Origin of the sequence: Micromonospora sp. NPDC049366, from assembly GCF_044466625.1 — a bacterium.
In the GTDB taxonomy this organism is placed as follows: Bacteria; Actinomycetota; Actinomycetes; order Mycobacteriales; family Micromonosporaceae; genus Micromonospora.
In genome coordinates this window covers 1-93,436 of the sequence record NZ_JBITMV010000023.1, presented here as the reverse complement: position 1 = coordinate 93,436, position 93,436 = coordinate 1, and the positions used below count along the sequence as shown (strand labels likewise).

At 74.4% G+C, this 93,436-nt stretch carries 111 protein-coding genes; 17 read left to right on the top strand and 94 right to left on the bottom strand.

Annotated features, from left to right (window positions below; translation table 11 throughout):
• Positions 1-108: 108 nt before the first annotated feature.
• A complete protein-coding gene (locus tag ACIBTV_RS27895; protein WP_396709599.1) occupies positions 109-516 on the bottom strand; it encodes a hypothetical protein in 408 nt (135 codons plus the stop codon).
• 178 nt (positions 517-694) lie between these two features.
• Between ACIBTV_RS27895 and ACIBTV_RS27890 the strand changes: the two genes are divergently transcribed.
• Positions 695-940, top strand: coding sequence for a hypothetical protein (locus ACIBTV_RS27890; RefSeq protein ID WP_396709597.1), 246 nt, complete (start codon positions 695-697; stop codon positions 938-940).
• A gap of 46 nt (positions 941-986) precedes the next feature.
• Here ACIBTV_RS27890 and ACIBTV_RS27885 read toward each other — a convergent pair whose 3' ends face one another.
• From ACIBTV_RS27885 to ACIBTV_RS27810, 16 genes are all read right to left on the bottom strand, one after another.
• Positions 987-1,175 carry a hypothetical protein gene (locus ACIBTV_RS27885; RefSeq protein ID WP_396709595.1) on the bottom strand — a complete coding sequence of 63 codons (189 nt, stop codon included), beginning with the start codon at positions 1,173-1,175 and terminating at the stop codon, positions 987-989.
• Between the two features lie 66 nt (positions 1,176-1,241).
• Entirely contained in the window at positions 1,242-1,397 is a 156-nt protein-coding gene (locus ACIBTV_RS27880; RefSeq protein WP_396709593.1) for a hypothetical protein, read from the bottom strand.
• A 45-nt stretch (positions 1,398-1,442) separates the two neighbouring features.
• On the bottom strand, positions 1,443-2,069 hold the full coding sequence (locus ACIBTV_RS27875; RefSeq protein WP_396709591.1) for a hypothetical protein: 627 nt from the start codon (positions 2,067-2,069) through the stop codon (positions 1,443-1,445).
• Positions 2,070-2,090: 21 nt separating this feature from the next.
• Positions 2,091-3,170 (bottom strand): phage minor head protein, encoded by a 1,080-nt coding sequence (locus tag ACIBTV_RS27870; protein WP_396709589.1) that lies wholly within the window; start codon positions 3,168-3,170, stop codon positions 2,091-2,093.
• Between the two features lie 29 nt (positions 3,171-3,199).
• Complete coding sequence (locus tag ACIBTV_RS27865) at positions 3,200-4,117, bottom strand: hypothetical protein (RefSeq protein WP_396709587.1); 918 nt, start codon at positions 4,115-4,117, stop codon at positions 3,200-3,202.
• Entirely contained in the window at positions 4,107-4,424 is a 318-nt protein-coding gene (locus ACIBTV_RS27860) for a hypothetical protein (RefSeq protein WP_396709585.1), read from the bottom strand. Before ACIBTV_RS27860 ends, ACIBTV_RS27865 begins: the two co-directional genes overlap by 11 nt.
• 75 nt (positions 4,425-4,499) lie before the next feature.
• A complete protein-coding gene (locus ACIBTV_RS27855) occupies positions 4,500-4,973 on the bottom strand; it encodes a hypothetical protein (protein ID WP_396709583.1) in 474 nt (157 codons plus the stop codon).
• A 3-nt stretch (positions 4,974-4,976) separates the two neighbouring features.
• A complete protein-coding gene (locus tag ACIBTV_RS27850) occupies positions 4,977-5,258 on the bottom strand; it encodes a hypothetical protein (protein ID WP_396709581.1) in 282 nt (93 codons plus the stop codon).
• Positions 5,255-5,572 carry a hypothetical protein gene (locus tag ACIBTV_RS27845; protein ID WP_396709579.1) on the bottom strand — a complete coding sequence of 106 codons (318 nt, stop codon included), beginning with the start codon at positions 5,570-5,572 and terminating at the stop codon, positions 5,255-5,257. The genes ACIBTV_RS27850 and ACIBTV_RS27845 overlap by 4 nt, the downstream gene beginning before the upstream one ends.
• Entirely contained in the window at positions 5,569-12,933 is a 7,365-nt protein-coding gene (locus ACIBTV_RS27840) for a hypothetical protein (RefSeq protein ID WP_396709578.1), read from the bottom strand. The genes ACIBTV_RS27845 and ACIBTV_RS27840 overlap by 4 nt, the downstream gene beginning before the upstream one ends.
• 21 nt (positions 12,934-12,954) lie before the next feature.
• Entirely contained in the window at positions 12,955-13,107 is a 153-nt protein-coding gene (locus tag ACIBTV_RS27835) for a hypothetical protein (RefSeq protein WP_396709573.1), read from the bottom strand.
• A complete protein-coding gene (locus ACIBTV_RS27830) occupies positions 13,104-15,101 on the bottom strand; it encodes a hypothetical protein (protein WP_396709572.1) in 1,998 nt (665 codons plus the stop codon). Before ACIBTV_RS27830 ends, ACIBTV_RS27835 begins: the two co-directional genes overlap by 4 nt.
• Positions 15,088-15,252 carry a hypothetical protein gene (locus tag ACIBTV_RS27825; protein ID WP_396709570.1) on the bottom strand — a complete coding sequence of 55 codons (165 nt, stop codon included), beginning with the start codon at positions 15,250-15,252 and terminating at the stop codon, positions 15,088-15,090. The genes ACIBTV_RS27830 and ACIBTV_RS27825 overlap by 14 nt, the downstream gene beginning before the upstream one ends.
• Before the next feature lie 19 nt (positions 15,253-15,271).
• Positions 15,272-16,924: a phage terminase large subunit gene (gene terL / locus ACIBTV_RS27820; RefSeq protein WP_396709568.1), complete on the bottom strand. Its 1,653-nt coding sequence runs from the start codon at positions 16,922-16,924 to the stop codon at positions 15,272-15,274.
• 105 nt (positions 16,925-17,029) lie between these two features.
• Positions 17,030-17,482 carry a hypothetical protein gene (locus ACIBTV_RS27815; RefSeq protein WP_396709567.1) on the bottom strand — a complete coding sequence of 151 codons (453 nt, stop codon included), beginning with the start codon at positions 17,480-17,482 and terminating at the stop codon, positions 17,030-17,032.
• Positions 17,483-17,595: 113 nt separating this feature from the next.
• Entirely contained in the window at positions 17,596-19,284 is a 1,689-nt protein-coding gene (locus ACIBTV_RS27810; protein ID WP_396709565.1) for a DNA methyltransferase, read from the bottom strand.
• A 399-nt stretch (positions 19,285-19,683) separates the two neighbouring features.
• Here ACIBTV_RS27810 and ACIBTV_RS27805 point away from each other — a divergent pair, with 399 nt between their 5' ends.
• Both ACIBTV_RS27805 and ACIBTV_RS27800 read left to right on the top strand, forming a co-directional pair.
• The gene (locus ACIBTV_RS27805) at positions 19,684-19,806 is read left to right on the top strand and encodes a hypothetical protein (RefSeq protein WP_396709563.1); all 123 of its coding nucleotides are present in this window, start codon (positions 19,684-19,686) and stop codon (positions 19,804-19,806) included.
• A 28-nt stretch (positions 19,807-19,834) separates the two neighbouring features.
• Positions 19,835-19,960, top strand: coding sequence for a hypothetical protein (locus ACIBTV_RS27800; protein WP_396709562.1), 126 nt, complete (start codon positions 19,835-19,837; stop codon positions 19,958-19,960).
• A 293-nt stretch (positions 19,961-20,253) separates the two neighbouring features.
• Here ACIBTV_RS27800 and ACIBTV_RS27795 read toward each other — a convergent pair whose 3' ends face one another.
• The 18 genes from ACIBTV_RS27795 to ACIBTV_RS27710 form a co-directional block, all read right to left on the bottom strand.
• A complete protein-coding gene (locus ACIBTV_RS27795; protein WP_396709560.1) occupies positions 20,254-20,508 on the bottom strand; it encodes a hypothetical protein in 255 nt (84 codons plus the stop codon).
• Positions 20,505-20,801, bottom strand: coding sequence for a hypothetical protein (locus ACIBTV_RS27790; protein WP_396709558.1), 297 nt, complete (start codon positions 20,799-20,801; stop codon positions 20,505-20,507). The genes ACIBTV_RS27795 and ACIBTV_RS27790 overlap by 4 nt, the downstream gene beginning before the upstream one ends.
• Positions 20,794-21,060 (bottom strand): hypothetical protein, encoded by a 267-nt coding sequence (locus tag ACIBTV_RS27785; RefSeq protein WP_396709557.1) that lies wholly within the window; start codon positions 21,058-21,060, stop codon positions 20,794-20,796. The genes ACIBTV_RS27790 and ACIBTV_RS27785 overlap by 8 nt, the downstream gene beginning before the upstream one ends.
• Positions 21,057-21,560: a hypothetical protein gene (locus ACIBTV_RS27780; RefSeq protein WP_396709555.1), complete on the bottom strand. Its 504-nt coding sequence runs from the start codon at positions 21,558-21,560 to the stop codon at positions 21,057-21,059. The genes ACIBTV_RS27785 and ACIBTV_RS27780 overlap by 4 nt, the downstream gene beginning before the upstream one ends.
• Positions 21,541-21,939, bottom strand: coding sequence for a hypothetical protein (locus ACIBTV_RS27775; protein ID WP_396709553.1), 399 nt, complete (start codon positions 21,937-21,939; stop codon positions 21,541-21,543). Before ACIBTV_RS27775 ends, ACIBTV_RS27780 begins: the two co-directional genes overlap by 20 nt.
• Positions 21,936-23,417 (bottom strand): hypothetical protein, encoded by a 1,482-nt coding sequence (locus tag ACIBTV_RS27770; protein WP_396709552.1) that lies wholly within the window; start codon positions 23,415-23,417, stop codon positions 21,936-21,938. The genes ACIBTV_RS27775 and ACIBTV_RS27770 overlap by 4 nt, the downstream gene beginning before the upstream one ends.
• Positions 23,418-23,689: 272 nt before the next feature.
• Positions 23,690-24,094, bottom strand: a complete 405-nt coding sequence (locus ACIBTV_RS27765; protein ID WP_396709550.1) for a hypothetical protein — start codon at positions 24,092-24,094, stop codon at positions 23,690-23,692.
• A gap of 81 nt (positions 24,095-24,175) precedes the next feature.
• On the bottom strand, positions 24,176-24,502 hold the full coding sequence (locus tag ACIBTV_RS27760) for a hypothetical protein (RefSeq protein ID WP_396709548.1): 327 nt from the start codon (positions 24,500-24,502) through the stop codon (positions 24,176-24,178).
• A 136-nt stretch (positions 24,503-24,638) separates the two neighbouring features.
• Positions 24,639-24,908 (bottom strand): hypothetical protein, encoded by a 270-nt coding sequence (locus ACIBTV_RS27755; RefSeq protein ID WP_396709546.1) that lies wholly within the window; start codon positions 24,906-24,908, stop codon positions 24,639-24,641.
• Between the two features lie 495 nt (positions 24,909-25,403).
• Positions 25,404-26,126, bottom strand: a complete 723-nt coding sequence (locus ACIBTV_RS27750; protein ID WP_396709544.1) for a hypothetical protein — start codon at positions 26,124-26,126, stop codon at positions 25,404-25,406.
• Positions 26,127-26,143: 17 nt separating this feature from the next.
• Positions 26,144-27,160 (bottom strand): hypothetical protein, encoded by a 1,017-nt coding sequence (locus tag ACIBTV_RS27745; RefSeq protein ID WP_396709543.1) that lies wholly within the window; start codon positions 27,158-27,160, stop codon positions 26,144-26,146.
• Entirely contained in the window at positions 27,157-27,984 is an 828-nt protein-coding gene (locus ACIBTV_RS27740) for a hypothetical protein (protein WP_396709541.1), read from the bottom strand. The genes ACIBTV_RS27745 and ACIBTV_RS27740 overlap by 4 nt, the downstream gene beginning before the upstream one ends.
• The gene (locus ACIBTV_RS27735) at positions 27,981-28,604 is read right to left on the bottom strand and encodes an AAA family ATPase (protein ID WP_396709539.1); all 624 of its coding nucleotides are present in this window, start codon (positions 28,602-28,604) and stop codon (positions 27,981-27,983) included. Before ACIBTV_RS27735 ends, ACIBTV_RS27740 begins: the two co-directional genes overlap by 4 nt.
• Entirely contained in the window at positions 28,594-29,163 is a 570-nt protein-coding gene (locus ACIBTV_RS27730; RefSeq protein ID WP_396709538.1) for a hypothetical protein, read from the bottom strand. The genes ACIBTV_RS27735 and ACIBTV_RS27730 overlap by 11 nt, the downstream gene beginning before the upstream one ends.
• Positions 29,145-29,780: a hypothetical protein gene (locus ACIBTV_RS27725; protein WP_396709536.1), complete on the bottom strand. Its 636-nt coding sequence runs from the start codon at positions 29,778-29,780 to the stop codon at positions 29,145-29,147. The genes ACIBTV_RS27730 and ACIBTV_RS27725 overlap by 19 nt, the downstream gene beginning before the upstream one ends.
• Complete coding sequence (locus ACIBTV_RS27720; protein WP_396709533.1) at positions 29,777-30,265, bottom strand: hypothetical protein; 489 nt, start codon at positions 30,263-30,265, stop codon at positions 29,777-29,779. The genes ACIBTV_RS27725 and ACIBTV_RS27720 overlap by 4 nt, the downstream gene beginning before the upstream one ends.
• Before the next feature lie 209 nt (positions 30,266-30,474).
• Positions 30,475-31,740, bottom strand: a complete 1,266-nt coding sequence (locus ACIBTV_RS27715) for a tyrosine-type recombinase/integrase (RefSeq protein ID WP_396709531.1) — start codon at positions 31,738-31,740, stop codon at positions 30,475-30,477.
• On the bottom strand, positions 31,731-31,907 hold the full coding sequence (locus ACIBTV_RS27710) for a hypothetical protein (RefSeq protein WP_396709529.1): 177 nt from the start codon (positions 31,905-31,907) through the stop codon (positions 31,731-31,733). The genes ACIBTV_RS27715 and ACIBTV_RS27710 overlap by 10 nt, the downstream gene beginning before the upstream one ends.
• A 515-nt stretch (positions 31,908-32,422) precedes the next feature.
• On the opposite strand from ACIBTV_RS27710, the gene ACIBTV_RS27705 reads away from it, so the two are divergent.
• Positions 32,423-33,058, top strand: a complete 636-nt coding sequence (locus ACIBTV_RS27705) for a hypothetical protein (RefSeq protein ID WP_396709528.1) — start codon at positions 32,423-32,425, stop codon at positions 33,056-33,058.
• The gene (locus ACIBTV_RS27700) at positions 33,055-33,387 is read left to right on the top strand and encodes a hypothetical protein (protein WP_396709526.1); all 333 of its coding nucleotides are present in this window, start codon (positions 33,055-33,057) and stop codon (positions 33,385-33,387) included. Before ACIBTV_RS27705 ends, ACIBTV_RS27700 begins: the two co-directional genes overlap by 4 nt.
• A gap of 81 nt (positions 33,388-33,468) precedes the next feature.
• On the opposite strand, the gene ACIBTV_RS27695 is transcribed toward ACIBTV_RS27700, so the two are convergent.
• From ACIBTV_RS27695 to ACIBTV_RS27675, 5 genes are all read right to left on the bottom strand, one after another.
• Positions 33,469-33,927 carry a hypothetical protein gene (locus ACIBTV_RS27695; protein WP_396709525.1) on the bottom strand — a complete coding sequence of 153 codons (459 nt, stop codon included), beginning with the start codon at positions 33,925-33,927 and terminating at the stop codon, positions 33,469-33,471.
• Positions 33,927-34,328, bottom strand: coding sequence for a hypothetical protein (locus ACIBTV_RS27690; protein WP_396709523.1), 402 nt, complete (start codon positions 34,326-34,328; stop codon positions 33,927-33,929). Before ACIBTV_RS27690 ends, ACIBTV_RS27695 begins: the two co-directional genes overlap by 1 nt.
• Before the next feature lie 502 nt (positions 34,329-34,830).
• Positions 34,831-35,175, bottom strand: coding sequence for a hypothetical protein (locus ACIBTV_RS27685; protein WP_396709521.1), 345 nt, complete (start codon positions 35,173-35,175; stop codon positions 34,831-34,833).
• Positions 35,172-35,627: a hypothetical protein gene (locus ACIBTV_RS27680; protein ID WP_396709519.1), complete on the bottom strand. Its 456-nt coding sequence runs from the start codon at positions 35,625-35,627 to the stop codon at positions 35,172-35,174. The genes ACIBTV_RS27685 and ACIBTV_RS27680 overlap by 4 nt, the downstream gene beginning before the upstream one ends.
• Positions 35,628-35,629: 2 nt before the next feature.
• Positions 35,630-35,818, bottom strand: a complete 189-nt coding sequence (locus tag ACIBTV_RS27675) for a hypothetical protein (RefSeq protein ID WP_396709518.1) — start codon at positions 35,816-35,818, stop codon at positions 35,630-35,632.
• 152 nt (positions 35,819-35,970) lie between these two features.
• Between ACIBTV_RS27675 and ACIBTV_RS27670 the strand changes: the two genes are divergently transcribed.
• Both ACIBTV_RS27670 and ACIBTV_RS27665 read left to right on the top strand, forming a co-directional pair.
• Positions 35,971-36,210 (top strand): hypothetical protein, encoded by a 240-nt coding sequence (locus ACIBTV_RS27670; RefSeq protein ID WP_396709516.1) that lies wholly within the window; start codon positions 35,971-35,973, stop codon positions 36,208-36,210.
• 88 nt (positions 36,211-36,298) lie between these two features.
• Positions 36,299-37,045, top strand: a complete 747-nt coding sequence (locus ACIBTV_RS27665; RefSeq protein WP_396709514.1) for a hypothetical protein — start codon at positions 36,299-36,301, stop codon at positions 37,043-37,045.
• A 97-nt stretch (positions 37,046-37,142) separates the two neighbouring features.
• Here the strand turns inward: ACIBTV_RS27665 and ACIBTV_RS27660 are convergent, their stop codons facing one another.
• The gene (locus ACIBTV_RS27660) at positions 37,143-37,622 is read right to left on the bottom strand and encodes a hypothetical protein (protein WP_396709513.1); all 480 of its coding nucleotides are present in this window, start codon (positions 37,620-37,622) and stop codon (positions 37,143-37,145) included.
• Positions 37,623-37,653: 31 nt separating this feature from the next.
• A complete protein-coding gene (locus ACIBTV_RS27655; protein ID WP_396709511.1) occupies positions 37,654-37,842 on the bottom strand; it encodes a hypothetical protein in 189 nt (62 codons plus the stop codon).
• Between the two features lie 140 nt (positions 37,843-37,982).
• Here ACIBTV_RS27655 and ACIBTV_RS27650 point away from each other — a divergent pair, with 140 nt between their 5' ends.
• Positions 37,983-38,309, top strand: a complete 327-nt coding sequence (locus tag ACIBTV_RS27650; RefSeq protein WP_396709510.1) for a hypothetical protein — start codon at positions 37,983-37,985, stop codon at positions 38,307-38,309.
• A gap of 51 nt (positions 38,310-38,360) precedes the next feature.
• Here the strand turns inward: ACIBTV_RS27650 and ACIBTV_RS27645 are convergent, their stop codons facing one another.
• The 10 genes from ACIBTV_RS27645 to ACIBTV_RS27600 all read right to left on the bottom strand — a co-directional run bounded on the left by ACIBTV_RS27645 (position 38,361) and on the right by ACIBTV_RS27600 (position 49,229).
• Entirely contained in the window at positions 38,361-38,705 is a 345-nt protein-coding gene (locus tag ACIBTV_RS27645) for a hypothetical protein (RefSeq protein WP_396709509.1), read from the bottom strand.
• Positions 38,702-39,412, bottom strand: a complete 711-nt coding sequence (locus tag ACIBTV_RS27640) for an RNA polymerase sigma factor (RefSeq protein ID WP_396709507.1) — start codon at positions 39,410-39,412, stop codon at positions 38,702-38,704. Before ACIBTV_RS27640 ends, ACIBTV_RS27645 begins: the two co-directional genes overlap by 4 nt.
• A gap of 291 nt (positions 39,413-39,703) precedes the next feature.
• Positions 39,704-39,994 (bottom strand): hypothetical protein, encoded by a 291-nt coding sequence (locus tag ACIBTV_RS27635; RefSeq protein WP_396709505.1) that lies wholly within the window; start codon positions 39,992-39,994, stop codon positions 39,704-39,706.
• Positions 39,991-40,122, bottom strand: coding sequence for a hypothetical protein (locus ACIBTV_RS27630; protein WP_396709504.1), 132 nt, complete (start codon positions 40,120-40,122; stop codon positions 39,991-39,993). Before ACIBTV_RS27630 ends, ACIBTV_RS27635 begins: the two co-directional genes overlap by 4 nt.
• A gap of 308 nt (positions 40,123-40,430) precedes the next feature.
• Positions 40,431-41,666, bottom strand: a complete 1,236-nt coding sequence (locus ACIBTV_RS27625; protein WP_396709502.1) for a helix-turn-helix transcriptional regulator — start codon at positions 41,664-41,666, stop codon at positions 40,431-40,433.
• 101 nt (positions 41,667-41,767) lie between these two features.
• The gene (locus ACIBTV_RS27620; RefSeq protein WP_396709500.1) at positions 41,768-42,571 is read right to left on the bottom strand and encodes a hypothetical protein; all 804 of its coding nucleotides are present in this window, start codon (positions 42,569-42,571) and stop codon (positions 41,768-41,770) included.
• Positions 42,572-42,618: 47 nt separating this feature from the next.
• Positions 42,619-42,867 carry a hypothetical protein gene (locus tag ACIBTV_RS27615; protein ID WP_396709499.1) on the bottom strand — a complete coding sequence of 83 codons (249 nt, stop codon included), beginning with the start codon at positions 42,865-42,867 and terminating at the stop codon, positions 42,619-42,621.
• A gap of 12 nt (positions 42,868-42,879) precedes the next feature.
• Positions 42,880-45,471: a hypothetical protein gene (locus ACIBTV_RS27610; protein WP_396709497.1), complete on the bottom strand. Its 2,592-nt coding sequence runs from the start codon at positions 45,469-45,471 to the stop codon at positions 42,880-42,882.
• Between the two features lie 37 nt (positions 45,472-45,508).
• Complete coding sequence (locus tag ACIBTV_RS27605; RefSeq protein WP_396709495.1) at positions 45,509-47,620, bottom strand: hypothetical protein; 2,112 nt, start codon at positions 47,618-47,620, stop codon at positions 45,509-45,511.
• A gap of 49 nt (positions 47,621-47,669) precedes the next feature.
• Positions 47,670-49,229 (bottom strand): hypothetical protein, encoded by a 1,560-nt coding sequence (locus ACIBTV_RS27600; protein WP_396709493.1) that lies wholly within the window; start codon positions 49,227-49,229, stop codon positions 47,670-47,672.
• Positions 49,230-49,485: 256 nt separating this feature from the next.
• On the opposite strand from ACIBTV_RS27600, the gene ACIBTV_RS27595 reads away from it, so the two are divergent.
• From ACIBTV_RS27595 to ACIBTV_RS27580, 4 genes are all read left to right on the top strand, one after another.
• Positions 49,486-49,701, top strand: coding sequence for a helix-turn-helix domain-containing protein (locus ACIBTV_RS27595; protein ID WP_396709492.1), 216 nt, complete (start codon positions 49,486-49,488; stop codon positions 49,699-49,701).
• Between the two features lie 340 nt (positions 49,702-50,041).
• The gene (locus ACIBTV_RS27590; RefSeq protein ID WP_396709490.1) at positions 50,042-50,257 is read left to right on the top strand and encodes a hypothetical protein; all 216 of its coding nucleotides are present in this window, start codon (positions 50,042-50,044) and stop codon (positions 50,255-50,257) included.
• 423 nt (positions 50,258-50,680) lie between these two features.
• Positions 50,681-52,513, top strand: a complete 1,833-nt coding sequence (locus ACIBTV_RS27585; RefSeq protein WP_396709488.1) for a hypothetical protein — start codon at positions 50,681-50,683, stop codon at positions 52,511-52,513.
• A gap of 130 nt (positions 52,514-52,643) precedes the next feature.
• Positions 52,644-53,246 (top strand): hypothetical protein, encoded by a 603-nt coding sequence (locus ACIBTV_RS27580; protein WP_396709487.1) that lies wholly within the window; start codon positions 52,644-52,646, stop codon positions 53,244-53,246.
• A 62-nt stretch (positions 53,247-53,308) separates the two neighbouring features.
• Here ACIBTV_RS27580 and ACIBTV_RS27575 read toward each other — a convergent pair whose 3' ends face one another.
• The 22 genes from ACIBTV_RS27575 to ACIBTV_RS27470 all read right to left on the bottom strand — a co-directional run bounded on the left by ACIBTV_RS27575 (position 53,309) and on the right by ACIBTV_RS27470 (position 69,365).
• Entirely contained in the window at positions 53,309-53,707 is a 399-nt protein-coding gene (locus tag ACIBTV_RS27575) for a hypothetical protein (protein WP_396709485.1), read from the bottom strand.
• A complete protein-coding gene (locus ACIBTV_RS27570; protein ID WP_396709484.1) occupies positions 53,704-54,021 on the bottom strand; it encodes a hypothetical protein in 318 nt (105 codons plus the stop codon). The genes ACIBTV_RS27575 and ACIBTV_RS27570 overlap by 4 nt, the downstream gene beginning before the upstream one ends.
• A gap of 96 nt (positions 54,022-54,117) precedes the next feature.
• Positions 54,118-54,408, bottom strand: coding sequence for a hypothetical protein (locus ACIBTV_RS27565; protein ID WP_396709482.1), 291 nt, complete (start codon positions 54,406-54,408; stop codon positions 54,118-54,120).
• Positions 54,409-54,411: 3 nt separating this feature from the next.
• Positions 54,412-55,254 (bottom strand): hypothetical protein, encoded by an 843-nt coding sequence (locus ACIBTV_RS27560; protein WP_396709480.1) that lies wholly within the window; start codon positions 55,252-55,254, stop codon positions 54,412-54,414.
• The gene (locus ACIBTV_RS27555; RefSeq protein ID WP_396709478.1) at positions 55,251-55,787 is read right to left on the bottom strand and encodes a hypothetical protein; all 537 of its coding nucleotides are present in this window, start codon (positions 55,785-55,787) and stop codon (positions 55,251-55,253) included. Before ACIBTV_RS27555 ends, ACIBTV_RS27560 begins: the two co-directional genes overlap by 4 nt.
• Positions 55,784-56,539, bottom strand: coding sequence for a hypothetical protein (locus ACIBTV_RS27550; RefSeq protein WP_396709476.1), 756 nt, complete (start codon positions 56,537-56,539; stop codon positions 55,784-55,786). The genes ACIBTV_RS27555 and ACIBTV_RS27550 overlap by 4 nt, the downstream gene beginning before the upstream one ends.
• On the bottom strand, positions 56,536-56,970 hold the full coding sequence (locus tag ACIBTV_RS27545; protein WP_396709474.1) for a hypothetical protein: 435 nt from the start codon (positions 56,968-56,970) through the stop codon (positions 56,536-56,538). The genes ACIBTV_RS27550 and ACIBTV_RS27545 overlap by 4 nt, the downstream gene beginning before the upstream one ends.
• A gap of 187 nt (positions 56,971-57,157) precedes the next feature.
• Positions 57,158-57,454 carry a hypothetical protein gene (locus tag ACIBTV_RS27540; RefSeq protein WP_396709472.1) on the bottom strand — a complete coding sequence of 99 codons (297 nt, stop codon included), beginning with the start codon at positions 57,452-57,454 and terminating at the stop codon, positions 57,158-57,160.
• Positions 57,455-57,586: 132 nt separating this feature from the next.
• Complete coding sequence (locus ACIBTV_RS27535; RefSeq protein ID WP_396709470.1) at positions 57,587-59,392, bottom strand: 5'-3' exonuclease H3TH domain-containing protein; 1,806 nt, start codon at positions 59,390-59,392, stop codon at positions 57,587-57,589.
• Positions 59,393-59,594: 202 nt separating this feature from the next.
• Entirely contained in the window at positions 59,595-61,064 is a 1,470-nt protein-coding gene (locus tag ACIBTV_RS27530) for a hypothetical protein (RefSeq protein WP_396709468.1), read from the bottom strand.
• 780 nt (positions 61,065-61,844) lie between these two features.
• The gene (locus ACIBTV_RS27525; protein ID WP_396709466.1) at positions 61,845-62,072 is read right to left on the bottom strand and encodes a hypothetical protein; all 228 of its coding nucleotides are present in this window, start codon (positions 62,070-62,072) and stop codon (positions 61,845-61,847) included.
• Complete coding sequence (locus tag ACIBTV_RS27520; RefSeq protein WP_396709464.1) at positions 62,069-62,266, bottom strand: hypothetical protein; 198 nt, start codon at positions 62,264-62,266, stop codon at positions 62,069-62,071. Before ACIBTV_RS27520 ends, ACIBTV_RS27525 begins: the two co-directional genes overlap by 4 nt.
• On the bottom strand, positions 62,263-63,321 hold the full coding sequence (locus tag ACIBTV_RS27515; RefSeq protein ID WP_396709463.1) for a hypothetical protein: 1,059 nt from the start codon (positions 63,319-63,321) through the stop codon (positions 62,263-62,265). The genes ACIBTV_RS27520 and ACIBTV_RS27515 overlap by 4 nt, the downstream gene beginning before the upstream one ends.
• Positions 63,318-63,503, bottom strand: a complete 186-nt coding sequence (locus ACIBTV_RS27510) for a hypothetical protein (RefSeq protein ID WP_396709461.1) — start codon at positions 63,501-63,503, stop codon at positions 63,318-63,320. Before ACIBTV_RS27510 ends, ACIBTV_RS27515 begins: the two co-directional genes overlap by 4 nt.
• Complete coding sequence (locus tag ACIBTV_RS27505; RefSeq protein ID WP_396709459.1) at positions 63,500-64,846, bottom strand: hypothetical protein; 1,347 nt, start codon at positions 64,844-64,846, stop codon at positions 63,500-63,502. The genes ACIBTV_RS27510 and ACIBTV_RS27505 overlap by 4 nt, the downstream gene beginning before the upstream one ends.
• Complete coding sequence (locus ACIBTV_RS27500) at positions 64,843-66,264, bottom strand: recombinase RecT (RefSeq protein WP_396709458.1); 1,422 nt, start codon at positions 66,262-66,264, stop codon at positions 64,843-64,845. Before ACIBTV_RS27500 ends, ACIBTV_RS27505 begins: the two co-directional genes overlap by 4 nt.
• 163 nt (positions 66,265-66,427) lie before the next feature.
• On the bottom strand, positions 66,428-67,279 hold the full coding sequence (locus tag ACIBTV_RS27495; protein WP_396709456.1) for a hypothetical protein: 852 nt from the start codon (positions 67,277-67,279) through the stop codon (positions 66,428-66,430).
• Positions 67,280-67,473: 194 nt separating this feature from the next.
• Positions 67,474-67,950, bottom strand: a complete 477-nt coding sequence (locus ACIBTV_RS27490; protein WP_396709455.1) for a hypothetical protein — start codon at positions 67,948-67,950, stop codon at positions 67,474-67,476.
• Positions 67,947-68,147, bottom strand: coding sequence for a hypothetical protein (locus tag ACIBTV_RS27485; protein WP_396709453.1), 201 nt, complete (start codon positions 68,145-68,147; stop codon positions 67,947-67,949). Before ACIBTV_RS27485 ends, ACIBTV_RS27490 begins: the two co-directional genes overlap by 4 nt.
• Positions 68,144-68,794 carry a hypothetical protein gene (locus ACIBTV_RS27480; RefSeq protein WP_396709451.1) on the bottom strand — a complete coding sequence of 217 codons (651 nt, stop codon included), beginning with the start codon at positions 68,792-68,794 and terminating at the stop codon, positions 68,144-68,146. The genes ACIBTV_RS27485 and ACIBTV_RS27480 overlap by 4 nt, the downstream gene beginning before the upstream one ends.
• A 19-nt stretch (positions 68,795-68,813) precedes the next feature.
• Positions 68,814-69,017: a hypothetical protein gene (locus tag ACIBTV_RS27475; RefSeq protein ID WP_396709450.1), complete on the bottom strand. Its 204-nt coding sequence runs from the start codon at positions 69,015-69,017 to the stop codon at positions 68,814-68,816.
• A 69-nt stretch (positions 69,018-69,086) separates the two neighbouring features.
• Positions 69,087-69,365 (bottom strand): hypothetical protein, encoded by a 279-nt coding sequence (locus ACIBTV_RS27470; RefSeq protein WP_396709448.1) that lies wholly within the window; start codon positions 69,363-69,365, stop codon positions 69,087-69,089.
• A gap of 409 nt (positions 69,366-69,774) precedes the next feature.
• Here ACIBTV_RS27470 and ACIBTV_RS27465 point away from each other — a divergent pair, with 409 nt between their 5' ends.
• From ACIBTV_RS27465 to ACIBTV_RS27445, 5 genes are read left to right on the top strand one after another with little or no spacing between them, the layout of a single operon-like run.
• Positions 69,775-70,356 carry a hypothetical protein gene (locus ACIBTV_RS27465; RefSeq protein WP_396709447.1) on the top strand — a complete coding sequence of 194 codons (582 nt, stop codon included), beginning with the start codon at positions 69,775-69,777 and terminating at the stop codon, positions 70,354-70,356.
• Between the two features lie 10 nt (positions 70,357-70,366).
• Positions 70,367-70,759, top strand: a complete 393-nt coding sequence (locus ACIBTV_RS27460) for a hypothetical protein (RefSeq protein ID WP_396709445.1) — start codon at positions 70,367-70,369, stop codon at positions 70,757-70,759.
• Between the two features lie 22 nt (positions 70,760-70,781).
• Entirely contained in the window at positions 70,782-71,213 is a 432-nt protein-coding gene (locus ACIBTV_RS27455) for a hypothetical protein (RefSeq protein WP_396709444.1), read from the top strand.
• Positions 71,210-71,446: a hypothetical protein gene (locus tag ACIBTV_RS27450; RefSeq protein WP_396709442.1), complete on the top strand. Its 237-nt coding sequence runs from the start codon at positions 71,210-71,212 to the stop codon at positions 71,444-71,446. The genes ACIBTV_RS27455 and ACIBTV_RS27450 overlap by 4 nt, the downstream gene beginning before the upstream one ends.
• Complete coding sequence (locus tag ACIBTV_RS27445; RefSeq protein ID WP_396709440.1) at positions 71,443-72,267, top strand: hypothetical protein; 825 nt, start codon at positions 71,443-71,445, stop codon at positions 72,265-72,267. Before ACIBTV_RS27450 ends, ACIBTV_RS27445 begins: the two co-directional genes overlap by 4 nt.
• Positions 72,268-73,126: 859 nt before the next feature.
• Here ACIBTV_RS27445 and ACIBTV_RS27440 read toward each other — a convergent pair.
• From ACIBTV_RS27440 to ACIBTV_RS27345, 20 genes are all read right to left on the bottom strand, one after another.
• On the bottom strand, positions 73,127-73,321 hold the full coding sequence (locus tag ACIBTV_RS27440; RefSeq protein WP_396709439.1) for a hypothetical protein: 195 nt from the start codon (positions 73,319-73,321) through the stop codon (positions 73,127-73,129).
• 37 nt (positions 73,322-73,358) lie between these two features.
• Entirely contained in the window at positions 73,359-76,403 is a 3,045-nt protein-coding gene (locus tag ACIBTV_RS27435; protein WP_396709437.1) for a N,N-dimethylformamidase beta subunit family domain-containing protein, read from the bottom strand.
• Entirely contained in the window at positions 76,404-77,210 is an 807-nt protein-coding gene (locus ACIBTV_RS27430; RefSeq protein WP_396709436.1) for a hypothetical protein, read from the bottom strand.
• A 12-nt stretch (positions 77,211-77,222) separates the two neighbouring features.
• Complete coding sequence (locus ACIBTV_RS27425; RefSeq protein WP_396709435.1) at positions 77,223-78,182, bottom strand: hypothetical protein; 960 nt, start codon at positions 78,180-78,182, stop codon at positions 77,223-77,225.
• A gap of 8 nt (positions 78,183-78,190) precedes the next feature.
• On the bottom strand, positions 78,191-79,387 hold the full coding sequence (locus ACIBTV_RS27420; RefSeq protein WP_396709434.1) for a hypothetical protein: 1,197 nt from the start codon (positions 79,385-79,387) through the stop codon (positions 78,191-78,193).
• Positions 79,387-80,337 (bottom strand): phage distal tail protein, encoded by a 951-nt coding sequence (locus ACIBTV_RS27415; RefSeq protein ID WP_396709432.1) that lies wholly within the window; start codon positions 80,335-80,337, stop codon positions 79,387-79,389. Before ACIBTV_RS27415 ends, ACIBTV_RS27420 begins: the two co-directional genes overlap by 1 nt.
• Positions 80,338-80,453: 116 nt before the next feature.
• Positions 80,454-84,485 (bottom strand): hypothetical protein, encoded by a 4,032-nt coding sequence (locus ACIBTV_RS27410; protein WP_396709431.1) that lies wholly within the window; start codon positions 84,483-84,485, stop codon positions 80,454-80,456.
• Positions 84,486-84,558: 73 nt separating this feature from the next.
• The gene (locus ACIBTV_RS27405) at positions 84,559-85,077 is read right to left on the bottom strand and encodes a hypothetical protein (RefSeq protein ID WP_396709429.1); all 519 of its coding nucleotides are present in this window, start codon (positions 85,075-85,077) and stop codon (positions 84,559-84,561) included.
• Complete coding sequence (locus ACIBTV_RS27400; protein WP_396709428.1) at positions 85,026-85,622, bottom strand: hypothetical protein; 597 nt, start codon at positions 85,620-85,622, stop codon at positions 85,026-85,028. The genes ACIBTV_RS27405 and ACIBTV_RS27400 overlap by 52 nt, the downstream gene beginning before the upstream one ends.
• Positions 85,623-85,735: 113 nt before the next feature.
• Positions 85,736-86,245, bottom strand: a complete 510-nt coding sequence (locus ACIBTV_RS27395) for a hypothetical protein (protein ID WP_396709426.1) — start codon at positions 86,243-86,245, stop codon at positions 85,736-85,738.
• Complete coding sequence (locus ACIBTV_RS27390) at positions 86,242-86,748, bottom strand: hypothetical protein (RefSeq protein ID WP_396709425.1); 507 nt, start codon at positions 86,746-86,748, stop codon at positions 86,242-86,244. The genes ACIBTV_RS27395 and ACIBTV_RS27390 overlap by 4 nt, the downstream gene beginning before the upstream one ends.
• Positions 86,749-86,755: 7 nt before the next feature.
• Positions 86,756-87,211 (bottom strand): hypothetical protein, encoded by a 456-nt coding sequence (locus ACIBTV_RS27385; RefSeq protein ID WP_396709424.1) that lies wholly within the window; start codon positions 87,209-87,211, stop codon positions 86,756-86,758.
• Positions 87,204-87,608, bottom strand: coding sequence for an HK97-gp10 family putative phage morphogenesis protein (locus ACIBTV_RS27380; protein ID WP_396709422.1), 405 nt, complete (start codon positions 87,606-87,608; stop codon positions 87,204-87,206). Before ACIBTV_RS27380 ends, ACIBTV_RS27385 begins: the two co-directional genes overlap by 8 nt.
• A 3-nt stretch (positions 87,609-87,611) precedes the next feature.
• Entirely contained in the window at positions 87,612-88,079 is a 468-nt protein-coding gene (locus ACIBTV_RS27375) for a DUF6093 family protein (RefSeq protein WP_396709421.1), read from the bottom strand.
• Positions 88,080-88,121: 42 nt separating this feature from the next.
• Positions 88,122-88,448 (bottom strand): hypothetical protein, encoded by a 327-nt coding sequence (locus ACIBTV_RS27370; protein ID WP_396709419.1) that lies wholly within the window; start codon positions 88,446-88,448, stop codon positions 88,122-88,124.
• 123 nt (positions 88,449-88,571) lie between these two features.
• The gene (locus tag ACIBTV_RS27365; protein WP_396709418.1) at positions 88,572-89,222 is read right to left on the bottom strand and encodes a hypothetical protein; all 651 of its coding nucleotides are present in this window, start codon (positions 89,220-89,222) and stop codon (positions 88,572-88,574) included.
• Between the two features lie 70 nt (positions 89,223-89,292).
• Complete coding sequence (locus ACIBTV_RS27360; RefSeq protein WP_396709416.1) at positions 89,293-89,787, bottom strand: hypothetical protein; 495 nt, start codon at positions 89,785-89,787, stop codon at positions 89,293-89,295.
• Between the two features lie 3 nt (positions 89,788-89,790).
• Positions 89,791-90,993: a Mu-like prophage major head subunit gpT family protein gene (locus ACIBTV_RS27355; protein WP_396709414.1), complete on the bottom strand. Its 1,203-nt coding sequence runs from the start codon at positions 90,991-90,993 to the stop codon at positions 89,791-89,793.
• 18 nt (positions 90,994-91,011) lie between these two features.
• The gene (locus ACIBTV_RS27350; protein ID WP_396709412.1) at positions 91,012-91,377 is read right to left on the bottom strand and encodes a hypothetical protein; all 366 of its coding nucleotides are present in this window, start codon (positions 91,375-91,377) and stop codon (positions 91,012-91,014) included.
• Between the two features lie 45 nt (positions 91,378-91,422).
• Positions 91,423-93,436, bottom strand: a 2,014-nt coding sequence (locus ACIBTV_RS27345; protein ID WP_396709410.1) for a hypothetical protein, incomplete at its 5' end; no start/stop codon positions are given.

Sequence of the window (93,436 nt, the reverse complement as noted above, 5' to 3'; positions counted from 1 at the left end):
ACCCGGCGACCAGGCCGGCCTCCCCGGCGCGGTCGCCGAGGGCGGCCCGCATGGCGGCCGGCCGCTCGTACCGGCCGGGAACGCGCGTGCGGCGCTTGTTGGACATGCTCAGACCTCCCGGTCGGTGATCGCGGTGCGCAGCTCGGCGAGCTGGGCCTCGATGCGGGCGACGTCGTCCTTGTCGGCGTTGCGGTCGGCCCGCCACACGCGGGACGCGAGGGGGGACAGCAACAACAGCGCCTGGACGGTGAGCTGCGCCCATTCGCTCTGCCAGTTCTCGGCGGTGCTGCTGACCAGGGCGGGCCAGTAGTCGGCCCAGCCGTGCGGCTGGCCGTGCGCGGCGGCATCGTCGGCCTGGGTGCGCCACAGGGCGGCGGCGTGCGCGGCGGCGGAGCCGAGCCACAGTGCGGCGAGGATGTAGACGGCGCCCCACCACTGGGCGTGCCTGCGCCACCCGGTGCGGGGGGAGCGTGGCGCGCGGTGGCTGCGGATGGAGTGGTGCACGGTCTCGGCCATGGGTCCTCCCGCGTCTGGTCGCCGCGGGTGTGAACCGGCGCGGCATCTTATGCACCCGGCAGGTCAGGGGCGGTGCGCGCGGAATGACACCCCCGGTCGTTGCGGCATATTTTTCCGTCGTGTAACGTGTCGGGTGTTGGGCGGCCCGGACAGCCGCCCCCGAGACGAGGAGACCCCGATGATCGACGCCCTGGTGACCGCTGAGACCGCCCCGCTCGATGTGCAGCTTTGGCCGACCCGCGCGCCGCAGTACGCGCCGAACTTCACCCTTGCCGAGGTCGCCCTCGTGCACGACGACAACGGCTGGCACGTCCGCTGGACGTACCAGAACGGCAACACCCGCCGGTTCCCCCTCGGCGAGCGCGTCGCGGTCCGGGTCGAGAACGCCGAACTGCTGACCGGCTCCGACGCCGCGCTGGTCTGACCAAGCCCCGCACTGCCCGCCAGGCGATCCCGCCCGGCGGGCAGTGTCACGTCTTGGGCGTACCCGCGGCCCGGGCGCGCACCGCCGCGGCGGCGGCCATCCACGCCCGCTGGATCGTCTCGCCGAGCCCGTCCCACTCGGGCATCGGTTCGCCGCGGAAGTTCTTCCCGCCGGTGGTCTCCCCGTACGCCGCGTACGCGGCCCGGGCGTCGGCGGCGTCCTGGTCCTCACTCACGCTCGGCCCCTCTCACTCGGCCAGGGCGCGCCCGCCGGCGGCGACACCGGCGGGCACCCCGGCGGACTACTTGGCGTCCTTCTCGGCCTGCTTGGTGTCCGTGTCGGCGTTCGGCAGGTCGTCGCGCCGGTCGGCCTCCTTCGCGGCCTGCACCGCGGTCGGCTCCAGCGGCGACGGCGCCGGCTTGGTCTCGTCGACCTTGTTCTCGTTGGCTCGGGCCATCGGGTGTACCTCCATCCCTCACCGGCGCCCGGGGTGGCGCCGGAGTCAGCAGACGCCGACCTCGCCGAGCTGCGCCGCGCGCCAGAACAGCGCGCCGGGCGTCACGTACTGCGGCGGCCGGCCGTCGGTGAACAGGTGCACGCCGGCGATCCGGAGCGCCTCGTCGACAAGCTGCGAGCAGATGACCTGCACCGGCAAGCCGGTCGACTCGTGGCGGCGGTTGACGTACCGTGCCAGCCACCCGCCGGCGTCGGCGGCGTTCCCGCCGGTGAGCGTGAGCGACGCGAGGGCGGCGTACTGGGCGAACCCGTACCGGGTGCCGATCATCTCCACCGCGGCGTACGCGGCGGGACGCTGCCAGCCGACCGGCCCGGCGTCGAAATACAGCCGCACGTACGCGTAGCCCGGGCCGACCCGGTCGGTGCCGGTCAGCCGCACCAGCCGCGCGCCGGAGGGCATGGCCTCGACCACGTCGGCCCAGCCGGGCCCGACGGCGACGACCATGAACGCGTGGGTGATCCACCCGGCGTTCTCCACCTGCCGGCCGCGGAGCAGCGCCGCGGCGTCGATGGCGGTCTGCCCGGCGAGGACGCCGGCGCCGACGCGGCCCTTGATGGACGCGAAACCGAGGTCGCCGACCTCCAGGTCGTCGACAGAGTCGATGGACAGCACGACAGGGCCTCCCGGGCGGGGTTAGGCGACGGTGCGGCGGGCGGCGAGCGCTTCCAGGTCCCGCACCGGTCGGGGTACATAGGACGGCCGCCACGCCAGGCTGTCCCGGCGGGCGGCGAGGTCGGAGAAGTTGATCCGGCCGGCGGTCAGCAGCGCGAGCCGGCCGGGGCCCATGACGGCGAGCTGCTCGTCGCGGGGGAGGGCGGCGAACACTTTCTCCGCGTCGGGGGTCAGGTCCTCGCCCTCAACGTCGGGGATGCCCAGCTCCACCCAGCTCTTGACCTTCGGCATCCGCGCGCAGCGGCCCTGGTGGTGGTCCCACGGGCCGGGCTGGGTGAGCGGGTGGTGGGTGCCGTGCATCCCCCAGCAGGACGGGCAGGTGCGGCGGTCCAGGGTGGCCACCCACGTCCACCCGTCGAGCACGTCGGCGTTAGCGGCGTGCACCGCGGCGGACGTGTCCCGGTAGGCGTCGAGCATCTCGGTGCGGGCGATGTTCAGCGCCCGACCGAGGCCGCCGTTGAAGGCGCCCTCCACCTGCCGCACCATCGACCGGGCGGCTTCGGTGGGGTGGGCGCCGGTAGCGACGCCGGCGACCAGCGCCCGCCGCATCGCTTGGACGGCGTCGTCGGTCAGCGGCCACGTGTCGGCGTGGATCTGCGCCCGGGCGCGGGACGCGATCGTCTCCAGCACGGTCGGGGTGATCCGGGCGGTGTACGTGTCCAGGGCGGCCGCGGCGAGCCGGGCGGGGAGCTGCGACGCCATGATGGCCGGTTCAGCGGCGGCGGTCGCGGCGATCACCTCGACGGCGCCGGCGCCGACCGTCGTGTTCGTGGTGGCGGCCAGCGCGGCGAGCGCCGTCGCGGTCTGCTGCTGCGCGGCCGCGAGGCGGTCGATGCGGGCGAGTTGCCACGGCGCCGGCCACCGGTCGGTGGCGGCGTACAGGGCGACCACGTCGGCCATCGCGGCGTGCCACTCGGCGTCGAGCAGGTCCCACGCCTGCACCCAGGCGGCGGTCAGCGCCCGGACCGCTTCGTCGGTGTGGTCGCCGACCTCGACGCGTAGCGCGCGGAGGAGCCACAGTGTCCGTCGGGTAACAGCCACCGCGGCCCCTCCCGTTCGCTGGGCGTCGGTCAGGCGGCGAGGCGGCGGGCGAGGTCGTCGGCGACCTGCTTGGCCATCGTGGCCGGGATCGCCGCGGCGATCTTCTCGGGGGTGAGGCCGGCGAGGATGCCGGCGATGATCGCCGGTTCGTCGGTGAAGTCCTGAGCGGCGAGCGCGCCGAGGACCTTCTGCACGTCGGTGAGCTGGGCGCCGAGGCTGGTCAGCGTCGGGTGGGCGACCGGCTTCGCGCCGACGACGTCGTCCTTGCCGACGGCCAGCCGCAGGTACGTCTGGCCGATCGGCTCGCGGCCGTCCAGGCGGGAGAGCATGGTCTCGACGCGCTTGAGTCGCTGGTCCTGCTCCGGGGTCATGTCGTCTTCTCCCTGTCCGGCGAGCCACGCCGCGGCGGTCTCACCCTTGGCCATCGAGATGAAAGCGCGGGCCGCGGTCCACGCCTCCTGTTCGTTGCGGTTGACGTCCACGTACGCCCGCGGCTGGTCCTCGTGGGAGTGCCACGTGTGGTCGGCGCTCGCGGTCGTGTTGGTGTTCGCCTGGAAATCGAGCCGACGCGGCGAGTGCCCGTCGATGCCGTCCCACACGTTGATCGCGTTGAGGTACTTCCGCCGCGGGTCGCTGCGGTTGTTGTAGACGGCCAGGGCGCGGCCGTAGAGCTTCTTCATGTCGGCCCGCGACATCGACATGTCGACCGCGGCGCCGTACTTCTTGCCCTTCGCGGTGACCGGCGGCGCCTTGTCCAGCGCCCGCTTGTTGGAGTAGTCGCCGCCGTTGCCGTACCGGACCAGGTCCTCGATCGACGGGTGGTAGCCGCCGCTCTTCTTGTGCCGCTCGTCGGGCACGATGCCGGAGAGCACCGCCGACGCGTACCCGCAGTTGTTCTCCCACTGGTCGGCGAGCCAGCGGGTCGGGGGCGCAACCTCAGTCGCCATCGGTCGGGGCCTCCCCGTCGTCGTCGGGGCTGGTCACCCACGGGGCGGCGAGCACGTCGAAGAACGGCTCCGCCGCGGCCCGGTAGCGGCTGTCGCCGGGCCCGTCGGCCGGCCCGTCCTGCACCGGCATCGGGGCGGCGTCGCGGACGTGGAACCCGCCGTCGCGCCAGTCGTACAGCCAGCACTCCCCGGCGGGCTTGTCGACCAGCAGGAACCCGCGGGGGAACCGGGACACGGCCTGCTGCCCGTCCATCGGCCCCCCAACGCACGCCCCCTGGAGCGGCCCGTCGTCGTGTTGCTCGGTCACCGGTCCTCCCTCGGTTCTCGGGCACGAAAAATGACCGCCCCCGGATCCGGGTGGCGGTCGGTTTGGGCAGGTCAGCTACCCGCCGTGGGCTTTCTTGCCGGGCCACTCACCGGTGGCGGCCTTGTGGTACTCCGCGCACAACCCCTTCGGGTCGCGGACGTACTTCCCGAGGTGCGCGACGCACGTCTCGAAGTCACCCGGCCGGTTCCAGCCGATCTTCGCGGCGCCCTCACCGCGTACCCAGTACGCGCGCAGCTTCCGGTCGCTGCCGGCCTCCCGCAGGTCGACCAGCACGGTCGGCAGCGGCGGCACCCAACCGGCCTCGAGCACCACCGGCGCCGCGTCCAGCCGCACCCGCCCGTCGGTCCAGCCGTCCAGCTCGTCGACCAGGGACAGCGGGGCGAGGCCGCGCGCCTCGTACGCTCCGGTGAGCGCGGCCAGCACCGGCGCGGCTTCCCCGGTGACGTACGTGGTGACGCCGCCGGCGTCGATGCCGACCGTGTCCAGAGTCTCGCCCGTGTGGGCGTCGACCAGGGCCATCGTGTCCACGGCCTACTCCTGCGGCGGCGACGCCTCGCCGGCGCCGGCGCCGTCGCCGGCGTCGTCCGCGTCGGCGGGGCGGAACAGCAGGTAGCCGTTGGACCAGCCGGCCAACGCGCCGGCCAGGTCCACGTCGGACACCTCGTCGCCGTCACCGCCGGCCATCATCCGCCGGAGCCCCTCGGCGATGTCCCGAGCGGCGCCGGTGCGGTACGTGAGCCGGTCCTCGTCGTCGAGCGTCACCCGGTCCAGCTCGGCGCCCGTGGCCACGACAGACAGCAGCAGCGGCGTCATCGTCCGCCCCCTCTCCCGATGATCGTTCCCTGCGCCACCGCGGCCGCGGCAGCAGCCGGCGTACCCACCTGCCCGTCGTCGGTGTCCCCGCTGTCGGGGCCCTCCGCGAGGGCGGTCAGGTCGTCGCCGTAGTCCACCGGCACCGCCTCGGCGGGCCGCATCCGTGTGTACGTGCGGATCCACGCCCGCCGGCACGCCTGCTGCAGCGGGTTGCCGTCGGCCGGGTACGGGCAGGCGCCCGCGCCGGCGCGCCGCTGGGCGGCCCGCCGCGCGAGACGGCGGGCCGCCTCGAGGGCCTGTTCGGTGGTGGTCATGCGAACTCGTTCCCCTTCCCGGCCGCGGCGAGCCGTTCCCGGGAGCTGCGGAACGAATCACCGCCGACGTACTGGGCCTTGAAAGCGGCGTACGTCAGCCGCGGGTGCTCGCCCCACCAGCGCATCAGCTCTTCGGAGGCGTGCGCCTTGGCCACCGACCACGAACCGGAGAACAGACGCCGCGCGTCCATCTTCCCCTCCGAGCCCCGCTTGAGCAGGTACCCCGACGTTGCGGCCTCCGCGTCGCGGTACTGCCGCTCCACGTACTCGGCGTACGCCTCCTTGAGCTGCTTCTCGGTCAGTCCGGAGCGGCCGCCGGCGGAACGCTCCAGCGACGCCCGGTCGACGCCATGGACCTCGGCGTACGCGTCCAGCCAGTCCCAGCCGCGGGCGACCAGCGCGTCGATGCGCGCTTCCTGCTCGGGTGTGGACTCCCGCACGGGGCGGCTGCTGGCGCGTCGGGTGGCCTTGTCGGGTGGGCCGGCGCGCAGCGTGTCGGTCGGGTCGACGCCGTCCTCGTCGGCGAGGCGCCGGAACTGGGCGATGAAGTCCGCCGCCCGCTGCTTCTCGGTGCGCTGGTCGTGCCGCATCGCCGGCAGGATGCTTTCCTGCGCCTGCACGATGCCGGGCCGGTTCTGCTCGATCTCGCCCATGGGCACCCGGTAGGCGCGGGCTATGGCCCGCATCATCCGCGACGCGGTGTCGAACCGGCCGGTGTTGATTTCCTGCAGGGCGTTGGTGTGGATCTGCTTCCACACCTCGTCGGGCTTGGACACGTTCGCCGGTGGCTCCGGCGCCGGCGTGTCCGGCACGTCCTCGTCGGGCTTGCCCCGGTAGTAGTCGGGGCCGTTTTGGTCGACGCCCTCATACCGGCCGAGGTGCCGGAACCATGCCATGACCAGGGCGGCCTGGTCGGCAACCGGGCGGGGGTCTTTCCGCTCGGCGGCCTTGACTGCCTTGGCGTCGGCGTCCTCCGGCAGCCCGAACACAACGGCCTGCGCACGCCGGAGCCGGTCCTGCGCCTCGATGTCCCGCGCGTTGCGGCCCTGCACCATTTGACGCAGGTAGCCGTACTCCTCGACGGGGCTGCGGTACCGGGCCGGGCCGGCCGGCCCGGCCGCCTTCGCTTCGGCGGCGGAGATAGCCGCCAACTCCCGCCGCTGCGCCTCGGCGCGTAGCGCGGCGAGCCGGCCCGGCAGGTCGTAGTCGTCGGCGCCGGTGGCAGTCACCAGCGCGGGCGCTACTTCCAGCTCGGCGTCGGTGAGCGTCGCCGGGTCGGCGGCCATGGCCCGGATTTGGTACTGGCGGAACTCTCGGGCGTTGTCGGCCCGTAGCTCCTGGATCTTGCGCCGGTTCTTCTCCCGGGCGGCGCGGCGACCGCGCTCCCGTGCCGGCGCCGGGCCGTTCGGCGGCTCTGCGCTGAACATGCCCTGGGAGACGGCGGCGTGCAGCTCCCGGTCGTCGTAGTCGGCGAACTCCTCCGCGGCTGCCTGCTCGGCGGCCGCGGAGACCAGCCGCACCCGCTCGCTGCTGGGCATTTCGATCAGGCGGCGCTGAATGGCGGTCCAGCGGCCCTGGTCGTTGCCGGTGCCGCCGGGCACGTCGGCGACCCACTGGTCGACGGTGGCGTCGCCGTACAGCGCGCGGATCCCGTCCTCACCGAGCGCCGTGTGTGCGGCGCCGATCGCCGAGTTGTCGTACGCGGGGACGATCGCGGCGTCCTGCGCGGCCGCCATCGCGTCGACCAGCCGGTCCCGCTGCGCGGCGGCGTGCGCGGCCGCGGCTTCCCGCTCGGCGACGCGGGCGGCCTCGAGGGCCGCTTCCCGCTCCACCGCCTCCCGGGCCTCCCGCTCGATACGTTCCCGCTCGGCGGCCGCTTCCCGCTCGGCGTCGCGGCGCTCCATCTCGGCGACGACCCGGGCGAGCGCGTCGGGGTCGTCCAGGTCGGCGGCGTACTCGGCGGCGAGGTCGACCTCGTCGTCGTCCAGGTCAGCCACCGGCCGGTCGAGTAGCGCCCGCTTCGGGGCGTTCTCCGCGGCCTGCCGGTCAGCTTCGGCGCGGCGCTCCAGCTCGGCGAGCAGCCGGTCCGCGGTCGGGTGGTCCAGGCTGCCGTGTTCGCCGGTGATCCGCGCGTACAGCCCCTCCAGGTCCCCGTCCGGTACGGGGGTCAGGTCGTCGGGGACGCTGGAGACCAGCTCGGCCATCGCGGCCTCGCGGCGCTCCCACTCGGCCATGATCCGGGCGGCGCCGTCCTCGTCGACCTGGGCGAGGTCGTGCACGCCGGTGACGGTGCGGAACGTCTCGGCGAGGTCCTCGTCGGTCCATCCGCTGAGGTCGTCCGGCACGATCGACGCCGGCACCTCCGGCGCCTCCGGGGCGGCCGGCGTCTCGGGCTCCGGCGCCGGCGGCGGCGGGGTGGTCGGGGCGGGCACGTCGAGCAGCGCGTCGAGCAGCGCCATCTGCCCGTCCATCTGCTGCTGGTCGCTGACGTCGAACATGCCGAGCTGCTGGACAGCGGCGATCGCCCGTTCCCGGCCGATGTTGGGCCGGTCGGCCAGACCGATCGCGGCCCGCGGGGCGGGGACGAAGTCGGTGACGCCGCCGAACATGTCGGCCTGCTGCGCCGGGCCCGTCGGCGCCGGCGGGGTGGTCGGGGCCGGGGGTGCGGCCGGCGCGGGGGCCGGGGCGCTGGGCGCGTCGGTGCCAGCCGCCGGCGCCGGTGCGCCGGTGTTGTCGCCGTCGCGGCGGCCGGTCAGCTCGGTCACCGGCACCCACAGGTCCGCGCCGTCCTTGCGGATCTGCACCTCGGGGTCGTCGACCTGCAGCGTGGTCTTACTCAGCACCGGCACCCATTCGCCCTCGTGCTCGACCATGTCACCCACGCGGATACTCGCCGCGGCCGGTGGCTCCGGTGCGCTGGTGTCGTCGCCGGCGGCGATCCGGTTGCGGGTGCCCTTGGCGTACGGGGTGAGCGCGTCCAGGCGGATGAGCGCGAAGTTGATCCAGTCCGACCGGTACTTGTCATCGAACTGCGGCCGGATGCCGTACAGGCGGCGGCGGACCTCCGCCAGGTCGGCCGGGGTGAAGTCGTGGTCGGTCCACTCCGACGGGAAACCGAGCGCGTTGCTCTTCATGAACCGGTCGGTGAACGGCGACGACTCGTTCGCCGAGGGCCGGCGCGGGCCGTTGGCGGCATTCCAGAACGCGAGCCCGTGGTCGATGCCGACCAGCCGGCCGTCCCGGTCGATCATCCAGTTGCCCTCGTGCCGGTCCGTGTTGCCCATCAGCAGGTCAGCCAGACCGAGCAACCACGAATCGTCGGTGAGGACGTACGGGGCGACCGCGGACCGGTTCCCGTCTGCGGCAACGACCAGGTCCAGGGCGGTGCGGCCGTCCACGAACTCGACGTACACCTCGCCCGGGCCGGCCCGGTGCACGGCGGGGACGGGGGCGCCCACCGCGGCGGCGAGCACCACGGCCAGCTCCTCGGCGTCCTGCATTTCCTCGGCGGGCCGGCCGACGCCGCCCTCCGCGGGGATGGTCTTGTGGATGGCCCGGTCGCCGTTGCCGAACGTGACCACCGAGACGTCGGACAGGAAGCCACCGTCGCCGGTCACGTCCTCCCGGTTGGTGACACCCGCGGCGACCGCTTCGGCGAGCCGGGTCTGCCGCTCGGCGAACGGCGCCCGCGGCGCCGGCGCCGCGGGCGTCTCGGGGGCGTCGGGCGTACGGGTGCCAGCCGCCGGCGTCTGCTCGCCGGTGCTGGGCGTCTCGGGCGCCTCGGGCGCGTCGGGGGCGGCCGCCGTCGGGGTGCCGGGGTCGTCACCGTCGGCGACCCGGTTGCGGGTGCCGGTGGCGTGCGGCGTGAGTGCGTCCAACCGAGCGAGCGCGGCGTCGTGCCAGTCGGCGTGGCCGAGCCGCTCGAACTCCGGACGCAGCCCCACGAGCCGGCGACGTGCCTCGGCCATGTCGGCCGGGGTGAAGTCGTGGTCGGCCCACTCGTTCGGCCGGCCCGGGTCAGCGATCTTCACGAAGTGCGAGGCGAAGGGGTCCGGCTTGCGCATCGGCGCCGTCCCCGGGTCGTCGAACAGACCGAACGCGAGGCCGTGGTCGATGCCCTGGACGTTCCCGTCGCCGTCGACCAGCCAGTTACGCATGCTGCGGTCGCTGTTGCCCATGATCACGTCGGCGAGGCCGAGCCGCCGCCCGGAGTCACTGTCGACGTACGCGCCCAAGTCGTAGCTGGGCACCTCGAGCCCGGTCTGGCCGTCGATGTGCTCCACGTAAATCTCGGTGTCGCTTGCGCGTAGCACCGCCGGCGCCGAAGCGCCCATCGCAGCCGCGACAGCGGCGCCCAACTCCTCGGCGTCCTGCTGCTGTGCCGCGGTGACCTCGTTGTAGCCCGAGTGGCCGTTCCCGAACGGACGGCCGCTGCGGACTGAGGTCTTCGCGGTCCGCTTGTAGACTGCGCGGTCGCCGCTGTTGAAGGTGACCAGGTCAACGCCGTCGGCAACCAGCCCGCCGCCGAGCGGCTCCCTGCTGGCGATACCGGAGGCGACGCCAGCGGCGAGCCGGTCCCGCCGCTCGCCGTAGTTGTCGGCCGTCGGCTCGGGGGTGTTGGCCCGGGCGGCCTCGTCGCGGCGGCGGCGCACGATGGCGCGGAGGTCGTCCCACGACCGGGTCCGGCCGGGCTTACCGGGCCGGTGGTTGGGGGCGGCCTGCTCGGCCTGGTCGATGAGGTCCAGGGCGCCCCGGTAGTCGCCGTCGTTCATCCGCTGGGCGGCCTGGCTGGACAGTGCGTCGGCGCGGGCGACCGGCGTGTCCGGGGTTTCGGGCGCACTGGTGCCAGCCGCCGGCGCGGCGGCCCGCCGGTCCAGCTCGGCCCGGATCGCGTCGGTCCGGTCGCGGTTGCCCCGTAGCCGGGACATCTCCGCCCGCAGAGAGGCATCGGAGCGACCGGCGAACAGGTCCCGCCCGCCGGTGAGGTCGACTCCGAGCGGCGCGACGGGGATAGCGGCGCGCCGCTCTATCTCGGCGGCAATGAGCCGGGTGCCTTCGGTGTCGCCGTCCCGCTCGGCGGCGGCCTGATACTGGCGCAGCGAGTCGGCGCCGACCGTGCCGAGCTGCCGGGTGGTCCACTGCCGGTTCGCCATGGCCGTACGCTCGGCGGGGGTGAGCGTCGGCGCCGCCGGCCGGGCGGGCCGCAGCGACGCCCACTTGGCGCGGCCGGACTCTTGGTCGTCGTAGCCCTGGTAGAAGTCGTCCGACTCGCCGCGCTCGTCGGCGGCGTCCAACTCCCCGGCGACGCCGCTCTGCGCGGCGGCCCAGCCCCGCTCGTAGGCGTCCACCCGGTCCTGCGGTACCCCGTCGGGTGCGGGCGGCCCGTCGGGCGCACCCGTGCCAGCCGCCGGCGTCTCGTCGCCGGTGGGCGGGGTGGCGTTGAGTAGCTCCCGGTCCCGGTCGGTGCGGGTGATCCGGTCACGGGTGCCGGTGGCGTGCGCGCCGATCGCGTCCAGCCGGGCGAGGGCGGTGTCGTGCCAGTCGGTGTGGCCGAGCCGCACGTAGTCGGGGCGCAGCGCGACCAGGCGGGCGCGGGCGGTGGCGATGTCGGCGGGGCTGATGTCGTGGTCGGCCCAACCGGTCGGGTTCATGTCCTCGTCGCGGGCGACGTACGGCACCCCGAACTCGCCGACCTCGAACCGGCCCACCTCGAGCGGGTCTTCCCGGTACATGAACCCGTGGCCGTGGTCGATGCCGACCAGCCGGCCCTCCTGGTCGATCATCCAGTTGCCGGAGTTGCGGTCGATGTTGCCCATCACCAGGTCAGCGAGCCCCATCAGCCGGCCGGCGTCACTGGCCGCGACCTGGGCGCTCTGCGCGGCGCCGGCCGCGGGGCTGATCGCCCACGCCTCCATGCCGGACCGGCCGTCGATGTACTGGGCGTAGATGTCGCGGGTGCCGGCACGGTCGATCGCTGCGGCGCGCACACCGAACGCGGTGAGCGTCAGCGCGCCCAGCTCCTCGGCGTCCTGCTGCGTGCCAGCGTCGCGGGCGGCGCCGCTGGCGGTGCGCTTGAAGACCGCCCGGCTGCCGTCGTTGAAGGTGACCAGCTCGACGTCGGCGATGCTGCCGCCGTCCAACATGCGGCGCTGGGCGACGCCGGACATGACCGAGGCGGTCAGCGTCTCGCGGGCGGCGACCAGGTCGGCGGGGGACACGCTGTCACCGGCGGCCGGCGCCTCGGGCGTGGGGGCGTCAGCCGCCGGCGTCGCGTCGCCGGTGGGCTGCTGGTCGGCGGGGCGGCCCTTACGGCCGAACCGGCGGGCGGGCTGGCGGCGGGTGTTCAGGCCTCGTTGCTGCATCGCCTGACGGGCGGCGGCCAGCTCCCGGCGGGCCGCGCGGGCGGGCCGGCTGGTGTCGTCGTCGGCGTACATGGCGGCCTGGTCGGCGGCGTCGGTGTACCAGCCGCGGACGTCGTCGTCGTTGTCCGGGACCTCGAAACCGTCGATGGTGGCCGGCGCGCCCTCGTCGGCGTCGTCGGGGGCGGCCGCGGTGCGCGGGGTGCGATCCGCGCGGCCGCGGCCGCCCTCCTCACCGCCGTCGGCGTCGGGGGAACCGTCGGCGGTGTCCGCGGCGGGCTTCCGGGAGGAATCAGCCGGCGCCGCGGGGTCCTGCTGGCCGCCCTGGTCGGGGGCGGCGGCGCGGTCACGCTTGACCGCGGTCTTGGGGATCACCACGCCGTACAGGTCCCAGCCGCCGCGGCCGTTCGGCTCGGCGCGGGTGACGGCGATCTCGGTGTCCCGGGCCAGGAGGATCTCCCCGTCCGGGGCGTTGATGTAGGCGGGGGTGCCCGCCGCGGCGGCGATGTGCATGGTCACCGCGTCCGCGGCGGACTCGCCGGCGTCGGGCCGGTCCAGGCTGGTGGAGGCGTAGGCGGCGTCGCGGACCTTCATGCCGACCAGGTCCTCGACGGGGATGTGCGCGAACATGGCCAGCGGCACCTGCCGGCGCAGCACCACGTCCTCGGGTAGCTCCCCGAACTCCGCGTCGATCTCTTCCACCCCGGGCGGTGGGGTCTTGTTCGCGCGGATCGCCGGGTTCGTCTCCCGCCACCCGCCGGCGAGGTACTGGCCGAGCGCCGAGTCCGCCGGCGGCGGGGTGCTGCCGCTGGTGTTGCGGTCCAGCCAGCCGCGGGCGTCACCCTCCCCGCCGATCTTCGCGGGGGAGAAACCGGTGGTCGCCGAGCGGGCACGTTTCGTGTCGGCGCTCTTCATCACCCGGGTGGAGCTGCGGGTGAAGCGGCCCCGCGCGTCGCGGGGGTGCAGGCTCGGGTTCCACTTGCGGGCCGATTTGCGGACCATCGCGCCCACCCCCCTTCGTGGTCAGAGTCGGAAGAACTCCGGGTCGTACGGGCCGTCCGGCTGGGCGCCCTGCTCGTCGGGCTGCTGGTCGTCGTCGCGGGCGGCCCCGGTACCGAGCCCGAAGTCGGCGTCGGCCTGCCGGTCGGCGGCGGGGGAGGACTCCGGCCCGGTCACGGCGCCGGCTCCTCGTCCTCGTCGTCGGCGGGTTCCGCCGCGGGTTGGTTGTCGCCGGCGCCGACCTGGAAGAACGCCGGGTCGAACAGGCCGGCCGGCTGGGCGCCCGGGCCCGCCGGCGCCGCCGCGGTGCCGGCGGTGTCGGCGGTGGGGTCGGTTTGCTGGTCGGCGCCGCGGCCACCGAACAGGCCGAAGTCGGCGTCGGCTTGCCGGGCGGCGGCCTCACCGCCCACCCCCGCCACCGGGGGCGGTACACCGTCGGCGGGTTGCCCGTCGGGGCCCATCGGGCCGGCGCCCGCGGCGGCGGGGTCGCCGCCGGCGCGGGCGAGCGCGGCGGCCTGCCCACCCGGCCCGCCCATCGGTGGGGGCTGCGGCCACTTGAAGGCGCCGTCGTCGTCGATCATGTCGTCGAGCAGCGATTCGGCTTCCCGCACGCCGAGGGCCTGGAGCAGGTGACGCAGCACCAGCTCGGGTGGCATGGTGCCGGTGCCGGCGGCGGCGACGACCGCGTCGATGAGCGCCTTGGGTTCGGTCTCGTCCAGGTCGGGCCACACCACGTCGACCGTGGTGTCGGTGTCCCCGTCGAGCGTCACCACTTCCCGGCCGGTGACCGGGTCACGCTTGACCGTGCCCTTGAGCGGCCCCTGGGGGGCGCGGACGGCCTCGGTGATGCGGTGCTGCACGATCCGCAGTTGGAACGCGGTCCACAGGCTGCGGCGGGCCATCATGGCCAGCTCGGTCGGCCAGTCCAGGGTTTCGGCGGTGGCGCGGGCGCCGGTCTGCCCGGGGTCGGCGAGCAGCATCGTGACGGGGATGTCCAGGGCGGCGGCGACCATCATCGCCAGGGGCCGGCCGGACTCGGCGTCGATGGTCGCGCCGGTCTTGGGGATCGCCTCGAGGTTGCCTTGGAGCGGGGTGAGGGCGACGCCGCCCACGTCCGAGCGGGTGCCCGGGGTGGTGGCGGTGTTCCCGGCCGCCGCGGCGTTGAGCGCGGCCCGGGCCTGCTGCCGGTCGCGGCCCTCGGCGGTGAGCCGCCACGCGAACCGGGCGAGGGACTTCATCAGCCCGGCCCACTGCTCGAGGAACTCTTTCCACGCCCGCGCCCAGTTCACCGCGGCGTACGCGTCGGGCACACCGCGCAGCCACCCGCGGGGCCGGTTGACCTGCACGGCGACGATCGGGGCGTCCCACTGGATCTGCACCCCGCCGAACGTGCGGGGCCGACGGGTCGGCTTGTAGTCGACGTCCGGGTACAGCAGCTCCTGCACGGTGGGCACGGGCCGGCCGTTCGGGTCGTACGCGTTGCGGGTCCACACCCGCCGGTAGAACCACGGGGTCGCCGCGTCGTCCGGGTCGGTGATCACCTCGGCGATCTCGTCGGCGATGATCGTGCGGGCCTGCACCCAGCCGGAGGCGGGGCGGGTGAACAGGGCGCAGTAGATCTCCCCGTCGGTGCCGAGGGCGTGCTCCAGCTCGTCGCGGGCCTGCGCGCCGAACACTTCCCGCTGGTTCGCCGGGTCGTCGACCATGGCCTTGATGACGGCCTGGACGTCCTGCTCTTTCCCGGCACCGCCGGCGCGGCCCTTGCGGGCTTTACCGTTGGCGCGGGCCACCAGCTCGCAGCCCTGCCCCCACACGTAGAACGACCGCAGGTTCAGCCCCCGCTTGATCAGCGGGTTAGCGACGGCCATGAGGCGGCACACCGCCCGCAACTGCCGCATGCCCTCGGCGGAGAACTCCTGCTGGGAGAGGGTGGTGAACAGCCGCCACCCGGGGTCGGCGATGATCGCGCGTTCCAGGTCGGCGACGGCCTCGCGGGTGCCGGCGGTGAACGGGTTACCGCCGGCGGCGCCGTCTTCCAGGCGGCGGGCGAGCAGCCCGAGGTCGTTGCGGGCGGCGTCCAGCTCGGCGCGCAGCGCCGCTTCCGCGGTGGCGGTGGTCGCCGGCGCGGGGGCCGGTACGCCGCGGCGGCGGCGGGTGCTACTCGTGGCCATCGGCCGGCCCCCTGTCCTGCTGGTCGGGTCGCTGGTCGACGTGCACGTACACGAACCGGCGGCCGCGGGGTACGCGGGCCGGCCCGCAGCCGCACTCGCTTGTGGGGGCGTGCTCGGCGCCGTCGTCGGCGGGGATCTCGTGGAGGGCCACGGCGCACCCCCGTCCCGGGTCAGTACGGGGAGATCGACCCCTCGGGGTCGCCGTCCTCGTTGTCCTCGACGACCTCGTCTTCGACGATCAGCGGGTTGAGCAGCAGCCGGTTCAGCGCTTGCGACAGGGCGTCGACCCGGTCGTCGTTCGGCGACTGAGGGAACGCCGACGCCTCAGTGATCAGCCCACCGACCCACGGGGCCAACTTCGGATCCGGCAGCCACACCCCGCGGCCCTCGACGAACGGGGACACAGCGGCGGCGCGGGCGACCTTCGACCCGTCGGGGGTGACCGGCACCAGCCCGGGCACCCGCAACGCCAGCGCGTTGACCACGGCCGGCCCGTTCGCGGCGTCCTCGACCAGCTTGAGGATCGCCTGGGGCCACTTCGCGGCCAGCTCGGCGAGCCGCGCGCACGTCTCGACGAAGGTCAACTGGTCGTGGACCTGGTCGAGCAGATAGGCGTGGAGGCCTCGCCGGCCCCACACCTGCATGGCGACGTAGTCGCTGCCCTCGGTGGCCTTGAACGCGCAGTCGACGGAGATGATGACCTCGTCGAAGCCGACCGCCCAGTGCGACCCGTCGGCCCGCACCGTCCACTGGGGCTGCTCGTAGCGCTGCCACCACTGCCGGTTGAAGATGACGCCGGCGCCCGGGGTGGGGGAGCCCTGGTAGAGGGCCTGCCAGCCGCGGGAGCCGACGTCGTGCTTGAGGTCGTCCCAGTCGCAGCACTCACGGCGGCCACCGTCGGGGCGGACCACCCCGCCGGGGTGCTTCGGGCAGGTGCCCATCGGGCGGGGCAGGTGCCGGCCGCGGGTGGACACCAGGAACTCACCCGGCGCCCGGCCGAGGGGGTCCGTCTCGCCCTCGGCGGGCCGGTGGTCAGCCTCGGCGGGGATGTTGATGACCCGCCACGACCCGGCGTCGTGCTCCAGCAGCCGGCCGGCGAGGTCGTCCTCGTGCCAGCGGGTCTGCACCAGCACCACCGGCGTTTCGGTGCCGAACCGGGTGCGGGCGGTCTCCGTCCACCACTCCCACACGTTCTCCCGCTGGAGCAGGCTGTCGGCCTCTTTGCGGCCCTTGTGCGGATCGTCGATGATCATCACATCGGCGGGGCGGCCGGTGAGCGCGCCACCGATACCGACGCAGTACACGCCGCCGTCCTCGCCGGCGAGCTGCCACTCGTGGGCGGCGCTGGTGTCGTCGCGTACGCCGAGACCGAGGGCGTCGCCGTGCGTGGCGATGTCGTTCTTGATGGTGCGGCCCCACCGGCGGGCGATACCCAGCTCGTAGCCGACCAGCACGATCCGCGCCGACGGCCGCCGCACCAATAACCACAGCGGGAACCGGCGGGAGACCCGCTGCGACTTGCCTTCCTGCGGCGGCATCGTGATGATGAGCCGCTTGCAGCGGCCCTCCGCCACGTCGACCAGCGCCGCGTCGATGAGGTCCAGGGCGGCGGTCTGGACGGTGTCCGGGTCCAGCTCGGCGGCCATCGCGCCCGGCGTCGACCACTTCCCGGCGTTACGGGTGCGGGCCTCGTCGGCCTGCCGGCGCTTCAACTCCCGCAGCCGGTACAGCCGGTCCAGGCGTAGCTGGTCCAGGGGGGACAGACCACGGCGGGCGGGTTTCTTCGGTCGGCGGGCGCCGGCGGACCGTTGGGTGGACGGCACGGGCACCCCCTCGGATCACAGGAGCGCGGGCCGCCGCAGGTGGTTGTGGGCCGGGCCGGCCGACGTCGACGGTGCCGGCCCGGCCTCCGGCACATGGGGCCGGAGCTACAGGCCGGGGGGAAGGTCGGCGGCGTCCAGGGCGTCGCGCGCCGCGGGCGGAAGCTGGGCCTCCAGCTCGGCGATCGCGGCCTCGATCGCGCCCATGGTGACGACCTGGTGCTTGATCGGGGCGTCCAGGCCGGTCAGCTTCGCGCGCCGGTCGATGCACCACTGGACGACCCGGGCGGCGTCGGTGTCGCCGCCGATCGCCTTCGGCCAGTAGGCGAGCTGCAGCCGGTTGATGCGGTCCAGCTCGACCTGGCGCAGCACGTCGGCGTCGCGGACGGCCTCGGCGGCGGCTTTCTCCATGGCGCGGGTGACGTCGGTGCAGGCGGCGCCGCGGGAGGCGTAGCCGAGACGCTCGGCGATGGTGTCCCAGTCCGCGCCGGCGAGGCGTAGCTGGATGGCGTCGCGGCGGCGTTTCGCGGTCTGTGCTTGCTGGGCTCGGCTGGCTGGCATGGTTCGCACGTCCTTATGTGTTCGCGGGTTGGGTAGACGGCGCCGCGACGCGCCGGAGTGCTCGACCGTCCTTCCCTGGTCGTGGCCTCGGGGTCGGTTCGGGGTGGTGCGGGCTACGTGAAGTCGACCGGCTCGCGGGTGCCGTCGGGGTGTACCCGCTCGGGTTTGATGCCGGTGTGGGCCTGGTAGCGGCGGCAGATGACGTCCACGTACGCGGGGGTGATCTCGGCGCCGACGGCGATGCGGCCGAGGTGGTCGGCGGCGATCCACTCGGGGCCGGTGCCGCCGAACGGGACGGCGACGACGGCGCCGGGTTGGCTGCTGGTGAGCAGGGCCCGCTCGACCATGGCGACGGGTTTCGGGGTGGCGTGGCCGAACCGTTCCTCGCCGACGACCCGGCCGAATCGCCACACGTCGGTCATGACGTCGTGGGTGTTGTCGAAGTGGGTGCGTTTGGCGCGCATCTCCGTGGACAGGTCGCGGCGGTGTTCGTTGCCGCCCTGGCGGAGGTCGGGGAACAGGCGGTCGAAGAGGGCGTCGTAGCCCTCGGTGAAGGCTTTCCCGTCGGCGGCCGCGGCGAGGGTGTCGTAGTGCTTGCGGCTGATGATGTGGAACTGGCTTTGCCCGGTCCAGTGGCCGGCCATGTGGGTGTCGGTGAGCCGGTTGATGTCCTTGTTGGTCCAGCCGGCTTTGTCGCGTTCGGCGACCATCCACAGGCGCAGCGGCTCGAAGCCGGGCCAGTAGGCGTCCTTGTTCTGGTTGCCGAGGAACTGTTCGCCGCGGAAGATCAGCAGGCAGCGTTCGGTGGCGGTGACGTAGGAGTGTTCGCCGGCCGACCTCATGCCGGGGGCGGTTTCCTTGTCCCACACGATCTCGTTGCGGACCATCAGCTCCGGGTCTGTGTTGAGGCCGCCGGCCCACCACCAGCGCCACAGGTCGGGGGCGTTGCCCCACACGTACGCGGACCCGTTGGGCGCCCAGTGCGCCGACCAGGCGGCCCACCAGCGCTGCTGGAATTCGTCGAGCTTCGGGCCGTACAGGTTGTCGTTCTGGACGCCGTCGGCTTCCTTGCCCATGCCGTACGGGGGGTCGGCGTGGATCAGCGCCGCCGGCGGGAGACCGGCGAGGCCGTGGGGGCCGTCGCCGTGGCCGGCGAACAGGCGGCCGACGACGGTGGGGTCGGTGGTGTCTCCGCAGATGATCCGGTGCGGGCCGAGCTGCCACAGGTCACCGGGGCGGGTGACGACGTCGACCTGCTTGTCGGGGATGTCGTCGTCGTCGGTGAGGCGGGCACCACCGGAGCCGCCGGGGCCGTCGCCGTCGGCGTCGGGGTCGGCGAGGAGCGCCTCGAGGTCCTCTTCGGTCATGCCGGTGGCCAGGTAGAGGGAGTGGTCGACGGCGTTGATGTCGAGCAGCAGCGCGCCCAGCTCGTCGCGGTCCCATCCGCCCTTGGTGGTGAGGTGGTTGGAGGCGACCAGGTACGCCTCGGCTTCGGTGTCGTTCTCGGAGGACCAGCCGCGGTCGACGGGGACCAGCCATTCGCCGGACGGGTCGACGTGGACGTAGCGGGGCGGCTGCTGGCCGGTGCGGCGCATCTCGGCGAGCTGGTCGAGGCGGCCGTGGCCGGCGACGAGGCGGCCGGTGCGTTCGTCGATCAGGGGCAGCTCGGCGAACCCGAACCGGGCGATGCTGGCTTGGATCGCGGCGCCGGCGTGGCGCTTCGGGTTGCGGGGGGCGGCTTCGATCAGCGGGAGCGGCATGTACTCGATGCGGCGTTGCGGCTGGTCGGTGTCGCTGGCCATCGCGTCGGCCCCCTTCCCCCGTGTGGTGTTGGTTGGGCCGCCCGGGGCGGCGCCGTCGGCGGCTTCCCTACGCCGGCGGCGCCGCGGTGTTTCCCGGGTGGCTGGTAACGGCGCCGGCCCTTCCTGCGCGGACAGGAGGGGCCGGCGCCGCGGTTGTGGGCGCGGCGAGCGGCCACCACCGGTGCTCGGGTGCCGGGGGTGGCCGCTCGCCGCGCGGGGCCCTGCTCGTCCTGCCGGATGGGGGCGACCGGGCCCGGCGGCAGTGGGCGGGTCGCGGGGCAGTCGGGCGGGCGTTGTGGGGGCCAAACCGGCCCGGTGTTGCGTCATTCTTTTTCGTCGTGTAACGTCTGAGGTGTTGGGCGGCCCGGACAGCCGCCCACCGAGACGAGGAGAGCCACGATGGAGCGCACCGACTACGAGAACCTTTCGCCGCGGACCCTGGTCGAGCGCTACAACGCGGCGCCGTACCGGGTCCGGCTGGTCATCCTCGCCGAGCTTCGCCGCCGCGGCCTCGCCCGCTGATCACCCCACCGACACGGAAGGACCCGCCATGCGACTGGTTAGCGCGCTCCACCTGGGCCTGATTGGCCCCCTGCGCGTCGGCATCTGCTACGCCGGCTGCCCCAAGGGCCCTCTGCTCGGCCCGTGCGACTGCCCGCCGTTCTTCCCCATCTGACACCCGCGAACGACAGCGCCACCGGTGGCCCCCACCGGTGGCGCTGTCGTTGCGTTCCGGGCCTCGGGGTCGGGCGGCGGCGCTATGCCGCGGGGCACACGTGCAGGGCGGCGCTACGCGGGCGCGGGACACGGGCTAATGCCCAAGATCAGCGCCGTTTGGACCTGGTGACACGTTTCTTACCGGCACCCGGACACCCGGGCCAGGAAACGCGAGTGGCGACGGTCCCGGCCTGTCGGCTCTGGAGACACGTCGCCCGCTGGCACGAAGTGTTACACACCATGATCGCTGCGTCAAAGAACCGCCGCGTCGGCGGTGTTGAAGACCCGATCGGCAACCTGCTGCAGCTCGGCGAGGTCGTACCGGCGGCGGCGGCCGGCGCGGCCGCGGTCGGTGATCTGGTCGGGGTAGCGGTGCGCCCACACGCGGATCCGGCCGGCCCACCGGCGCAGCGCGGCGGGGCTGGTGTCGTCCGGGGTGTACGTGCGGGCCAGGTGCAGCGCCGCCACGTCGATTTCGGCTTCCGCCGCCGTCTGGCTGCCCATCATGGTCGGTCCCCTTCCCCCTCCCTGGTAGCTATCGCTCGGGCGCCGTGGCGGCATCGGGCGATGCCCCGCACGTGCACCGGCTCGGCGCAGCCGCAGGCGACCGGGGCGCACGGGCAGCCGGCCAGGCGGGCGGCGGCCGTCGGGTCCGGGTGGGCGGCGGCGAGGAGCAGACACGGGGAACCGGCGGTGAGGGCGGCCGCGCACAGGTCGGCGCGGCAGCAGCCACACGCGTCGCACGCCGGCGCCGGCGGCAGCTCGGCGAGGGTCGGCAGGGTCGGCGCGCCGTCACTCATCGGGCTCGTCCTGGTCGTCGCCGGCGGCGCGTAGCTCGTCGAGCAGGTCCCGGCCGGTCTGGCCGGTGTCGGCGCCTCGCCGGCGATCGACGGTCAGGCCGAGCGTCTCGGCGCAGTCCTCCCCGTACCCGTAGACGAGGCGGTCGACGTACACCCAGCGGCCGCAGTGGCGGCAGCGGACGCGGCGGCGGCCGCCGCGGCGGCGGGCCCGGGCCGGCGGTGGGGTGGGCAAGCCGAGGAGGTCCCCGAGGTCGGTCACCGCCACCGCCCGGTCAGCAGCACCAGCTCGGCGAGGGTGAGACCGACCAGCGCGGCGGGGAGGCTGTTGTGGACCAGGCCGGCGTACACCAGGGCGGCGGCGGTCAGCAGCGTCGGCCAGGTCGTCCAGCGGACCACCCGGCGCAGACGGCGGGCGCGGCGGCCGCGGCGGAACGCGCGGCTGACCGCCCGGGACTGGTAGACGCGGCCGCGGGGCGCCAGGTACGGGGAGCGGGCGGGCCGCCATCCCTGCCACGGCCGGTGCGTCCAGTGCCGGCCGTCCCGGTCGACGGCGCCGCCTTCCCACGGGCCACCCGACGGCAGGGGCCACAGCGCGCCGGTGACCTCCGGCGGTGGGACGTCCCGCGGGTCGGGTGCGGAGTCGCGCAGCGAGGAGCGGCGGCGCGGCACGAACAGCTCGTCGTCGGGGAGCAGCCCGCCGGCGGCGCCGCGGACGAACTGGGCGCGCGGTGGTGTTCGGTCAGAGGGCGCGGAGGGCACGGCCGACCTCCTCGGGCAGGTTGGGCACGACCAGGGCGGCGTCCAGGTAGTCGGGGCACGGCCAGTCGGGGGCGTCGCACCTCGCGCAGCAGGGCGGCCAGTCGGTCCCGTACACCCGGGGGGCGTGACGTTCGATGATGCGGCGGGCGCCGCGGTACGCGCTCGAGGCGGTGTTCCGCAGCGCGGCGACCAGGTGGGCGTCCCACCGGGACAGCCCGTCGGCGACGCGGCGCCGGTCCTGCCCCGCGGAGAGGACGAAGTCGGTCCGCAGGCCGGGCGGGTCGCCGGCGTGCCACGGCGCCGGCGTGGAATCGGCCACCGCGGCGCCGGCGGCGTACAGGGCGGACAGCACCGCGGCGTGCAGCTCGTCGGGGCTCATGCGGCGACCTGCGTTCCGCCGGCGATGCACCCGGCCGGGCACGCCCACCCGACCGGCCGGTACATGGGCTCCCGGTAGCCGCGGCCGCGGATCTCCCGCCACTCGACCGACATGGTCCGCTCGCAGCCCCGGCAGGTGGGCAGCCGTTCGGTGTGCCGCTCGGCGGCTTTCCGGTCGGCCCACGTGTAGAGGCGCCGCCGGTCGATCGGCCAGGTCGCGCGGATACGCGCGGCGAGCGCCAGCCACTCTTTCTCCCGCCAGGCGGTGTGGCAGCGCGGGCACTCGATGCGGGACCGGTACGGGTCCTGCCAGAGTCCGTAGCCGCACACCCGGCCGGTCGGGTCGCCGTCGCCGTCGACCAGGGTGGTGGGGCAGCGGCCCACCCAGTGATCGTCGCGGGTTTCGCCGAGGGCGTGCTCCAGCTCGGCGACCAGGGCGCGCAGCTCGACGACGAACTCACCGACGCCGGCGTCGTCGCATTCGGCGGCGTAGCGGAGCCACTCGGCGAGGTACCCGCAGTCAACCTCGACGTGGGCGGCGGTGGTGGCGCCGCCATAGCGCAGCACCCACTCGGCGGCGACCGCGTCGGACGGCGCCCGGCCGGCGGTGCCGCCGGCCGTCGCGGTCTCGGCGCGGGCGCGGGCGGCCGGCCCGTCGGTGTCCAGGCCGAGCATCACGTCCCGCACCCACGCCTGGGCGGCGGCGAGTTGCGCGGCGTACGTGGTCTTGAGGGTGATGTACGCGGCGACGGCGGGCAGCACCAGCGGCCGGCCGTGACGCATCAGCAGGGCTTCCCGGGCGCCGGCGTCGGCGAGACGCTGGGCGCGGTCCTCGGCGACCCGGGCGACCTGGGCGGCGCGTTCCCGGGCGACCCGGTCGGCTTCGGGGGCGGGGAGGGCGGTGGCGCCGCGGCCGGTGAGGCGGCGCACCCAGCCGCCGGCGCGGCTGCGTTCGGGTACGGGGTGGCCCAGTTCGCGGCGCCACCGGCGCACCCACACGTCGGCCCACTCCGCCGGCGGGACGACGCCGACCTGGTCGTCGTCGGCGACCAGCAGCGGCCGCCCGTTGTTGTCGACCACCAGCTCCCGGTGCCACACCCGGACCTGCCGCTGCTCGGTGTCGATGCGGCCGCCGCGGGGCACGGACACGGTGACGGTCTCCACCGTGGACCAGCGGCGCACCATCGGCACCAGGGCGCGGCGGTCGCGGCGGACCTCGGTGGCGCCCGGCCCGACGAGGGTGAGCACGTCCAGGCGGGCGGGGGTGGGGGAGCCCACCCGGGTGGTGGCGACTTTCTCACCGGGCAGGGACGGGCCGGGCACGAGGTAGTGCGTCAACGTCCGCACGAGGCGGGGGAGGTCGGCGAGCTGGGCGCGGGCCGCGTCCAGGTGGTGACCGCAGATAGCGGCGGCCCCGTCGTGCGGGTGGTCGCCGACCCGGCAGACTCCGCGGGCGTCTGAATCGTCGTCACGGGTCACGGGTACCCCCCAGTATCCGAGCGGCGTCCCGAGCGGACGCCTGGACGTGCGAGCGCACGCGGGCCCGCGAGGGCCCCATCCCCCGCGGGTCACTGCTGGTCACTGGTGGGTTGCCGCGCGCACCGTGTGTCCTGCCGTCAGGGTATCGGCGTCGGCCGCCGATGCGTGGATCTTTCACGCCGGGGCGTGTCCGGCCCGGCGCGGCGGGTGAGGGTGACCCGCCCGCCCCCGGGGCCGCGCGTGGTCCTTTGGTGGGGCGGGCGGGCACCCGGTCAGGAGTGCCGGGCGGGCGTACGCGCGGCGGCGGCCTCGACCTGCTCGGCGGCCTTCGGCTGCGCGTACGTGGGGCGGGCCTTGGTGAGGTTCAGGGCCAGCAGCCACCGGCCGACGCGCGGGAAGCGCCGCTCGAGCAGCCGCGCGCCGGCGTAGTAGCCGGCGATCGTCACGCCGGTGGCGACGGTGACCACGGTCGACGACGCGTCGGCGGGGATGACGATGTCGTAGTTGGCGTTCACCCAGGCCAGCGCCGAGCCGATACCGACGGGCACCCACGTGCGGGCGAGGCTGTCGACGAGGCCGGGCCGGAAGTAGCGGACGAGCAGGTCTTCCAGGTAGCCGCGCGGGTCGTCGGCCGGGTCGGGGCCGGCGGGGAGCGGGGCGGGGGTCTGGTAGGTCATGGCGTCTCCCGATGTGCGGTGGGCCCCGACCGGGTGAGGTCGGGGCGTGTGAGCACCGGGGGGCGGCCCGGGGTGTGTGCGTTAGGAGCAGGTTTCCGCCGGCGACGGCGGCGGCGGGTTCTGCGCCCGGAGCTGTTCGTACTCGACGAGGGTGTCGCGCCACTTGACGATCGCGGTGCGTACGTCGTCGGCGTCGCCGGCGCCGATCAGCGCGTCGAGCCCCTCGATCTGCGCCTGAGACGACCGGGTCGTCGCCGCGGCGATCTCGCTGGTGCGGTTCGCTGCCTGGTCGGAGTAGTCGGCCAGGCAGGATTGCACCCGCACGTACCCGACGAACAGGCCGCCGATGATCAGCGCGTACACCAGCATCCCGGCGGTGATGACTCGCACCATCATCGGCGTTCCCATCGCCGCCCATGCTCGCCGTGGAATCGTCATCGTGACCGGCCTCGTCTCGTGGTCTCGTACACCCAGCGGATCCCTCGACCGACCGCCAGGTAGGCGAACGCGAAGAGGGCGGCGAGCAGTAGGTAGCGCGTCGGGGTCATGTCGTCGGCTCCGAGGGTGTCGGGGGCGCCGGCTGCTGCGGTTCGCCCTGGCCCCCGGTCAATACCCGCGGGAGCGTGCCGTACAGCGCGCCGTACGGCACCAGCGGAATCCCCCAAAACCAGTACGGTGGCAGGCTTTCGAGGACCTTCGCGGAGGACGTGAAGAGCTGCACGAGAGCGGCCCCGCCGTAGGTCATCCAGAAGACGAGGATAACCAGCATGATCAGGTCGCGGACCTGGTCGGCTCGTGATCTGGCGGTCGACATCGCACTCCCCGTGGTCGTCGTGGTGGATCCGCCCGCTGCGGGGCCGGAGTCTGCCGGGTCGCCCCGGTCTCCGGTGGTGAATTGCTCCCCCTGATTCACCTGCCGCCTGCCCGTTGGCGCGCCTCGCAATCTCGACCAGGCGCACGTCAACGCGGGCATGCAGCGGCCAGCGGCGGTCCCACAACGATCCACACGGACGAGAGGGCGGTGCCACGAAGCGCTCCCCTGTTGCGTCGAAATGGCAACTGGTCGGGGTGCTCGGCTTCCGCGCGCCGTGCGTTCCGATATTGCGACGAGTGTACGACGTGAAAGGTGAGGGGGTGAGCATTCCCCCGCCCGATCGTGAGGCGCGGAATACGTACGGCCCGCCATCCCCGGCAGGATGGCGGGCCGTACGCAGTGACGCGCTCAGCGAGAGCAGCGGTGTTTCCCTCTACTGCGGACAATAGACGCCGGGTACGACAATTTCGGGGATTCGCCGCCCGACATCCCTGGTCAGGGGGCCACCGCGGCGGCCGAGGTGGGCTGCGGTGGGGCGTCGAACAGCAGCAGCGCCGTCGACCCGGTTCCGGTCTCGTAGGGCATCAGCACCGACCGGGTCGGGTCGTAGTGGCGGCGCATCCCGTCGGGCATGGTGACCTCCCACCGGCCGTCGTCGTCGGGCCGGTTACTGGCCGTCCGCACCGGCACGTGCCCGGCCGGGACGACGGGGAGGGGCTGGCTGGGCGTGTAGAGCACCGCCCGCAACGGCTCGGCCACGGCGGGCGCGGCGGGGATCAGGTCACCGCGGACCACCCCGACGACCGGCCGGCGCAGCGCGACCTGGGCGCCCGGGTTGGCCATCGTCGGCGCGTCGACCACCACCGCGGTGGCCGGCTCGGCGCCGGCGGCGACGGGTAGGCCGCCGGCGGCGCGCAGCATCACCACCACCACGGCGGCGCCGGCGGTGTCCGGGGCGGCGTCGACCCGCCAGATACCGCCCGGGCCGCGCAGCAGCGGCCGCGGGTCGACCAGCCCGCCGGCGGTGACCGTCCACATGCCGACCGACGTGGACCACCGCCACGCGTACCCGTCGCCGCGGGTCCAGGACTCCAACGCGTCCGGCCCGTCGACCTGCGAGTCGTAGCGGGTACGCAGCACCGCGCGCATGGCGTCGGCGAACTCGGCGAGCCCGGGGATCGGCTCCCCGTCGGCGGTGGTGCCTCGGTGCGGGTACATCGGTGGTCCCTCCTCGGTCAGGTCGCGGGCACGTCTCGCAACGGGACGGCGTCGCCGAGCAGGTCGAGCGTGAACCCGGCCGGCCCGCAGATGACGTCCGCACCTAGTGCTATCGATACAGCCGAGTCCAGGTGCCGCCGGTGCGGCGCCCACCGCCACACCCGGGGCGTGTGCGGGCCGCCGGCGCGGCACTGCACCGCCACCCCACCGCCGGCGGTGGCCACGGCGATCCGGACCGGGTACGGGGCCACCGCGGGCGGGAACCCGTGGTCGCGTAGCCACCGGTCCAGCTCCCCGGCGGCGGCGAGCGCGCCCGGGTCGGCCGGCAGCGGCACCACGTACCCGGCCACGCCGTGCTCACCGAAGCCGGCCGGCAGGTCGGCGCCGGGCAGGGCGGCCGGCGGCCGCGGTGTCGCCGGCGAGCGGGGGGCGACCCGGTCGGCGAGGCCTCGGTTCTGCTCCCGCCGCTGCCGCGGCACCGGCGCGGCGGCGGGGGACTGGTTCGGGGACCACGGCACGTACCCGGTGTCGCCGGGCTGCGGTGGCAGGCCGGGCGCCCAGTGCTGCCCGATCCGGGGTTGCCCGGCCAGCTCGGCCAGCTCCCGGTCGATGCGGCCGGAGTACCAGCAGCACGGCCACCACACGCCGACGTCGGCGCCGGTCGCGGCGAGGCCGGTTAGCGTCGCCGCCTGCTCGGGTCGTGGGGCCTTGCCCATCCGTTTCAGCTCCCGCCACATGTGCGCGCCCGGGCGGGGCGCCCACATGTGGCAGTCGGGGTAGCCGCTGACCTCGCCGCGGGCGTCCCGGCTGTGGTGGTAGCCGAGCCCGTACCCGGGCTGCCGGTGGTGCAGGTCGTGGTGTGCCCGGTTGCCGACGAACCGCTGGAGCGTCTCCGGGTTGCGGGTGTCGGCGCCGACCTCGGGGAGCTGCCACGCCGGGTCGTGCTTCTTCACCAGCTTCCCGCCGGTCAGCAGCGGCGCGTACCCGCAATCGTGGACGGCCCAGCCGTTGTCGGGGCCCTCGCCGGCGGTCATGCGCGCCCCTTCCACGCCTCGGCGAGGGCGTCCCACGTGAGCGGGGTTTCCCTGCCGAACGCGGCCTGGCTGAGGTTGTCGGGGCTGATCCGCAGCAGCCACGCCGTCTCGGCCTTGCGGCGCAGCCCGGTGACCGCCCGTTCCCACCGCTCGCGGTCGGTCAGGGCGTTCCACGCCTCGTCGGCCGCGTCCGCCCCGTCGGGGTCGGTGTCGGGGTCGGGCAGCGATTCAGGCCAGACGGCGATGTCCTGGTTGGGGAACCACTCCGCCACCGAGTACGACATGACGATCGGGCCGGTGTCGGTGGCACGGGCCAGCGCGGCGACCTTGTCCCAGCCGTGCGGGTAGGCGGCGCGCTGCGGGTAGCGGGACATGTCCCGCCGGAACACCCCGAGAGCGGTGGCCGCGTCGACCAGGTCGGCGAACCACGCCCGGTCCTTGCCCTCGATGAAGGCGTGCACCTCGCACTGCCCGGAGATCCGGGCGGCGAGCTGCTCCGCCTCGGCGCCGTGCGCGATGACGGTGTTCAGGTCGACGTCGAAGAGGTTCTCGCCGGTCGGGCCGCTCGGGAGGACCGCGCGGAGCCGGAAGGGCTCCACGGCGATGTACGTGTCGGTCCGCTGGTCGAAGCGGTCACTGGCGAGCGTCTCGGCGGGCCAGTTGACCGCCCGGCGGAGCGTCGACGGCCGCCCGGGGAGATCCTCGCCGAACACGCGGCGGCGGTGCCCGGCGGCGGTGTCCTGGACCAGCCCGTCCAGGTGGGCGCGCTCGGCGCCGGAGACGTAGCCGGTTTCCTCGGCGGTGTGGAACCCGATGTAGCTCACCGCAGCTCCACCCAGCGGGGCCGGTCGGGCGCGTCCAGGGTGCCGGCCAGCCACGGCGCGGCCAGCACCTCGATCGGTAGCCGGTCGGCGCCGTCCCACTCGACGGCGGCGCCGTCGGCGCCGACGGTGAGGACCGCGTCGACCTCACCCAGCCGCGGTGGTGTCTCCGCCGCCTCGAGGGCGAGCTTGGCGACGATGTCCGGGGGCACCGGGGCGGCGTTGGCGCCCGGGTACGGGGCGGCCGCGGCCTCAGCGCCGACGACCTCGCGGGCCGCGTTGCGGGTCAGGCACACCTCGAGCGGGGTGGCCATCACCACGGCGAGCACCGGCACCCCGTACTCCCGGGCCTCGGCGATCATCCGCTCCCGATGCTCCGGCCGGGTGTTGCAGGCGTCGACCACCGTGGTCAGCCCCGACGCCATCCGGAACGCAACCACCAGGTCGAGCATCCGGACCGCTTCCCGTGTGGCCGACTGGTCCGCCACGTCGCCGGTGAGTATCCGCCGGAACATGTCCAGGGAGAACAGGTCGTGGACGGGGAACCGGCGGGCGGCCCAGGTGCTCTTGCCCGACCCGGGTGGGCCGACCAGCAGCACCAGCGCCGCGGCGTCAGTCGTCACCGTGCTTCGCCTTCCACTCGGCGAGCTGGGCGGCCATCCGCGCGCAGCCCTCGGCGTGCCCTTCTTCCCGGTCTATGGGGTGCGGCTCGAACGGCCCGTAGTCGCGCACCGAGGCGCCGCAGGTTGCGCAGGTGAACCCGAAGTGGTGGAGGCTGAAACCGTCCGCCATGGCCTCCTCGAACGCGGCGACGGCCTGGTCGTACGGGGTTGCCCGGTCGGCGTCGACCAGGCCGAGCACCACGGCGATCTCCTGCCACGACGCGCCGGCACCGCGCGCCCTCTGGATCTCATAGCCGACCCGGGAGCGGGCCTCTGCGCGCAGCCACACGGCGGCCTGGAGCCGGGTGATCGGGCGGGCCTGCCGCCGCGTGCTGGATGCCCCCGGCCAGATCGGCTGCTCGGTGATGTGGGCGGGGTCCTCCAGCAGCAGCGACACCGCCTCCAGCGCGGTGGTGATACGCAGGGACGCCTCGCCGCCGGCGGTCTGCCGCCGTTCCTTCTCTGCGCTCTCTGCGCTCGCCTCGATGTGCTCGCCGCCGCTCACCGCTGCGACTCCCACGCCGGGACGACCTCGGCGACGAGGCTGTCCAGGGTCCGCCCCTTGTCGTCGTTCTCGATCAGCGCGCCGCACAGCTCGGCCGCGAGGGGGATGGGCTGCGTCCGCTGCCACACCAGCCACGCGGTCGCCTCGCGGGGGAACGCGAACGCGAGCGGACGGAGCCGCTCGGGGGTGCTCTGCGCCTTGGCGAGCAGCTTGAGCAGGTCGCCGGTGAAGCTGTTCTCGCTGCCGCCGAGGAACAGCGCCAGGTCGCCGAGCCCGTCAAGCTGCCGGTCCGGCGCGCAGGTCCGGTCGTAGCGGCCCCAGTCGTAGGAGGCCGGCGGCGCGTACCGGGGCGCCGGCTCCCCGAAGACGGCCGGCGGCGGGTCAACTAGCAGCGGCGCGGACGCCGGCCGCCGCCGCGCGCTGTTCTGGCCCGGCTGCCACGCGCCGGGCGCGCCCTCGTCGACGTACTCCTGATAGCGGATGACCCGCGCGGCATCGTCGACCACGATGCTGTCGGCGATGATCCGGGCCGGGTCGAGTCCGTTCTGCCGCGCCCACTCGATCATGGCGGCGCGCTGGTCGAGCGTGGACATCTGATAGTCGGGCAGCCGCCGCACGTCCCCGCCGCTCACCGGCCGCCGCCCTGCATCTGGCGGTGGAAGTCCAGCAGCGAGCCGAGCGCCGGCGTGGGGGTGAACGTCAGCGCGTAGAACTCCTCGACGCCGGTGGCGATCGCCACGGCCTCCACCACCCGCCGCTTCCCCACGTGCCCGAACCCGGCGAGGGCCTCGCGCAGGTTGACCGGCACACCGACGGCCATGCTGACGGCCAGCTCCAGCAGCCGGCGGCCGCTGCCTCTGATCTGCGCCGCCTTCGCGTCGAGCAGCGCCGACCAGTCCGGCACGAACGCGGCGTCGTACGTCTCGTCGCGGGCCTGGTCGTCGACCCGCTCGGTGTGGACCAGGTCGCGGAAGCCGCGCCAGTCGGGCAGGTCGGTGAAGGTGAGCAGGTACACGGCGGCCTGGACGTTCAGCCGGCCCGTGTACCGGGCGCCGGCGGTCAGCAGGGCGCGCATCGCGTCGCCGGGCGTCTGCCCGGTCTCGGTGGTTTCGGTCATCCTCGGTTTGTCCTTCCGGGGTGGGTGCCGGCGTGTCGGGCCGGCGGTGAGGCTCACTCGTCTCGGGTCGTGGGGTTACTCTGTGCGGGCAGCGCTCAACGGGTCACGCCCCATTCGGAGGGGGCAACCCGGGTACGACCTTTCAGCCTTGGCCGCCGTGGCGGCCCGTTGGCGTTGCCTGTCCTGTGTGGGAGGTGCGCCGGTTGTTGTCACGATCCGCCGCCTCCCCGCGTCATGCGGCGCCGACGGCGTACGGCCGCCCGGCGGATCTGGACACCCGGGTTGTGCTCGCCCCACTGGAGACCGGACCGCACGTAGCGGAAGATCACCGGCGAGTTGGGGGAGTGGCCGGTGAACGGCCGGATCCGCTCCACCGGCACGCCGGCGTCGGTCCCGTTGGTGATGTACGCGGCCCGCTGGCTGTGCGTGGTGACGTTGCGGGGGTTGCCCTTCTCGTCGACATCGACGCCGGCCTTGCGGGCTGCCCGGCGGTGCATCTTGTCGTACGCCGCGGTGGTCATCCGCTTCCCGGCGACGATCACCCCGGCGTGCCGGCCGTCGCCGCGCTTGCCGCCGACCTTGCACTCCAGGAACAGCGGCCCGGGTCCGACGCCGCGGGCGCGCTTGAGGTCTTGCCACTCGGACACCAGCACCAGCGGGTCCACGTCGGGCGCCCACGCCGGTTCGCCGGTCTCCTCGTCGGGCTCGTCGGCCTCGACCGGCACCCGGCGCGGCTTGCCGCCCTTCCCGACGCGGATGGTGACCAGCAGCCGGGTGGGGGACACCCACTCGAGGTCGCTGTCGTCCAGGGCCATCAGCTCGGCGGCGCGGCACCCGGTGGCCATGTGCAGCGCGAGGGCGGCGGCGTCGCGGACGCCGGCGACCTGCCCCATGTCCCGGGTGCGGACCATCGCGGCCTGCTCGTCGGGGGTGAGCGCGTACGCCTCGCCCGGCATGATGCCCATGCTCCGCAGCTTCTTGCTGTACGCCTTGAGCTGGGCTTGGACGCCGGGGTGGCCCCACGGCGACGGGTGGCCCTGCCACTTGAGCACGGTGCACACGACACCGAGGGCGGTCTCGACCGTCGCGTACGCGTAGGGGCGGCCGCCGCGGCCGGCGAGGGTCACGCCGTCGGCTTTGGTCCAGGTCAGGTGCGCCCAGATGTACGTCCGGATCGTGCCGACGGTGGGCGGGTCGTGCTTGCGGCCGGTGGCGCCGCACCAGCGGACGAACCGGCCCCAGCCCCAGTCGAGCGTGCGCCAGGTGGTGTCGGGGATCGCCTCGCGGAGCGCCTCGTCCACGTCCAGGGGGACACGCTCGTCGGGGTCGGAGAGGTCGGCGTACACGGGCAGCAGCCCGCGCGGGCCCTTCACGTCCAGCCGCGGGTGCGTCTCCTGACGGGGCACCACGGCGCCGGCCGCCGGCGCGCCGGCGTCGACAACCTCGCCCTCGAGCGCCGGCCCAGTCACAGCCACGGCCTGGGCACGCCGGCGCGCTGCACGCCGTCCTCGATCGCGTGCAGCGCCGTGATGGCGTCCTCGTCGCTCAGGTCGGGGTACTCCGCCGCGGTCGCTCGTAGCGCCTCGGCGACCCGTACGGCGGCAGCCGCGACCCGCTCGGATGTGCTGTACCGAGCGGCCATCGCGGCGACCAGTTCCCCGCGGTCGACGTGCGTTCCCTTTTCGGGGTGCCCAGCGATAGATGAGGTCGTGGCGCTGTCGTGCGCCGCCCCCACCGCCTCGGTGCTGCTCTCCCGCTCTTGACCTTGCCCTAGAGACCTGCCCATATATGACACCTTAACTAGACAGGTCTGGCCGAGGGAGCCCCGGCGCGCCCGGCCGTGCGGATGCTGCGACTTATCGCAGGTCAGGGTCGGTTTCGCCGACATGGGAGAGCCGAGCCGGTGGGCGATCTTGGGCAGGGTTCGGCGGGGCGTCGGACATATGCTGTCGGCGTGTACCCGTTCGCGGATTGCTGCCCGAACCTGCCCGGCGCTGGTGATGAGTACGGCCCGTGCAGCGACGGGTGGTGCTGCGCGCACAAGACCTGCCACGGGTGCGCCGACCTGGAGTGCGACGGCGACCACGATGCACCGACCGCGGCGGCGGCCCCTCCGCCGCAGTAGAACGGTCGCCGGTGGCGCGTACCGTGCCCGGCGTGAACGACTGGATCGAACAGCTCGTGCGGGAACTCAAGGGCTCCCTGCCTGGGATGGTGCTGCTCTCCCTGGACCTGACCGACGACGGCGCGCTGGCGATCGGGGTGCTGCGGGTGCCGTTCGATTCTCGGGGCGGCTGGCACGGGCCGCGGATGTTGCTGGCCATCCTCGCGGCCGCCGACGCTCGCGGCCTGGACGTGGTGTGCACCCCGACCGATGCGTACGGGGCGGACAAGGGGGCGTTGGTGCGGGCGCTCGGCCGGGCCGGGTTCGTGCTGTCTCCCGGCGACCCGTCGGGTCACTCCATGCGGCGGTCGGGGCGGCGTACGGTGGCCGGCATGAGTGAAGCGGGAGACGCGGCGCCGGCGGTCGCGGGGTGGGACTGCTTGGCGTACGGGTCGGAGTTGCCGCCGGAGGTCGGGGCGCTGTGTTTCGTCGCCGACGTGGGCGCGCGGGTGTGCCGGTCGCAGGATGAGTGCCGCGAGCAGCTCGGCGGCGAGCAGCGGCGGGTGTTCCGGCGGATCAACGAGCTGGCCGCCGCGGGCGGTGACCCGGTCATGGCGTACCTGGCCGAGGCGTTCCCGACTCCGGACCGGTTGCTCGCCGGCGACGATGAGGCGCGGCCGCCGGCGTGAGCGGGCTCGGTGTGGAGCTGCCGCCGTGGGTGGCGTGGCTGGAGCTGGACCGGCAGCGGAGAGCGGCGCGGGAGAGTTTCCTCGAGCGCGCCGGCCGGTGGGTGGCCGGGCGGGGTGGTCGGGTGCGGCTGCCGGAGGACCGGGCGGCGCTCATCGCGCTCGGGGTGCCGTGTGAGCACTGCGGTGCGGTGGTGACTGAGGACGGGCAGGGCGGGCACCTGATCGAGTTGGGGTTCGCCGGCGGGCAGCGGTTCGGTGCGTCGATCGTGGCGCGGTGTGGGCAGGGCGCGGGGTTGCCGTTGGCGGTGGTGTCGTCTCCCCCGCGGTGAGGTTGGACCCCGGGCCGGATCCGCGCGTGCGGCGTAGCGATCGCAGGAGCACCCAGTTGATCACCCGGCCCGGGGCGCTGGTCACCTTACCGTCATGGTCCTCGCGGTGATGTCGGTGCGCTTGCCCTGCCCGGGGCGGGCTGCGAGCCAGGTTCGCACCGTCAGTTCGGTCCAGTATGGGTGCCCGGTGTCGTCTCGCCCGTCGGGCTGTGGCGCCTGCTCTCTGGTGACGTACGCGGACCAGGTGTCCGGCGCGACGCTGGCGAGGTTCGCGGCCTGGCGGCGGTTCAGCCGGACGTGCGCCCAGTACACCTGCTCGGCCGCGTGGAGTTTCTGGGCGGCGCGGTCGGCGGCGGCGGTGGCCGTGTCGAGGCGGCGGCGGGCGGCGGTGCAGCGGTCCGGGTCGGCGTCGTCGTTCTCGGCGGCCTCTAGGTCGAGGCGGGCGTCCTCCAGGTCGAGCACGGCGTCGGAGTGGGCGCCCTGCGCGGCGCTGTGGTCGGCCCAGGCGATTTGCAGTGGCGTCCATCCGTCCCGGGTCATCACACGCACTCCTGGCACTGGCCGCCGCGCATGGGCAGGCCGCAGTAGCGGCAGGCGTTCGGGTTGGTGGGCGGCGGGGACCACGGGGCGGGCGTGTGGTCGGCGATCGCGGCAATCGCGGCGGCCGCGGTGCTGTGGCCCCGGCTGCGCCAAGGCGCGGTGCCGGGGCGGCTGCTGGCGACGCTCCAGCCGGGCACGTCGCCGGGGAGTACCTGCTTGGCGGTCCACTGGAGCAGGTACCCCGCGGGCAGCTCGGCGAGGGCCTCGGCCATCTCGGCGGCCTGGTCGCGGTGCTCGGGGCGGAAGTGCGGGTGGCAGCCGCGGGCGATGCGGCCGTCGGGGTCGACGATGTCCAGCTCGATGAGCTTGCCGTTGTGGCGGCGTTCCCGTACGGCGTACATGGGGTCCCTCTCGGTGGGTGTCGTGCCAACACCCCAACCTTACAAGGGTTTCCCTGTAAGGTCGAGCCCGAGGGCCCCCTGCTCACGCATTCAAGGGCGGACGTACGGCGGCCCCGGCTGATCCGGAAGTACCCTCCGGGGCCGGGGCCGCATCTACGCAGAGCCGCGCTCACCCTTCGACGGCGCACGCACGGGCCTCGCCGCCTGCCGATCGGACGCCTCAGCCGCACCGAGCTTCGGCCGCTTACCGGTCGGCGCTGGCCCGGAGGGGTCTCTCCGGCAGAGCGCCGATCAGAGGCGGTCCACGCCGGGGGGTCTGGGCTGAGAGTCGCCCCCGGTTCGGATGTGTCGCGCTACCCGATCTGCCGGCGACGATACCGCAGCGGCGGGCCGGCGTCCCGTGGTGACGCTCCGGGGTAGACAGCGAGGGCCCCGCCGTGGTGGCGGGGCCCTCGTCGTGTTGACGCGGTCTGGCGTGCAGGCCGCGGTCGATGGTACGCGGTCAGTCGCGGTCCCAGGTGTGCTGGGCGAGGATCAGGCCGACGGCGCGTTCCCGGTCGGCGCCGGACCAGGCGATCAGGTTCAGGGTGCCGCCGTCGCGCTCGGTGCTGGCGAGGGCGTGGAAGACGCGCAGCGCCGCCTCGACGCCGTCGGTACCGGGCAGGGCGGTGGAGAATTCGCCGGCCTCGCCGATCGCGTGGCCGGGGGACAGTAGTTGCCGGTGCGCGACGTAGCTGACGTTGATCTCGTACTCGACGACGCGGGTGGCGCCGGGAAACTGCGGCTGGGTGATGCGCGGTGGGTCGGCGCGGGCCACGGTCAGGGGCGGGGGCGCGGTCTCGGTCATGGGGCCGATCCTGCCACCGGGCTCGGGCCGTGCTGGCCGGTGACGCGCGGCCGGACGGGTAGGGCGTGCTGGCGGGCGCGGTGGGGGTCCTCGGCGGCCGGTGGGACGACGGCGGTGGGGACCTGCTGGCAGACGCGGCGGCCGCCGCCGTTGGGGCCGGAGCGGCCACACACCCACATGTGGCCGTCGCGCTCTCCTGGCTCCTCGGGCCAGTAGAAGAACGCGACGGCCACGCCGGTCAGCTCGGCGAGGAGCCGCACCTGCTCGCGGGTGGGGACGGCTTCGCCCAGCTCCCACGCGTCTACGTCGCCGGCGGGGTTGCCTTCGTACGTGCCGACCCGCTCGTCGACCTCGGGGCCGTGCAGGCCGGCGGCGTCGAGGGCGAGGGTGATGCGGGCCGGCACGATCGGGGCGCCGACGGGTACGCCGTCGTCGTCGAGCTGCTCGGCCATGGCTACTGGTCGAGCTTGAGGTTGTCCAGGTGCTCGGCGCGCACGTCGGCGCCGTCCATGCGGGACAGTCGGCGCAGCCAGTCGGCGCGGCGGGTCGCGGCGCGCATGGTGAGGTGGCGGCTGGCGATGCCGAGGGGGTGGCCGGGCTGGCGGATGGTCACGGCGTAGCGGCGGATCCTCAGGCGTCTCATGATCGCAGGGTACGCCGGGCCCTCGCCGGTTGTCGCGCGATTGTCGCCTAATGGCACTGCCGGTTGTTGTCCGCTACTTTCCCGGCGCGTACGCTGACCAGGCCGGGACGGTGTTGGACGACCGCCCCGGTCGAGACGGAGAAGGGGCAGCGATGGACCTCGGGACGAAAGGTTGGGCGCTGCTGCTGGTCGGTGGCGTCGCCGGCGCTTTCGTGGCGCTGGTGTCCGGTGCGGTGCGTGACGCGGTCCTCGACGCGGTCGACGATGTCGCGGACTGGTGGTGGGACCTGGTCGACACGGTTCGGCTGGTCCTGGTCGCGCTGGGCCTGCTGGTGCTGGTTGGGCTGGCCTTGTGGGCGGTCGTCGCGCTGCTGCTGCCCCGTCTCGCCTGAGAGGTGAGCCCCGGCGCCGCGGTGGCGGCCCCGGGCAGACGATGAGGAGAACGACGTGCGACGACTCCCCCGAATCAGTTCGGAGCGGATGACGGCTGTGGTCCAGGGCGCCGCCGTGGTGGCGGTGGCCGGCTGGTCCGGCTGGTGGGCGTACCAGGCGCAGACCGGGGCGGAGGGTGTTCCCCCGCTGCTGGCCGCCGGCGGCGCCGGGATCGCGGCGGCGCTGGCGGTGCTGACCGCGCTGGTGTTCGCCCGGGCCGCTGGTGCGCAGGACGCGCGGCAGGTGATCGCCGACCAGGACGCCGAGCGGGCGCGGGAGCGGCGGGTGGGGCGGCACCGGGCCGCGCTGGCCGGTCAGCCGGTCGCGGCCGCTGTCGGCGAGTGGGCGGCGGTGAACAGCGGCGCCGGCGGCGTGCCGGCGCGGCGGGTGTTGGAGAACGCGGCCGCGCACCGGTTCGCGTTGCCGGCCGGGTTGCGGGGCGCGAAGGCGTCCGCGGCGCGGATGCTGGCCGAGCAGGGCGGCGACGTGGTCGCTGTCGCGGACCGGCCGGCGTCGGTGGAGCCGGCTGTCGGGCCGGAGGACGCGCGGTGGCTGCCGGCGGTGCGGCGTCTGGCCGCGGCGATGGCGGTCGCGTGGCAGCCGGGCGATGGCAGCCCCACGGGCCGCGGGGTGATCGATCTGGCGGACCGGATGGAGCCGCTGGTGCCCGAGCTGGACGACGAGACGGTCGTCGACTTCGTCGGTGACTTCGTGGTGATGCGGGCCGGGCACCGGCCCACGTCCGGTCGGGACTGGCACGGCGCGCTGGACCAGCACGGCGACGTGGCCGGCTGACTGGTCCACCCGCACGAAAGCGGCCCGCCCCTGGTCAGGGGGCGGGCCGCTTTCGTGGTGGGCTAGAACAGGGCGGGGCGCCGGAGTTTGGTCCGGGTCAGTCGGTGAGGGCGCGGACGGCGGCGACCGCGGCGAGGTAGGTGGTGGCGGCCTCGGCGGCGGTGGCCTTCGCGGCGGCGATCGTGGAGGCGGGGAAGGCGTGGCCGGCGTTGCTGGTCAGGGCGATCCAGGCGTTCCGGAGCTGGGCGGCGGTGTGCTCGGCGGTGGCCGGGTTGGCGGCGCCGGCGATGATCGAGCGGGCACAGTCGGTGGCGCTGGTGCCGCCGGCGGCGGTGGTCCAGTCGCGGTTGGTGTGCTGGTGGCCGCACTCGGCGAGGATCGCGCGGCCGCGGCGCACGACGCCGGCGTAGGCGCGGTCGCCGACCTGGCGGGAGCCGGGGCGCGGCGCGGCGAGCCGGGCGGCGCGGCGGGCCGCCCGGGTGGCCTCCCAGGCGGCGCGCTCGGCGTTCTCGCGGGCCTCGTTGGCGGCCTGAGCGGCGAGGACCTCGGGGTCGGTCCAGAAGTCGGCGTCGAACACGTCCGGGGTCCTTTCCGGTCGGCGGGGCCGGTCAGATGAGGGTGGCGCCGTGCAGGGCCGGGTCGAGGGTGACCGGCGCGGCCGGCTTGCGGGACTTGGGGGCGCGCACGGCGCGGAAGTCGGGGCGGAACAGGGAGAGCTGCACGTCGGCGGGCGGGGCCGGGGTCGCCGGGGTGGTGGTGACCGGGGTGGCGGTGCCGAAGAGGTCGAGCTGCTCCATGGTGGGCTCCTGCGTCTCGGGGGGCGGCTGTCCGGGCCGCCCAACACCCGACACGTTACACGCCGAAAAAGAATGACGCAACGTCCGGGGGTGTCATTCGAGCGGGGCCCCGGTTGGCGCTGGTCCGCTAGGGTGCCGGCGTGCGGACCCTGACGCTCAAGGCCGGCGGCCTCGGCCATGCCTGGCACGCCGCCCACATCACCCTGTCGGTCCTCACCTGCGGGTGGTGGCTGCCCGTCTACGGCGTGCACGCCCTCGTGTCGGTGGCCACCCGCCCGACCGTCCAGGTCGACGTGCCCGACGGTCACCGGGTGGAGTACCGCGGCGGGTGGCCCAACGTGCTCGCCCCGGACGAAGAGCTGGAGCCCCGGCCGGCCCGGGAGCGGCTACTCGTCGCCGGCGGGTACGCGGCGCCGGCGTTGATCCTCGCCGCGGTCGTGGCCGGGGTGCTGCTGCGCAACGGGTGACGGCGCCCGGCCCTCCGGTGTGGAGGGCGGGCGCCGTCGTCGGTGGCGGGGTTAGGAGTAGAGGCCGGCCGGGGCGCGCAGCTCGGACAGCTTGATCTCGACGGTGCGTAGCTGGACGGCGCACCACAGCCGCCGCCGGCGCGGACCGGTGCGCAGCTCGTAGCGCAGCCACGTGCGGGCGGCGGTGAGGTGCCCGACCGCGGTCATTCGGTCCCGGTCGTCGGTGAGGTCCAGGCGGCCTACGCGGGCGAGCGCGTACCGGCAGGTGCGCCGGTCGGCGACACCGACGGGGCGGCGCGGGTCGCGGCGCGGTTCGCGCCATCGGTCCCATCCGATAACGGCGCCGACCACAAGCCCCTGCAGGGCGAGCACCGCGATCACGGCCGGCCAGTTCATCCCTGCCCCTCCCCCATCGTGTTCAGTACGGCCGGCGCGCTCGCCGGGTCCAGGACGGTCCCGGCGAGCCGGTCACGCAGGTTGGCGATCGCCCGGAGCTGCAGCATCTTGACCGCGGCGGTGGGCTTGCCCATCTCGGCGGCCGTATCGGAGACCGATAGGCCGAGCCCGAACCGGTAGCGGATGACCTGGTCCTGCTCGGCGGGTAGGACCTGCCGGACGTGGTCCCAAAACGCGCGGGCCTCGTCACGGTCGACGCACACGCTCTCCGCGGGCCGGTCGGTGAGCCGGCCACCGCCGATGGTGGAGGTCGGCCGGTACTCGACCAGGTCGGCGCCGTCCCCACCGGGGACCGTCTTGCGGTTCTCGCTCTTGCGGTGGTAGTCGATCGTCCGGCGCGCGGCGATCGTGATCAGCCAGGCGACGGGGCTGGTGGCGGTGCGCCGGACACCATGGAGGGTGCGCAGCGCGGCGACGTACACGTCGGCGGTGATTTCCTCGGCGGCCCCTCGGTCGCCGAGGACCCGGCGCATCACGAACCGGAACACGGTGTCGAACGTCTGGTCGTACAGGTCACCGAACGCGGCGATTTTGCCGTCGCGGGCCTGGTCGACCAGGTCCCACAGGTCGGGGCGGGCGTCGGGGTCGGCGCCGGCGCAGACGGCGGAGCGGGGGCGGGTGAAGCGAGCGCGGCGGAGCGAGGGCACGGTGCACCTCCAGAGGGAAACGGTCAGGTAGAGCGCTGCGTTCCCCATCCTGCCCTCTCCGGCGCGATCATGGGTGCCCGGCGACCGGTTTATCCGGGGTCGGCCGTATGGGCAGGACGGCGTGGCGGCTTGCGCATGTCCTCGCCGGCGCGGTGGCCGTCCATGTGCTCGCGTAGCGCGGCCTGGTAGGCGGCCTGGCCGGCGTCGTCGGCGGGCCCACCGGACCAGCGGTGCGACCAATCGGAGTGGTGGAACCGTTCGTCGCCGGGCCGGATATGACCCACCGGGCGCTCACCGGGTCCAGGCGATGAACCGCTCGAACAGCTCACCGGGCGGGGTCTCGGTCATCTCCATCAGCGCGGCGGTCAGCAGCGAGCCGAGGTACATGGACAGGTTGACCCGGTCGCCGCGGTACGCCTCGGCGAGGCGGGTGCGGGCGGGCGGGCAGGGCCACGGCACGGCGCCGTTGCAGCCGCGGCAGTTCCACGACGGCTGGTGCGGCAGGTGCGGGTCGCCGTCGAGACGTTCCTCGAGGGCCGCCACCGCGCGGCGGGCAGCGCCCGGTCGGGCGGTGGCGCTCACTGGTCGCGCCTCGGGCCGTACGCGCCGGCGTGGTGGCCGTACACGGTGGCCGGTCCGAACAGCGTCGGCTCGGGGATGGTTGGGCGTCGCCGGCGCGTGGGCAGCCGGCGTAGGAGCGAGCGGAGCATCGCGGCACCTCCCGGGTCACCCGGTAGGGGCGGCGGCCGGGTTCACCCCTCGCGCCCGACCGCCGTCCCTTTCCGGTGGACCGCGGGGCCGTGTCGCACGGGGGAACGGCGCGGGCCTGCGGTCCGGTCAGAGGGGGTGCGACCGCGCGGGATGGTGATGGGTCGCGCGGCCGCACCCGCTAGAGCGTGGGAAGCGCGTCGGGCTCGCGGTCCCACGTTCTGAGGATCGCGCAGGTGGGAGGGCTATCCCAGCGGCGTGACGCACCACTTTGGCCAGTCGCCGGCGTAGGTGGTGCGTAGTGCACCACCTACGGGGCGTAGCCGACCAGGGAGGTCAGTTCGGCCAGCTCGGCGGACAGGGCGCGGCGGCGGGTGTCGACCAGCTCGGCGACGATCGTGCGGGCGTACGGCTGCTGCCGCAGCCATGACGGGGCGGTGTCACGCAGGTCGAGCAGCACCCCGGTCGCGTCGGCGTACTGCCCGGTCTGGACGTACGACCAGGCGACGTCGAGCCGGTGCCGCTGCCGGGACGACGGGGTGACCTGCGGGGATCGGGTGACCCGCTCGGCGAGGGCGAGGGCCCGGGCCGGTTGCCCGGCGATGACGGCGGACTCGACGCGCATCAGGTGCACGCCCTCGGCGCTGAAATCGTTGCCGGCGACGTCGGCGTACGGGTTGGGGCGGTCGCCGAGGACCTGGGCGCCGCCGGCGGCGAGGTCCAGCAGCTCGGTGGCCTCATCGCGGCGGGCGTCGCGGACCGCCGCGGCGGCGGCCTTCATCAGCAGGAATCCCCACGCGGCGAGGTCGGCGGGGGTTGCCTTGGACATCTTCGGCTCGACCTGGTCGGCGGTGCGGACGGCGAGGGCCCGGGCGTCGTCGAACCGGCCGACGCGCATGAGCAGCCAGCACATCGCGGCGACGGACTCGGCGCCGGCGAGCTGGTCGCTGCTGTGCCGGGCGTGGCGCAGCGCCCCGTCGAGGGCGACGTGCGCCAGGTCGACCTGGCGGAGCTGGATCAGTAGCCGGCCGGCGAGCTGGTGCGCGCGGGAGGCGAGGGTGTGCGCGGTGGCCTGGTCGTCGCCGCTGGTCGTGTCGACCAGGGCGCGGGCCTGCCCGAGTAGCCGGGGCAGGCCGGCGAGGGCGGCGGCGTAGTCGTTGCCGTGGTAGACGCGGTTGGCGTCGCGGACGGCGGTGGTGACGCCGGCGACGGTCGGCGGTAGGCCGGCCGGGTCGGCGTCGAGCGGTTGGCCGTCGAGCCCGTACACGGGGGTGAGGGCGCGGCGTACCCCGACCAGGCCGATCGGCATGGCGTCGGGTTCCCGCTGGTCGACCGCCGGCGCGGCGTTGCCCATGAGGGCGGTGGTGTCGACGGAGAGGGCGGCGGCGAGCGCGGAGAGCGTGGCCAGGCGGGCGCTGGTGCGCTTGTGCTGCTCAAGCTGCTGGATGGTGGACAGGCTGACACCCGAGCGCTCGGCGAGGGCTTCCTGACTCATGCCGGCCTGCCGGCGTATGCGGGCGAGGTGATCGCCAATTCTCGGCTCCATGATCGTCTCCCAGGTAGAGGACTGGGCGGCGGCGCCGCCGGCCTCTACCCCGGCGGGCGCCACCACCTCGCACGGTACCCCTGCCGGGCGACGTGCGCCGGTCAGCGCCGCCGGCGGGACCGTCGCCGGCGGCGGGTGCGGCGGCGCTGCAGCGTCAGGTTGACGCGGCCGCGGACGGCTTGGCGGGCGAGCTGGGCGAGCAGGATCAGCACCGCGGCGCCGGCGACGCCGTCGGCGGCCGCGGCGGCGCCTTCCCGCCACCCGTCGTCGGTGTCGGACAGTAGCCAGGTCAGCAGGGACGCGACCAGCAGCCATACCAGGGCGAGGTGCCCGGCGCGGCGGCGCCACTCGGCGGCGTGGCGGGGCAGGATACGGCGGCGCCGGTTGACCGCGTGCGCGTTGCCCTCGTTGTGCTCGCGGTTGTGGATGGGCGCCTCGGCGCGGATCATCCGCTGCTCGCCGGTGCGGGCGCCTTCGATCACGCGGCCGCGGACGGGCCGGCCGGCGGGGTGCGGGCGGTACACCTGGACGGTGTCGCCGCGGAACTGCCGCACCATCGGGTGCGGGTCGATCAGCTCACCCGGGCGGGCGGGGCGTAGGCCGTCGTCCTGGCGGGGGTCGACGACCAGGACCAGGCGGCCGGTGTCGTCGAGGACGGCGTCGTAGAGGGTGGGCCAGCGGATGTCGTCGTCGCGTTCGGCGTACGACACGTCCCGCGCCCAGCTCTTGTCGTCGCTGTGCTCGGCCCAGCGGACGAACCCGGCGCGGCTGGTGATCCCCAGGTAGAGCAGCCGGCAGTCTCGGCCCCACGCCCAGTCGACCAGGCGGGCCCACCAGCCGGCCTGCCGGGGCAGGCAGCCCCACAGCCGGTACGGGGCGTACCCGTCGACCGGTATCTCCGGCATCGGCCGGCCCACCGTGCGGGGGCGGGCCGGGCGGACCGCCTCGGCGGTCACGACCGGCCGCCGGCGGCCTGGAGGTACACCTTGACCGACGTGCCGGCGTACTGGTCGGGCTGGGCGAGCCGGCCCGTGCGGTGCGCGTACCAGTGCTCCGGCACCCGGGTCACCCGGTAGCGGACCGGCCCGTGGATGGCGTGTTCGAGCACCACGTCGGACCCGCCGGCGGGTAGCGCCTTTTCCCGGGGGGCGCTGCCGATGGTGGCGCCGGTCGCGGCGTCGATGAACTCGATGTCGTACACCGAGGGGCCTTTCTACTGGGCCGGGCGGGTGGGCGAGTGGTCGCGGTGGTAGTAGCGGCCGCCTTTGCCGTTGGGCTGGACGATCACGCCGTCGGCGAGGGCCTTGCGCAGCGCCGGGTAGATGTCGGTGCGGGCGGCCCAGTAGAGCCCCAGCTCCCGCATCCGCTCGCCGATCGGGGTCGGGGTGGCGCCGCGGTCTCCCGCGTCCTTGATGACCTTGATCATGAGGTCGTAGCGGGTCAGCTCCTCGGCGGTGTCGTCGGCGAGCTGCGGCTCCTGCCCGTCGGGGAGGCTGGCCAGGTAGTCGACGAACCCCTTGACCATCTCGTCGATGTCGGTCGCGGCGATCGGGGTGTCGCCGGGGCCCTGGCCGTGCTCGCCCTCGGTGCGGCGGTCACGGCGGCGGGTGTAGTAGCGGCTCCCGCCGCTGTCGCCGTCGCCGGCGCGGCTGGTGGTGTCCTCGGTGGTCGGGTCGGGGACGGCGCGCAGGTGGCCGCGCTGCGTGGGCAGCGGCGCGGTCTCGGGCCGCGCGGTGGCGGTCGGGCGGGTGGCGGTGGCCACTCCCCCACCGCCCGGCCGTGGGGTTGCGGCGCCGCCGGCGGTGTCGCCGCCGCCGAGGTGCTCGCCGTCGCTCGGCTCGTCGTCGGTCCAGGCGTCGGGCAGGCCGTCGGTGTAGAGGTGCTCGGCGCGGGCCATGGACCAGCGCTCGGCGGCGGCGCCGTCGGAGCCCACCCCGTACCCGAACAGCCCTTCGCCGATGATCTCCTTGGTGCGCTTGTCGCGGGGGGCGGTGAGGTGCCGCAGGGCGTCGTCGATGGCCTGCTGCTCGACCAGGGGCAGGTCGGCGGGGTACATGGCGTGGGCGATCGCGGCGCGCTCGATGCGTGCGGTCATGTCGTCGCCGTCGCCGTAGTAGTACGTCTTCCCGGCGAGGTGGTTGGGGTCTTCGCCGTTCTCGACCAGGCACGCGCCGCGGGTGCGCTTGTGCTTGAGGCGGCGCAGCTTGCGGGCGTTGACGCTGTCGTTCTGGAAGACAGACGAGGCGTCGCCGGCGTTGGTGACGCCGAGACCGATCCGCATCTCGCACTGGCTCTTGAGGTCACCACCGCCCACCATCGACACGGTCGCGCGCTGGGAGAACAGGACGAAGTCGACGCACTCGGAGCGGCCGAGCTGGACGCCGAGGGTGAGCTTCGCGGACATCTGGTTGGCGGTCGGGTTGGTCCAGTCGTTCGACATGGTCGGGCCGGAGTGCTTGCCGACCAGGGCGGCGATCTCGTCGCACAGCACCAGCACCGCCGGGTGCGCCTCGGACGGTTCCATCTTCGACCCGCCGGCGGACGCGTTCCCGCGGTGGGCGATGAGGGCGTTGGCCGCGTGGAGCATCAGCGCGGCTTCCATGCGGGTGGTGGCGACCCAGTCGAAGACGGGCCGGGCGGCCTTACCGGACAGCCAGGGGGCGAGCCACGGCTTGACGGCGCGGCCGCCCTTGAGGTCGATCGCCCACAGCACCACGTCGATGCAGCGGGACAGGGCGTGGACGATGACGTGGAACAGGTTCGTCTTCCCCCGACCGCGCACGCCGATGATCAGCGCCGAGATTTCCCGCAGCCGCAGGGTCATCGGCTTGCCGTCCATGTAGGTGCCGATCCGGAAGGCCTCGTTGATCGTGGTCGGCTCGTGGCCCTCGGGCATGGGGAGGAGCTGGGAGAGGATGTCGGCGACGTCCACGTGGATCCAGCACCGGTCGGCCAGCTCCCGGCCGGTGGCCGGGTCGATCGCCACGTCGACCTCGAGGCAGTCCTTGAGCATCCCCAGCGACCGCTCGAGCGCTTCGAGTTTCCCGTCGACCTGCTGCAAGCCGTGCCGGCCGGAGTCGGGGAACCGCACCAGGATCGCGTACCCGGCCGGGGTGTCGACCTTCTTGCGGGCGGCGCAGCCCTTGAGGCCGACCTTCTCGAACGCGGCGGTCCAGCGGCGCAGGTCGGGGTCCAGGTCCTCGACGACCGACGGCGCCGGCCGCCGCGGCGGCTCACCGACGGCGGCGGCCGGCGCGACCGGCGGCGGGGCGAACCGGGACACGAACGCGAGTTCGTGGCGGTCCTGCTCGTCGCGCATCCGCCGGTAGCCGAGCATCGCCGCCGCGGTGCCGGCGGCCGCGGTGGCGAGCGCGGGCACGTTGTACGGGGAGGACACGGCGACGCCGGCGAGCCACGCGCCGGCGGCGACGGGCCCGAACGTGCAGAACGCCCGGGCCCAGTCGGTGAACCGCTGGCCGGCGGTGGCGAAGAACCCGGCGGCGCCGGCGGCCAGGCCGACTCCGGCCGCCGCGGTGGCGACCACGAGGCCGGGCTGGACGGGGCCGAGCGCGTCGACCAGTCCGGCGTTGAGAGCGTGGTCGATCAGCGTGCCCGCCAGGTAGGTGCCGCCGGCGGCGTACGCGGGATGCGACCACATGTGGCTCTGCCAGCCGTCGTCGGCCGGGTCGTCGTGCCCGCCGGTGCCCAGCCAGGTGACCGGGAGCTTCTCGCGTCCCTGGGCGCGCAGGTTCGCGTGGGCGACCTCGCGGGCCGCCTGCCGCCTACTCATGCCGGTGGTGGTCATCGGGGTGGTCCTCCCTGGTTGGTGCCGGGCGGGCGGGTCAGACGTTGAAGGCGGCCGCGTTGGCGACCTCACCGTTGGCGCGGCGCAGGTCGTGCTCGTTGTCCGGGTTGGTGCTCCACGCCTCGTACACCTCCTCGGCGTCGCCGGCCATGGCGCGCAGGCCGCGGGCGAAGTCGCCGAGGGTCTCGCCGACGACCGGGGCGACCGGGGTGTCGCCGCCGCCGAAGTATTCGGCCCGGTTGTCCAGCACGTCGGCGACCTGCTGGAGGAACCCGCCGATGCTGCCGATGAACTGGTCGGTCTCCCCGACGCCGTCGCCGCCATCGGGGATCTCCCACGAGGCGACGTGGTCGTTGAGGGCGTCCACGACGCTCTCGAAGGCGGGGTGCAGGGCGGCCTCGGGGCCGGCGCCGTTTCCACTCATGATCTTCTGTCCTCTCGGGGGCGTGATGGTCTGGCGGGGCCGCGGACCCGACGGGGCCGGGGCCGCGGCTGGTTGGAACGGTCGGGTGAGGTACGCCGGCGGCTTCACGGACGCGCGCCGGCGGCGGGGCTTGTGTTCGGTGGCCTCCGCCCACGCCTCCGCCTCCACCGCCATCGCGGCCCGGTCGTCTTCGACGTGGGCGGGCGGCGGGGGCGGCGAGTAGGCGGCGGCCAGGACCTCCGCCTCGGTGACGGCGGCGGACTCGGCGGGGGTCGGCGGGGTTGGCGGCTGCCGGTTGAAGTGGGCGAACCGCTTGCCGAGGGTGCGGGACATGACCGCGCCGAGTGCGGCGAGCATGGACGCGGCCGACATTTTGCCGGTGATCCGCTGCCACAGGTTCGGGCGGGCGGGGGCCGGGTTGACGCGGTCCAGGTAGCCCATGACGGCGGCGCGTTCGGCGGCCCAGCCGAGCCACTGGACGCGGCGCAGGCTGCGCCACGCGCGGCGAGCTGGGCGGCGCACGTACCGCTTGACGGTGCGGCGCCGCCACCGGGCGCGCTTGTCGCGCCGCACCTCGGCGGCGTGTTCGCGGGTGGTGCGGCGCTGCTCGCGTCGGGCGTCGGCGCGGTCCCAGCGGGCCTGCCGGCGGGCGTCGGCGCGGTCCCAGCGGGCCCGCTTGCGGCGCTCACGCCAGTCGGCGCGGGCGTTGCGGCGCTGGTCGACGCGGCCGATGCGGGTGTTGCGGCGACGGTCGCTGCGAGCCCAGCGGCGGGCGCGGCGGGCGTCGCGGACGGCGGCGCGGCGGCCGACGGCGGCCTGGGCGCGGTGGACGCGGGCGGCGTGGATCGCGGCGCGCTTGGCCTGCCGGGCGGTGCGGGGGGTGACGCTGCGGTGGCCGGCCCGGTTGGTGCGGCCGACCGGGCCCACTCCCCCACCGGCGGCGCGCCGGCGGCGGAACAGCCCGGCGCCGGGGGTCTTGCCGCCGCGGCGTCCGGTCAGGCCGCCGGAGCGGGCGCCCGTGGTGGCGGCGCGGCGGCCGCCGGGGGTGGCGGCGCCGGCGCGGCCTCGGCCGCCGAGCAGCCCGCCGGCGCGGCCGGTCTTGCTGGCGCCTCCGGCGCGACCGCGGCCGCCGAGCAGTCCACCCGAGCGGGTGCCGCCGGCGGCGCGGCCGCCGCCGGTGGTGGCGCGGCGGCGGGTGCTGGACCCGGCGGCGCCGAGTCGGCGGGCGGCGCCGTTGGCGGTGCGGCGGGTGTGCCGCTGGGCGCGGCGGGCCGCGCGGGCGGTCTGCCGGGCGGGGTCGCGGTTGGCGCGGGCGACGCCGACGCCGGCCGCGGTGGTGCCGGCGAGGACGGCGGCGCCGGCGAGGACGACGGGCCAGCCGACGACGGACGCGGCGGCGGACATGATGATGAGACCGGTCATGGCGTAGCCGGTGCGGCGCCGGCGGCGGCGGGCCCGGCGGGTGTTGTCGACGACCGCCGCGGCGGCGGAGTCGACCTCCGCCTTGGTGGGCTTGCGGCGGCCGCCGCCGCGTTCGGTCTCCCGGGCGGTCTCGCTGTCTCGGTCTGTCTCCGGACCGGTCTCGAGGCCGGTCTCCCGGTCGGTCTCATCGGTCTCGGGGTTGAGGTCGGGGTACGGGGTGTCGCCGTACGGGGCGGCCGTGTCGTACGCCGGGCGGTCACCGTCGGTCGGGTCGAGCACGTCGGGCATGGGCGGCTGCGTCATCGTGTCTCCCCCTCTCCTGGTCGGTCTCAGCGGTCGGTCTCGGTCGGTCTCAGGCGGTCGCGTCGGCGGTCTCGCGGACGCCGAGGTACGCCTCGGCGATCTCGGGGGAGGTGTGCAGCGAGAGCAGCGTGGTGCGGATGTCGGCGCAGAGCTGCTGGCCGGTGATGCCCGCCGCGGCCTTGATCTTGGCGTAGGTGAGGGCCTCCGGGTGCCGGCCCGGCAGCTTGATCGTGAGGTGCCAGTCGCGGTGGGCGGTCATGACCTTGGCCAGGTACGGCAGCAGCGAGGGGGCGACCTCGGGGACGGGCAGGGCCGGGGCCGGGTCGTCGTCGACCTGGTCGACGCGCCCGCCGGCCGGGCTGGTCTCGGCGGTCTCGCGGTCGGTCTCCATGGTCTCCGGAGCGCGGCGGGCCATCGGCGCCGGCAGGGGCCGCACCACGATCGGCTCGGGCGCCGGCGGGCGGCGCAGGGACGCGGCGCAGCGGATCGGCAGCAGCGTGACGCGGGCGGGCACCACCGGGAGGGCCGGGGCGGGCGCCGGAGCCGGGTCGGTCTCCGCGGTCTCCGGAGCGGTCTCCACGGTCTCCGGAGCGGTCTCCACGGTCTCGGGTGCGGTCTCCACGGTCTCCCGATCGGTCTCACCGGTCTCGGGCGCGGTCTCGGCGGCGAGCTGGGCGACGATCTCGTTGGTCTGGAGGGTCTCCTGCGGGCGGCGGAACCAGCCGAACCAGCGCCAGGTGCGGCCGCGGCGGTGGCGGGCGGTGACGCCGTCGGCGATACGGCCCGGGGTCAGCTCGGCGGCGAGCAGACCGGTCAGCGCCGGGTAGTCGGCGCTGTCGGCGATGCCCTGGGCGACCCGGTCCAGGTCGTACGTGTGGACGGCGATGGTGGCCATGGTCGGGTCGACGCCGGCGGTGATGCGCCGGCGCAGCGCCGTCCCGATCGCGGCCGTGCGGCGCTCCGCGGCGACCTCGGCGACGGCCGCGGCCAGCGACGCGGCGCGGCCGAGCAGCGGGGTGGTCGGCTGGTCGGGGCCGCCGGCCTCGCGGCTGGTGAGGCGCTCGACGAGGCGGGTCTCGGCGTTGGCGACGGCCAGGCGGCGGGCGCGGGCGGTCAGCCACGGGTGCCGGCCCCACTGGTAGGCGCCGTACACGGGCGGGGTCTCGGCCAGCTTTCCGGCGAGGCGCAGGGCGTCGCGGCGCTTGGCGGCGGAGTCGAGCCGGTAGATGACGTAGCCGGCGGCGGAGAACCCGGCGAAGAAGTACCCGACGCTGGTGAGGCCGCCGCCGGGGGCGGCGTGGCCGCGGAGCTGGACGGCGATGGCGCCGGCGGCGAACGCGGCGGACAGCAGTTGCGCGGCGATCGCGCGCTCGCCGCGCTGGCGGCGGGCGTCGGCGAACACGGACAGGGCGACGCCGCCCAGCTCGGCGAGCAGGGTGGCGCCGAACGCCGCGGGCGGGGCCCAGCCGATCCAGCCCGTCACGCCCTGGGTGGAGCCGACCAGGGCGACGGCGAGCACGGCGATGTAGAACGCCTTGAGGGCTCGGCCGGCGAACACGTCCGCGACGGCGCGGCGCGCGGCGGTGGCTGCTGCTGCGGCGGTGGTCATCTGTCTCGGGCCTCCCGGCGGCGGTCTCCCACTGGTGAGACAGGACGGGGACCTGTCTGTCTCCTGTCTCCCCGTCTGTCTCGCGCGCTAGTGTGACACGTCCTGTGTGAGGTTTGCGAGCTTTAGCGCCGAGAAAGATCGCGCGTCGTGATTGGCGGGATGGTGACCGGCTGCGATGATCCGGCGCGAGGTTTGTGAGATATCCGCTGAGGAGACAGGGGCGCGCGTGAGTAGCGAGGGCCAGAGGCGGCCGACGATGTCGATCACCGAGGCGGCCGAGGAGGTCGGGGTGAGCGCCGAGACGGTGCGCCGGTGGGTCGACGACGCCGAGGCGCGCGGGGAGCCGGTGGCCGAGCGGGAGCGCGACGGGCAGGGGCGGGCGATCCCGAGGTCCTGGCGGCGGCCGTACCGGGATGCGGTGGCCGAGTGGAAGCGCCGGCGGCAGCCGGCGCCGCCGAGCGCGGCGGGGTAGCTGGACGGCGCGGGCCGCCATGGTTGGGCCCCGTTCCCCGGGGGTGGGGAGCGGGGCCTTTTCGCGTCCCGGGGCCGGGGGCGGTGGTGACGGTGGGTTGCTGTCGGGGTGTCGGGGTGTCGGTGTCGGTCGGGGTGCTGTCGGGGTCCGGGCGGGGCGCTGGGGCCTGTAAAGGGCTGTTTCGGGGTCGTGGTGTGGGGGTGTCGGGCCGACACCGACACACCGACACGGCACGGAACGTGAACACCCCCCCGGATTGTTGCGCCATTTTTTTTCGTCGTGTAACGTACAGGGTGAGCGGCGGGCCGGACACCCGCCACCGAGGCGAAAGGCCGAGACAATGATCGACGCGAACATCACCGCCCCCGAAGAGCCCGGCGACCCGGCCGCCACCGAGGCCGCCAACCAGGCATGGGCCGCCGGCGAGGAAATGAGCCCGGGGAACGCCGCTTTCGTGGCCGTGTTCGGTCACCTCCCGCGGGTGGACGCGCCGCGCACCGACGACCTGTACGAGCTGCCCGAGGACGGCGACGAGGACCCGACCCTGTTCGACTGACCACAGCCCGGCCGATGCCCGCCACCCGCCCAGGGTGGCGGGCATCGGCGCGTCTGGAGACCGGTGAGACCGACGGAGACCGGAGCGCTAGCCGTCGGTCTCGCCGATCTCCCGGCGGTCTCGCCGACGCCCGGGGTGCCGCGGCGGCGCCCGGGCGGGCGGGCGCCGGAGTCGCCTCGGGGTGCTCGCGGTCGGGGACGGTGAGACCGGGGGAGACCGGCGGCGGAGACCGGTCGGTGGCTGTCTCACGGTCCGGTCTCAGGTTCGGTCTCCGGTGAGACCGGTCGAGGAGACCGCAGAGACCGAACCGGCGACACCGCGCGGAAGTATCACGCCCTTAGCTGTTGCGTGATTTTTCTCCGTCGCGTACTCTCGGTGGTGAGCGGCGGGCCGGACACCCGCCACCGAGACACAGGAGACAAGATGACCCCCGCCGAGCGCCTCGCCTACGACTACGCGGCCAGCGAGCCGCTGACCTTCCCCGAGCAGAGCGCCCCCGATGTCGCCGCGACCGTCGAAATCGAGGGGAAGCAGGTTGCGATCGTGCGGTACGCGACGCTCGACCTGTCGCGGGACTCCCACGAGCCGACGTTCGGCTGGACCGCCACCTTCCACGCGATCCCCGCCGACGCGAAGGTCCACCCCCTGTCGCGGCGGTTCTTCCTCCACGACAGCGAGTACCACAAGGCGGGCGAAGCCACCGGCGGGCAGACCACGGCCACTGTCGTGGGCGAGGCCTATGCCCACTGCTCCACGGTCCAGGCGACGATCAAGGCGGCGAGGGAGCGCATCACCCGGGACCGGCTCTACGCCCAGTACGCCCCGATCGCCGAGAAGAACATCGGCGACCACACCCGGGCCGCCTTCGACGCGCTGGACGCCGACGCCGACATCGAGCCCGGCGACCTGGTCGTGGTCTACTCCCACCAGAAGTTCCGGACCGGCGTCGCCGTGAAGGTCACCAAGACGCGGGTCGAATGCCTCGCCGCCACCCCGACGGGCCGGATCGCCAACGGCGCCACCCGCACCAAGGGCGCCGAGGTTCGACTGCTCCGCAAGACCGGCGAGCCGGACGCCAACGAGCAGGCGCGGCGCGAGACCTACGCGCGGCTCGACGCCGAGCGGGAGGCCGCGGCGCCGGCGGAGCCGCGGACCCCCCGCGGCCGCTGGGCCGCCGGCCTGCCGCCGCAGCTCACCCCGGAGTCCGCCGCCGGCCTCCGCGCGGCCGCCGACGACTTCCGGGCGCTGGGCGCGGCCATCGAGACCCGGGCCCAGGCTGAGCCCACCCCTGCCGATGACGCCGACGGGCCGGTGCCGGCCGGCCCGTCGGCGCCGGCGCCCGAGCTGGACGAGGCCGAGGAGCGGCGCGCGGTCGCCGGGCGGGTGTTCGCGTCGGGCTACATGGACGACGCCGGCGCCGGGTCCACCCTGTACCGGATGGTGGCCGCCCGGGTCGGCGTGCGGCGGCTCCGGATCCACGATGCCGGCGGGGAGCTGCTCGGCACCGTGCTGGAGATGCCGGCCGGGTTGTCGGGGGAGACGGGGTGGCGGGCGGAGACGCCGGCCGGTGTCGCCCTGCGGGCCCCGGGCGGGCTGTTCGGCGGGTTCGCCGAGGCGGTGGCCGCGGTACGGTCCGCGGCGGCCGAGAGTGACGACCAGGCCGCCACGGTGGCGGGCCAGGGAGGGGAGGGCATGGCGGAGGCGGAGGCGCCGGCGGCGGACCGGCCGCCGGTGGAAGCGCTGCTGGCGCTGGTGGCCGCGCGGGGGATCGACCCGGCAACGCTGCGGGCGGTTGCCGACCGGATCGAGCGGGATCGGGCGGGGCACGTCACCGAGATCGAGGTCGACGGCACCGGACACTTCGAGTGGCGGTGCGTCCAGGGCGACGCCGACCAGACCGGGATCGAGGTCGGGGAGGACGCGTACCGGGCGGCGACGGCGCACGGGCCGCTGGTGGCGGACTCGCCGTTCGTGCGGGGCGAGACCATCGAGCACGAGGGCCGGGGCGACAACGAGCGCGGGGTGCCGCTGCGGACCCTCGCGGGGGCGCTGGAGTGGCAGCCGTACGACGGTGGTGAGTGGAAGGTCGCCGGCTGGGCGCGCACCTCCGACATCGACGAGGGCGACATCGCCGGCGCGCAGGCGTGGGCGGCCCGGGTGATCGCGGATTCGTACGGCGAGGGGCGGCCGGAGGTGGCGCGGTGGGAGCACCACCGTGACCGGTACGGCGAGTGGTGGACGCCGGTCGTCCGCTGATCGGTGACGGTGGGGCCCCGTACGCTCGGCGCGTACGGGGCCCCCTGTTGTTGCGCTATTTTTTTTCGTCGTGTAGCGTGTCAGGTGTTGGGCGGCCCGGACAGCCGCCCCCCGAGACGAGGAGACCCCGATGAGCAACGCCGACGCCACCGCCTTCGCCATCGTCGGACGGTACGTCCGCGACTTCGCCGCCCGCGCCACGCAGCTCAACAGCTACAAGATCGGCGGCGAGTGGTGGAAGATGCGGGTGCCGGCCGAGGTCGCGGCCGAGTGGGCCGACCTGGGCTACCTGCCCGAGGAGGCCGCCCCGCTGATCACCTCCGGGATCACCCCGGCGATGGTCCGCGACGCCGAGGGCCCGACCACCGTCACCGCGGTCGCGGTGCTGCGGCAGATGTACGCGAGCAACCTCGCCCGGTTCGGCGGCGCCCGCTTCGAGCTGATCCGCGAGGTGCACAACGCGGCCGCGCTGCTGCTCGGCCTGGTCGGTGACACCAGCGACGAGGCGTTCGACAAGATCGCGCCGGTGGGGGAGCGGGTGGTCGACCTGCTCTACGCGGCCGCCGGGCTGGTCAACACCGGCAGCGACGAGACGCCGGCGCACCTGTCCACCGTCGGGTGGGCGCGCGGAGTCATCGCCGACCTGGTCGACGTGTCCGACATCCAGGTGGTCGGCCCGGTCAGCGACCGCCGGCTCGCCGCCCTGATCGAGACCACCCCGGACGCCGACTGACCCGACACGACAAAAACGGGCCCCGCACGCTGCGAGCGTGCGGGGCCCGTTCGTGTGCGGGGTCAGGCGGGGAAGTAGATCACCGGCACGTCCGGCCCGTACCGGCCGCCCTCACTGGACAGCACCGACGCGTCGCAGACGAACGCGGCGACCGCGGCCTCGGCGAGGTCGGGCCGGCCGGTGAGGCGCCGCCAGTAGGTCAGCTCGGCGAGGTCCTCCGGTAGCGCCGGGAGTACCGCGCACGCGCCGAGGCGTAGCAGCCGGTACAGCAGCGCCAACTCCTTGCCGCTGGTGGTGGCCAGGGCCTCGTACGCGACGGCGACGGGCACACCGAACCGGACGCCGCTCTGGGTTACCTCGTGGATGGGCTCGCCGACGTGGACGGACCCGGCGGTGTACGCGCGCAGCGCTGACAGGTCCAGGACCAGCCGCACCGGCGGGTCGTCGGTGGGGGCGGTCACGCGGCGGGGCGGCGGGCGGCGTCGCCGGTGGGCTGCTCGGCGGCCATGGCGTCGGCGACGCGGCGGCGGATCGCGGCGCGCCGGTCGGCCGGGAACGCGGCCTCGACCGCGGCGCGGCGGGCGCGGTGGTGGGCGTCGGTGGCGGGGGTGGGGGAGAAGCCGGCGGCGGCCAGCTCGGCGGCGGCTTCCTCGGCGCGCATCCGGGCGCGCACGGTCTCGGTGACGTACGCGGACACGTTGGGCTCGCGTTCCAGGCGCTCGGCCACGTCGGAGGGGAACGACAGGGTCCGGCGTCGCGGGGTCTCGTCTGTCATACCGGGAGCGTACGCCTGTCATACCGGCCGGGCCAGGAAACGACGAAACGGGCCCCGCACGCCGTGAGCGTGCGGGGCCCGTCGGGGTGCTGCTGGTTACCGGGCGGCGCGGTCGTCGACCTTCGCCATGGTCTTGCCGGCCGCGATGATCAGGGCCGGCAGGTGCCAGGGGTCGACGCCGCCGGCGAGCGCCCACTGGAGGTAGGCGACGACACCGGCGGACGTGACCCGGTAGGCGTCCGGGCCGCCCTTCGGGTCTGGCTCGGCCCATCCCTTGCGGACCAGCGCGGGCCCGGTCTGCCCGCCGTGCTCCCGCGAGTCGAACCGGGCCATGTTGTCCAGGACGCAGCGCTGCGCGGGGGTCAGCTTCGGCGCGGTGGTGGCCACCGGTCAGCCCTCGCCCGGGCGCTGGCCGACGGTGGGGAGCTGCTCGGCCGTGGCACCGTCCGATGCCAGCGCGGCGAGGAAATCGTCGAGCATCGCGCCACCGCCGCTGTAGCCGTCGAACTCCTTGTCGTACCTCGCCCCGACCTCGCGGGCTCGGGTGAGCGCGGCCAGCTCCCCGGCGAACGCGGCGAGCACCGCGTCGGCGCACGCGTCGGGCACGTCGGTCTTGTTGTCGTTCGGGAACCAGCCCTCGTAGGGCTCGTAGTGCACGACGGCGCGGGCGGCGGCCCGCGCGGCGGCCCGCGCGGCGGCGTCGGTTGTCGGGGCCGGGCCGCCGGCCGACGCGGCCTGATCGCTGTCCGCGCTGTGTAGGTAGTCGACCGGCTTGCCGGTCCGCTCGGCGTAGGCGATCTCGTTGCGGGTGCTGGCGCCGATGTAGCCGCCCGGGTTGACCACGTACACCCGGTCCGCCATGTCGATCTTCCGTAGGTGCAGCGCGTCGAGGGCGGTCTTTTGCTCTTCGGTCGGCTGGATGCCGTCGGCGTGGCCGAACACGCCGGGGGCGAGCACCACGGCGCCGTCCAGGGTGAGTCGCCGGTTCGCCTCGTGGAACGCGTCGCGGAACCTGGTCGACCCGCAGAGCACCACGACCGGCGGGTGGTCCTCGCCGGCGGCCGCGCGGAGCACCCGCCGGGCCTTGGCGAGCCAGTCGGCGCGTTCCACGTCCAGCAGCCGCGGCCACATGTCGGCGGCGTGCGCGTCGGTGATCGCGTCCCGGTTCCGGTAGTTGTCGGCGTGCAGCTCCCGCGCGGCCCGCTCGACGGCGCTCAGGTCCTCGCCGGTCACGATGCGTCCTGTCCGGGCTCGGTGGTGGCCGGCTGGGCCGGCTGGGCCGGGGTGAGGTCCAGGTCGGGCAGCAGCCCGGCGCGGGTGAGGCCGGCGACCGCCGCGTCGGCGCACACCTCGGGGAGATGGATGTGGCTGTTGCTGTCGCGTGCGTACCAGCCCTCGTGCTCGACGTAGTACAGGGCGGCGTGGGCGGCCGCGCGGGCGGTGTCGCGGATGGCGGCGCCGGCGGCCGCGGCGTTGAGGCCGGCGGCCATCGCCTTGGCGCGCTCGTAGACGGCGGGGGCGGCGGCGTCCGGGTCGCCCTCCCCGTCCACGTAGACGTCCTCGGCGGTGAACGCGACGTCGGCGGGGCGGTAGGTGCCGGCCATGTGGCCCTCGGCGTCGGGCAGGGCGGATCCGCGGACGATGGTCACGTTGACCTCGTCGCTGGCGTCCAGGTCGGCGAGGTCGGCGAGGACCCAGCCCTCGTGGACGATCAGCGCCGTCCAGGTGCCGGCGGCGGTCTCGGTGGTGGTGGTGGTGTCGGTCATGGGGTTTCCTCTCCGGCCTGGGCGGCGATCGCGGTGCGGGTGTACCCGGGGCCCCCGTACGGGTGGCACCAGGGGAAGTGGAGGCGCTGGCACTTGGGGCAGCCGTCGCCGGCGGCGGCGCGCATCTCGGCGACGACGCTGGCGAGGTGGGGCAGCTCGACGTCGAGGTGCTCGGCGTGGAGCAGCACCGCGGCGTAGGCCTCCTCGAGGCTGCCGGGCTTGGGGGCGGCGTAGGCGTTGTCGCAGTCCCAGCAGACGGTCGTGCAGGCGACGCCGACGGGGGTGACGACCAGCGCGGTCGTCAGGTCGACGGTGGTGTCGCAGGCCGCGCAGCACGGGCTGATCGGGCAGCCGCCGGTGCTGTCGATCCGGCGGCCGAGGTCGAGCAGGTCGACGGGTTCGGCGTCGGGTCCGGGCAGGGTGAGGCCGAGGCGGGCGCGGATCTCCGCTTCCACGGTGACCGCGGCCGCCTGGAGCCGCTCGGCGGTCACGGGGCTGCCGCACTCACTCTCGCCGGGGGCGGCCTCACGGAGGCCGGCGTACAGCTCGATCAGTGCCAGCAGGTCCCGGGCATCGCCGGCCGAGTCGCGCCAGGCGCGGATCGTGCCGTCGACCACCCGGTAGTGCGGGGTGCCGGGGGCGTGGGGGCGGCGGGCGCAGGTCAGGCCGGCCGCGGCGTCGGTTGCGCCGCAGACGCGCTCGCCGAGCCCGGCGAGGTCGACGGCGTCGGGGATGGGCAGGTCCATCGTCATCGTGGGGACCTCCGGATGTTGTCGGCGTCGTCCAGCTCGGGCCGGTCGGCGTCGTCGATGAACCGCTCGGCGAGCAGGTCGGCGGGGCGGGCGTGGTACGCGCACTGGGGCAGACCGAGGTCGGGGCCGCACGCGTGGCCGTAGTCGCCGTCGGCGCCGCAGTAGTCAACGGCGCGGGGGCCGGCCTGGACGGCGAGGCGGCGCATGATGTCGGCGCGGACGTGGTTGAGGGCGCGGTGCACGGCCCAGTCGGTGTCGCTGGGGTCGTCGCTTTCCACGTCGATCGGGTCGACGCCGGCGATCGCGGCCAGGACGTACTCCAGGTCGGTGCCGTGCGTGTAGTGGGCGCCGGCGGGGGCGTGAACGTCTCCCTCGAGCGCGGCCGCCCCGGCGGCCGGCAGGGCGGGCAGGGCAGGGTTGGGGCGGGACATGGGGCTCCCTCGGGCGTGGTCGGGGCCTGACGTAGCAGCGCCGGCTACCGCCTTCCCTGGCAGGTAGCCGGCGCGCCTCTTGTTTTGTCGTGGGCTTCCACCCACACCCCGACGTTACCTGCATGTCCGGTATTGGGGCAACGTCTCGCGTCTTGATTTTTTCCCGTCGCGTCGCGGGGTGGTGGGGTCAGCCTGAGAGGCCTTCCCGGTAGGCGACCATGCCCACGTCGCCGCGCTCTTCGGCGGCGCGTAGCACGTACCCGATCACCTCGTCGGGCAGCAGCACCCGCTCCCGGTCGGCGGCCGCCCCGTCGCCGGGCAGCACGATCGTGTACGTGACGGTGGGGTACTCGTAGCCGCGGCGGTCCACATGCCCGGGCTGGTTCTCCGATTCGTACTTCCACCAGCCGAGTCGGTCGCCGAGCCGTAGCAGGGTGCGCCGCTTGCTCTGCGCGGTGCTGGTGGGGTCGACGGGCAGCTCCACGGCCGTGCTCCTTCGATGACGGTCAATGGTGCGCCCGGGTGGCGCCCGGGGCATCGTAGGCCGATCTTCGACAAGGGCGCTACGACACGGGGCGCGGTTCGCCGGGAAAGGCGATCCGCGCCCCGTGCCCGGTCACCGGCCGGGGCGGGGTGTGGACGGTGGGTGGTCGTCGCAGAACCGGCCGCCCGGGTAGAGGCGGGCCGGCGCACCGCAGCCGGGCACGTCGCACTTGTACGGGTAGACGACGCAGTAGTGCGCGCGGCGGCGGTTCGCCGGCGGCAGGTAGTACTCCCCGGCGGGGATGGGCCGCACCGCCCACACGCCGCCGACCTGGACGGCGAGCAGGTCCCCGCTGGGGTCGTCCCGGTCGACCAGGACCTCCCGGCCGGTGAGCGTGGGCCCGCCGGCGTCGAGCTGGGCCAGCGGCAGCAGCGCCGCGGCCGGCCGTCCGCAGTCGGGGCACGTCGGCGCCGGGGTGGCGCGCTCCAGCGGCGGCGCCGGCGGGTGGGTGCCGCCGGCGGGCGGGCCCGGGTCGGCGGGCGGCGGGCCGACGGTCAGGTGCCGACGCCGCGGCGCGGGCGCCGGCGGGCTGGGCGAGGGTGGTGGGGGGCAGAGGGCGGCGGTGACCCGGTCGACCAGCGACGGCAGGTGCAGGCCGCGCAGCACCGCGGCGGCCGTCGCCGCGTCCACCGACGGCCGGCACGCTTCCACGTCGACCGGCACGTCCCGGCGGATCGCCATCAGCCGGCGGTTACGGTCGAGCGCGGCCCGCGCGTCGTCGGTGGCGAGTTTCGCCGCGTACGCCTTCCCAATCGCCGCGGTGGTCTTCTCCGGGTCGGCGAGGGCGGCGTCCACGCTGCCGAGCGCGGCGAGCAGCTTCGCGGCGGTCTTCTCGCCGATGCCGTGCACGCCGGGCAGGTTGTCGGAGGTGTCCCCGCGTAGCGCCGCGTAGTCGAGGTACTGGGCGGGGGTGACCCCGTACCGGTCGGCCAGGTCGGCGGGGGTCATGTTGACGGCGTTGTCCAGGCCGTCGACCAGCCGCAGCACGCTGGTCGTGTCGGTGATCAGCGCGAACGCGTCGCGGTCGCTGGTGGCGATCACGCACCGCCAGCCGGAGGTCTCGGCCGCGGCGGCGGCGGAGCCGAGCACGTCGTCGGCCTCCAGGCCGTCGGGGACAACCACCTGCAGGGCCAGGGCGCGCAGGGCGACGATGATGGCGTCGCGCTGGGCGTACAGGTCGGGGTCCTTCTCCGACCGCTGCGCCTTGTAGTCGGGGTGCTGGTCACGGCGCGCCGAGCTGGTGCGGTCGTCGAACCCGACGACCAGGGCGTCAGGCTTGACCCGGTCGATGATGCCGGCGAGCAGCCGCAGGAACCCGTACACGGCGAAGACCGGCCGCCCGTCGGGGGCGGTCATCCCCGTGCGCTCGTAGGCGTGCCACGCCCGGTGGGTGAGGCTGTCCCCGTCGACAGCCAGCAACACCCCCGGCGCAGGCGCCGAGCTGGCCGGCGGGCCGGTGATGGTGGTCGGGGCGAGCGGGGCCAGGGTTGCCAGGGCAGTCTCCTCGAGCTGGGCCCGCCGCCGGCGGGCGCCGGCGTTGCGGCCGGCGTTGCGGAACTTCGCGGCGTCGGGGCAGGTGGCGTAGTGGCTGGTCCACCGGTGGGCGCCGGGCGGGGGCTCCTCGCCGGCGGCGAGGACCCGGATCCGCCAGTCACCGGCGGCGACCATGACGCGCACCAGGTTCCCGGCCGGGTCGGGCGCGAAATCGACCGGCATGCGCTTGCCGTCCACAGTGACCGCCCAGCGGATCGCGGCGGTGCACGTCTCACCGGTGCAGCCGGTCACGTCCCGCGGGACGCCGGGCGCTCTGGCGGCCTTGTCGCGGCGCCGCTGGTTGATCTCGTCCCACGGCACGTCTCGGCGGGTCTGCCCGGTCACCGCGGGGCCGCCCGTCCGGCGGCGCCCAGCGGGCCGACGCGGCCCGTACGTGGTGTGGCGCTGGTGTTGCCCTGGGTGGCCCGGTGGGGGCCGTACGGGGCCGTTGAGCGGCCCGCGGTGGTCGGGTCCATCGGTGTGCCTCTCGTCTCGGTTGGTGCTATCGCGCCGGCGTGGGTGTCCAGGCCACGCCGGCGCGGGTCGGCTACGTGGCGGCGCCCACGGGCTCGAGGGCCGGTTCGGTCGCCGGGTCGGCCGGCGGCAGGTCGACGGGCTCGGCCTGCCGGGGCACAGCGCGGGTCTTGCGGCCCTCGCGGATGCGGGGAGCGGCTTCCTTGGCGTGGGCGGCGGCGGCGCGGGCGGCGGCCTGGGCGGCGGCCCGCCGCTGGGAAGCCGTCCGGTCGTCCGGCTCCGCCTCGGCGGCGCCGTCTTCGGCGGCGATCCGGGCCTCGGCGGCGGCGATCCGTGCGTCGACCGGGCACTGGGCGCAGTTGTCGGCCGGGTGGCCGGGGTGCTTGCGGCACTTCGGCCGGTCGGGGTCGATGTAGCGGACCGCGCCCTCCGCCCACGGCGGTGTCTCGGCCGCCGAGGGGGCGGCGGCCCGAGCGGCCGCGGCGGCGTCCGCCTCACGCTCGCGGACCAGGAACGCCACGACGTGTGGAAGCCGGCCGGCGGACCGGGTCGCCTTGTCGTCGGTGACGTAGTCCAGGGCGGCGATCACGTCGGCAGGGTTGTCGCCGGCGTCCAGACATACCCGCACGGCCCGGCGCACCCGGTAGACCTCCCACCCCGACTGGCCGGTGCGAGCGGTTACCACCCGGTCGACGGCGGCGTTGAGGTCTGCCTTGGTCTTCTCATCGAAGGGAAAATCTCCCCCCCGCGTTGCGGCCTCGCCCGGTTCGGGCGCCGCCGCGGCGTCCGCGGCGCCGTCCGCGCGGGGGATGGGCTGCTCATCATTGGGAAGATCAAGGGACAGGTCATGGGTACTTTCCGTGGTGTACCCCGGTACATCGGGTGGTGTACCCCGGGGGTGCATTGCGTGGTGTACCCCGGGGGGTGCATCGGGCAATGCACCCTCACCGGCGAGCGCCGCGACCATCGCCGCGACGGCGCCGTCGCCGGTCTCGCCGGCGGTGTCGTCCTGGTCCTCGGCGGCGTCGGCGTCCTCGGCCGCACCGTCGGCCGTGCCGGCACGGCGGCGGCGGACCGCCGCGGCGTTGTTCCGGTTGGCTTTGCGGCGGGCCTTGCGCTTGCGCTCCTGGTCGGCGATCCGCTCGGCCATCAGCTTGGTCAGCTTCTCCAGCAGGGCCGGCGGACACACTTCGACCAGCATGTAGTCGTTGGAGGTGTCCGACCCGTCGGCGCGGGTCTGCCGGGCCCGCGTCAGCAGCCCGAGCCGGGCGAACTTGCGGACGGCGTTGGCGGCGCTGCCGCGCTCACCCCACGCACGGTCGGCGAGGGCCTGGTGGTTGGGGAACGTGCTGTCGCCGTTCCACGAGGCGAACGACCACAGCGCCGTGTACACGGCCCACTCCCCGTCGGTCAGGAACGGGCGGGCCCACATGGGGGCGGTCGTGCGGGGGCCGGTCTGCGTACGCAGACGGCCGGTGATCTCATCGCCGGCCGGTGGCCGCAACGCGCCCCGGTCGTCGGCGGAGGTGCCGGGTGGTGCCATGTTCTGCGCCTATCTGCCTACCGGGGGACCAGGCGACACGCCAGGGGGCAGCGTTAGATCGCGGTGCGGGCCGGAACCGCGTCCGCTATGCTGTCTCCTGCCGCGCGCAACCCGGTGTGGCTGGTTAGAGGGAAAACGGTCGAGCGCTGCAAACTCTCAGTCCGGGCGGGTACTCCGAATAACCCCCGTCACCTCCTCTCCCTGCACCTAGTTGAGCGTCCTGAACGGCCCGCTTCGGCGGGCCGTTCGTCTTGTGTGCAGAGACTAGGACAGCGGCGCCGGAGGGTGGGCGAAAGCAACGGCGCGGCGTGTCCCCGCGTCGCACTCTCGGTGACCTCGGCATCCGTGTCTGTCCTTCCTGGCCTCGTCCTTGATCGATGACCTTACGCGACGCAAAAAAACGGCGCAACGCCCCGTCGCGTCATTGCGCGGCGGGGTCGGCGGGCACGCAGCGGCCGCGGCCCCATCATCCGGTGCTCCTGGGCGGCCTGGGCGTGCGCGGCGCCGGCGGTGTGTGCCGGGCCTTCCGACGGGCCGCCGCGTTCCGTCGGTAGAACGCCGCCCGGTCGGCGTCGCTCCACCCCTTCGGCTCCCGCTTCGGCGGCTCCCCGAACGGGCAGGGGCCCGGCTCCGGCCCCTCCCCGTGGATGGCGTACCGGTGCGCCGCCCACCCCCACGCCCCGCCCTGGACCCACAGCTCCGGGACGCAGTCCCCGCACGTCCGCGTCCACGGCTCCTCCGGCCCGCTGGCGGCGGCCGCCGGCCGGGCGCGGCGGGCGGTCACCGGGGGCCGCCCGTCACGGACTGCGCGACGATCAGCGGCGGCGATGAGTACGCCCGGCCGGAGCACCGCGGGCACCGGTCACCGGCGCCGGAGTGGTGCCAGCCGACGCCGCCGGCCGCGCGCCGCGCGGCCGCCTCGTCGCCGGCGCCGAACACCCGGATCTGCTCCGCGCAGACGCCTTCCGAGAGCTGCCGGTCGCAGGACAGCACGATGTGGACGCTCACCGGTCGCCGTCCTTCGGACGGTCGGGGCTGGTGGTGATGCCCTGCCGCTTGGCCAGGCGACGCTGCGCGCGGCTGCCGTTCGGGTCGGGGGAGACCCGCCGCGGGTCGTTGTCCAGGTTCGCGCCCGGCGGGGTCATACCGCTGGGCGCGAACCTGACCTTGCGGCTCTGCCGGCCGTACGGGATCCGGCTCATGCGGGCGCACCCGAGCGGCAGCCGTACGGAGAGCAGCCGTCCGGGTCGCCGCTCTCCGCCAGCTCGGCCTCGGCCAGGGCGTCGAAGATGTCCGGCGACCGGTCGGCCCACTCCTTGCGGGTGACTCGGTCGATCGGGGCGACGGCCAGCGGTAGCCGGGACCGGTGGAGGAACGCTTCCCCGTCGAGCGGCAGCCCTCGAGCGCCGCCCTTTCGGATCGCCTCATCGAAGGCGACGGCGTCGGCCCACTCGTCGGGGTGGTTGTCACGTAGGTCGCGCCACTGGGCGTTGCCGTGGAACGGGCAGCCGATGCACGCGCTTTTCGCGGTGTCGCCCCAGCCGCGGGCGGTGAGCCACCGCTGGCAGTCCTTGCGGCTCATCCCCAGGTCGAGCAGGGGGTACCGCTTGCGGATGTAGGAGACGCCGTCCTTGTCGGAGACTCGGCCGATTTCGTCGGTGGAGAAGCCGATCCACTGCTCGGCGATCTGCCCCTTCGGCACGTAGCGGAAGTCCGGGGCGGCCGCGCCGAGTAGCTCGCGGACCTTTCGGCCGATCGGGGCCAGCTTGTACTCGGACGTGCACTGGCGGCGGCCCATCCCGAGTGACCTGGTGGTGCCGATGCAGGTGGGGCAGACAGCGACGTCCGGCTTGGTCGGCGCCGACGGCGACGACCACATGGGCTCCTCGCCCGGCAACAACTCGTGTGGATCCTCGGGTATCGCCGGCAGGGTGATCTGGCCGGTCCCGGCGCATCGGTCGCAGCTCCCGGTGGGGCCGAGGACGAAGTACGGCACGGAGGCGTAGCGGTGGGCGGGGTCGAGGCTGTCATGGCGGAGGTTGCCGCTGCGGACGCGGTACAGCGGGATGCCGGCCGCCTCGAGGACCTTCTCCAGGCGGGCGAGGTGTTCGTACACCTTGCGGGGCTCCCAGCCGGTGTCGGCGAAGATCGCGCCGTCGAGACCGGGGAGGGTTCCGTCGGCGGCCATGAGGGCGAGGACGGTGGATTGCACGCCGGCGCCCAGGCTCAGCAGCCGCAGGGTCGGTTCGGTGGTCATGACGCGTCCTCTCCGGGGTGGGCGGCGGGCTTCGGCTTGCGGAGCCCACGGAACGGGCGGACGACCTCGGTGCCGTCCGCCCGGCGGATCCACACGTTGCGGGGCCCACCGCCGGGCCCCCACCCGCAGACCACGGTCACGGGCTTTCCCCGCTCCAGGTAGGTGCGGCCGGTGATGCTCACGACCGGCCGCCGGCGTCGAGCTGGGCGGCGACGGCCGCGGCGGCGGCGTCGGCGGCGGGCAACGCCTTCGGCTTCGGCCGCCGGCGGTCGGCGGCCCGGGTCGCGGCGCGGGGCTTCGTCACGCCGGTGCTCTTGCTGCGCTTCTTCGGCACGTCGCCGACCTGGTCGAGCGGCGGGCGTACGTCGTCGGGCAGTTCGTACAGGTCCCGGATGGTCTCGTACGCCTCCTTGTAGCCGTACGACGTGGACCACTTGTCGACGATCTCGACACCACCGTCGGGGGCGTCCTTGTCGTACTGGCCGGGGGTGATGCCCTGCAGCAGCGCCTTGGCGCGTGCCTCGCGCTTCTCCAGCTCGAGGCGGGCCTTGGACAGCGTCAGGACTTCCCGGCCCGCCCACGCGATCGACGGGTCGTCGGGCGTCTCACCGAGCGCGATCAGCGACTCGGGGGACCGCTTCAACTCGGCCGCCCGGGCGGTCTGCCAGCAGTGATCCATGGCCGGGCACCACTGGCAGCGCCAGTCACGCGGCCCATACCCGTCGCGGGGCGGCACCACCCCGGCCTCGACCATCGTGGCGGCCTCGATCAGGTCGTCGAGCGCGGCCAGGCCGGCCGCCGGGTCGTAGTCCTCGCGGAAGTGTTCCTCGGCGCCGGTGTCCCGGTTGACCTGGATCAGCTCCAGCTCCCGCACCGGGTAGCCGGCGAAGTCCAGCGCGTACGCGTTGATCCGGAGCTGCGCCCACTGGTCGGCGGTCGGCCCGTCGTCGCCGACGATGGCCCACTTGGCCTCCCCGGCCGATTTCAGGTCACCGACCCGGCCGAGGACCGGGTCGTACTCGTCGACCAGGCAGTCACGGTCCAGGCCGGGCACCGCGACGCGCAGCTCGTAGCGGCGCCACGGGTACCGCACCGCGCGGACCTCCGCGTTGGCCTTGTGCAGGATCGTGCCGAGCGCCGCCCGTCGGGAGTCGATCGTCCGGGGGACGTAGTCCGCCGGCGGCCGGTCCCGGTACCACAGGGCGCGGCGGCACTTTCCGGCGTCGCTCGCGCTCGGCCCCTTCTTCCCCGACGGGACGTGCTCGGCGTCCAGATGCTCAACCAGGTCGGCCATCACCTCACGGCCGTCGGCCGCGGCAGCCGCGAGGGCGAGCGCGTACGCCGGCGGCGTCTCGTGCGGGTGGTCGGCGTCGTGCACCAGCGGCGGCTCCCCGCACCGCCCGCACGGGATCAGGTCGGGGTCGACCGGGCCCGCGTCGAGCAGCGCCGCGGCGGCCATCATGTCGGGGGTGATGCCCTCCGGCAGCGGGAACGCTGGCGCCGGGTCGATCGTCGGGGCGCTCACGCCGACACCCCGACGGTCTCGCGGTCGGCGTCGGCGGCGATGGCCTGCTCCTCGACGCACCCGTCGCACAGGTCGCCGCTGGACAGGTAGGTCACCTCGTCGCCGCACTCCCGGCAGCGACGCTTGCCGCCGTCGCCGCCCTGGTCGGCCTGGTCGCCCGGGTCGTCGGCCCACGGCTCGGCGGTGCCGAACAGCTCCTCGAGCGTGCCGACCAGCGGGGCGGCGGCGTACCGGACGGCCAGGTCGTTGCGGCCGGTCTCCCGCAGCCTCCCGACCACGTACTCCCGGTACCGGTGCACGTGCCCGGTCATCGTCGGCACCGTGGCGGTCTCGAATGCCTGCCCGCCGCGGGCCTCGGACCAGCGGCGGGTCATCCACGCCCGGTCCTTGCCGAGCAGCCGGGCCTGCGCGTCCAGCTCGGCCAGCAGCAGCGCCCGCACCTCCGCCTCCGCCCGCCCACGGCCGGCGTCGGCCGGGTCGCCGGTGGTGCTGGTGACGGTGATGGTCTCCCGGACGGTCGCGCCGACATCCGCGCCGTCGACCGTCTGCCCGAGGTGGCCGACGCTGGCGGCCTGGGCCGCGGCGTACGCGGCGCGCCGCTGCTCGGCGACCTCGCCGCCGGTCCAGTCGCGGATGCCCTCGGCGGCCTTCTCCAGCTCGGCGGGCTCGTAGTAGCCGACGAACTTGTGGGGGAACTGCTGCCGCAGCGCCGCGGACTTGCCGCACTTGCCGAGCATCACCGTCGGCTTGCCGCCCTTGCTGGCCGGCTGCCACATCGGGGTGGGGACCTTCCCGTTGCCGGTGGGCACCCGCCGCCACTCACTCGGCCCGGTCTGGACCCGGGTCTTCTCCTCCTCGAGGGGCGCGTATTCGTCGTACAGCGCGACGACGGTGGAGGGCTCGTGGTTCGCCCGGTACGTGGTGGCCTTGGCCGCGAACGGCGCGGCGTCCTTGAACGGCCACACCTCGCGCCACTTGTCCTCGCCCTCACCCTGGTAGAGCACCTGGGCGACGCCGCGGAACTGGCCGGTCTCCTCCGCGATGCGCAGGAACCCGGCGATGCCGATGTGCCGGACGTACTCGCCGGCGTAGCGCATCAGGTACGCCTCCCCGGACCACGGGTCCAGGCCGCGGCGGTGGCAGTCAGCCAGGAACGCCATCACGTACGCGGGGGAGTAGTCGGCCTTGATCCGCGCCGGGGCGAGGATGACCACCTGTTCCTTGGTCAGCTTCTCCGCGTCGGGGTCGAACTCCAGGAACCCGCCCTCGAACGGCGTCGGGATGATGATCTTCTTTTCGGCCACGTCGAACCGGGGCCGCGGCATGATCGCCTGCGCGAGAGTCGGCGCCCCGCCGCCGGCGTCGGCGCGCTCACTGGTGGTGGGGTTGGCGGCAGGGTTGATACGCTCTTGGCTCAACGTCGGGTCCTTTTCTCTTGTTCCGTGGCTAACGGGCGGGGGAAACAGGCTCTTCGTCTCGGAGGCGTCCGGGGTGCAACCCGGCGCCCACACGACCGGCTCCAGCTACCGACGCAGTACGGGACCGTCCAATCCCAGTCGGCGGCACGGGGCCGGTCGTCGTCTATCCGGACTGCTCCCCGGCCGCCGCCGCGGCGGTGAGGTAGCCGGCGAGCTGCCGGCGGGTGAGCTTCGTCTCCGCGGCCAGGGCGTCACGTGCCCGGCTGTCCGCGCCGCGCTCGCTGTAGCCGGCGGCGCGCTGCTCGGCGACCAGCTCGGCGAGCCGGGCGCGCAGCGCGGGCACGTCGACCTCCACCGCCGTGGTCTGGCCCGACTTCGCGGCGTGCTGCTCCCGACCGGCGTTGATCCGCCGGGCGAGCTGCGTGCGGGACAGGTTGTGCCGGCGGGACAGCTCGGCGCGGGCCTGCCGGTCGTTCAGCGGGTCACGCTTGCGGGTGGTCAGCTCCAGGTACTCCCGGTACACGGCGAGGCCGGTGTCACGCACCGGCGCGGTCTCCCACCGGCGGCGGGGGGCGGTGTCCCGGGCGCCCGGGGTGCGGCCGGTCGGCTTGTGGGGGATGGCGACGCCCTCGCGGGTCATGACCCCGATCTGGATCAGGACCTCGCGGGCCTTGCCGCCCTTCCACCACGGCGAGATACCGCCGGTGCGGCCCTCCGGCGCGATGAACGTCTTGTCGTCGGGCGCCTTGCTGGGCTCCCGCTCCACCGCGTACGCGTTCATCACCCACTTACGCAGCCGGGTGATAGAGCGGCCGGTCTCGGCGGAGAGCCGCGGGTAATCCCACTGCTCCTCGTCCTGGGTGATCGCCTCGTAGAGGGCGTCGCCGGTCAGGTGCGAGACATCGACGCGCTCGCCCCCGATGGTGATCGTGCGCGGGGGCTGCTCGACGCGGATTTCCGGGCGGCCGACGCGCGCCGAGTCGGCGGGTGGCTTCGCGGTCGCTGACGCGGCCATGGGTGGTCTCCTCCGTGGGTAGTCGGTAGGGCGTCGTACCGCCCCACCCTACCGATCTCCCCCGGAATGGCGCAACGCGTCGCGTTGGCTTTTTTCCCGTCGCGTTACACCCGTTGTGGCTGGTCGACCGCGCACAGCAGCGGGCCCCACCGGTAAAGATTTACCGGTGGGGCCCGTCGCGTTCCGCCGCGCCGTCAGCCGTCCAGGTACCGGCGGCGGCTCGCCAACCACAACTCGATCGCGTGCGCCCGCTCGTCAGCCCGCATCGCGTGGAGCCGGGTGCCACTGGCATACACCGCCAGCACCGCCCCGCCCTCGTCGATCGGGTACTCCTCGGACGCCCACCGCAGGAACCCGGCGAGCAGCTCCCGCTCCCGGCTCTCCTGACGCTGCTGCTCGGCGACGTACCGGTTCACCGCGGCGACCTCGCTACGGCCGGAGCTGAGACAGTCCGGGCAGTCGACCAGCTCGGCCACCGACCGCACGTGCCGGCCCTCGCCGGCGCCGTCGAGCCCCGCGTAGTCGGCCGAGCAGGCCGTCGCCCACCCGCCGCCGAGCAGGAACACCAGGTGCACGTACCGGGCGCCCGGCCCGGAGTCCACCCGCCCGGCGCCCCGCGGCAGTTCGGCGGCCTCAGCCGTGGCGACCATCGCCCTCACCGTGTCCGTCATCCCAGCACCTCCAACAGCGGTCCGAACACCTCGTCGAGAACCTCCGGCGGGATCGGCGGGCCCTCACCGCCGTCGCAGTGCCACACCTCGGTCAGGGACTCCTCGTCCCTGCACCACCGGCGCCCCTCGGCGTCGATGACCTCGACCACACCCGGCCCGGGTGGCCCGTCCAGCGGCGCGACCTCGGGCGCGGTCACTGGTCACCGTCCACGGGCTCGACCCGCCACGACTGGCCGGGCCGCTGCCCGCCGCCGCGGAACGTCACCAGCACGAGCGCCGCTTCACCGCGGGTGTCGTACGTGTCGATGGTCGTCTCACCCTGCCCGGCCAGCTCGGCCTCCCGGCCCTGGCTGCGCAGGTAGAACGCCCACGCCGCGTCGGTCGCGGTGGCCGCGTCGGCGTACCAGCTCGCCGCGTACGCGTCCGCGTCGTCGATGACCAGCACCATCCGGTGCGGCCGCTGCTCGGTCGCGTGCATCAGCGCCGCGACCTGGTCCCGGCCCGCCCACGCCCAGTCCGGCCGGCAGCCGGCGCCGATCACCGCGGTGGCGCCCAGGTCGAGCAGCTCCCGCCACGGCCGGATGTCCTGCCGCAGCAGCGCCGCGACCGCCTCGGCGTAGCCGTCCGCCCGGGTGAGCAGCAGCGCGGCGATCCGCGCGACGGCCCGCTTCGGCCGCACCGCCGGCGACCAGTGACCGTACGCGTCGCGCGTCCAGCTCTTCCCGGTCGCCCCGTTGGTCAGGGTCAGCGTCCGCCCGGTCGGGTCGTTCAGCGTCCACGTCACGTCGCCGAGGGCGCGGGCCCGCGCGATCTGCTCGGCCCGGGCCTGAATGTCCGTCGTCATAGCGTCCACCACCCCCCGGTCAGCCACGCCGCCGCGACCGGCGGACCAGCCACCAGGCGACCAGCACCACGGCGAGCAGTCCCACCACACCGCCGGCGGCGCCACCGTCGCGCGTCGCCGGCTCGGTCTCGGCCTGCCCGTCCTGCCGGGTAACCGCGCCGGCGCCGATACCGCAGAGCAGCACCAGCAGCACCCCGGCCGCGGCTATCACCGTCTTCCGCATCTCTTTGCTCCTCGTCTCGGATCGGCCGGTGGCCGGGTCGTCCATGCCCGACCACCGGTAGCTATCGAATTAGCGGCCGCCCTCGGCCCGGGCGATCCGCGCCAGCCGGGTCAGCTTGAGCGCCCACGTCCGGCCGTCGTCGGCGTGCAGCACCAGCACCATCACGCCGGGCTCCCCGAACACCGAGGCGACCGCTACCGCCCGGCCGTGCAGCTCGGTGCGCTGCTCGGCGGTCTGCCCCCACTGGACGGTCACGTCCACGCGTGCGCCGAGGAACGCGGACACCACCTCGGGCCGGTCGACCGCGCGTAGCCGCGCCACGTTCACCCCGGTCGGTGTGCCGGCCATGGTCACTCCCCCCGGCAGCCGCAGCGGCCGCAGCAGAGGTCGAGCCCCGCCGGGCACGGGCGGTGCATATCGGCCAGGCCGGGGCCGGCGCCACCCCATCGGGCGGGCCGGACCGGGCCGCCGGGCAGCAGCGGTTCCGGGCGGGTGGGCTCACCGGACGTGCAGCCCCGGTGCTCGCACGTGGGCGGCTCGTCGGGCTGATCGGTTCCGGTCAGGACGGGCGCGGCCGGTACGGCCACGGGCCCGGGTCTGGCGATGGTTTGTGCGGCCATCGTGCGTCGTGTCTCCTGTCTCGCGTCTCGGCTGGTCAGGCGCGTCCAAACACCCGCCAGCGCCGCCAACCTTACCGGGCGCGAGGAAACCACGCCACAACCCGTGGCGTCATATTTCCCCGTCGTGTAGTGTCGCGGTGAGTAGCACGCCGGCGGGACTGGACACCCCACCGGCCGCCCACCGAGACGGGAGCACCACGTTGGCCACCAAACCCACCACCGACGGCATCCGCCCCACCGTGTACGCGGCCATGCGCGCGGCGATCACCACCAACGGCGGCTTCATCTACCGCGGCGGCGACCACCAGACCGGCCCCCAGGCCAGCCGCGGCACCCTCATCCACCTGGAGAAGTGGGGCTGGGCCCGACTGGTCCGCGTCACCGTCACCATCCGCGGGCAGCGCCGCCGCGAGATCGCCGGCGGCTGGCTCCTCCCGATGGGCCGCACCGTCCTCCGCGACGAGATCCTCCGCCGCGGCGACGACATGCCCGCCCGCCTCGCCCGCCCGGCCCGCCGGCCCGCCCCGCGTCCGGTCACGCCGGCGCCGGCGCCGCGCCGCCCGGCCACCACCGCCCGCCCCCTGCTCGGCGCCGCCGCGTGCGCCAGCCGGCCGGCCACCCCGGCGCCCGCCCGGCCCCGCCGTTCCCTCACCGCGCAGATCGACGCGTTCGCCCTCATCGGCACCGGCGCCCCCGCCGAGATCGATATCTCCTTCTAGGGGTGCCGACATGGAGACCGGGATCGGGGCAGCGTGGGCGCACGGCACGCTGCCCCCCTGGATGGAACAGCCGCCGTGGTTCGACGAATCCGCCGCGGCCGACGCCGCCGACCTGCTCGCCGAGCAGCTCGGCGGTCAGGTAGCCGCCACGCTCGCCGACCAGGCCGCCGCACGGTTCACCGCCGACCTGCTCGCCGAGCGGTTCGGCCCGCCCGACACGCTCGCCCGCGAGCGCCGCCAGGTGCCGCGGCCGCTGGTGCTCGCCGAGCTGGCCACCCGCCGCCGTACCCCCGCCGCCGGCGACGTGCCGGAGACGGAGTACGCGCGCCGCCGCGCCGTCCTCGAGGCGGCTCTCGCACCCACCGACGACCCGCCCGCCGTCGACTACGGCCGGGCCGCATGACCCCCGAGACGGAAGGACCCCGATGACCGACACCGACACCCCGGCCCCCGCCGCCGAGCCCATCCCCACCGAGCCGCAGGCGCTGTATCACTTCCTGCGGAAGCTGCCGCCCGGCGCGCAGGCGCAGACCGCCGACCTGCTCGGCGTCCAGCTCGGCGGCACCCCCGAGGCGATCGAGCGCGCGTGCGACCTGGTCGACCGGGAGCTTCGGGTGATCGCCCACGAGGACGAGATCGTCGAGCGCCGCGGCGAGTTCGCCGACGCGCTCGCCGCCGGCGTCCAGGCCGTCATCGACGCCCGGCACACCCTCGCCCGGCTGATCGAGCTGTACGACGTGGAGTACGCCGAGGGCGGCCAGGACGTCCTGGACCTCACCGCGTTCCTCGACGACGCCGCCCGCATGTTCCGCGCCGCCGTCAAGCTCAACCCGTGCCCGCCGGGCGCCGCCCAGTGAACGGCGCCGAGGCGGCCCCGCCGACGCCGCGCAGCGACGAACCCGGCCCCGACGTCGTCATCGTCTACGACCGCGACGGGGAGCCCTGGTTCCGCCACCGCGGCGGCTGGATCTACATCGACACCAAGACGGCCGAAATCCGCCCCTGGGAAGCGCTGAACGGCAGGTGGGGGCCGATCACCACCACCGCCGGCACCACCCCGCCCGAGACGAAGGGAACCGACCGAGGATGAGCAGCCGCATGCTGGGCGCCGTGCCCGCCGCGCCACCGGCCGAGCCGGTGTTCGACCACACCCTCACGATCACCGCCGCCGACGCCATGGCCGTCACACACCCCGACACCTGCCGCGGCCGCCACCACCTGTGCCCCGCCGGCGCGCTCCTCGACGCCGTCGCCGCGGCCGCGCTGCCGCCGGGCCGGTACGCCGTCCGCGTCAACGACCTCGGCGACCGGCTCCTCATCGGCGACCGCCTCCAGGGCGACGCCCTCAACGTCGGCCACGCCGACGCCATGACCCTGCTCTACGCCGCCGTCATCGGCGACCGCGGCGAGATGGGCGCCCTGGTGCGCAAGCTGCTGCTCATGCACGTGTCGATGCCCGGCACCGGCCGGCCCTGGCCCGACTGCTCGTACTGCCACGGCACCGGGCAGGCGCCCGTCGACCCGGGCGACGCGCCCCGCCACTGCCACTGCCTGTGCGACGTGTGCACCTGCGGCGAGCCCCTCTGCGCCGGCCCGTGTGAGACCCTCGCCGTCATGCTCGACGTGCTGGTGCTCCGCGGTATGCCCGCCGAGGCGGTCGACGTGCCCCGCACCCTCGCCCAGCTCCAGGTCGCCGGCGTTCGACGCATCGTCACCAACCACACCGGACGGGCCGGCGTCATCGTCGACCCGGTCGACGGTCACCCCGGATCCGCGCAGGTCACAGTGTGTGACAACGTTGCAGCGAGACGGATCGAAGCGGCGCTCCACGCCGAGGGCTACCGGGTTGAGGGGCGACCGGTCCCCGGCCCCGTCGTCGCCGTCCGTCTCACCGCGACGCCCCGGGCCTGACCTGTAGAAACAAAACGGCGGGGCGCCCCGCGCGGTGACCGTCCACCCCTACCCAAGGGCGAGACGGTCACCACGCGAGGCGCCCCGCCGGTGCATACTCATCTGTAATCAACCCGACCCGCCATTCAAGCCGGGCGGGCGGTATTCTCCCCCCGGACGGGCCGGAGAACATCGACGAACGCACCGCCACCACCATCCGACCCGTTACGCATTGCGGCGGCATGGACAACGAACGCGGCACGGCCACGGCTGGGATGGGCAGCCAAGGCCTATGGGGGCCGCGCCCGTTATCCCTGCTGACCGAGTTACCCGCAGAACTGCCGGTGTGCGGGGACGACGCGGTCCGACCCGCGCCATCCCCGCACCCGTGGCGGCCCCGGGCCTCACGGCCCGGCCGCCGGGCAGCGAGTCGGTGGGGGGCTTGGGTCTGTGCTTGCCGCGCGCTCTCCAAGCCCCCCGCCGTTCTCGCCGCCGTCCCCCCCTATGGAGATAGATCGCAGACAGCCCCGCCATTGCAACATGAAACTTCCACGGCCGTCCCGTAGGCGGGACCGGTGGCGGGGCCGTCTGCGCGCGTCCAGGTGACGTTTCTGGTGGCCCGGGCGCTTGTTGCGGCTCAAGCATCCGGGAGAGTCGACCGGAATCGTACAGCCGTGCGGATCTTCCGGCGGGGGTCTTCCGGGCCGCAGAATTTGCCCATTCAATCACCCAACGCGGGCAATATCTACCGGCGAGTTGCCGCTAAGATCACCCGCGCTCGGCGACCCGCCCAACGTTACCGCTGGTCGATATCCGGGCCACCGCGGGCCGCCCACCCCCACGCGCTCGCCGTTGCCAGCGACCGCCCAGGGCCCGCGCTTCACGGTCGATCCGCCGCCGTCTCTGGCGTCGCCAGGCACCACGACGGGTCGGCCGGGTCCGGGGCCACCGCGGCCGGCTGCCCGTCGACCAGGACACGGAACCGGACCGGCCCGTCCAGCTCGCCGGCGGCCCGCCGGTCAAGCTGGACGGCCACAACCCGCTCCGGCTCCGCCGCACCGATGATCAGCGGCACGCCCTCACCCCTCCCACCAGCACATCCCACCAGCCCGTCACGTGTAGGTGACGATCGGTGCGACGTGGAAAAAGTTCGCCGACTCGTCGTCCGGCGGCGCGTCGTTGACCTCGGTCCCGTACCGGTACTCCGCGAGGGGCACCCCGCCGCTGGCCGAGTACAGGCGCTCCGAGCTGGACCGCAGCGGCAACGTCAGCCCGGTGACCGCGCTGTACCCGTAGCGGGTGGTGTGCACGGCCGCCATGTACGTCACCCCGGCCACGATCGGGATCGGGGTGTCCCACTCGACGTCGAAGTAGCGGCCCCGCAGGGCCGGCTCGGTGTACGTCTGCAACCCGATCCGCGTGTTGGTGTCGTCGTTGTACGCCACGATCCGCGGCGACCCCGCCGGAGCGGTGGGCGTGACCCACACCCGCATCCCCGTCCACGACCCGTCCGCCGTGGAGGCGAACCGGGTGCCGAGGGTCAACCAGGTGCCCTCGTTGTGGTCGGTGCTGCCCGCCGGCGTGGCCATCGTCCAGGACTCGACCGACCCCGACCCGCCGTCGTCGAACCACTCCACCGGCGTCGGCAGGGTCAGCCCCGGCATTAGGGTCACGGCCTCGGCGCCCATGTCCGCCAGCATGTTGATCGTTGCCTGCTGGAGGACCGGCGACGTGTTGTCGCCGCCCTGCTGGTAGGTGTTGGCGTTGTCCAGGCCGAGCGCCCAGTTGACGGTCCCGGCGCCGAACGCGATCGCCCCGTCCCCGCCGGGGTGGATGACGAGCCGGTGGTTGGCCCAGCCGGCGGCCTCGTACTCGTCGCCGGGCCCGGTCAGCAGCAGACCGGACGGGATGTCGTACGTGGCGCTGGACGCGTAGACCGCGTCGGGGTGCGGGTCCGCCAGGTACGCCGCTCCCGGGCTGTTGGTGCCGTCCGGGCCCCACGTGTCCCACTCGAACCCGAGGATCTGGCCCGGGCTGGTCCACACCTGCCCGGCGGTGAGCGAGGCGACCGCCGTGTGTCGCCACAGCGGCGACGCCGAGAACCCGCCGTCGTAGGGCACGACCAGGGACCGCAAATCCGGCCCGTTGACCACGAAGATCGTCCCCGTGAGCGTGTTCTCCGGCTGGTCGCCGCCCTTGCCGGCGCCGTCCGGGTCGCGCCACGTGCCCGTCCACTCCGGCCGGGCGAGGCTGCCCCGCGACCCGATGGTGCTCTTGTAGCACTCCCACGTGCGCGGCCGCCCGCCGGCGTCGGCGTCGCTGCCGACCAGCCGCCAGAAAACCTCGTTACCGGCCGAGGAGAACACGTGGACGCCGGCCGCCTTGGCTGCCTCCCAGCCGGAGCGCATGTTGTCGCTCCAATACTCGTTGTGGCCGACGAACATGGCCGCCCCGACGTTGCCGAGCAGCTCCCCGTCCGGGTCTCCGGCCGCGTCGAGGCACGCGTAATACTTGACGTCGATGCCGTTGCGCTCCACGAACCGCAGCATCGGGAACTCGGCGGTGAAGAAGTTGCTCCACTCCACCGCCCCGTAGGAGCGGCCCGGGTCGCACGCTCCCCGGTTGACGACCGGCCGGTTGTAGCTGACGTAGCGCGCGCAGTCCTCGTGGTACTGGTTGACCGCCACCCCGTAGTAGAGGCTGTTGCCGCCGTACAGGTTGGCGCCGAGCCCACCGAACGCGTTGTACGCCTGCCACGTGGAGTCGGCGGGCATCATCATCAGCGCCGCGGCCCGGTCGTCGTCGCGCACCACAAACATGACGTGCGACGCCCCGCCGCCGGTGCGGTTGAGGCGCAGAACGTACACCCCGGACGGCGTCCACGCCGGCGGCGTCCACGTCAGGGTCGTCGACCAGGCCGCGCAGTCCACCGACGGCAGCGTCGTGTCCGGGTCCACGTCCGCCGGCGCCGGCTGGGCCTGGCTCGCGGCGAGCTGCGGACCGGACGGGGTGAGGGTGGCGTACCAGCGGGCGCCGGTGCCGCCGTACCAGCCGAGCCGGTACAGCTCCGCCGACCAGCCGACCCCGTCCGACTGGCCGATCTTGAAGTTCGCGGTCTCGTCCCTGTTGATGCTGAACCCGTCGCAGAACCCTTGGAGGGAGGCGATGCCGCCCAGCTCCCCGACGGGCAGGTCCCACGTCGACCGGGCGGTGCCCGGCAGGGCGTTCTCCGCCGCCACGATGGTGGAGGCGTAGCCGACCCGCATGTCCAGCCACCCGGTGCGGCCCGCCGACGTGGTGACGGTGGCGCGGACCACCGCGACGCCGGCGCCGGCCGGCGCGGTGTACGTCGGCGCCGCCACCGTGGTGCTGGACAGCGACCCGCCGCCGGAGCGCACCGACCAGGAGTAGGAGGCGAGCGTCTCCCCGCCGGCCAGGTCCGTCGCGGCGATACCGGCGAGGGACACCGCCTGGCCGGAGAGCACCGGCCGGTCCGGGTTGACCAGCGCCAGGTCCCCGCCACCGCCGACGACGACGGCCTCGTGCAGCACGTCAACGTAGTAGCCGGTGGCGTTGTACGACTGGTCGGGGTAGGCGTCGCCGCGCACGTACCGGCCGTTGCCGAGGATGCGGGGCTCGTCGTTGGACCGCGGCCCGGTCAGCGGCCCGTTGGTGATCCCCACCGAGGCGAACAGCTCCCCGCGGAACGGGTACGCGACCGTGCCGGCCGCGCCGGCCAGGTACACCGCGGCGACCAGCGACGCGCCGACCTCGACCGGGTAAGGGGCGAACGTCACGACGTTCCACGCCCCGGCGGTGGGGCTGCTGAACGGCACCCGCCGGAGCTGGGCGCCGGTCAGGTTGTCGTACAGCACGTACGTGGCGGTCATGCCGGCCGGGATGGTGGTGGGGAACAGCCACCGCCCGCCGGTGATCTGCCCCGGCGTGTTGACGTTGATGACCGTGCCGAGGGTGAGCGCGCTGTTCGGCTCCGACCACGACGGGTTGGCCGGGGTTTGGTCGGTGAACAGGGACACCGTCTCGGTGGGTGTCTCGTCGTCGGGCCCGTAGCCGACCGCCATCCCACCGACCCACGCCTTACCGGCCGCGTCTGCGAGCGCCCACGCGCCGCCCTGCCGGACCTTTGCGACTGCCACCTACGCGCCTCCGCTCGTGTCGATCCACACCGACCCGTCGGGCACGGTGAGCCCCAGGCTCGCCGGGTCGACCGGACCCGCGAACAGCCGGGCGTCGCTGGCCACGACGTACGTGGTGCCGGTCCACCGGTAGCCGGCGACCCGGTTGAGGTGGTCGTGCGCCGTCGCCGCCTTCGCGTTGAGCGCGTCCGTCAGCCCGGACACCTGCTCGATGCTGTGCCCGTGCGAGGACGGCGGGAACGTGGCCGGCTTGCCCGTGACCGCCTCCCACGCCACCGACCCGCCGCCACCACCACCGGCGGCGACCGCGCTGTCCACGTACGCCTTGGTGGCCGCGTGCGCCGCCGCGGTCGGCGTGGGCACGGACAGCGGCCCGGTCATGGTGTCGCCGGCCTTGGACACCGCGTACGCCTCCGACGCGGCCCGGGAACCATCGGCGAGCACCAGCGCCCCGGTCATGGTGTCGCCGGCGCGGTCGACCGCGTCGACCTGGCCGATCAGCAGCGCCCGCGGCCCGTCGCCCGCGCTGGCCCACATCTTCCGCACGTTGTCGGGGCCCTGCACCGGCGGGATCTGCCCCAGCCCGAACCCGTCGGTGCCGTTGGACGCGGTGACCGCGGTGACCGCGGAGCCGGCCTCGTTGCGCAGGTCGGTGTAGCGGGTGCCGCCCGTGCGGGCATTCCAGAACGTGACGGTGACGCCGCCGACGATGACGGCCTCAGCGGCGACGACACCCGGGAGGGTCACCCCGTCGCCGGTGGTCATCCCCCAGTCGGAGATGCCGGCGCCGAACCAATAGCGAGCCACAGAGGGGTCCTCCTAAGACCAGATGGCGGGGTAGGCGATGGGCTGGCAGAGGATGAAGTTCGACGTCGACAAACCGCCGTAGAGGTACGCCTGAACCAGCCCGTTGTCCGAGCGGATCGACAGGCGGCCCTGCGTGCCGCTGGCGGAGACCCCGGACTCGATGGCGAACGGCGGCCGGAACGCGGGCGGGAGGGTGCCCAGGTCGACGTACGTGTTCGCGGGCACGTTCCCGCCGGTGCGCTGCGGCGAGAGCTGGAGGTACACCCACCCGTTGCGGCGGCGCAGGTTGTTGAGCGCCGCCGACCAGCCGAGCGCCGCGCCAGCCGTGTTGACCAGCGGCAGCGCCAGGTTGCCGGAGTCGTCGCCGACGACGATCAGGTCCGAGCCGGTGGAGAGGATCTCCCGGCCGGTGTCCGTCTCGAACCAGCGCCGGCCCGGCTCGTGCGGCGGTCGGGTGCTGCTGGTGCAGATGATCTGCCCGTCCTTGCCGACGTACCAGGCGCGCGGGACACACTGGGCGGCGTCGGTGACCGCGTCGTTGTACGGGATCGTCACCTCGGCCAGCGGCAGGTCCCACACCCCGGTGGAGGTGTCCTCCCCGTACGTGGGGGAGGGGGTGACGGGGTTACTCGCCGCCGGCGCTCCCTTGATCACGACCGGTGTGGCGTTCCACGGGTTGCGGGACTGGCGCAGCACCACCAGGTCCTTGCGGGTGGTACCCGGCGTGGTGTTCGGGTCCACCGGCAGCGACCGCTCGGTGTCGCCGGACTCCCACCGCAGACCACGGATCAGCGCCGCCCGGTTCGCGCGGATCTTCACCCCGAGCAGCGACGAATCGGCGTACACCAGCGCCGGCAGCGACGGCGACCCGATCAGCCCGTCGGCCGCCTGCGGCGACGTCAGGTCTTCGTACTCCCGAGGGGTGACGACCCGGGCGTTGTGCGCGACGGTCGGGTAGGCGTAGTCAGCCACGGCCCCTCCTAAGTGGTGGTCGGGATTTCGACGAAAGCGCCCCGCCGGGACAGGGCGCGCAGGATGTCGCGCTGGAGCGCCGCCGCGGGGTTGAGCATCTGGGCGGAGCCGACGCCGATGACCGGGCTGACGGTTTCGCCGTCGGTGGGGGTCGCGTCGAACTGGACCGCGGAGACGATGTCCGGCACGTCCGGCAGCCCCGCGTACGCCTCGACGGCGACCAGGTCGCCCAGCTCGTAGTCGCCGTACTGCTGGCCGGGGATGTCGGCGGCCACCACGGCGAGGCGTTGCACCTCCGCGCCGCCGGCCAGGTCCTCGTCGACCGCGGCCTCCAGCGCGGTCAGGTTCTCGGCGCCGGCGGCGTCCACGAACGTTTCCAGCCGCCACCAGTCACCCGGGTCGCCGCGCTCGACGATGATCCGGGACGCGTCGGCGCCCTTCCCGCCGCCGATACCGACCGTGGCTTTCGGGGCCTCCGGCTCGTGTTTGACGCCGAGCAGGTTCCCCGCCGACCGGGAGAACCAGATCCGGTCGGTGCGGTCGGTCGGCGCGTACACCCCGAACTCGATGTTGGTGCCGACCTGCTGGGTGCGGAAACCGACCCGGCCGCCGGCGAGCGCGACGATGCCGCGCAGGTCGTCGGTGACCGGCTGGAAACGCGTCGACCAGGTCACCGACCCGGTCAGCCCCGCGGACGGGCCGAGGACCAGCCGGGGGATCCGCCGCGGTGTGAGCGCGCCCGGTCCGGCGTTGGCGTTGACCAGCGCCCGCATCAGCACCTCCGGGGTGCCGGTCTGCTCCCACCGGGCGACGTCCTGGTCGGACGCAGCGGCCGCCGGGTTGGGGTAGGACAGGCGGCCGGCGATGAGCGCCAGGTCCTCGGCGAACCGGACGGTCAGGTCCCCGTACCCGTCGAAGCCGTGCCGCTCGGCGGTCCAGTCCAGCCAGCCGCCGTACTCGATCGGCCCGGCGATGAGGATCCGCCCGTTGCGCTCGATGACCGCCCGCGCCCGCGGGGTGCGGACCGCGGCCACCAGCTCCGGCGACGCCGGCGCGGTGAACTCCCCGGTGCCGACCTCGTTGAACCGCAGCGTCACCGAGATCGACGTCCAGTCGTCGACCTGGTCGGAGATCGGCGTGAGCTGGTCGTTGGTGATCCAGATGGTGTACTCCGCCGGCATCGGCGCCGGCCCCCACTTGCCCATTAGGCGGTCTCCCACCGCGGGTAGAAGGACAGGGTCAGCCGGGTGGCCGGGCCGCCGCCGGTGACGGCGAAGTCGAGGTCGTTGGCGCCGGGGTCGAGCCGCCACAGCACCGACCCGGGCCGCACCAGCGCCCCCATGACCGGCTCGCCGTCCTGGTCGGTGACCCGGCCGGGGCGGGTGGTGATGTCCAGGTACTCGCCGGGCCCGAGGTCATGCGCGATGGTGAACGCCTGGCCGCGGGTGTTGTTCGTGGCGACGAGTTGGGTGGCGGGGCCTTCCAGTCGCCACGTCGGCCACGCCTCGACCTGCCCGGGGTTGGTGACCGTCACCGCGTCGCCCAGCACGTCACCGGACGAGATCATCGGGTACGGGGCGAAGTAGTCGTCCACGTCGCCGGAGGACCACGGGATCTTGATCGGTTCGGGGGCGCGCCAGTGCCCGTCCGGGACCAGCAGCGACAACTCAGGGGTGTCGTCGAGCCACCCGCCGCCGGGCTCGCCTTCCATGCCGCCCTGGTAGTGGCAGAGGACCTCGCGGGCCGACCCGTCCGGGCGGGTCAGCCGGAACAGGCCGGGGCCCTTGCGTTTCGTCTTGGCCAGCGCGTCACCGATGGCCCGCCACCGGGCGAGGAACCCGAGGTGGGTGCGGTCCCGGATCCGAACTGGCCACACCAGCGTCCGCGGGAGGTCCCGCACGCCGGCGACGACCACACCGCCACGCGGGTCCGGCCGGGTGATCAGCTCGACGGGGGTGATGCCGTAGCCGGTGACCGCGTTGAGGGTGAAGAACTCCTGCCCGGGCGGATTCATCGCCCACTCGACGCCGTCGGGGTCGATGAACGTGGGCACGTACTCGCCGGGGTTGATCGGCGTCGGCCGCACCACCGGCGGCCGCGGCGGCGCCGGCGGCGGCGGGGGAGTGGTGACGAGAGCGCCCACCAACAGCGGCATCAGCCACCACCACCTCACGTGCCGGCCCGCCCAGGGCGGGGTCCTGGTCGGATCGCGCGACACCGGCCGACCCTCGGGCAGGGGCCGGCCGGTGTCGGGTGTTACGAGATGACGGGTCAGCCCTTGCGGCCGACCCGGGCGCGGGCGTCGAGCTGCCGCTGGTGGCCCTGTAGCTCGCCGAGCGTCAGCGGCCGCCCGTGGTTGTTGACGGTGAGACTGTTGTTGACCGTCGTCTGCCCGCCGCTCGACTGGCCGGCCGGCACATACCGGCCGCCGTACCAGCCGGCGCCGACGGCCAGCAGCCGCTCCCCGCGGGCCCGCTCACCGAGGCGGGGCACGAACAGCTCCCCGCCGGTGCTCTTCTCCGCCCACCCGTACATCGGCTGCGCGCCGCCCGGGTAGATCGCGGCGGCGCCGAGCATCCCCAGCCCACCGCCGGCGGCCATGTAGACGCCGCCGCGCTCGTTGCGCTGGAGGGTGATCCGCCCGTACGTGCGGATCACACTGTCGATCATCGCCGACGGCCAGCCGGCCTTGGCGAGGATCGCGCGGAGCTGCGCGAGGTACCCGTTGTAGCGCGCGGTGGCCTCCCCCGCGTTACCGGTCAGGGAGAACAGCGACTGGGCGCCCGTCTCGGCGAGCCCGAGGAAGTCGAGCACCGCGGCGAGGTTGTCGCGGCCGCCCTCGGTGCCCACGTCCACGCCGGGCCGGTTGAGGCTGATCCGGTCGGCGAGGTCACCGAACCCGGCGTTCGCGGCGATGTCCGCCCGCGCCCACGCCACGTAGGTACCGGAGTTGGACGGCGCCGCCGGCGCGGCCGAGGTGGTGAAGTCGGGCCGCTGCGCCAGGGCGAGCAGCGAGTTGATGGTCGACGCGTTGACCTTCTGCTGCTTGAGCGTCGCCCGCAGCCGGGCGATGTGCTCGTCGTACGCCTTGTTGGCCGCCTTCACCGACCCGGTCTCGTCGTACTTGGTGCGGGCGGCGTCCTGCGCGGCCTGGATGGCCGCGTAGACCGCCGACCGGTTCTCTCGGCCCTTCGCGGTGGAGAGGGCGAACGAGCGGCCGTTCTCCTTGAGCGCGGCCGACAGGGCGGCGACGGCGTCGCGGGCCCGCAGGTACGCCTGCGCGTAGTCCAGCCGGGACGCAGTGATCGGTGACGGCGCGACCGGCGCGGCCTCCACGTTGACCAGACCCGACGCGGCCGCCCGGACTCCGCCGCGGCGCATCGGCATGAACATGCCGCCGTACCACGACGCGGCGATCGCCAGCAGCGCCCGCCCGCGTTCCCGGTCGATGCCCTTGCGGGGCAGGAACAGCTCCCCGCCGGTCTCCCGCTCGGCGAACTGGTACAACGGCGGATCGCTGGCCGGGTAGATGTCCGGGCGGACCAGCCCCGACGCCGCGGCGATCGGCCGGCCGTACGGCACCGAGTAGCCGCCTTGAGCCCGGGGCAGGTGCACGCCGCCCTTCGCGTCCTTCGTCAGCGTGCCGGACCCACCCGGGCCGCTGACGTGGTAGCTGCCGGCGAGGCTCCCGCCGGCGATCTTCGTGCGGACGGTGACGGTGACGGTCTTGTTGTTGATCCGGTCGACCGCGGCCTTGGCCTCGGCGAGCCGCCGTTTCGCCTCGTCGGTCTTCGCCCCGACGATCACGACCTTCCCGTCCGGCAGCACCTTGACCTCGTAGCCGGCGTCGCGGAGTTTGGCGATCGCGTCTTCGGTCTTCGCGTCGACCTTGACGTCCTTGTCGGGGATCTTGAAGATTTCCCCCGCCAGGGCGGTCGCCGCCGCGGCGGAGCCGGTCATCTTGGTGGCCAGCTCGATGAACTTGTCGCGGGCGGAGTTGAGGATCGGGATCCCCGCCTGGGTGTCCCCGGTCCGCTTAACCTCGGCGTCGGCGGCCTCCGTCGCGGCTTTCTGGATGCCGATCAGGGCTTCCATGCTCTTGCGGCCCGCCTCGGTGCCGAGGTTGATCTCGTTGGTGCCCTTCTTCGTCACCCGCCCGTACTCGTCGACCACGTCCTTGGCCGTGTCGTACGCGTCCTCGAGGCGGATCTGCCCCTCGACGGCGCTGATCGTCTTCCCGTTGATCAGGTCCATCGTGGTGGCCAGGTCCTTACCGGCGAGGGCGGCTTCCCGGAAGCTGCCGCCCATCAGCTTGGCCCGCTCACCGGTCGCGGCCATCCCCGCCGCCCCGGTCGTCGCCGACGCCCGCAGCTTGTCCAGCTCGGCGGTCGACGACGGCAGCAGCTTCGCAAACTCGACCATGTCCAGCCCGGACGCGTTGAAGGCCTGATTCCACAGGTCTTGGGCGCCGGTCAGGTCCCCGGTCGTGCGGGCGTACGCGGCCAGCTCGGCGTCGAGCGCTTGTATCCGCTCGACGCTGCCGGTCCACGACCCGCCCTGGAAGATCTCGTTGAGGTTCTTGACCGGAGGGACCAGCGCTTCGATGGACCGCCCCAGCTTGGGCAGCCACCTGTCTGAGGCGGCCCCGGCGATCTTGCCCATGTTCTCGAAGTCGTTGCCGAACAGGCGGTCCAGCTCGCCGCCGATCTTGCCCTTCTGGCCGAATTCCTCCAGGGCGCGGCCGAGCGCCTCCACGTTGGGCGCGCTGCCATCGAACTGGTCGAGCACCGCCCCCGCGACCTGGAGCCCGACCAGCGCGGCCGCGGCCTTCCCCGCACCAGCCGCGGCGCCCCGCAGCCCACGACCGGCCCGTTCACCGGCGACACCCGTACGGCCCAGCGAGGTCGCGGCCCGGTCGGCGGCGCCCTGCATCAACCCGAGCGCCTTGGTCAACTTCCCGGCCACCACCGCGCCGGCGATCAGCACCAGCACAGTCCCCTGGATGGTGTCGGGGAGGCCTTGGAACAACCCGAAAACCACCTGCAGCACCCGGGAACCAGCGGCGAGCACGTCGAACATCGTGCGCAGCGCGTCGGCGGTGGCCGGGTCGGCCAGGGCGTCGCGGGCGATCGCGCCCAGCGGCCCGAGCACGTCCCGCAGCCCTTCGTACGCGGTGGTGAGGGTGTGCACGATGCCGGCCACGTCACCGGACGCCCGGCCGCTGGCGATGTACCGGTCCAGCGACGCCGCGGTGTCGGCGAGGGTGCCGCCCTGCGCCTGAACCTCGGACATGACCATGCCGGTCAGGGCGAGCACGTCGCCGGCGATGTCCATGAACAGGCCGGCGCCCTCGGCGCCGCGGCGGAAGTATTCCTCGAGGGAACCCGACCGGGCGGCCCGCTCGACCTTGGCGTTGAACCGGTCCAGGGAGTTGATCAGCCCTTGACCGAACGCGCGGGCGAGCGGGTCGGCGCTGGTGACCAGCGTCGAAATCGACCGGACAGTCGCCGGGATCCGCGCGTTGAACAGGTCGAAGAACCAGTCAGCGCCGGCGCCGGCGGTCCGGAACGCCGCGGTGAAGCTCGGGTCCATGACGGACGCGGTGATCTGCGTGAACGCCTCGTCCCAGTCGTCGGCGAGGTCGAACAGGCTGCCCCGCACCCGGGGCAGCACATCGGTGGCCAGCGCGTTGAGGTTGCGGGCCGCGTTGTCCAACGTCCGGTCCTGTAGCCCCTGCCGGAACCCCGACATGGCCGGCTGCAACCGCTTGACCTCGGCGACGACCGCGCGGGCGTTACGGCCGAGCCCAGCGAACGGATCGTCGCTCTTGAGGACCTCCCCGGACGCCTTCCCCACGCCCTTGAGGCTGGTGATCAGCACCCCGCCGGCCTGCGCCGTGCCGAGCAGCATCGGCGGCAGCGCGGCGCCGGCGACGGCGGTGGCGGACAGCACCCCGGGCAGGATCTTGATGGCGCCGCCGGCGGCGCCGAGCGCGGCGACACCGGCGGCCGCGTACAGCATCCCCCGCTGGTGGCGGCGGCCCGCCGCCTCGTACCGGCGGCCGGCGGCCTCGTATCGGCGGCTGGCTGTCTCGTACTGGCGGCTGGTCGTCTCGGTCCGCCGGCCGGCGGCCTCGGTCTGCCGGCTGCTGCGGTCCATCGCGTCGCCGGCGGCGCGCGACGACTTGGCCATCTCCTGCTGGGCGGCAGCGACCCGCCGGCTCATCCGCTCGGCCTCGGTGCCGCCGCTGATGTAGTCCCGCGCCACCATCCGCAGACGTACGGTCACGTTCCGCTCGGTCACCGCCGCCCCTCTCGTCTATGCTCGGCGGGCCTCTTCGGGAGTCGGCCCCCGGTCCGCCGGGGGCCGCCCCTCTCTACCGGCGCCGCCGCATCGACCGCGGCTTCTTGGCGACCAGCACCGCCGACCAGATGGAGTACGACGCGAGGTGCGCCGTCGACTCGTCTTTCTGCTGCCGCTCCTCGGCCCGGTGCAGCGCCTTGCAGGCGAAACACTCGTCGGGCCCATCCGCGACCCACCCATGCGCCGACTCGGGGTTGTCCTGGTCGTTGGCCGGATCCATGGTCTCGTCCAGGTGGTGACCACACCGCCGGCACAGCCCGCCCTCCCAGTGCTGGAGGGCAAGCATCAGGGACCGCTCCCGGCTGTCCCACTCCGGTTCGGTGCGGGTCACCCACGCCGCCGGCCGGCCGTCGTCGGTCCACGCCGTGACCTTCGTGTACTGGCGGGGCTCCCACCCGTCGAAGCGTTTGAGGCTGGCGCCGAGCTGCCGGGCGGCGGTCAGCCGCCGCCGCAGCTCCGGGTTGGCGCCGAGCCTCGCCGCTAGAAAGGGATGTCCTCGTCTCGCCGGTTCACCTCGGCGGCCGCGGTCCACAGCCGGTCGAACTGGGCGTCGGTGAGGACCGGTTCGAGCTTCGCCCACCGCGCGTCGGTCATCGTCGGCGCCGCGATGCACGCCCGCACCAGCGCCGGCACGAACGTCGCCGAGTTGTAGCCGTTGTAGTCGCGCGGGTCAATCCGCCCGGTGGTCGCGTCCTTCCGCGGCGGGTGCGCCTGCAGGAGCAGGTTGTAGTCCGTGGACGGCAGCGCCCGCACGATGAACGTCACCAGCTTGGCGCGCATCTTCTCGACCAGCTCGTCGAGCCGGTCCTGCTCCGGGTCACGCTCGGCGGGCTCCGGCGCCGCCGGAGCCTTGCTGGACAGCCGCACGTCGTCCTGCCCGAGCGCGGCGGCCGCCGCCGCGGCGTTGCGGGCGGCGTCACGCTTGTCGATGCGGTCCTTGACCTCTTCGTACTCCCGGCGCAGCTTGCCGTCCAGGCACAGCCGCACCGCCTGCTCGGGCAGGGACGCGCCCTCCACCAGGGCGTCGAAGTCGTCGTCGCTGGTGCCCACGATCGGGGCGCCGGTCTGCTCGGCCACGTGGCCTCTCCTTCGGATGATCCGGGCGGGGTGGGCGGGGAAAAGCAGGGTGCCGGCCCGCGTACTCCCCGCCCGGAGGTACGCGGACCGGCACGACTAGCGGCCCGGGCCGGCTACGCGGCGACGGGCACGTCCTCGGCGACGGCGCCGACGATGAACGGCTTCTGCACGATCGCGTGCACGGAGTTGCGGCCGGGGGTGCGCTTGCGCTGCTTGCCCATCTCGACCGGGTAGATGTCGAACTCCTGCCCGGCGGCGACCGGCACCTCCGAGTCGATGCCCCACCGCAGCGCGATGAACCCGCGGGTGCCCGCCGCGAGGGCCAGCCGGGCCTCGTCGTCGGACGGGCTGGACTGGTTGAACACGTACGTCAGTTCCATCGTCTGCGTGAAGTCGCCCCGGTTCTCGAAAACCTGCTTCGAGCACAGGCGGGCGTCCTCGACGTTGTTCTCGCTGGTCTCGGTGGTCAGACCGTCGCCGGTGAGGTAGCAGGTGATGTCGAGCACCGCGCCGGCGGTCAGCTCGGCCACGCTCGCCCCGGACAGGTAGTTCGCCAACGTCGGCACGAACAGCGCCAGCATGGTGCCGTTCGTGTTGACGCTCGCGGGAATCGGCTGCGTCATCGGCGCCCGCCCCTTCTGGTCTTGGTGTCACCGCCGGCGGGCTCGCCGGCGGTCTCGTCGGACTGCTCTCCGCCGGCGGGCGCCGGGGGGATGTCGCCGGCCGGCTCGTCGCCGGCGGGCTCCTCGACGGGCGGGGCCGGGGCGGCGGGCTCCTCACCGTCGGTGGTCTGCTCGGCCGTCGGGTAGGGCAGCGGCGGCCCCGGGTCGACGGCCGGTTCGGCGGGCTCCTCGGCGACGGCCGGCCGCGACGACCGGCGGGCCTTCGCGGTCCGCCCGGCGGGCCCGAAGTTGATCGGGTAGTCGGGGACGACGGTGGCGCCCTTACGTCGCCACAGGTCGACCCGGTCGGACCGCACGTCGAAGCGGCCGGCGCCGCCCTCGTCGGTGTCCTGCATCCACACCCACGCCCGCCGCCCGCCGAGGTCCGGCACGCTGCCGTCCTCACCGGTGCGCAGGGCACCCGGGAACGCCCCGGGCGTGGTGTCTGTCGTGTCGTCGGCCATGCCGGGGTCACGCTCCTCTGTTGCTGGTAGGGCTGGACATGAGCCGGAAGAACAGGACGGTCGTCCAAACCACCTGGCCTTCCGGTGTCGGGACCGGGTCGCGGTCGGGTCGCGCCGCGGCGCCGTCGAGCTGGAAGTCGCCGACCTGCCGGCCCGCGATGGTCGGCTTCCGGCGGTGCAGGGCCAGGGCGAGCCGGTCGACCGCGCCGAGCACGTCGGTGGGGGTGAGCCCGGCGACGGTGGCCTGGGTGACGGTCTCGACCTCTTGCCCCCACCCGGCCATCCGCTCCGCCTCGCTGACCGGGGTGCCCGGCGCCGACCAGAACACGACGTACGGGAACGCGGGCGGCTCGGGTACGTCGTCCAGGTAGCAGGTGACTGCCGACCCCATGGCGTCCAGGCCGGCCCGGGCGAGGGCGACGATCGCCGCGGCGTGCGCGACCGAGGGCTCCAGGTCAGCCACCGCCACGCACCCCCACCATGCCGCCGTCGAACGGGTCGGAGATCGCAGCGACAGCCGCGGCGAACTGGGGCCCGACGCGGTCCAGGGCGGGGCCCATGAACGCCCGCGGCGCCATGTTCCGGGTGCCCCACTCGACGTACACCGCGTACCGGGCGGTCGCGGAGATAGCCGCCTCGAGCACCCCGCCACCCATGTGGAGGGTGAAGTCGGGCGGGCCGATGGTGCTCTTGAGGTGACCGGTGCGGACCGGCGCGAACAGCTTCGCCAGCGCCTCCACCTGATAGGCGGAGGCCTTCACCACCGCGGCGCCCTGCCGGCCGATCCGGTGGTTCTTGACCCTCAGCTCCTCAGCGATGGTGTTCATTTCGTCGATGCCCTCGACCCACACGCTCGCCACGGCTCACCCCCCGGGAGTCGTCGGCGGATGCAGGTCGGCGCCGAGGTTGCGCTGGAGCACAATCGACGCGCCCGGCGCCGCCGTCACGTACAAACGCACCCCGGCCAGCAGCGGGTCGTCGGCGTCGAGCACGTCGACCAGGTCGCCCAGCTCGGGCAGCACCCCGGCCGGTACGGGCACCACCGACGCGTCGACCAGGTCGACGGGCACGGCCACCAGGTACGCGGCGGTCGACAGATCCCGCTCCCCGGTCGACCCGGCCGGGCTGGTGCCGCCCTGCGACTGGACCCGGCCGGGCCCCTCGTAGTAGCGCTGCGGCGGCAGCTTCGGCGTCGCACCCGTCACCGGGTCGCGTACGCCGAGGCGGCCCGGTTTCGACAGCCGCAACCGGGCGGTCATGGTGCCGAGCACCGCCGGCTCGTGGTGCGGCCGCCACCGCGGGTGGATGAACCTCGTGTTACGCAGCGGCACCAGCTCACCCCCCGCCGCGGCGGCCGCGCCCAGCGGGCCCGGTCATAGCTGGATGACGCCCCGGGTGACGTTGGCCGTCGCCGACCAGGTGATGACGGCCTGCCGGTTGGCCTCGGGGTCGGCGTACAGCGGCAGCAGCGGGATCACCCGCAGCTCCGACGCGGCGACCGTGATCACGTTGTCGGGCACGTCCTCACCGGTGGCGGTCTTGCCCGGCACGGCGATCGTGACGGTGATCGGATCGTCGCTGCCGTTGTTGACCAGCAGCGCCCGGTGGTTGCCGGTCTTCGCGGTGTCGCCGGCGGCCGCCGCGGCCAGCCCGGCGGCGACACCGTCCGGGCCGGGCTGCTTGGCCAGGATCTCGGCCATGCTGTCTCCTCACGTACGCGGGTGGGCCCGCACGACGAACGCCCACACCCGGGCGGGTGTGGGCGTGGGGTTGACCAGCGCGAACAGCGCCGGGCTTCCTCTTTTCGCAGATGGAAAGAGGGGTTACCAGTCGACGCCGGGGTGGGTGCCGACGGCGGGCATGTCGACGAAGTCGAACCCGTACGCGTACGGGTCGGCGACGGCGCCGGCTTCCCCGTCGGCCTGCTCCCGTAGCGCCCGCGCCCGGTCTTGCAGCGCCTTGGCGACCGCCGGCCCGTCCGTCGACAAGTCCTGGGTGGTGATCTTCTTACCGATCAGGGTCTCGGACACCGCGATCGTTTCCAGTGCCGCGGCGGCGCCCCGCTTGACGTTGTCGCCCTCCATGGCGAGCAGCGCGCCGAGCTGGGCGTCGGTGAACAGCGGGAACGCCTCGTCGGTGTCGGTGATCAGCAGCCGCACCCGCCCGACCGGCTCGGCGGTGTCCAGGGTGATCGGTTCGGCGCCGGTGGTGTCCCGGCTGACGACGAACGTTCCGCCGGTCGCGTCGGCGGGCTGCCCGTCGACCTGGGCGGTGATCCGGTAGCCGTACGTGCCGGCCGCCGGCGGGACGTACGACGCGCGCCACACGCTCGTCCCGTCCTGGTGCTCGACGGTCATCGCCGCCGGGGTGTCAGTCCCGGGCCGCTGGACGGCGCCGGCGACGACCGCGTCGGTTACCGTGCCGAGGTCCCACTCGACGACGAACCGGCCGCCGATCCACAGCTCCCGCGCCATGCTCCCGCCTTTCCCTTGTGGTGTGGCGCGCCGGCGCCGGCGGCCGCAGCGTCGCCGGCGCCGGCGCGGGTCACTTCCCGGCGGCCGGCTTGCCGCCGGCGTTGCGACGCGCGGCCGTGGTGGCCTTGGCCGGCGCCTTACCGGCGGTCGCCTTGGCGGCCGGGCGCCGGGCGGCCGGCTTGCCGGCGGCCGGGTCGGCCACGGTCCCGCCGCCGCCGGCGCGGCCCGGGTCCTCGTCGGGGTCGGGAGGCGGCACCGCGGGCTCGCGGAGTTGCACGTCTCCATCCCCTCCCTTCCCCTTGCTGGTGCCGCTGGGCGCGGCCCCGTGGTTGTGCACCACGGTGCCGGCGTGCCCGTCGCGGATGTCGGTCAGCAGCGCGTTCTGTTCGGTCAGCCGGTCGTTCTGCTCGGCGATGCGGCCGTTCTGCTCGTGGATCAGGTCGCACAACTCGTCGACCAGCTCGGTGAGCAGCAGGGTCGCCCGGGCGTTCTCCGCCTGTTGCGGCGTGAGGTTGGCCCGGGCGACCCGCTCGGCGAACGACGGCCCGCGCTGAGTGCGGGCCACCGGTCAGGAGCCCTTGCCGTCGCTACCCACGACCATCCGCGGGTCGACGAAGGTGCCGCCGAACACGTGCTGCACCTTCTTCTCCTGCTGCGAGTGGTTGAACGACCACGGCACCTCGCCGCCGCCGATCCGCCGCATGTCGGGGATCTTCTCGTACAGCCCCGGCTGCTCGTAGCCGCGGAGGAACCCGACCTCGATGGCCGGCCGGCCGCTGGTGTCGGGGTTGGCGAACACCGCCCACGTGGTGTCGGCGTTGGCGGTGCTGGCCACCGTCGGGAGCCAGAAGTTCACCGACCGGCGGAGGTTCGCCGCGACGCCGTTGCCGCTGATGATGGTGATGTTGCCGCCCGGGCCGATGACCCGGTACTCCGTGGCGTCGATGATCTCCTGCGCCTGGAGCGCCAGACCCGGGCCGACGACCAGCTCGACCGCGGTGACGGCGATCGGGTTGCCCCGCTCGTCGGTCCGCTTCATCAGCTTGGTGATCGCGGCCTGGAGGCTGGTGCGGGTGAGCGCCGGGTTGCCGGTGAGGATGTTGTCGTTCCCGACGGTGAAGAACGACGTGTTGAGGCCGGACGGGCCCGCCCACAGGCTCGTGGCGAAGTACTCCTCGGAGTCGACGGCCGACTGGGCGAGGTCCTGGGGGAGCCGCGCGAACGCGTCGAGGTCGTCGTTGACCATCGCCTCGAAGGACAGACCGAACCCGGCCTCGTACTTCTTCACGGCGTACTTGTACTCGCGCTCGTCCTGGGTGCGGCGCTCGTGCTCGGACAGCTCCGGCGTCTCCTTGAGCAGCCCCCGGATGCCGCTGGTGGCGAACCGCTTCACCTCGCGGAAGTCGTTCACCAGCGCCCGGCGGCAGTAGTTGCGCCAGGTCGTCGGCGCGGCGGTGTACGCGCCGTAGAGCTGCCGGTCCAGGCTGTCCCCGAACAGGGCCGGGAACAGGTCGGTGGACATGGCCTCCGCGAACTGGTGCAGGCCGCGGCGGCCCCGGATGATCTCGTCGACGAAGCGCTCGGCCTCGAGGACCATGGTTTCCCACTGCGGGCGGCCGTACTGGGCGACGCCGGCCTCGCGGGTGGAGCGGCTGACGGCGGTCATGCCGCCGCCGCCGAACATGGCGCGGATGTCGTTGCCCCGCGCGTCGATCGCCTCCACCGTGGCAGCGAAGTGGCTGCTGGTGGGGCGCTGTGCGGTGATCGTCATGGTGGTTGTGGCCCCTTCTCAGCCGTGGAGGTCGACGACGGCCGTGGCGGTCGCGCCGGACGCGACGGCCTCGACGAGCGTGCCGAACCGCACGCCGTTGGTGTTGTCGCCGTTGATCTTGGGGGTGGCGGCCGCGTCGTAGTAGACGGGCGCGTTGACCGCGAGCGCGGCGTTGCCCGCCCCGTTCTCGCCCTTGACGGACAGCCGGTACGACCCGTTGAACTTGACCGTCGCGGCGCCGGCGGCGTCCTGGTCGGTCAGCAGCACGCACGGCCGGTCACCGACCAGCCCCGGGTCGCCGACCTTGCCGCCGGCCGCGGGCTGGGTGAGCTTCCGGTAGAGCTGGTCGCCGACCTCGTGGACCTGGAAGTCACGAACTGCCATCGGTCCTTACCTCTCTTTCTGGTGTCTCGGCCGATGCCCGGGCGCTCAGTTGCGCCCGGTCGCGGCGGCCAGCGCGGCCTCGGGGATCATGCCCCGCCGCTTGTACATGTCGACCAGCGCCTCCTTGGTGGCCTGGTCGGGGCCCGCCGACTCGGCGGTGCGGGTGGTGCCGAACGCGGCCGGCAGCGCACCCGACGGGGCGCCCGTGCCGGCGCCCGCGCCGGCGCCCATGCCGGTGACCCGGCCGACGCCGGCGGACTCGCCGAGCTGCGCGACGTACGCGCCCTCCGCCTTGATCGCGGCCTCGGCCAGCACACGCAGCCGCGGCTCGTCCAGGGCGCGGGACTCGGTCAGCGGCAGCGCCGCGGCCGGGAACTCCGCCCGCACGCGGGCCTGCGCCGGCGCCGGCAGGTTGGACTCGGCCAGCAGGCTGTCCAGGATCGGCGCGGCGGTCTCCCCGGCCCGGTAGCGGGCCAGCTCGTCGCGGGTCTCGTCGCGCTCGCGGGTCACGGTGGCGAGCTGCGCCTCGGCGGCCTCGCGCGCCACGACCTCGGGGCTCTTGTCGCCCATGTCGTTCTCCCTCGCGGTGATGTCGGGCGCGGGGCCCGTCTCGCTGCCCGCCGGCCGGCGGCCGGCGGTGGTCTCGGTGGTGGCAGCCGTGCTGCCGTCGGATCGCACCGGGTCGTACACGGTGCGGGGGCGGACCTCGACCCGGTCGCCGAGCAGCTCCACCCGGCCGTCGTCGCCGCGGCGGTACGACTGCTGCCAGGTGCGGTGCTCGGACGGGCCGTCGCCGACGTTGACGGCGGCCTCGAACCAGACGACGCCCCGGTCGGGGTCGTAGTCGCGGGTCCAGCAGTAGCGGTCCTTCCCGCCATAGGCGGCGGCCAGGGCGTCGGACAGCGCCCGGGCCTGCTCCTCGGCGGTGGCCTCCCGGGTGCGGGCCGCGGCGGCCTCGGCGGTGTCCGTGACGCCGTCGGGCGCCGACCAGCGGCCCCGCTGGTAGACCTGCGGGGCGTCGGCCTCGACCCGGGCGACGAACACGCCGAGGGCGTCCCCGATCGCGCTGGACAGGGTGATCCGCTCGGCGCGGGTGACCCGACCCTCCCCGTACAGCTCGTCGGCGAGCTGGGTGAACCCGAGGTGGATGCGGGACTCCACGTACGCGCCCAGCGACCCGGACTCGCGCAGCACCGCGGCCCGGCCGGCCGGTGACGCGGCGGCTTCCCGCGCCGACTCCAGCAGCCCGACGACGCGGCCGCCGGCGCCCGGCTTGGTGACGAAATCAACGCTCTGGCCGTACGTCAGCTCTTCCAGGACCAGGCCGTGTCGGCCCTCCGCCTCGCCGTACTCCCCGTGGCCGTTGCCGTTGATACTGACCCCGATGTGCGCCCACGCCTCGGCGATGAACGTCTGCCAGGGGGCGAACACGCGGGCGGTGGTCCGCATGACCACCCCGCCGCCGTCCTCCCGCACCGGCCACGGGTCCTCCAGGAACACGGCGGCGAGCGTGGTCAGGGACCGCTCCGGCCGTTCGTCCTGCTCGGACCGTCCGGGGTGGTCGATGAACATCTGCGTGCCCTTGGGGTACACCTTGGGCACATCGCGCTCGAGCACCGCGGCGGAGTAGTAGCGGCTGCCGCTGGTGTTCCACCCGGAGCGGATCACGTCGATGACGTACACGCCGCCGGCGCCGGGCTTGGCCTCGCGGATGCTGCCGGCCGCCTCGTGCAGCTCCACCCGCTCGGCGGTGACGGCGCTCTCCACGGTGGCCAGCGGCGCGGGGGGCGGCTCCAGTCGGCGGTGCTCGTGCGACCCGGCCGCCTGGACATCGCCGGCGAGGTACGGGGTGAGGTCGACGCCGCCGACCTCCACCCGGGCGGGCCGGGCGGTGGCCTGGGCCACGACGCGTCGGGTGGCGCGTCGGATGGCGGCGGCGGTGTTCGCCTCGACGGCAGCCCGGTACCCGGCGACCAGGCCGGCCTCCCCGGCGCGGTCGCCGAGGGCGGCCCGCATGGCGGCCGGCCGCTCGTACCGGCCGGGAACGCGCGTGCGGCGC

Excerpts from the sequence above, each read along its gene's own strand:
- ACIBTV_RS27395 (WP_396709426.1), bottom strand. The coding sequence starts at position 86,245 with ATGACGCAGCCGATTCCCGCGAGCGTCAACACGAACGGCACCATGCTG.
- ACIBTV_RS27840 (WP_396709578.1), bottom strand. The coding sequence starts at position 12,933 with ATGGTCCGCAAATCGGCCCGCAAGTGGAACCCGAGCCTGCACCCCCGC.
- ACIBTV_RS27530 (WP_396709468.1), bottom strand. The coding sequence starts at position 61,064 with ATGGCACCACCCGGCACCTCCGCCGACGACCGGGGCGCGTTGCGGCCA.
- ACIBTV_RS27880 (WP_396709593.1), bottom strand. The coding sequence starts at position 1,397 with ATGGCCCGAGCCAACGAGAACAAGGTCGACGAGACCAAGCCGGCGCCG.
- ACIBTV_RS27765 (WP_396709550.1), bottom strand. The coding sequence starts at position 24,094 with ATGACCTACCAGACCCCCGCCCCGCTCCCCGCCGGCCCCGACCCGGCC.
- ACIBTV_RS27585 (WP_396709488.1), top strand. The coding sequence starts at position 50,681 with ATGACCCCCGCCGAGCGCCTCGCCTACGACTACGCGGCCAGCGAGCCG.
- ACIBTV_RS27545 (WP_396709474.1), bottom strand. The coding sequence starts at position 56,970 with ATGTCCCGCCCCAACCCTGCCCTGCCCGCCCTGCCGGCCGCCGGGGCG.
- ACIBTV_RS27515 (WP_396709463.1), bottom strand. The coding sequence starts at position 63,321 with ATGACCACCGAACCGACCCTGCGGCTGCTGAGCCTGGGCGCCGGCGTG.
- ACIBTV_RS27750 (WP_396709544.1), bottom strand. The coding sequence starts at position 26,126 with ATGTACCCGCACCGAGGCACCACCGCCGACGGGGAGCCGATCCCCGGG.
- ACIBTV_RS27680 (WP_396709519.1), bottom strand. The coding sequence starts at position 35,627 with ATGGCCGAGCAGCTCGACGACGACGGCGTACCCGTCGGCGCCCCGATC.
- ACIBTV_RS27695 (WP_396709525.1), bottom strand. The coding sequence starts at position 33,927 with ATGACCCGGGACGGATGGACGCCACTGCAAATCGCCTGGGCCGACCAC.
- ACIBTV_RS27675 (WP_396709518.1), bottom strand. The coding sequence starts at position 35,818 with ATGAGACGCCTGAGGATCCGCCGCTACGCCGTGACCATCCGCCAGCCC.
- ACIBTV_RS27630 (WP_396709504.1), bottom strand. The coding sequence starts at position 40,122 with ATGCTCCGCTCGCTCCTACGCCGGCTGCCCACGCGCCGGCGACGCCCA.
- ACIBTV_RS27480 (WP_396709451.1), bottom strand. The coding sequence starts at position 68,794 with ATGACGACGGACATTCAGGCCCGGGCCGAGCAGATCGCGCGGGCCCGC.
- ACIBTV_RS27710 (WP_396709529.1), bottom strand. The coding sequence starts at position 31,907 with ATGGCCGCTCGGTACAGCACATCCGAGCGGGTCGCGGCTGCCGCCGTA.
- ACIBTV_RS27495 (WP_396709456.1), bottom strand. The coding sequence starts at position 67,279 with ATGGCCGCGTCAGCGACCGCGAAGCCACCCGCCGACTCGGCGCGCGTC.
- ACIBTV_RS27590 (WP_396709490.1), top strand. The coding sequence starts at position 50,042 with ATGATCGACGCGAACATCACCGCCCCCGAAGAGCCCGGCGACCCGGCC.
- ACIBTV_RS27895 (WP_396709599.1), bottom strand. The coding sequence starts at position 516 with ATGGCCGAGACCGTGCACCACTCCATCCGCAGCCACCGCGCGCCACGC.
- ACIBTV_RS27745 (WP_396709543.1), bottom strand. The coding sequence starts at position 27,160 with ATGACCGCCGGCGAGGGCCCCGACAACGGCTGGGCCGTCCACGATTGC.
- ACIBTV_RS27800 (WP_396709562.1), top strand. The coding sequence starts at position 19,835 with ATGCGACTGGTTAGCGCGCTCCACCTGGGCCTGATTGGCCCCCTGCGC.
- ACIBTV_RS27670 (WP_396709516.1), top strand. The coding sequence starts at position 35,971 with ATGGACCTCGGGACGAAAGGTTGGGCGCTGCTGCTGGTCGGTGGCGTC.
- ACIBTV_RS27795 (WP_396709560.1), bottom strand. The coding sequence starts at position 20,508 with ATGATGGGCAGCCAGACGGCGGCGGAAGCCGAAATCGACGTGGCGGCG.
- ACIBTV_RS27550 (WP_396709476.1), bottom strand. The coding sequence starts at position 56,539 with ATGACGATGGACCTGCCCATCCCCGACGCCGTCGACCTCGCCGGGCTC.
- ACIBTV_RS27605 (WP_396709495.1), bottom strand. The coding sequence starts at position 47,620 with ATGACGCAGCCGCCCATGCCCGACGTGCTCGACCCGACCGACGGTGAC.
- ACIBTV_RS27775 (WP_396709553.1), bottom strand. The coding sequence starts at position 21,939 with ATGAGCCCCGACGAGCTGCACGCCGCGGTGCTGTCCGCCCTGTACGCC.
- ACIBTV_RS27805 (WP_396709563.1), top strand. The coding sequence starts at position 19,684 with ATGGAGCGCACCGACTACGAGAACCTTTCGCCGCGGACCCTGGTCGAG.
- ACIBTV_RS27830 (WP_396709572.1), bottom strand. The coding sequence starts at position 15,101 with ATGGCCACGAGTAGCACCCGCCGCCGCCGCGGCGTACCGGCCCCCGCG.
- ACIBTV_RS27665 (WP_396709514.1), top strand. The coding sequence starts at position 36,299 with ATGACGGCTGTGGTCCAGGGCGCCGCCGTGGTGGCGGTGGCCGGCTGG.
- ACIBTV_RS27655 (WP_396709511.1), bottom strand. The coding sequence starts at position 37,842 with ATGGAGCAGCTCGACCTCTTCGGCACCGCCACCCCGGTCACCACCACC.
- ACIBTV_RS27755 (WP_396709546.1), bottom strand. The coding sequence starts at position 24,908 with ATGTCGACCGCCAGATCACGAGCCGACCAGGTCCGCGACCTGATCATG.
- ACIBTV_RS27690 (WP_396709523.1), bottom strand. The coding sequence starts at position 34,328 with ATGTACGCCGTACGGGAACGCCGCCACAACGGCAAGCTCATCGAGCTG.
- ACIBTV_RS27555 (WP_396709478.1), bottom strand. The coding sequence starts at position 55,787 with ATGACCGACACCACCACCACCACCGAGACCGCCGCCGGCACCTGGACG.
- ACIBTV_RS27520 (WP_396709464.1), bottom strand. The coding sequence starts at position 62,266 with ATGAGCCGGATCCCGTACGGCCGGCAGAGCCGCAAGGTCAGGTTCGCG.
- ACIBTV_RS27810 (WP_396709565.1), bottom strand. The coding sequence starts at position 19,284 with ATGGCCAGCGACACCGACCAGCCGCAACGCCGCATCGAGTACATGCCG.
- ACIBTV_RS27865 (WP_396709587.1), bottom strand. The coding sequence starts at position 4,117 with ATGGCGACTGAGGTTGCGCCCCCGACCCGCTGGCTCGCCGACCAGTGG.
- ACIBTV_RS27760 (WP_396709548.1), bottom strand. The coding sequence starts at position 24,502 with ATGGGAACGCCGATGATGGTGCGAGTCATCACCGCCGGGATGCTGGTG.
- ACIBTV_RS27370 (WP_396709419.1), bottom strand. The coding sequence starts at position 88,448 with ATGGCCGAGATCCTGGCCAAGCAGCCCGGCCCGGACGGTGTCGCCGCC.
- ACIBTV_RS27475 (WP_396709450.1), bottom strand. The coding sequence starts at position 69,017 with ATGCGGAAGACGGTGATAGCCGCGGCCGGGGTGCTGCTGGTGCTGCTC.
- ACIBTV_RS27600 (WP_396709493.1), bottom strand. The coding sequence starts at position 49,229 with ATGACCACCGCCGCAGCAGCAGCCACCGCCGCGCGCCGCGCCGTCGCG.
- ACIBTV_RS27455 (WP_396709444.1), top strand. The coding sequence starts at position 70,782 with ATGACCGACACCGACACCCCGGCCCCCGCCGCCGAGCCCATCCCCACC.
- ACIBTV_RS27350 (WP_396709412.1), bottom strand. The coding sequence starts at position 91,377 with ATGGCAGTTCGTGACTTCCAGGTCCACGAGGTCGGCGACCAGCTCTAC.
- ACIBTV_RS27850 (WP_396709581.1), bottom strand. The coding sequence starts at position 5,258 with ATGACGCCGCTGCTGCTGTCTGTCGTGGCCACGGGCGCCGAGCTGGAC.
- ACIBTV_RS27445 (WP_396709440.1), top strand. The coding sequence starts at position 71,443 with ATGAGCAGCCGCATGCTGGGCGCCGTGCCCGCCGCGCCACCGGCCGAG.
- ACIBTV_RS27390 (WP_396709425.1), bottom strand. The coding sequence starts at position 86,748 with ATGGCCGACGACACGACAGACACCACGCCCGGGGCGTTCCCGGGTGCC.
- ACIBTV_RS27685 (WP_396709521.1), bottom strand. The coding sequence starts at position 35,175 with ATGACCGAGACCGCGCCCCCGCCCCTGACCGTGGCCCGCGCCGACCCA.
- ACIBTV_RS27645 (WP_396709509.1), bottom strand. The coding sequence starts at position 38,705 with ATGAACTGGCCGGCCGTGATCGCGGTGCTCGCCCTGCAGGGGCTTGTG.
- ACIBTV_RS27625 (WP_396709502.1), bottom strand. The coding sequence starts at position 41,666 with ATGGAGCCGAGAATTGGCGATCACCTCGCCCGCATACGCCGGCAGGCC.
- ACIBTV_RS27890 (WP_396709597.1), top strand. The coding sequence starts at position 695 with ATGATCGACGCCCTGGTGACCGCTGAGACCGCCCCGCTCGATGTGCAG.
- ACIBTV_RS27720 (WP_396709533.1), bottom strand. The coding sequence starts at position 30,265 with ATGACCGAAACCACCGAGACCGGGCAGACGCCCGGCGACGCGATGCGC.
- ACIBTV_RS27815 (WP_396709567.1), bottom strand. The coding sequence starts at position 17,482 with ATGCCAGCCAGCCGAGCCCAGCAAGCACAGACCGCGAAACGCCGCCGC.
- ACIBTV_RS27595 (WP_396709492.1), top strand. The coding sequence starts at position 49,486 with ATGTCGATCACCGAGGCGGCCGAGGAGGTCGGGGTGAGCGCCGAGACG.
- ACIBTV_RS27620 (WP_396709500.1), bottom strand. The coding sequence starts at position 42,571 with ATGCCGGAGATACCGGTCGACGGGTACGCCCCGTACCGGCTGTGGGGC.
- ACIBTV_RS27845 (WP_396709579.1), bottom strand. The coding sequence starts at position 5,572 with ATGACCACCACCGAACAGGCCCTCGAGGCGGCCCGCCGTCTCGCGCGG.
- ACIBTV_RS27470 (WP_396709448.1), bottom strand. The coding sequence starts at position 69,365 with ATGGCCGGCACACCGACCGGGGTGAACGTGGCGCGGCTACGCGCGGTC.
- ACIBTV_RS27460 (WP_396709445.1), top strand. The coding sequence starts at position 70,367 with ATGGAGACCGGGATCGGGGCAGCGTGGGCGCACGGCACGCTGCCCCCC.
- ACIBTV_RS27570 (WP_396709484.1), bottom strand. The coding sequence starts at position 54,021 with ATGACAGACGAGACCCCGCGACGCCGGACCCTGTCGTTCCCCTCCGAC.
- ACIBTV_RS27610 (WP_396709497.1), bottom strand. The coding sequence starts at position 45,471 with ATGACCACCACCGGCATGAGTAGGCGGCAGGCGGCCCGCGAGGTCGCC.
- ACIBTV_RS27355 (WP_396709414.1), bottom strand. The coding sequence starts at position 90,993 with ATGACGATCACCGCACAGCGCCCCACCAGCAGCCACTTCGCTGCCACG.
- ACIBTV_RS27790 (WP_396709558.1), bottom strand. The coding sequence starts at position 20,801 with ATGAGTGACGGCGCGCCGACCCTGCCGACCCTCGCCGAGCTGCCGCCG.
- ACIBTV_RS27365 (WP_396709418.1), bottom strand. The coding sequence starts at position 89,222 with ATGGCGCGGGAGCTGTGGATCGGCGGCCGGTTCGTCGTCGAGTGGGAC.
- ACIBTV_RS27415 (WP_396709432.1), bottom strand. The coding sequence starts at position 80,337 with ATGCCGCTGTTGGTGGGCGCTCTCGTCACCACTCCCCCGCCGCCGCCG.
- ACIBTV_RS27490 (WP_396709455.1), bottom strand. The coding sequence starts at position 67,950 with ATGACGGACACGGTGAGGGCGATGGTCGCCACGGCTGAGGCCGCCGAA.
- ACIBTV_RS27420 (WP_396709434.1), bottom strand. The coding sequence starts at position 79,387 with ATGGGCAAGTGGGGGCCGGCGCCGATGCCGGCGGAGTACACCATCTGG.
- ACIBTV_RS27580 (WP_396709487.1), top strand. The coding sequence starts at position 52,644 with ATGAGCAACGCCGACGCCACCGCCTTCGCCATCGTCGGACGGTACGTC.